The following is a 109444-nucleotide window of genomic DNA, read 5'->3' on the forward strand; positions in this document are numbered from 1 at the left end:
GGGCTGCGAAGACGGGGGCAACGGAGATGGTCAGCAGGCTGTCGTCGCTGCGCTTGGCAAGCGCCACGGCGCTGGAGAGATGACGAATACCATCGCTCAGGCGGGCCAGGATTTCAGCTGCCGTTTCGACCGGGACCATGCCACGACTGGTGCGTTCGAAGAGCGTGCGGCCGAGCTGCTGTTCGGTCTTGATCACCTGCTGGCTCACGGCACCGATCGATACGCCCAATTCTTCTGCCGCCGTCTGCAGTGAGCCGAGGCGGGCGACGGCTTCGACGGCACGCAGGCCGTTCAGATGGACCTGGTTGAGGCTCTTCATGCAGGAAAACTATAGCCGGACACGGGAAAACTCAATTGAATATTGGAGGCCAGAGGTCGAACATAGTCTCAATCCAATACTGGTATCGCTCTCGCGGAGCGCATGAGGTTTGAGCCATGTTCAAGTTTTTCTGGAGACTGCGCGAACCCGAATCAGAAGCAGCGCGCGATTGGCGGCATGACCCCACGGGGCACCCGGCCGTGCGGGCGATGAACCTGAAAGAGCTTGCCGATCTGCCGATGGTGGCAGAGGTCCCGATGCGGGTGGCGAAGGCTGAGGTGGCGGCGTGTGACTGCCGACTGGGTGTTGGCCAGGTGCGATCAGCCGGATGTGCTGTTTCGCGATGAGCGGTCAGACCAGAGCACCGGGGGTTCGGCCTTTCTGCCCCCCCTATCATTTCCTCGCCAGGGAGAAGAAGCGATCGTCAGCTGGCGCTGGCGAAGCGGCCCGCGTCGGCGCCGTAATAGTTGACGTAGCGGCCGGAAATGCTGGCAATGGGCAGAATGATCAGGACATCGGTCGTGTTGAACGCCTGATCGACCACCGCTCCATTGCCGACCATGGCGCCGAGGCGGAGATATCCCTTGATCAGCGGCGGCATGGCGAACAGGGCGCGGCGGGCATTGACGGCCTCTGAGGGCATCAGATCCATCTCGCGGTAGAGATGGGGCAGTGCGTCCACGGCCCATTCCCCTCTGGCGACCGCGTTCTGATGCAGGAAGGACAGCGCGAGCGCATGCTCCTCCGGCTGCACGCCGGGGAAGGAGCCGCAGCCGAACATGGCATCTATGCGATGGTGGAGGGCGTAGGCCCAGCAGCCCTGCCAAAGCAGCTCGACCGTGCGCTTGGTGCGATATTGCGGCAGCACGCAGGAGCGGCCGAGCTCCATGAAGCGCTTTTCCGGATGGCGGGCGACAAGCGCATTCACGCCGAATTCGGAACCGGAATAGAAGCCGCCATGGGCGATCGCCACTTCATGGCGCAGCAGGCGGTAGGTGCCGACGATCTGGTCTTCGCTATCACCGTCGATCGAGCGGTCGAGCACCAGAAGATGATCGCAAAGGCTGTCCCAGCTATCGACCTCGCGGCCGCGACGGGCATCTTCGACGGAAACCTGAGCCTTCATTTCCTCGACGAAGACGCGGTAACGCACGGCTTGGGCGGCATCAACCTCGCGATCGGTGCGAGCAATGCGGGTCTCAAGGTTGCCAATGCGCCCGAGGATATCGCGGGATGATGGCTGCCCGAGCGACGCCGCAGCCGTGTTGCCCAGGTGAAGGTCTCGTTCGATCAGTTCCACGCTCATCGGATCTATCCAGCGTTGAAGTCACGCGCCTTTAAACACGAGACTACTACAGGAAAGTGACAAAACTTCGCACACGTGTGTGCTCCCTCAGACTTCGGGCGGCTTCGGTTTCCGGTGCTGAATGATCTCGTCAACCACGATGCAAATTGCCCCGATGGTGATGAAACTGTCGGCCAGGTTGAAGACGGCGAAGGACCAGGTCTGAGTATAGAAAAGGATATAATCGACCACGTAGCCATAGGTCAGCCGGTCGATGATATTGCCAAGCGCGCCGGCGATGATCATTGCGAAGCCGAGATGCGCGAAATGCTGTTGCGGGCCCGTCTTGCGCCACAGCCACAGAACGAAAGCAACGATAACGAGGCGCAGGCCGATGATGAACCAGCTGTCGAGATGCGACAGCATGGAGAAGGCGACGCCGAGGTTATGCGTCCGGTAAAGCGCCCAGAAGGGCAGAACCGGGATCAGCTCGTGCATTGGCAGAGTGACTTCCACCGCATATTTGATGGCCTGATCGAGGACCAGCGCGATAGCGATAAAGCTGAGGACCGGCAGCGGCCGGTTGAAGGCGGCAAACATATGTTACTTGTCTCCGTCAAGGGAGAGCAGGTGGCGGCGAACCTCGAAGAGCATGACGCCGGTCGCGACCGCCAGATTGAGGCTGTCGGCCATGCCGACCTGGGGAATGCGGGCGAGCTTGTCCGCGGCCTTGGCAAGGTCATCCGGCAGACCCGACTGTTCGTTGCCCATCATCAGGATGACCGGCTTGGAGCGGTAATCGATGGTGCGGTAATCAACGGCTCCGGCCAGATGCGTGGCGACGAGACGGGCGTCGACGGATTTCTTCCATTTGAGAAAATCCGCCGGCGTCGTCTTGACCAGCGGCAATGCGAACATCGAGCCCATGGTGGCGCGCACGGTTTCCATCGAGAAGGGATCGGTGCAATCGCCAACCAGGATGACGCCCGAAGCGCCGGCAGCGTCTGCCGTGCGAATGATCGTGCCGAGATTGCCGGGATCGCGAACCCGGTCAAGCGCGATCCAGGTCTCCGAGCCCTTGGGCTGGATGTCCTTGAGCGGCGTCCAGCGCTGTTCGAAGACAGCGGCGACCATTTGCGGGTTGTCGCGCCTCGTGATCGAGGACATGACCTTTTCGCTGACTTCCAGCACAAGGCCGCCGGCGGCGACCGTGCGCGCGGCAACCTTCTCGACCAGAGGCTTTCCCTTGCCGGCCTTGGCATAGACGAAGGTGCGGATGGCCCAGCCGCGATCGAGCGCATCGATGACAAGCTTCAGGCCTTCGGCGAGGAAGGTGCGGCTTTCGTCGCGGCTCTTCTTCTGTGAGAGGGCCTTGATGTCCTTGATGACCGGATTGGCGAGGCTGGTGACTTCCTTCACCTGACCGACGCGGCGGGAGCCGTCCTGGCGATAATCGTCGGTCATTTCGGCACCCAGCGGCTAAAGAGAGAGGTGGAGAGCGCGCGGCCCGGCGTCTTTCCGTCGAGGCCGGCCTCGCGGATGACCAGTTCGCCCGACTCGACCAGACCACCCTTGCCGCGCATGGTTTCGCGCATCAGTTCGTGGATCGAATAAAAGCTCGCGCGGATCGAATAGGCCGTCAGAACAAGACCGACGGCCTTGGGCGCCAGCAGTTCGCGGCAGATATCGAGCATCAGCGGCAGATGGTCGAAAAGCTGCCAGACTTCACCGTTCGGGCCACGGCCGAATTTTGGCGGGTCGGTGAGGATGATGTCGTAGCGATGGCCGCGGCGTTCCTCGCGCAGGATGAACTTCATCGCGTCTTCGCAGATCCAGCGGATCGGCGCCTTGTCGAGGCGGCTCAGGGACTGGTTTTCGCGGGCCCAGCCGATCGCCTTCTTGGAGGCATCGACATGAGTGACTTCGGCGCCGGCGGCGGCGGCAACGAGCGAAGCGACCCCGGTATAGCCGAACAGGTTCAAGACCTTCAGCGGCCTATCCGATGTCTCGATCTTCTGCTTCATCCAGCTCCAGTGGGCGATCTGCTCTGGGAAGACGCCGACATGACGAAATGCGGTGAAGCGGCCGTGAAAATCGACGCCGAGCAGGGAAAGCGGCCAGGTTTCGCCGAGCGCCTCACGCTGGAAGCGCCAGCGGCCCATGCCATCTTCGTCTGTATCGCCGGTGAAGACGGCGTCGGCCTTGTCCCAGACATGGGTGGGCAGGGCCTTGGGCCACAGCGCCTGGGCTTCCGGGCGCACGATCCGATAGGGGCCGTATTGCTCGAGCTTGAGGCCATCGCCGCTGTCGATCAGGTGGAAATCGCCAGCGCCTGTCGATTCGAGGATCAAGGGCACGCGCTCGGCCGGACGGTCACCGGTGCGGACAGCCAGCGCGCGGGCGGGCTCCGCCGCCGTATCAGGGGATTGCGCCGGGGGCTTCGGCCTTGCAGCCTCGGCATCGCGGCGCGGAGGACGGGCCTGTCGCTCATCCCTGCCCTTCGATGCATAAGGCTTTGCCGCTGCCGGCCGCGTCTCACCACTGCCCTTTGCCTTCGCTCCCGGGAATGGCTTGGCGCCGGGGCGACGTTCCTTGTTCTTCACGTCTGTTATCCGTGGCTCTTTAGGTCTCGGCCAGCCCTTAGCATTGCCGGCCCGGCGCGGAAAGGAAATTTGCCGCGAATTCGCCGGCCCTGGCCTTACTTGGCGCTGAGCTGCGGAAGGGTCGCGCCGGCGATTTCTTCGGCGCGGGTCTTCTGCCGGTCAGCTTCGGCCTGCCACTGCTGTGCCATGCGTGACTGGCTGCGGGCCTTCTTGCGATGCTTGCCCTGGGTGAACCAGGTGACGATGGCGCCCAGAAGCACGCCCAGCATGACGGCGAGAATGAGAAGCACAAAGAGCGGCGCGGAGGCCGACAAAGCCTGATCAGCCGGATCGAAGGGATTGAATGCCAGCCTGACCGGCGCGCGGTTCGCGACCGCCAGAACGATGAGGAGTATGCCGAACGGAACGAACACCACGAGGCCTACGATTTTCCGGATCATCTCGAAACTCCCTGTTCTGTCCAGGGTGCATCAAGGCACCCCATTTGGCTCAAGTTAAGGACAGACGCGGAATTTTCAACGCGAAAAGCGGTTATTCGTCGCCTTCGTCACCCATGCCGGGATTGAGCCGCTCGCGCAACTCCTTGCCGGTCTTGAAAAAGGGCACCCACTTCTCTTCGACGAAAACGGTTTCTCCCGTGCGCGGATTGCGACCGGAGCGCGAGGGCCGATTCTTGACGGAGAAAGCTCCAAAGCCACGCAGCTCGACGCGATTGCCACCTGCAAGCGCATCGGTGATCTCATCGAGGACGGCATTTACGATGTTTTCGACATCGCGATGATAGAGATGCGGATTACGGGCCGCGACGATCTGCACCAATTCCGACTTTATCACGCGGACCCCCTGCATTTTCTGTTGTGACGTGAACGTCGCCAAAGTTGCCAAAGCGAAAAAGCTCAGTCAAGGAACAACTTAACCATAAAGTCGCGGCTTTGCGAGAGCTATGACGCGCATCACATGTCAAATCGTGATAGGGTCCGCCTTCGTTTCCCCGCATCGCCATTCCATCAGTCCGACTGGCATGTTTCTTGTAACGGCGTTGCGGCAATCCATATTGGCAACAACCGGAAGACATGCGAAACGACCAATACGATGGATCGGCTGCGGTCGCCATCCTTGAAGAACGGGTTCCTGTTAATGCTGCAATCGATTCATGACGGCCTGCCGACCACCGGCCATGGGGCAGGTGCGGATGCCTACCGGAAGGCGATGAGCCACTCCCGGCGGGTCAAAAGGCTGCGCGTTATCCTGCCGGTCGTCGCGCTCGCGGTCACGCTCGTATTCATGGCGGTTTCGGTCGTCAGAAGCCTGATGCCGGACGAATTGCAGATCGAATCCGCCAAGATCGAAGATGGCAAGGTCGTGATGGAAAAGCCGGCGATCGCCGGGCGTAATTCCGAAGGTGTCCGGTATTCACTGCGGGCCGAACGCGCCCTGCAGGATATAAAGAATCCCAACATGATCACGCTGGAGACGATCGCGGCCGCAGTGCCTGTCAATGACACTGTGCTTGCCCGCGTCGTGGCGACGAGCGGCATCTTCGACCGGGCTGCCAACCTGCTAAATCTCGACAAGCCGTTCACGCTCAACCTGAGCAGCGGCATCGATGCCCAGTTCGGCTCCGCCAATCTCGACATTGCCGGGGGCACGATGAAGACGAATGACCCGGTCGCGATCCAGACCAAAGGCGCGTCGATTGTTGCGAACTCGCTCGAGATGAAGGATAAGGGGCGAACCATGATTTTCACGGGCGCCGTCAAGTTGAATATCGAGCCGTCCGCCATCCGCAGCAATCGGTCAATGGAAGCCGCCCAGCCATGATTTACCGCTCCTTCGCCAAGATTTCCCTCGCTGGCTTCCTCCTCGTTTCGGCAAGCGGCCTGACTGCGGTCGCCTCGGCCCAGACGACGAATAGCCAGATGAATGGCCTGAAGTTGTCCAACGACCAGCCGATCCAGATCGAAAGCGATGCGCTCGAGATCCGCGAACAGGAGAAGAAGGCTTTCTTCACCGGCAATGTTAAGGTGGTCCAGGGCACAACGACCCTTCAGGCCGGCGCCATGACGGTTCTCTATCGCGGCGAAGGCACAACGGTCACACAGGGCAATGCCGACATCGAAAAGATCGATGTGACGGGTAAGGTCTTCCTGCAGTCGGAAACGCAGCAGGCGACGGCCGACAAGGGCTATTTCGACATGACGAAGCAGGTCTTCGTGCTCGAAGGCGAGCGCGTGGTGCTGTCAGAAGGGCAAAACGTCTTCGTCGGCTGCAAGCTCACCGTCCAGATGAATTCTGGCCAGGCCAAGCTCGATAGCTGCGGCCGGCGCGTCCAGATCCAGCTCGACCCCAAGTCTCAGCAGAGCAACTGACGGGTCGGCGTGAACGTGCAAATTCCCTTCCTTAGAAAGACAAAGCAGGCCAGCAAGGCGACTGCCCCGGCCGGCCTGCCGGGCGACAAGGCGCGCTATGAAGGCACGCTCATCGCCCATGGGCTGACCAAAAGCTACAATTCGCGCCGCGTCGTGAACGGCGCATCGCTCGTGGTGCGTCGCGGTGAGGCCGTGGGCCTGCTTGGTCCGAATGGCGCCGGCAAGACGACGTGTTTCTACATGATCACGGGCCTTGTGCCGGTCGATGCCGGAACGATTTCGATCAACGGCAATGACGTGACGTCTATGCCGATGTATCGGCGCGCGCGTCTCGGCGTCGGCTACCTGCCCCAGGAAGCCTCGATCTTCCGCGGCTTGACCGTCGAAGACAATATTCGTGCGGTTCTCGAAGTGCATGTCTCGGACAAGCGCAAGCGCGAAGCGAAGCTCGACGAGCTGCTGTCGGAGTTTCACATCGAAAAGCTGCGCAAGTCGCCTGCCGTGGCGCTTTCGGGTGGTGAACGCCGCCGTCTCGAGATCGCCCGCGCGCTTGCCACAGACCCGACCTTCATGCTGCTCGACGAACCCTTCGCCGGCGTCGACCCGATCTCGGTCTCCGACATCCAGAACCTCGTGCGGCACCTGACGGCCCGCGGCATCGGCGTATTGATCACGGACCACAATGTGCGGGAAACGCTCGGCCTGATCGACCGTGCCTATATCATCCATGCGGGCGAAGTGCTCACCCACGGACGGGCCAACGACATCGTCAACAATGCCGATGTGCGCCGCCTCTATCTCGGCGACAAGTTCAGCCTTTGAGGCCAGGACGAAGAAAACGAAGCCCAGCGCGCTCCTGCGGCTTGACCAAAGTAAAATAAAAAGCAATTTTTGGGCCAAGTCGATTATCCCGCCATCAATGGCGGGGCTGCGGGGGAATGTAGGGGAGTCGAACGTCCGCCATGGCCTTATCCGCCAACCTATTCCTGCGACAGAGCCAGTCGCTGGTGATGACCCCACAGCTGATGCAATCAATTCAGCTGCTGCAGATGACTCACCTCGAACTGATGCAGTTCATCTCTCAGGAAGTGGAGCGCAATCCGCTGCTCGAAATGGCGGCAGATGATGGAGATTTGGGCGGCGAGATACCGGACAATGCCGACCGACACGGGAGCGCCAGCCAGCAGGAGACACCTGCTGACGACATGGCAGCGACACCGTCGCTCGACAGCGACTGGTACGAGCATGGCGCCACCGAACGGCTGAGCGACCGACTGGATACGAATTACGACACGGCGTTTGCCGATGAGGGCTCGGCGCAACGCCCTGACGCCCCCGAACTGCTCGGACAGTGGAAGTCGATGCCGGGCCAATCCGGCGAGGGAAGCGAAGGCTTCGACCTCGATGACTTCGTCGCGGGCCAGATCAGTCTGCGCGACCACCTGAACCAGCAGGTGCCCTTCGCACTCACCTCGCCCCCGGATCAGCTGCTCGCGGCCGTACTGATCGACCATCTCGACGAAGCCGGCTATCTGCGCGCGGATCTCGCCGAGATTTCCGCACGACTTGGCATTTCGCTGGCTGATATCGAAGCTGCGTTGAAGACCCTTCAGACGCTCGAGCCGGCAGGTGTGTTTGCGCGCTCGCTGAGCGAGTGCCTGACGATCCAGCTTCAACAGCGGGACCGTTACGATCCGGCCATGGCCGGGCTCATCGACAATCTGGACCTGCTGGCCAAGCGCGACTTCGCAACGCTGAAGAAGATTTGTGCCGTCGACGAGGAAGACCTCATCGACATGCTGGCGGAAATCCGCAAGCTCAACCCCAAGCCCGGCAGCCCGTTCGAACATTCGATAAGCGAATCAGTGACACCGGACATCGTGGTCCGCCCCGACGGTCAGGGCGGCTGGCGGGTGGAACTGAACCCGGATGCGCTTCCCCGAGTGCTCGTGAACCATAGCTACATGGCAGCCGTCGGGCGGCGGGGCGCCTCCAAAGACACGCCGGACCAGGCCTTCATGTCGGAATGCATGCAGAATGCAAACTGGCTGACCCGAAGCCTCGACCAGCGCGCGCGCACCATCACCAAGGTCGCCGCCGAGATCGTGCGGCAGCAGTCGGCCTTTCTCGATCATGGCGTCGATCACCTGCGCCCGCTCAATCTGAAGACGGTGGCGGATGCGATCAAGATGCACGAGTCGACCGTCAGCCGCGTCACGACAAACAAATACATGATGACGCCGCGCGGGCTGTTCGAGCTGAAATATTTCTTCAGCGTCTCCATCGCCTCGGCCGAGGGCGGTGACAGTCACTCCGCGGAATCCGTGCGACACAGGATCCGCGCCCTGATCACCCAGGAAAGCCCCGAGGCCGTGCTCTCCGACGATGACATCGTCGATCAGTTGAAGTCTGGCGGCGTCGACCTCGCCCGTCGCACCGTAGCGAAATACCGAGAGTCAATGAACATCCCCTCCTCCGTGCAGAGACGCCGGGAAAAGCGGGCGATGGCGAAGATTTCGGCCGGCTGAACGCCGCCTTCCCGACGCAAAGATTAACGGGAGATTGACTCTTCTCCCGAGGGCGGCTAGAAGCGCGCCGCAATCGACAGCGCACACTGTCGCTCAGGGGAAAGTGCCCTGGACTACGCCCGACAAACGAAGGCACAGACTGACCGAACCGCTCGAAAAGCTTGGACGCGGACGTCGCTTGGCGTAAAATGGATATGCAACCAATCATAAGAAGGGAAACTCCATGAGTGTGCGTGTATCCGGCAAGCAGATGGAAATCGGTGAAACTTTCCGCCAGCGGATCGAAGACCGAATCCAGGATGCGGTTACCAAATACTTCGACGGAGGGTATTCCGGGCAAGTGGTCGTCACGAAGTCGCAGTCGCGCTTCGCCGCCGATTGCCTGGTGCATCTTGATACCGGCGCTAACCTGCATGCCGCAGGCGAGGCCAATGATCCTCAAGTGGCCTTCGACACCGCGTGCGAACGCGTCGAGAAGCGCCTGCGACGCTACAAGCGCAAGCTGAAGGATCACCACGCCGGGGAAGCACAGAACCCGTCGATCGAGGTGGCCTACACGGTCATGGATTCCGTAGACGACGAGCATGATGAAGTGCCGGACGATTTTTCGCCGACAATCGTCGCGGAAAGCACGAAGCAACTCCGCACCATGTCGGTGGCGACCGCCGTGATGGCACTCGACATGACCGACGAACCCGTTCTTCTGTTCAGAAGCCCGGGAAAAGAACAATTGAATATCGTTTATCGTCGGAATGACGGTAATATCGGGTGGATCGATTCCGCCAACATCAAAGGCTGAAGATCGGAAGGGCGGCTGTCTTTTGCAGTCGCCCGCTCCTCGATCCGAGGCATGAAGGACATTGATATGGCATTGGCAGATTTGCTGCAGCAGGATGCTGTCGTACCTACACTCCGGGTGAACTCCAAGAAGCAGCTGCTTCAGGAACTTGCGGCCAAAGCTTCCAAGCTCACCGACATTCCGGAACGGGAAATATTCGACGTCATCCTGCAGCGCGAGCGGCTCGGCTCTACCGGCGTCGGCAACGGGATTGCCATCCCCCATGGAAAACTGAACAAGATCAGCAAGATCACCGGGATCTTCGCGCGTCTTGAGACGCCCGTGGATTTCGAGGCTCTGGACGACCAGCCGGTTGATCTGGTCTTCCTTCTCCTGGCCCCCGAAGGTGCTGGTGCGGATCACTTGAAAGCGCTATCTCGGATCGCCCGTGTCCTGCGCGATCAGGATCTCGTGGCCAAGCTGCGGGCGACGGAATCGGCGTCGGCTATCTACACCTTCCTCAACGAGGAACAGGCGTCGAACGCCGCCTGATACCCTCAGCTCCCAAAGATGAGCCAAAAAAAAGCGCCCCAGGAGGCGCTTTTTGATTCAAGGGCGGTCTCTGCCTGTCACGCCTTCGAGGTGTCATCGGTTGAGGCTTCCGTCTTTGGGCCGCCCTTGGCGACGCCGACCATGGCCGGCCGCAGGACGCGCTCGCCGATGGCGTAACCTGCCTGAACGACCTGAACGACCGTGTTGTTTGCAACATTCGGGTTGGGAACCTCGAACATGGCCTGGTGGAAATTCGGGTCGAACTTCTGGCCTTCCGCCTCGATCTTGCGAACGCCATGACGCTCCAGGGTCGAGAGCATGCCCCGCTCCGTCATTTCAACGCCCTCGATCAGGGCCGTCCAAGCTGCATCCGCTGCAGCACGGGCCTCGTCGGGCAAGGTCTCGATGGCGCGGCGCAGGTTGTCGGACACCGAAAGCATGTCCCGTGCGAAACCCGTGACCGCATAGGACTTGGCATCCTTGATCTCGCGATCGGTGCGGCGGCGAAGATTGTCCATCTCAGCTGCGAGCCTCAGGAAGCGATCGCGCAGGTCGGCGTTCTCCGCCTTCAACGCCTCGACAGGATCAGGCTGCTGCTCAGCGGAGGCCTCACCTTCGTCTGCAACCTGCCCTTCGGGGGTCGCGGTTCCTTCTGCCTCGAGGGCTGCCGCGTCAGGTCCGTTCTTGTTGGTTTCTTCGGTCATGACGTTCTCCGGATAATGTCTCGTTTTCGAAGCTCAAGGTTTCGAATGCGTGCCCGATATCAGGGTTTGGCGCGAAAAAATCAAGGGTTTGCAGGGAAATTGCTCACCGCTGGCCGCGCGATAGCCTGGCCATGAGCTGCGCGGTGTAATCGACCATGGGAACGATGCGCGAATAATTGAGGCGCGTGGGTCCAATAACGCCGACAGCACCGACGATGCGATCTTCGCCGTCACGATAGGGTGCGACGATCAAAGACGAGCCGGACAGCGAGAAAAGCTTGTTTTCCGAGCCGATGAAGATCCGCACACCCGGCCCGGTCTCCGCCAGATCGAGGATTTCGATCAGGCTTTCCTTGCGTTCCAGGTCGTCGAAGAGAAGCCGCAGCCGGTCGATGTCGTCTGAACCGACCAGCCCTTCGAGGAGATTGGCCCGGCCGCGCACGATGAGCCGCGCCGGCTGTTTGTCTGCAACCTCGCCCGACCAGACCGCGAGCCCGCGCTCGACGAGATCGCGCGACAGCGTATCAAGCTCGCTCGCGACCTGCGTCTTGAGCTTCTCGATCTGGCTGCGCAATTCCCGCATCGTCTGGCCTGCAAGATTGGCATTGAGGAAATTGGCCGCTTCCGTCAGCTGCGACGCGGTCACGCCGGCCGGAAGGTCGATGATGCGGTTTTCGATCTGGTTGTGCTCGCCGACAAGGACTGCGAGCGCCTTGGTCGGCTCCAGCCGGATGAATTCGACATGCTTCAGGATCGGGTCGTTCTTGGACGAAATGACAAGGCCTGCACCGCGCGAAAGCCCGGACAGCATGCGGCTCGCCTCGGTGAGCATGGCTTCCATCGGCTGGTCGGCGCTGGTCGGCCGGATCTGCCGTTCGATCTCGTCGCGCTCGCCATCCGAGAGATCGCCGACCTGCATGAAGGCATCGACGAAAAAACGCAGGCCGGCTTGCGTCGGCAGGCGCCCGGCGCTGACATGCGGCGCATAGATGAGGCCGAGATCCTCGAGATCGCTCATGACATTGCGCACAGAGGCCGGCGAAAGCGACATCGGGAGGAGACGCGAAAGACTGCGGGAGCCGAGCGGATCGCCCGAGTCGAGATAGGTCTCGACGATGCGGCGAAACACTTCCCTTGAACGATCGTCCAGGGAAGCGGAAACGTCTGCGACGGTCGTCTTCAGTGATGCCATTGGCGGAGCGGACTGGATCTCAGATGTTTCATGACGGAAATATAGTCACAGCGCACGGGATGACCAAGGAATAAATCGCGTCCGGCGCGCCACTGCGTGCCGCGACATGGTTTTTCTTTGCAAATACGCAGCTCCCTCCTTAGAAGGCAACAGACAACCCAGGAGATTGCAATGCGGCCATCCGGCAGAAAAACCGATCAAATGCGCAAGGTTTCGTTCGAGCGCAACTTTTCCAAGCATGCGGAAGGCTCCTGCCTGGTCAAATTCGGCGATACTCATGTGCTGTGCACGGCAAGCCTCGAAGACAAGACCCCGCCGTGGCTGCGCAATTCCGGCAAGGGCTGGGTGACGGCCGAATACGGCATGCTGCCGCGCGCCACCGGCGACCGCATGCGCCGCGAGGCCTCCGCCGGCAAGCAGAGCGGCCGCACGCAGGAAATCCAGCGGCTGATCGGTCGCTCGCTGCGCGCTGTCGTCGATCTGGAAGCGCTCGGCGAGCGGCAGATTTCGATCGACTGCGACGTCATTCAGGCCGATGGCGGAACGCGAACTGCGGCGATTACCGGCGCGTGGATCGCGCTGCATGATTGCCTGAAGTGGATGGAAACCCGCAGCATGATCAAGGTCGAGAAGGTCCTGAAGGATCATATCGCGGCCGTCTCCTGCGGCATCTTCGCGACCCAGCCGGTGATCGACCTCGATTATCTGGAAGACTCGGCAGCCGAGACGGATGCCAATTTCGTCATGACCGGAACCGGCGGCATCGTCGAGATCCAGGGCACGGCCGAAGGCAAGCCATTCAGCCAGGACGAGTTTCTGATCCTGCTCGGCCTTGCCCGCAACGGGATCGACGAACTGGTCGCCCTGCAGAAGCAGGCGATCGGCTGAGACCTCGGGACTGAGGCGAAGAGGCCGGGCGGATGGCAGGGGAGATCGAAGGCGTTCTGGAAGCGGCGCTCTATGCGTCCGACCTCGACGCCGCCGAGCATTTCTATGGCGCCGTACTGGGCCTGGAACGCATCGCACGGCATGACGATCGGCACATCTTCTTCCGCTGCGGGCAGACGGTGGTGCTGATCTTCAATGCGGCCGAGACGGCAAAGCCAGCGCCAGCAGGTTCGCTGCCGGTTCCGGCACATGGCGCGAGCGGCGCGGGTCACCTGTGTTTCCGCGTATCCGGCGATGCACTCGACGCCATGGTGGCACGGTTGATTTCCGCCGGGATCACCATCGAATCCGATTTCCGCTGGCCCGGTGGCGCCCGCTCGATCTATTTCCGCGATCCCGCCGGCAACAGCCTGGAATGCGCCGAACCGAAACTCTGGAATCTCTGAGGACCGCATGCGCAAACTTGATACCCGCACCATCGTCGTCGCCAGCCACAATGCCGGCAAGATCGCCGAGATCGCCGACCTGATCGGCCCCTTCGGCTTTTCCGCCAAGTCGGCCAAGGACCTCAACTTCGTCGAACCGGATGAAACCGGCACGACCTTCGAGGAAAATGCCGCGATCAAGGCGCTGGCCTCAGCCAAGGCGTCTGGCCTGCCAGCCCTCTCCGACGACAGCGGCCTGGTTATCGACGCACTCGACGGCGCGCCCGGCGTCTACACAGCCAACTGGGCCGAACGCGAGGATGGCAGTCGCGACTTTGCCATGGCGATGGAAAAGGTCGAGACGGCGCTTGCAGAACGCGGCGCTTCTGATCCGGCGAAACGGAGCTGCCGCTTTGTCAGCGTGCTCTGCCTCGCCTGGCCCGATGGCCATACCGAATTTTTCCGGGGCGAGGTCGAGGGCACCGTTGCTTGGCCGCCGCGTGGGTCCGCCGGCTTCGGCTATGACCCGATCTTCCAGCCGGAAGGCCATGAGCGCACCTTCGGCGAGATGACCGCGGACGAGAAGCACGGCTGGAAACCGGGCGATGCAGCAGCGCTGTCGCACCGCGCCCGTGCCTTCAAGCTCTTCGTCGAAACCTGCCTGGAGGCCTGACCCCTTGACCGACCGGTCCTTCACGCTTCTACCTGACACGGGAGAACCCGGCTTCGGCGTCTATGTGCATTGGCCTTTCTGCGCGGCCAAATGCCCTTACTGCGACTTCAACAGCCATGTACGCCACCGGCCCGTGGATCAGGCTCGCTTTGTCTCGGCATTCCTCGCCGAGATGAAGGCGATCAGGGCGCTCTCCGGGCCGAAGACGGTCACCAGCGTTTTCATGGGCGGTGGCACGCCCTCGTTGATGGATCCCGCGACGGTCGGCGCCATCCTTGATGGGATTGCCGCCAACTGGCACATGCCCGATGGCATCGAAATCACGATGGAGGCCAATCCCTCCAGCGTCGAGGCGACCCGCTTTCACGGCTACCGGGCTGCCGGGGTCAACCGCGTCTCGCTCGGTGTGCAGGCGCTGAACGATCCGGACCTGCGTTTTCTCGGCCGGCTGCATGACGTCGCTGATGCGCTGAAAGCCATCCGGCTGGCGCGCGAGATCTTTCCGCGCATGTCCTTCGATCTGATCTATGCCAGGCCCAACCAGACCGTGGAGGCATGGGAGCGTGAACTGAAGGAAGCGATGTCCTATGCCGTCGACCATCTGTCGCTCTACCAGCTGACCATCGAGGAGGGCACAGCCTTTTACGGTCTGCACAAGGCCGGCAAGCTGATCGTGCCCGACGATGAACATGCGGCAACGCTTTACGAGGCGACGCAGGAAATTACCGCGCGAGAAGGGCTTCCGGCCTATGAGGTGTCGAACCATGCCCGCCCGGGTGCCGAGAGCCGGCACAACCTCACCTACTGGCGCTACGGTGATTACGCCGGCGTCGGACCCGGAGCGCATGGGCGTTTGACGCAGGGGCGGACGAAGATTGCGACGGTGGCCGAGCGGCATCCGGAAACCTGGCTTTCTGCCGTCGAGCAGAATGGCCACGGGATGATCGAACGCGAAGAGCTCGATCACGAGGCGCAGGCCGACGAATTGCTTCTGATGGGGCTTCGCCTGCGCGAAGGCGTCGATCTCGCCCGGTGGCAGCAGCTTTCCGGTCGCGATCCCGATCCCGACAAGGAGCAGTTTCTGCTCGAACAGGGCTTCATCGAGCGGCTGGGCAATTCGAGGCTTCGGGTAACACCAACCGGGATGCTGATCCTCAACGCCGTCGTCGCAGACCTCGCCTGCTGAGGAAGATGCGCCTGGCGGAACGCGGGAATACAGCCTCGTCGTTGACTGCGGGCTATGCTGAAATGAAACTTCTGGAAAGTTGAGATCGCCCGTCTCATCTGGATCGTAACCCCGAGATCATCGCGATCGCCCGCGTCTGACCGCGTCCGGACACGGAAAGGCCACCAAGAGCCCGTTTCGGGATCTCGGTGGCCTCAAAGTCTGCGGTTGTTCACTTATTCGTTGATCAGGCGACGCAGGAGTTCAATCTCCTGCGACAGCTTCTGGTCGGCCGAGATCAGCTCTTCGATCTTGCGAACCGCATGCAAAACCGTCGTGTGGTCACGACCGCCGAAGCGGCGACCGATCTCCGGGAAGGAGCGCGGGGTCAGCGTCTTCGACAGATACATGGCGATCTGGCGCGGCTTGACGATGACGCGGGTGCGGCGGTTGGACACCAGTTCCTGGCGCGAAACATTGTAGTGACGAGCGACGACGCGCTGGATGTCCTCGATGCGCACGCGCTTCTGATCGCCCGCGCCGACAAGATGGGCGAGCAGTTCATCGACGCGTTCGATCGACAGGTTCGGCTCGAAGGAACGGCGGAACAGAAGCTGGTTGAAGGCACCTTCCAGGTCGCGGCCGCTGCTGGTGATGTTGCGCGCAACATGTTCCAGGATCTCGGCGGGGATGTCGATCGAAGCGTCATCCTTGCGGACGACTTCCAGGCGCGACTTCATCATGTCGAGACGCATATCGTAGTCAGGCGCTTCCATTTCGATGGCAACGCCACCCTGGAGACGCGAACGAACACGCGGGTCAAGCGATTCCAGTTCCCAGGGCGCACGGTCGGCGGCGACGACGACCTGCTTTGCGCTGTCAAGCAGCATGTTGAGCAGATGGCAGAACTCGTGCTGGATCATCTTTCCCTGCAGGAACTGCATGTCGTCGATGATCAGGAGGTCGATGTTGCGCAGCGAGTCCTTCAGCGTGAGGGCATCATTGTCACGGATGGCGGTGGCAAAGCGCCACATGAAATATTCGGCGGTCAGATAGACCACGCGCGGCGCGCGTGGGCTGTGCACTGCGGCATTGGCGATCGCCTGCAACAGATGCGTCTTGCCGAGGCCGACGGAGGAATGAATGAAGAGCGGGTTGAAGCGTACGGCGCCAGCGCCGGCTTCGGCGATGGTTTTGGCGGCCGCGAGTGCTACCCGGTTCGACGCGCCTTCGACAAAACCATCGAAGGTGTAACGGCTGTCGAGCGGCGAGCCGAAGAGCGGGCTTGCCGTGCTTGTCGCGCGGCCCGTGACCGACGACGGGCCGGGCGGCGAGGCGATCTGGCCGATGCCCTGCGGGCCTGTCTTGCGCGCTGTGGTCTGCTGGGGTGCGGGCTCGGAACCCACCTGACGCTCGTCCATGATCGGGCCGCGGGTGTTGCGGCTGGCGGTGCGGACCATGATCTCGATCTTCAGGATCGACGGATCCTCCGCCTGGAAGATCGACGTGATCAGATCCAGGTAACGGTTATTGATCCAGGACTTCAGGAAGGTCGTGGGAACCGTCAGCCGAACCACGCTCTTGGAAGCCGAATGCAGCTTAAGGCGGGCGAACCAGCTCTGGTAGACATCAACCCCGACCTGCGCCTTCAGTCTTTTGCTGAAGCGGTCGAAGAGGTCGCTATGTGTCATTCCGGCATTCTCTCCTGCTCCGTCGGAGCACGCGACGCCAAGCGCCGACTGTGCATTGTCCCCGTTTACCAACGCACTGGCCGTCATCGAGTTCATGTGCATATTGCCGCCTTCCAAAATCATTCCTGGTGTAGGGCGCTTCAATGCTCGCCCGACAGCCGCTTCATCTCGCGCCAACCCCGAAGGGTCGACAGTCCCCAGACGCATCACAAGGGTGCTTCAGCCGAAAGCACCCGCATGACTTGCCCCTCGCCCCCTCAAGACGATGGTCGTCCCTTGTCCCCCGAACCGCATCCTCGACATGCGGCTCGTAATTCTCCGGCCCGATCTGCAATGCTGCAGACAAGACACAAATCCTCATCGCGCGGAGACGACTACGTCTCCGATGCAACGCCGAACACTTTATGATAAAACGGAATGGAAACACTCCGCTCCGGCAAGGGTAGACTGGTCCAGACCACATTGCTGCCGTCCGAGCCGTCGTTTCGGAGGTTTCCCTGCCCCCTTGCTGGAGGCCATTAAGGCAGGATCAAATGGCAAGATCAACCGGGATTTTTACGCAAACTCCGGCGGCGGCCATTGACTCTTGGTACTTCATTTTTGCGTCACATTCGGTCGAAAAAGAAATGCTTTTGAATCAAGGAGATTCATGGCCGGCGGCAAAATGGACCTCCGGCAGAGCAGAAAAATAAAAAATCTCTTGACTCACAAGGCGCCCAACCTCCCCCGACGGAAAGTGGAGGCGAAGCTGACGACCTCTCTCAAGCCAATGTAATGATTAGATATTTTATGTCATGCGACTGACAAGTAAGCTTGTTTCACCGCATTACAATGCGCCAGCTCAACACCGCCGAAACGGAAACGACGAAAAGCCCGGCGAAACGCCAGGCTCTTCAGAAAATGTCGAAACAGTGTCTAAAATTAGACAGCCAAGGCCTTCACACGAGCGGCGAGACGCGAAATCTTGCGCGATGCCGTGTTGGCGTGAACTACGCCCTTGGTGGCGGCGCGCTGGATCTCCGGCTGGGCAGCCTGAAGTGCATCCTTGGCAACCGAAGCGTCACCAGAAGCGATGGCTTCTTCGACCTTGCGGATGAAACCACGGACCCGCGAACGACGAGCCTTATTGACTGCAGTGCGGCGAGCGATCTTGCGGGTCGCCTTTTTCGCCGAAGAAGTGTTGGCCATGGATGCCTCTCTCGAAATTCAAACCAAAGCCCACCATCGCCGCGTCGGGTCGTTGCGACCTGCCATACCAGCACTTGGGGAGCTGCTTCATGAGAAAGCGCAATGGCTTTCCCAACCGTGGGCGGGCATATAGCGGGAAAGCGCGAATGCGTCAACGCGGATTCGACAGGAATCGCGCCCTCCCTTGCGCTTATCTGTTCCGGAAGGCCGGCTTGCGCTTCTCAACGAAGGCGGCCATGCCCTCCTTCTGGTCTTCGGTGGCAAAGAGAGAATGGAACAGGCGGCGCTCGAAGCGCAACCCCTCGGTCAGAGTCTGCTCGAAAGCGCGGTTGACCGCCTCCTTGGTCATCATCACGGATGGCAACGAGTAGGATGCGATCTTTGCCGCCGCTTCCAGCGCCTCGTCGAGCAAGCGCTCCGGTTCGACCACGCGGGCAACGAGGCCGGCGCTTTCTGCCTCGATCGCATCCATCATCCGGCCGGTCAGGCAAAGATCCATGGCCTTGGCCTTGCCAACTGCGCGGGTAAGGCGCTGCGAGCCCCCCATGCCGGGCATGACGCCGAGCGTGATCTCGGGCTGGCCAAACTTCGCGCTCTTCGAGGCGATGATAAAGTCGCACATCATGGCGAGCTCGCAGCCACCACCGAGCGCGAAGCCGGACACGGCCGCAATGAAAGGCTTGCTGAAGCCGGCGATCGCATCCCAGCCGCTGATAAAATTGCCGGTATAGACGTCAACGAAATCGAGCGACTGCATTTCCTTGATGTCGGCACCCGCCGCAAAGGCCTTTTCCGAACCGGTGAGCACGACGGCACCGATCGCGGCATCGGCCTGCAGCTCGGCCAGAAGCTGCCCGAGCTCGCGCATGACGGTGGAATTCAGGGCGTTCAGCGCCTGGGGCCGGTTGAGGGTGATCAGCGCCACCCGATCGCGGCGTTCGATCAACAGGGTTTCATATGACATGACTTCCTCCCTTGCGCGGCCTTTGGCCTCATTTCTGGCAGGCCCGACAATAGAATGTAGAGCGGCCCGATTGAACTATTCTTTCGACGGTACCCTGGCAACCATTCGAGAGGCAGGGCTTGCCTTCCCGGTCGTAGGTCCGGAAGGAATGCTGGAAGTAGCCCAGCGTGCCGTCTGCCTGGATATGGTCACGCAATGACGAGCCGCCCGCCTGGATCGCATCCGCAATGACCTCGCGGATCGCGTCGGTCAGCACCGCGAGCTCAGCCTTGGGCCTGCCCTTTGCCGTCACCAGTGTGGATACCTTGCGGGTGGGGGAGAGATGCGAGCGCCAGAGCGCCTCGCAGACATAGATATTGCCGAGACCAGCAATCACTTTCTGGTCCAGCAGAGCGCTTTTCAGCGGCTGGCTGCGACCGGCGAAACGCGTGGCCAGATAGTCGGCGGAGAGCCGGTTGCCGACCGGCTCGGGACCGAGATCGCGGAAGGCCGGATAAGTGTCGAGTTCGGAGCGCGCCATCAGCTCCATGAAGCCGAAACGGCGCGGGTCATTATAGACGACACGGACGGCGCCTTCCGGGCGGTCGAGATGGAAGACGACGTGGTCGTGCTTTTCGTCCTTGCTGCGCTCGTGGTGGAAGACGCCGGGCAGATTAGCCCCCTCCTCTGCCTCGATGCGGAAAGAGCCGGACATGCCGAGATGGGCAATGATCGTCAGGTCGTCTTCGAAATCGATCAGCAGGTACTTTGCCCGACGCGACAAGGCGAGGATCCGGCGTCCTTCTACCCTTGCGGCAAAATCGCGCGGCAGGGGAAAGCGCAGATCCGGGCGCCGAAGCTCCAGGCGCTGCAATCTGGCGCCCTCCACGGCGGGTGCCAGACCGCGTCTGACTGTCTCAACCTCTGGCAATTCCGGCATTTCAGCCCATCTTTCTGTTTGAAGCGCCTGTTTTACGGTCTATAGACCAGCCTTGAAGCCGGTGTCCTGCGCAGATAGCGCGTGAGAGCCCTTTTCGCTATGGTCCGCCCGACCTGTCCGTTACGTGGAGTGAACCGATGACTGCAAGCCGCATTTCCGCCGAGGGTGGCATGGAAACCTCCTATGGCTTCCGCCAGGTCGACGAGCAGGAAAAGCAGGGCCTGGTCAACGAGGTCTTCCACAAGGTGGCCAAGCGCTACGACATCATGAACGACGTGATGTCGGCCGGTCTGCACCGCGTCTGGAAGGATGCAATGGTGGCGGCCCTCAATCCGCGCAAGGATCCGAATTACAAGATCCTCGACGTTGCCGGCGGCACGGGCGACATCGCGTTTCGCATTGTCGAAGCCTCGAACCGCTTGGCCCATGCAACCGTGCTCGACATCAATGGCTCGATGCTCGGCGTCGGCGCCGAGCGGGCAGAAAAGAAGGGGCTCTCCCCCAACCTCACCTTCGTCGAGGCCAATGCCGAAAGCCTTCCTTTCGAGGACAAGAGCTTTGACGCCTATACGATTGCGTTCGGCATCCGCAACGTGCCGCATATCGACGTGGCGCTGTCGGAAGCGTTCCGGGTATTGAAGCGCGGTGGACGACTGCTGGTGCTGGAATTCTCCGAAGTGGAGATGCCGCTGCTCGACAAGGTCTACGACGCCTGGTCGTTCAATGCGATCCCGCGCTTTGGCAAGATGATTACCGGCGATGCCGAGCCCTATCAGTATCTCGTGGAATCGATCCGCAAGTTTCCCAACCAGCCGGATTTCGCCCGGATGATCGAACGGGCCGGTTTCGCCAACGTGCGCTACACCAACTATACCGGCGGGATCGCAGCCCTGCATTCCGGCTGGAAGATCTGAGGCGCATGAGCACGATCGGTGCATATTTCCGACTGGCGCGGGTCGGCTGGGTGCTGGTGCGGGAAGGCGTCGTGGCGGCGCTGCCATCAGAAGGTTTGCCTCCCTTCGTCGGCTTCGCCAAGGCGGCCGTGGCTCCGCTTGCCCGCAGCCGAGCCAAATCCGTCGACCGGGCCGATCGACTGGCCAATGCGGTCGCACGGCTGGGCCCTTCCTATGTGAAGATCGGCCAGTTTCTCGCAACCCGACCGGATGTCGTCGGCGCGGATTTCGCCGAGGATCTGTCTTGCCTTCAGGACCGCATGGCATTCTTCCCGACCGAAGCAGCCAGAGCCACGATCCGTGAGTCTCTTGGCCGGACGATTGAAGATCTCTACGCGCGCTTCGACGAGCCGATTGCCGCCGCATCGATTGCGCAGGTGCATCCGGCCGAGGTGGACACACCGGAGGGACGGCGCAAGGTGGCCGTGAAGGTGATCCGTCCCGGCGTGCGCAAGCGCTTCGCCGCCGATCTCGAGGCCATGTATCTGGTGGCGCATCTGCAGGAGCGCTTCCTGCCGCATACCCGACGGCTGAGACCGGTCGAGGTGACCAGGACGCTCGAGCAGACCACCAAGGTCGAAATGGATCTGCGGCTCGAGGCCGCCGCTCTTTCAGAAATTGCCGAGAATACCAAGGAGGATCCCGGGTTCCGCGTCCCCACCGTGGACTGGGAGCGGACAGGACGCGACGTCGTCACCATGGAATGGATCGACGGCATCAAGATGTCTGATGTCGAAGGACTTCTGGCCGCCGGGCACGACCTTGATGCGCTGGCCGACACGCTGATCCAGTCCTTCCTGCGCCATACGCTTCGTGACGGATTCTTCCATGCCGACATGCATCCCGGCAATCTCTTCGTGGATCCCGCCGGCATGATTGTCGCGGTCGACATGGGCATTGCCGGGCGTCTGGGCAAGAAGGAGCGCCGCTTCCTCGCCGAGATCCTCTATGGTTTCATTACCCGCGACTACATGCGCGTGGCGGAGGTCCATTTCGAGGCGGGCTACGTTCCATCGCACCACAATGTCGCGAGCTTCGCCCAGGCGATCCGGGCGATCGGCGAGCCAATCCACGGACAGCCGGCAGAGACCATCTCGATGGGCAAGCTGCTGACGCTGCTGTTCGAGGTCACCGAAATCTTCGACATGGAAACGCGTCCGGAACTCGTGATGCTGCAGAAGACCATGGTTGTGGTCGAGGGCGTTTCGCGCATCCTCAATCCTCGTTTCAACATGTGGAAGGCCGCAGAGCCCGTCGTTTCGCACTGGATCCGCGACAATCTCGGGCCTAAGCGGATCGCGACCGACCTGAAGGATGGCGCGAAGGCGGCCCTGAGGCTGGCCGAGGCGCTGCCGGAGATCGCGGCCAAGACCGAAAAGCTGCATGGCGAAATCGTGCGCATGAGCGAGGAAGGGCTTCGCTTCGACGCCGACACGGCCGAGCGCATCGGACTTGCGGAGGCCCGGCACACACGGTTCGGCCGGGTGGCGCTCTGGGTCATTGCTGCGGCTGCCGTCGTGATTGCGGTCCAGGTCTCCTGATCTCACGCCCAAACGCCGCGCGTTTGGACCAAATTTTCTTGATGTCTTGATGGAACAATGCCGCACAAGCGGCGTTGCAACGGCATTATGCTTTCTTTGTTCCCTCAGGAGCACCATGTCTGCCACCCAAACCGGCTTCGTTCGGTCCACGCTGCTCTTTCTCCTGATCGGCACCGGAATTCTCATCGGGATCATCGTCGCGACCCTCGGTCTCGTCGAGCGCACGCGCTCGACTTTCGACTACATCCTGCAGGAGCGCAGCATCCGTCGCATGTCGGCCGACCTGATGCAGAAGCTGACGGATGCCGAGACCGGCCAGCGTGGCTTCGTCATCACACGCGACGAGCTGTTCCTGCAGCCCTACGAAGGCGCCACCGCCGAGATCCGGGACGACCTGGCACAGCTTGGCGAAGCCGTGAAGGATCGGCCGATCAAAGCCGCGCAGATGGCTGAGCTGCGCGACAGGGTCCGCAGCAAGCTGGACGAGATGGGGCAGACAATCAATCTCGTGCGGAGCGGCGAGCCGGATCAGGCCATCGAGCTCGTCCAGAGCGATGTCGGCCGCGAGTTGATGGACGACATCCGCGAGATACTCGATCGGTTCAAGGAACTGTCCGACGCCAATGTCGAAAGCGGAACCCAAGACCAACTTGCCGCCACACAACAGCTTCAATGGATCACCATCGGTGGCGGCATCGCCATTATCGCCGTCATGGGCGGCGCGCTCCTCGTCGTCGCGCAACATGTCCGGGCACTTGCGTCCTCCCGCCGCGAGGTGGAAGTCCTGAACGAAGGCCTCGAGGCGCGCGTTGCGGAACGCACCGAGGACCTGATGCAGGCCAACCAGGAAATTCAGCGTTTCGCCTATATCGTGACCCACGACCTGCGTGCGCCGCTGGTCAACATCATGGGCTTCACGGCGGAACTGGATGCTTCGCTGAAGGCGTTGCAGGCCTATGTGCTGAACGACGGCAAAGCCATATCGGAGGAGCAGATCCACGAGGCGCGGCTGGCGGCGGCCGAGGACCTGCCGGAAGCAATCGGCTTCATTCGTTCGTCAACGAAGAAGATGGACGGCCTGATCAACGCCATCCTCAAGATTTCCCGCGACGGCCGGCGCCAGCTGAAGCCCGAGATCGTGGAACTGCAACCGATGCTCGAGACCATCACCGCGAGCGTCTATCATCAGATCAGTGAGAGCGACGGAAACATCGACCTCGACATCAAGGCGCCCCGCCTCAACACCGACCGGCTTTCGGTCGAACAGATTCTCGGTAACCTTTTCGACAATGCGATAAAGTACAAGCATCCGGATCGGCCTTTGGCCCTCGCTGTCCGAACCGCGCCCGAAGGGCGGCTCATGGTTCGGATCGAAGTGGAGGACAATGGCCGTGGCATTGCAGAACAGGATCACGAACGCATCTTCGAACTCTTCCGGCGGTCCGGCCATCAGGACCAGTCCGGCGAAGGCATCGGTCTCGCCCATGTCCGCTCGCTTGCGCGCAACCTGGGTGGGGAGATCACAGTTCGGTCCCGCCTAGGGAAGGGATCGACCTTCGTACTGCGACTGCCATCTGATCTGTCACGCTTGGTACGGAGTTGAATATGAAAGCCGTGGGTAAAGAAGTCACCATCATCATGGTTGAAGACGACGAGGGTCACGCCCGTCTCATCGAGAAGAACGTGCGGCGCGCCGGCGTGCACAACGAGATCATCCCGTTTACCAACGGGACCGCGGCGCTCGACTACGTTCTTGGAAAGGATCGCAGCGGCAAGGCTTCGGAAGATCGTTACCTTCTGATCCTGCTCGACCTCAATCTACCGGACATGTCGGGCACCGATATTCTCGACCAGATCAAATCCAATCCGCATACGCGGCGGCTGCCGGTCGTCATCCTCACCACGACGGATGACGAGCGGGAGATCCAGCGGTGCTATGACCTCGGGGCCAATGTCTATATTACCAAACCCGTCGATTACGACAATTTCGCCAACGCGATCCGCCAGCTCGGTCTCTTCTTCTCCGTCATGCAGATCCCATGACCGCGGATCAGCGTCGATGAGATTCCGCGTCCTCTACATCGACGATGATGCGGCCATCGCGCGGCTGGTGCAGAAGCATCTGGGTCGGCTGGGGCACGAAGTGTCCCATGCCGAAAACCCAACAACGGCGCTCGAGCGGATGCACAGCGAAGGCTTCGACGTCGTCGTGCTCGACCATTATCTGCGACACGGCACAGGCCACGAAGTTCTCGCGCAGATGCGCGAGAGCAAGGTCGATTTGCCCGTCGTCTATGTCACGGGCTCCAACGAGGCCCAGGTTGCAATCGAGGCGATCAAGGCTGGCGCGGCCGACTACGTGATCAAGACGGTCAGTGACGACTTCCTTTCCCTGCTGACGAGCGCCATCGAGCAGTCCGTCGCCAATGCCCAGTTGCGGGCGGCCAAGGCGAAGGCTGACGAAGAGATCCGGCTTGGCAAGGAAAGGGCGGAGGCGCTGCTTGCCGAAGTCAATCACCGTGTTGCCAATTCGCTGGCGCTCGTGGCGAGCCTTCTCCGATTGCAGATCTCGAGTGCCCGCAGCGAGGAGGTCAAGGCGGAACTCGCCGAAACCCAGGCGCGGATCTCGGCGATCGCCGGCATGCATCGCAGCCTCTATACCTCCGACGACGTCAGCAAGGTCGAACTCGACCGTTATCTCAATCGCCTGACAGTCGAGCTCTACAATTCGTTGCACAGCGCCGAAAGGCCGATCCGTCTGCTCCTCGATGCCGATCCGATCACGCTGACCGCCGACAAGGCCGTATCCGTCGGCATGGTGGTCACGGAACTCGTCACCAATGCCTTCAAATATGCCTATCCCCAGGGGCAGAGTGGGGACATCCGGGTGACGCTCAAGACGATCTCGGTCGAGGAGGCGATACTGCGCGTGGAGGACGACGGCGTAGGCATCGATCCTGATTGCGCGCCGAAGGGAACAGGGCTCGGCAGTCGCATCGTCAAGTCGATGGCCGCAACGCTCGGGACGGGTCTGCGTTACCTTGAAACCGAGCGCGGAACAGTCGCGGAGGTGCCGCTCCGCCTCGGCACGAATGGTTGATCCGCTCCGTTTACCAGTCTTGTTCTTCAAGCATTTTCCACCCGCAGAATTTGCGCTAGGGTCCGGCCGACAGAAAGGGGTCCCTTTGCATGACCTTGGCCGGAAAGCGTATTTTGCTGATTATCGCGGGCGGTATCGCCGCCTATAAGAGCCTCGACCTCATTCGCAGGCTTCGCGAGCGCGGTGCTGACGTGCGCCCGATCATGACGCGAGGGGCGCAGGAATTTGTCACACCGCTCGCCGTGGGCGCCCTCTCGGCCTCCCATGTCTATACCGAACTCTTCTCCCGCGAAGACGAACAGGATGTGGGCCACATCCGACTGGCGCGGGAATGCGATCTCGTGCTCGTCGCGCCCGCCACCGCTGACCTGATGGCGAAGATGGCGAACGGGCTTGCCGACGATCTGGCCTCGACCGTATTGCTCGCCACTGATCGCCCTGTGCTGATCGCGCCTGCGATGAACCCGAAAATGTGGTCCCATGCGGCCACACGGCGGAATTTTTCCGTGCTCCAGCGCGACGGGATCCAGGCGATCGGGCCAATGGAAGGCGAGATGGCTGAGAGTGGCGAACGCGGGCGCGGACGCATGGCCGAACCGCTGGAGGTCGTCGCCCGCGTTGAGGATCTGCTTTCGGGACCCAGGCCCCTCGCCGGGCTGAAGGCAGTCGTCACCTCCGGGCCGACACATGAGCCGATCGATCCCGTGCGCTACATCGCAAACCGCTCTTCCGGCAAGCAGGGACATGCGATCGCGGCGGCACTGGCCCGGCTTGGTGCAGATGTGACCCTCGTCTCAGGGCCTGTGATCATACCCGACCCCGAGGGCGTTCGGACATTGCATGTCGAGCGCGCCGAAGAGATGCGCGATGCCGTGATTTCCACGCTGCCGGTCGACATCGCGGTCATGGTCGCTGCCGTGGCCGACTGGCGGGTCGCGGCCTCGGCGGAGCAGAAGATCAAGAAGCAGCCCGGCGAGGCGCCGCCACCGCTGCAGCTCGCCGAAAACCCCGATATTCTGAAAACAATCGGACGCCACCCCGAGCGCCCGCGCCTCGTCGTCGGCTTTGCTGCCGAGACGGAGAATGTCGAGGACAATGGTCGGGCCAAACTCGAGCGCAAGGGTGCCGACCTGATCGTCGCCAATGATGTCTCCCCCGAGACCGGCGTGATGGGTGGCGACCGTAACCGGGTTCGCCTGATTTCGCATGACGGAGTCGAGGCATGGCCCGATCTCACCAAGAGCGAAGTGGCCGAGCGACTGGCGATGTGGATCGCCACCCAGATCGGGGGAACCGGCGCATGAGTCTTTTCGACCGGGACGGATTCGAGGCGCTCGTGCGGAGCCTGCCAGGAACCAGTCTTGTCGACCAGTGGGACGCCCGAGTGGCCAAGGTGGGCGACAAGGTCTTCACACTGCTGACCGATGCCGAACGGCGGATCTGCTTCAAGGTAAGCGAGGAAAGTTTCGAGATCCTGACGGCACTCGGTGGCGTGGCGCAGGCCCCCTACTTCGCCAAGCGCAAATGGGTGACGGTCGATCCGGAGACGGAACTCGCTGCAGCAGAGATAGCAGAGTACATCCGCCGCTCGCATCGCTTGGTGGCCGGTGGCCTGACCAGGAAGCTGCGGGCAGAACTGGGGATCCCAGCTTGACGGGAGAAGTTAGCCGGCCATAGCGGGCTGGCGTACCTGATCGAGCCTGATGCGTTCGACCTGCGGCTTGAACTCAGCGGCATCCAGCCCGTTCCCATTGAGGATCACGGCACTGCCGGCCGTGATTTCCACCCAGGTGTCCGTCTCGTCGTTCAGGGGTTCCGAGACGAGGCAGTAGCTTCCCTTCGGCCCCATGGGGGCGGCATAGAGCGTGGGGGCGTGCTCGTCGGTGGAGTAGCGAACCGCATAGAGCGTCTCGCCGTCGGAAAAAGCCGCCGTCAGGCGAATCCTGGCCTCGCCGGTCAAATGCAGGCTGATCTGTTCGACGAAGCCGACGGCCTCGCTCATGGCGGCGATCGGGCGCTCCCGCAGACCAAACTGCAGGGCGAGCAGGAAGAGGAGTTCGCTGTCGGTGGTACCGACGCGGGCGTGGAAATGTTCGTCGTCCAGCATGCCTTCCATGGGGCGGCGGATGCGATCGAAATTGTCGATCTGGCCATTGTGCATGAAGGACCAGTTTCCATGCACGAAGGGATGGCAATTGTCGCGACGCGTCGCGCCATGGGTCGCGGCACGCACATGGGCAAGAAAGAGCGGCGAACGGATCTGGCGGGCAAGGCTCTTCAGATTGCAGTCGGACCAGGCGGGGAGAACATCGCGGAACCGGCCGGGCTCGGGGCGATCACCATACCAGGCGATGCCGAAACCATCGGCATTGGTCGCAGTTTTCGCGCGTGTTGCGCAATGGGATTGCTCGATCAGGGAATGAGCGGGCGAGGTGACGAGCTCCTCCAGGAAGATCGGAACTCCGCGATAGGCTGCCCAGCGACACATATGTCCTTACAACTCCCAATCCGCCGAACCACCGACGACTTTCATCCAGTCTTGGCTCGAATGGCTAACGATTTGCAAACGTCACTGCTTTCATGACAGATATTTATCCGGGCCGGCAATGGCTTTCCGCAGTGCAACACGAGCAAAAGTGAACACTGCGTTGCTTTTGGCGCTCCTCCGCAGCCTCCTTCGATCGTCTATATTGGCTGCAACCGAAGCCTTTCGTTCCGAGGAGATCCCCGATGTCCATACGTCCCGTCAAACATGAGAGCCGCGCCACGCCGACCATGGAAGGCGCCGGCGTCAAGCTGCACCGCGTCTTCGGATTCGGCGATCCTGACATGACCGATCCGTTCCTGATGATGGACGACTTCCGCAACGACACGCCGAGCGATTATGTCCGCGGCTTTCCGTGGCATCCGCATCGCGGCATCGAGACGATCACCTATGTGCTTGCCGGGACCGTCGAACATGGCGATAGCCTGGGCAATCAAGGTATGCTGGGCGCCGGTGACCTGCAGTGGATGACGGCCGGTAGCGGGATCCTGCACCAGGAAATGCCAAAGGGCGATTTCGCCGGCCGCATGCACGGTTTCCAGCTCTGGGCCAACCTGCCCTCGTCGCTGAAGATGACGAAGCCGCGCTATCAGGACATCAAGTCAGCCGACATTCCGGTCGTCGTGGACGATGACGGGACTTCGGTCCGTGTCATCTCCGGCGAATTCTGGGGCAAGAACGGCCCGGTCGACGGGATTGCCGCCGAACCGGTCTATCTCGACATTTCGGTGCCGCCGGGCAAGCGCAAGTCCTTCCCGGTCGATACCTATCGCTCGGCATTTGCCTATATCTTCGCCGGCTCCGGGTCGTTCCGCGATGCGTCGACGCCCTTCGGCGTCAAGGTCGAGAAGGAGTATCTAGGCGAAGAGCTGAATATCCGCGACCTCTCCGGAAACCGTACGCTCGTCGTCTTCGACACCGGCGACGAGATTATCGTGCAGGCGGGCGAGCAGGGTATCCGTTTCCTTCTCGTGACAGGCAAGCCGATCAAGGAGCCCGTCGCCTGGCACGGGCCGATCGTGATGAACACCCACGAAGAGCTGATGCAGGCGATGAAGGAGCTGCAGAACGGAACCTTTATCAAGGCCGAGCATTAAACCCCGCAGTCAAGTTCACCTTGCCCGGCGGCACTCCACCGCCGGGCCTTCTTTTTTTGTAGATCCCGTCTCCCAGCCATCAACTCTGCCCCGAGACCTCCCACAGGGCGTGGAAATGGTGGACCGGGCCATGCCCCGAACCGACGGACAGTTGACCCGAAGTCCGGACCGCGTCTCCGAGCCAGGCCTTGGCGAGCCTCACAGCCTCCGGTGTTTCGAGGCCCTTCGCCAGTTCGGCGGCCAGGGCGCTCGACAGGGAACAGCCCGTGCCATGGGTGTTGCGCGTAGGGATGCGATTGGCCTCAAACCACGTCACGGTTCCCCCGGCCACCAACACGTCGGGGCTTTCCTGGCCCGGCAGATGACCACCCTTGACGAGGGCGGCCTCCGGGCCAAGGCCCGTCAGCCTGATGGCCTGGGACTCCACGATCCGCCGGTCGCAGGCTTCGGGGTCGCCGAGCAGAGCCGCGGCCTCCGGCAGGTTGGGCGTGAGCAGTGTGGCCAGCGGCAGGAGCTCGTTCGTCAGCGCGTCGATCGCCTCCGGGTCGAGCAGAGCGGCCCCTCCCTTGGCGATCATGACGGGATCGAGCACGATGGGGATGCCGCGATGAGGCCTCAGCATATCGGCGACCGCGCGCGCGATGCCGGAGTTGGCAATCATGCCGATCTTCACCGCATCGACGCGAATATCGGCAAAGACCATGCGGATCTGCTCTGCCACGAAGCCGGGATCGAGCGGCATGACGGCCGAGACCCCTCTCGTATTCTGGGCGGTCAGCGCGGTGATGACGGCCATGCCGTAGCAACCGCGCGCGGAGAAGGCCTTGAGGTCCGCCTGGATGCCGGCACCCCCGGAGGGGTCGGAGCCGGCAATGGTGAGCACGTTGCGGATGGGGGACGATGGCATCTCGGCTTCTCCTTTGCGGGTGGAGAAGCGACGGGCAGACGCAGAGAGCCCGCGGCACCCGAGCGACTCCCTCCGCCAGCATGATCTGGTTCAGGTTCAAAGGGTGCTTCTCAGCCCGGCTTTCGCCGGACGCCCCTGTCTCTCGAGGTCGAGACTAGGCGAGAGTGGTGTCTCTGTCACTCATCTCTCGCCGATTTAAGTGTTTGCAGGCTTGGCCCGGAGCAGCTAGGGGAGCCTCATCGCGCATTGGACCAGAGGAGCCACGCCTTGCATCATTCCCCCGACAGGCTTTTCGACCGCTCCTATGACGCTTTTCTCTTCGACATGGACGGGACGCTGCTCAACTCCATCGCCGCTGCCGAACGGGTCTGGAGCCGCTGGGCGCTGAGGCATGGTCTCGATCTCGAGACCTTCCTGCCCTTCATGCACGGCAAGCGTGGAATCGACACGATCAGCGCGCTGAACCTGCCCGGCATCGACGTGGTGCAGGAAGCTCTCGAGATCGAGCGCGGCGAAATCGAGGATCTCGACGGCGTTGTTCCCATTTCGGGTGCCGTCGCCTTTCTGAAAAGCCTGCCTGCGGAGCGCTGGGCAATCGTGACTTCGGCGCCTTCCGCTCTTGCGCGTGCCCGCATTGGTGCTGCCGGCCTGCCACAACCGCTGCAAATCGTGACGGCTGAGGATGTGAAGATCGGCAAACCCGATCCGGCCGGCTACCGCCTCGGCGCGCAGAAGCTTGGCGTCGATCCGTCCCGCTGCCTGGTCTTCGAGGATGTACTGGCTGGCGTCAGGGCCGGAGAAGCGGCAGGGGCCGATGTCGCCGTCGTCACGGCCACCCACGCCCAGCCGCTCGAGACATCACATCCGACCATTGAAAGCTATGAGCGCCTGCGGGTCGACTTCCAGCCACCGTCAGGGCTGCGGATCGCTTCGGCAATTTGACGGGTCGAGAGGCAGGTGGCGAGCCAGCGCCGCCACCCCCCGAGACAGATCACGCCGCCTTGACGGCGTGATACTCCTTGATGGCAACCATCTTGATCGCCGGGTAGCGTTCGGACTCGTAACGAAGCGAGAACTGGTCTTGCGCCATGAAGACCGGGTCGCCATCGAGATCGCGGCAGATGTCGCCACGGCGCTGGGTCATGAACTTTTCAAGATCATCCTTCTGTTCGGCCGAAATCCAGCGGCAGACGGAGAAGCGCGACATTTCGAAGGAGACCGGCAGGCCGTATTCGCCCTGAAGGCGCTCCTTCAGCACGTCGAGCTGCAGCGCGCCGACGACGCCGACGATGGCAGGCGAGCCGTCTTCCGGCGAGAAGAGCTGCACGACACCTTCTTCCGCCATCTGCTGCAGGGCTTCCTTCAGCTTCTTTGCCTTCATCGCATCTTCCAGACGGACACGGCGCAGGATTTCCGGCGAGAAGTTCGGCACGCCCTGGAACACGAGGTTTTCGCCTTCGGTCAGGGTATCACCGATGCGCAGCGTGCCGTGGTTCGGGATGCCGACGACATCACCGGCGTAAGCCGTATCGGCGAGCTGGCGCTGCGAGGCGAAGAAGAACTGCGGTGCCGTCAGGCCCATCTGCTTGCCGGTGCGGGCAAGGCGCGCCTTCATGCCGCGCTCCAGCTTGCCGGAGCAGATGCGGGCAAAGGCGATGCGGTCCCGGTGATTGGGATCCATATTGGCCTGGATCTTGAAGACGAAGGCCGTCATCTTGTCTTCGGCCGCGTGCACCGTTCTGACATCGGCGACCTGGTCGCGCGGCGGGGGCGCAAAGGCGCCCAGCGCGTTGATCAGGTCGCGCACGCCGAAATTCCGCAAGGCGGAGCCGAAGAAAACCGGCGTCATGTGACCTTCGAGGAAGGCCTTGTGATCGAAGGGCCGGCAGGCTTCCTGGGCCAGTTCCAGCTCGTCGACGAAGGTGGCGCGCTCGTTTTCCGGCAGGTTTTCGGCGACGTTCTTCGGGTTGTTGACCGCGAGCGCCTCGACCTGCTTGTCGGAGCCGCGGAAGGTGTTGTCGACCAGATTGTAGGAGCCACAGAAGCTTTTCGAACGACCGACGGGCCAGGTGATCGGGGCCGTGTCGAGCGCCAGCTTCTCTTCCACCTCGTCGAGGATCTCGAAGATGTCGCGGCTTTCGCGGTCCATCTTGTTGACGAAGGTGATGATCGGGATGTCGCGCATGCGGCAGACCTCGAACAGCTTCAAGGTTCGCGGCTCGATACCCTTGGCGGCATCGATGACCATGACGGCCGCATCGACGGCGGTCAGCGTGCGATAGGTGTCGTCGGCGAAGTCTTCGTGACCCGGTGTGTCGAGGATGTTGAAGACATTGCCGTCATATTCGAAAGTCATGACGGACGTGACGACCGAGATGCCGCGCTCGCGCTCGATCTTCATCCAGTCCGACCGGGTCTGGATGCGATCCTTCTTGGCCTTCACTTCACCGGCGAGCTGGATGGCGCCGCCGAACAGCAGCAGCTTTTCGGTGAGTGTCGTCTTACCCGCATCCGGGTGCGCGATAATAGCAAAGGTGCGGCGGCGGGAGACCGCCTCGGCGAGCGTTTCGGCCATGATCGTGAAGTTCCTTCTGGTCGGGCGGTTATCTAGCGTTTCACCGGCCAATATGCAATTGAGCGCGACAAACAAAGGAATCCTGCCCATGTCCGCCATCCGCTCCGACGTCCCAGGTCCCCTGCTCACGCTCAAGCGCCTGCCGCATGGCGAGGGGCTGGAGCTTCCCGCCTACGAGACGGCGGGGGCTGCCGGCATGGATCTGCGCGCGGCCGTCGATGACGGGGAACCACTCACGCTCGCGCCCGGCGCGAGGGCGCTGGTTCCAACAGGCTGGATCATGGAAATCCCGCACGGTTTCGAGGCGCAGATCCGGCCGCGCTCGGGGCTCGCCTTCAAGAACGGCGTCACCTGCCTCAACACGCCAGGCACCATCGACAGCGACTATCGCGGCGAGGTGAAGGTGCTCTTGATCAATCTCGGTGAGGCCGATTTCGTCATCACCCGCGGCATGCGGGTCGCGCAGATGGTGATCGCACCGGTGACGCAGGTCAGGCTGACTGAGGTAACCGAGACTTCGGAGACTGTGCGAGGTGCTGGTGGGTTTGGTTCGACGGGGGTGTGAGGGCGGCGTTTACCGCTGCGCTTCCGCCACCATGCGGATGGCGAGCGCGGCGAGCACGGTGCCCATCAACCAGCGCTGCACGACCATCCAGAGCGGCCGGCCCGCGAGGAAAAGCGCAATGGTGCCAGCGGTCAAAGCGATCAAACCATTGACCGAGACGCTGATGACGATCTGTGTGAAGCCGAGGCTCAGCGACTGAAGAAGCACGCTGCCCCGCGCTGGATCGACAAATTGCGGCAGCAGCGACACATAGAGGATCGCGACTTTCGGATTGAGCAGGCTTGTGACGAAGCCCATCAGAAAGAGCTTGCGCGGGCGGTCGACCGGCAGATCGCGGACCTGAAAGGGTGAGCGTCCGCCGGGGCGCAGGGCCTGCCAGGCCAGCCAGGCGAGATAAAGTGCGCCGCAGAGCTTCAGCACTTCGTAGGCCAGCGGCACGGCCAGCAGCAGCACGGTGATGCCGAGCGCGGTCAAAACCATATAGACCACAAAGCCGAGGGCGACGCCTCCGAGCGAGACAAGGCCCGCCATGGGACCCTGGCAAATCGACCGTGACACCAGATAGATCATGTTGGGTCCGGGTGTCAGGACCATGCCGAGGCAGATCAGGCTGAAGGCGAAGAATGCAGGCAGGCTTGGCACAACGACGTCTCCACGCAAGTGTGCACCCTCCTTGATGCAACCGACCCCGGATCGCAATCGCGATCGTGTCACCGTTGCAAGTCTTTGCCGCCAGGATTAGGAATGGGGCGAGGAGGAGCCCCCATGACCCTGACGACCATCATTGCCTATTGCGGCGCCCTCTTCATTGCGGCTGCCATTCCGGGCCCGGGCATGACGGCAATCGTGGCGCGTGCGCTGGGCTCCGGCTTCCGGCCGACCTTCTTCATGGGGCTCGGGCTGATTCTCGGCGATCTCGTCTATCTGACGGCCGTCATCCTTGGGCTTTCGGTGCTGGCCAAGACCTTTGCCACGCCCTTCCTGATCCTGAAATTCCTCGGGGCGGCCTATCTCGTCTATGTCGCCTGGAAGCTCTGGACGGCCGGGCTCCTGCCGCAGGACATCAAGGCGCAAAAGGCCATGCGCCCGGCGCTTTCGTTCCTCTCCGGCCTGCTGGTCACACTCGGCAATCCGAAGACCATGCTGTTTTACGTGGCTCTCGTGCCGACACTCATTCCGCTGGAGGCAATCGGGTCTGCGGACTACGTTCTGCTCGTCGGGCTGACCTTCATCGTCCTGATGGCGGTGCTGCTGCCCTATATCCTTCTGGCCGCCCAGGCGCGGGGCCTGCTCAAGCGGCCGGAGGCACTCAAGCTGCTCAACCGCGGCGCGGCGGGGGTCCTTGCGGGTACGGCAGCCTATATTGCGGCGCGTGCGGCCTGAAGCCGGTCCAGGCGTTCCAAGCCTTGCGGAGGCGGAGCAGATTATTCCAACCAGGCGTCCCTCGGCGACATGCCTGTGCTGGCGCGGCCTTCGAGGGAAGCATAAGCTGGGTTCAACAAGATCATCAGGGAGAAACACATGACTGAGCAGAAAAAACCCGGTCGCGGACGCGTCTATGGCTCGATCACCGAAACGATCGGCGACACCCCCATCGTCAGGCTCGACAAGCTGGCCAGGGAAAAGGGCGTGAAGGCGCATCTGCTGGCCAAGCTCGAGTTTTTCAATCCAATCGCCTCGGTCAAGGACCGTATCGGTGTGGCAATGATCGAAAGCCTGGAAGCACAGGGCAAGATCGTGGCCGGCAAGACGGTTCTCATCGAGCCGACTTCGGGCAATACCGGTATTGCTCTTGCCTTCGCGGCAGCCGCCAAGGGCTATCGCCTGATCTTGACCATGCCCGAGACCATGTCGATCGAGCGACGCAAGATGCTGGCGCTTCTCGGGGCGGAACTCGTGCTGACCGAAGGTGCCAAGGGCATGAAGGGCGCGATCGCCAAGGCCCAGGAACTGGCTGATGCGACGCCTGACGCCGTGATCCCGCAGCAGTTCGAAAACCCGGCCAATCCGGAGATCCACCGCAAGACCACGGCCGAGGAAATCTGGAACGATACCGAAGGCACGATCGACTTCCTGGTGTCGGGCATCGGCACGGGCGGCACGATCACCGGCACGGGCCAGGTGCTGAAGAGCCGCAAGCCAGGGGTCAAGATCATCGCGGTGGAGCCTGCCGACAGCCCGGTTCTGTCCGGCGGCAATCCCGGCCCACACAAGATCCAGGGCATCGGCGCAGGGTTTGCGCCTGCTATCCTCGACAGGGAAGTCTATGACGAAGTCATTACCGTCACCAATGACGAAGCCTTTGAAAATGCCCGCCTCGTCGCCCGGCTCGAAGGCGTACCGGTCGGCATTTCCTCCGGCGCTGCGTTGACTGCCGCGATCCAGCTCGGCCAGCGGGAGGAGAATGCCGGCAAGACAATCGTCGTGATCATCCCGTCCTTCGCCGAACGTTATCTTTCGACCGCCCTCTTCGCCGGTCTCGGCGAGTGAACCATCCGCGGAAGCGCCGGCTCGGGACCGGCGCTTCCGCAAGCATTGCGGCGGGTCACATCCCCGGCTAGTTTGCCTCCGACAATCCGACTGCATCCCCAGGGGGCCCATGCGCGCACTTCTTCATCGCCTCCCTGCCTTCGCCTCGGTGCAGGAGCGACATTCCCCCAGCGGCCTCGTCGCCACCTATGTGGCGAGCCTCATCGTCTTCGTTATCGCCCTTGCCATCAGGGCATGGTTCGATCCCGTCCTGCCCGCCGGATTTCCCTTCCTGACATTCTTCCCGGCCGTCATCATTTGCGGCTTCGTCTTCGGGCTGAGGCAAGGCCTGATGGTGGCGGCACTATCCGGCATTTCGGCCTGGTATTTCTTCATCAGCCCCGGACGGTTCGATTTTTCCATGGGGACGCTTCTCGCCATGGGGCTTTACCTGTTTGTGGTGGCGACCGACCTGACACTAATCTATCTCGTCACGAGGGCCTATCGCCAGGAGATGACCACGCGCGAGGAGATCCAGCGGCTTGCCGAACAGCAGGAGGTGATGGCGCAGGAGCTCGACCATCGGCTCAAGAACATCTTCGCCACCATCAACGCGATCATCAGCCTCTCGCTCAAGAACGCCTCCAGCGCCGACGAGCTCGCCGCGCGGCTGCGCGACCGGCTGACCGCGCTTGGCCGGTCCAACCTTTTGTTGCGAGGCTTGCGCGAAGGCGAAGACGCCTCGCTGCAAAGCGTCGTCTTCCAGGCGCTCGAACCCTTCGCCATTGTCGGCACGCCGCGCTTTTCCGCCAGCGGACCGCGCGTCCCGATCGGCGGCCAGACCGTTGTCGTGCTCAGTCTCATCCTGCACGAACTCGGAACGAATGCCGCGAAATATGGGGCACTCAGCGTGCAGGGCGGCCACGTCGCCCTCGACTGGTCGGTCGAGACACATGCAGAACCGGCCGAGCAACTGGTGATCACCTGGCGCGAGAGCGGCGGACCGGTCCCCTCCCCACCCCTGGCCGGCGGCGGCGGCTTCGGCTCGACGCTGATGAAACGCGTCATTGCCGGCGTGCGCGGACAGACCGAAATCACCTATCCGGAAACGGGTGCGGTGATCCGCATGATGCTGCCGGTCGACATGTTGCGCCCGACAGAAGGGCCGCCCGCCGAGCATTGAGGCTCTATCGCCGTCCTGCCCGGCCTCCACATCAGGCTGCCGTTGCAAGCCTCTCGGACGCGATGCGGTAGGAGATCGCTTCGGCCAAGTGAATGCGCCCCAGGATTTCAGCGCCGTCGAGGTCGGCAAGCGTCCGGGCGACCTTCAGCACTCTGTGGTATCCACGCGCCGAGAAGCGGAACTTGTCGGCCGCATCACGCAAGAGCTGGAGGCCCGAGGCATCCGGTTCGGCCAGCGTTTCGATCAAGGCCGTCGAGCAGCGGGCATTGGTGCTGACTGCGAGACCAAGCCTTTCGAAACGATCCCGCTGCCGGGCGCGGGCCGCAGCGACGCGCCTGGCCACCTCTACGCTGCTTTCGGCCGTTCGCGGCCGGATCAAATCGCTGGCAGAGACCGCGGGAACGTCGATGCGGATATCGATGCGGTCCATCAATGGCCCGGAAATGCGGCCCTGATATTCGGCCTGACAGCGGATCCCGCGGGCGCAGACATGACCCGGCTCCCCCGCCATGCCGCAGCGGCAGGGATTCATCGCGGCGACCAGCTGGAAATCGGAGGGATAGGAGACGCGGTGGTTGGCGCGGGCGATGATGCATGCGCCATTCTCGAGCGGCTGGCGCAAGGCATCGAGCACCGGCGGCGCAAATTCCGGCAATTCGTCGAGGAACAGGATGCCGTGATGGGCGAGCGAGGCTTCACCGGGCTTTGCCCGCAGGCCGCCTCCGACAAGGGCTGCCATGGTGGCCGAGTGATGCGGCGTGCGGAACGGCCGCCGATCGGAGAGCTTGCCGCCGGAGAGCTGGCCGGCAATGGAATGGATCATCGACACTTCGAGCAGTTCGGACGGCGACAGCGGCGGGAGGATGGAGGGCAGACGCGCCGCCAGCATCGACTTTCCCGAACCGGGCGGGCCGACGAAAAGCAGATTGTGACCGCCGGCAGCGGCCACTTCCAGCGCGCGCTTGGCGCTTTCCTGCCCCTTGATGTCGGCGAGATCAGGCAGATTGGCGGCGGGTGCCCGCACCGAAGGCTCCGGTCGGGTGAGCACCTGCGTCCCCCGGAAATGATTGGCGAGCGCGATCAGGCTGCGCGGGGCGAGGATATCGACCTCGCTGCCGGCCCAGGCCGCTTCCGCGCCGCTATCGGCCGGGCAGATCAGCCCCTTGTCCATGGCATTGGCACTGATCGCTGCCGGCAATGCGCCGGCGATCGGGGCGATGGTGCCATCCAGGTTCAGCTCGCCGATAACCAGGAAGCCGGATAGCGCGTCCCCGGGGATCGCGCCGAGTGCGGCCATGAGGCCGAGCGCGATGGGCAAGTCGAAATGCGAGCCTTCCTTGGGAAGGTCCGCCGGCGCCAGATTGACCGTCACCCGCTTGGCCGGCAGTGCCAGACCGGAAGCGTGCAGCGCCGCCTGAACGCGCTCGCGGCTCTCGGCCACCGCCTTGTCGGGCAGACCGACGATCTGCATGCCCGTCTTGCCGGGCGCGACCATGACCTGAACCTCGACAGGCACGCCCTCAATACCCTGGAATGCAACCGTACTGATACGCGCTACCATTGCCCGCCCTCGCCGATCGACCTGAAACCGCCGGTGCAACTTCATATTGCGTGTGGCGACAGGAACAATCTCGCATAGGAGGCGATGATGCGCAAGAACATTTGCGGAACAGTCGCATCTTCAGATGGCGTTAGGTTGCAACCGTCGGGGCAATCCGGACAGGCCTGGAACTTCCAGCGGGGTTTCAGTCGGTCAGGTGCGCTTGCGCTCGATTGCATCCCAGAGAAGGGCCGCTATGTCGGCGCCGCCGAACTTCTTCACTTCGCGGATGCCGGTCGGCGATGTGACGTTGATCTCGGTCATGTAGTCGCCGATGACGTCGATGCCAACGAGCAGGAAGCCGCGTTCACGCAGGGCCGGTCCGATGCGGGCGCAGATTTCCCGCTCGCGCGCCGTCAGTTCGGTCGGCTCCGGTCTTCCGCCGGCATGCATGTTGGACCGGGCGTCGTGTTCGGCGGGTACCCGGTTGATTGCGCCCACCGGCTCGCCATCAACGAGGATGATACGCTTGTCGCCCTTGCGGACGGCCGGCAGATAGCCCTGAGCGATGAACGGCTCGCGGAACATCTGGCCGAACATTTCCATCAGCGAGGAGAAATTGCGGTCGTCGCGCGTCGAGTGGAAGACGCCGGCGCCGCCATTGCCGTAAAGCGGCTTCAGGATGATGTCGCCCTGCTCCTCGCGGAAGCGGGCGATCTCGGCCGGATCCTTCGTGATCAATGTCGGCGGCATCAGGTCAGCGAACTCGGTGACGAAGATCTTTTCCGGCGAATTGCGCACCCAGGCCGGATCGTTGACGACGAGCGTTTGGGGGTGGATGCGCTCGAGCAGGTGGGTGGCGGTGATATAGGCCATGTCGAAAGGCGGATCCTGGCGCAGCAGCACCACGTCCATGGACGAGAGATCCACCCGCTCGGCGGCGCCGAGGGTGAAGTGGTCGCCCTTGACGTCGCGCAGTTCCATCGGCTCGACGGTCGCATAAACCTTGCCGTCGCGCATCGACAGGCGCTCCGGCGTGTAGTGGAAAAGCTTGTAGCCGCGCGCCTGCGCTTCCAGGCTCATGGCGAAGGTGGAGTCGCCCGCGATGTTGATCGTGGATACATGGTCCATCTGGACCGTGACATTGGTAATCTTCGCCATGGGGTCTGTCTCCGTTCGGAAAGTCTCGGAGATTTAGGCCGTGCGGCGGGGGATAGCAACGCCGCGCGGCCTCAATTTTGCTGAACGAGGTTTCAGGTCAGAGTGCGGAATACTTACCACGCCTCAGCGCGTTGCGGATCCGGTAGAGTGTGGCGAGCGGTCCGGGGAAGGGTTTTCGCAGGAAGGCAACCTTGCGGACGTAATTGTCGACCCGCCACGTCGACCAGGTACCCTGGCGGAAGTAAGCGATGTCGCCTGCCCTCAGCATGCGCTGGCTTCCGTCCTCGCCGGTGACATGCACTTCGCCTTCCTGGATGACCACTGTTTCGTCCCAGCCGAAGAACCAGCGGAACTCGCCAGCGGTGCAATCCCAGACGGCCGTCAGGCTCGCCTCGTCGGTGCTTTGCGAATGCTCCCCGATACGCGCGAGCGGCGTGCCGCGAATGATCCAGTCCGCGTTGATGGGCGCTGCCTTGAGCGCCAGGTGATCACCATTGGCGGCGACTACAGGCGCCTGCTCATCCATACGGCGGTGCGGCGCCATCAGTGCAGCACTCGCCATTCCCGCCAAAAGAAGCTTCAAAGCCATGTTTTCCCCCTCTCAAATCGCAGGGGACGCTACCAGCAAGCTCCTAAGTTCACGTGAGCCCGACTGTTAAAATGCGCGCGATCGGCTCAGGCAAAAGCCTGGCTGCGCTCGGCGGACGCAGTCGTCGAGACCGCGTCGCGCGAACCGAGTTCCAGGCGCTGGCCGGTATCGGCTGCGAAGAAATGCAGCCGGTCCGGTGCGATCCGCAAGGGCAGCCTGGCCGCGAGCGGGACGCTCGAGCCGACGACCGCGGTGAGAGGTTGTTCGCCGATCAGACCATGCACGAGCCGCTGGGCGCCGAGTTCCTCGACATAATCGATGGCAAGATCGAACATCACGTCGCCCTCGCCTGCGAGGACCAGATCCTCTGCCCTCAGACCCACACGGACATCGCCCTGCGGCCAGACACCGTTCAAGGCGATCTGCTCGTCCCCGATGGTGAGTTCAGAGCCTTCGATCCGTCCATGGACGAGGTTCATAGCCGGTGAGCCGATAAAGCTCGCGACAAAGGTCGAGGCCGGACGGTTGTAGACCTCAAGCGGCGTGCCGATCTGCTCGATCCGGCCACTGTTCAGCACCACCAGGCGGTCTGCGAGTGTCATGGCCTCCAGCTGGTCATGGGTGACGTAGATCGCGGTCGTCTTCAGCCGCTTCTGCAGCTTGCGGATTTCGCCGCGCATGGTGACGCGCAGCTTGGCGTCGAGATTGGAAAGCGGCTCATCGAAGAGGAAGACGGCGGGTTTGCGCACAATCGCACGGCCCATGGCAACGCGCTGGCGCTGGCCGCCGGAGAGCGCACGCGGCTTGCGGTCGAGATATTTCTCGATCTCCAGCATTTTGGCGGCTTCCGCCACGCGAGCCGCAATTTCCGCCTTTGGCGTGCCCCGGTTCTTCAGGCCGTAGGCAAGGTTGTCGTAGACCGTCATGTGCGGATAGAGCGCATAGTTCTGGAAAACCATGGCGATGTCGCGGTCTGCCGGCTCGACTTCGTTGACCACACGATCGCCGATCGAGATCGTCCCCTCTGAAATATCCTCAAGCCCCGCGACCATGCGCAGCAGCGTGGACTTGCCGCAGCCGGAGGGGCCGACGAGCACAATGAATTCGCCGTCCTCGATCTGGATGCCGACCGTGTCGACGGCCATAGCGCCGCCCTTGTCATAGATCTTGGAGACCCGGTTGATGTCGATGGACGCCATGGTTGGCACTCCCTTTACTTGTCTGTTTCGGTGAGGCCCTTGATGAACCAGCTCTGGAACACCACCACCACGATGACGGGGGGCAGGAGTGCGAGCACGGCCATGGCAAAGGCTTCGTTGTAATCGGGGATCTGCGAGCCGACCCAGACCTGCAGGATCTGCTTGATGCCGCGCATCAGGGTGTAGAAGCCCTCGTCGGTGGTCATCAGCATGGGCCAGAGATACTGGTTCCAGCCATAGACGAACATGATGATGAAGACGGCGGCGATCATGGTGCGCGAGAGCGGCAAGAGGATATCGATGAAGAACTTGAAGGGGCCGGCACCATCGATGCGCGCGGCCTCCAGAAGCTCGTCCGGCACGGACTTGAAGAACTGCCGGAAGAAGAAGGTGCCTGTGGCGGAGGCCAGAAGCGGCAGGATGAGGCCCTGATAGCTGTTCAGGAGCGAAAGCTCGCTCATGACCTTGTAGGTCGGCATGATGCGCACTTCGAGCGGCAGGAGCAGCGTGGTGAAGATCAGCCAGAAGGCGAGTGTGGCAAAGCGAAAACGGAAGTAGACGATGGCGTAGGCTGCCAGCATCGACAGCACGATCTTGCCGATGGCAAAGCCCAAGCCCAGGATCAGCGAGTTCATCGCCATGGTGAGACCCGTCACCTGGCCGGTGAAGCCGCCGGACTTGAACAGGACCTTGTCATAGGTCGTGGCGAAATTGTCCCCAACCGAGAGCATCAGGCCGTGCGTGTGGATCTCGGCGGCGGAGTGGGTCGAGGTGGTGAAGGCCACCACCAACGGTCCGAGCATGAAGATGACGCCTGCGATCAGGATCAGATGGTCGAAGAATTTGGTGCGGTACATGGCGCTCTCCTCAACCGTAATGGACGCGGCGTTCGATGAAGCGGAACTGGATCATGGTCAGGACCAGGACGACCAGCATCAGGATGACCGACTGGGCCGAGGACGAGCCGAGGTCGTTGCCGCGGAAGCCGTCGAGATAGACCTTGTAGACCAGGGTGATCGGGTTGTTAGCCGGCTTGTCCTTCACGATGACGTCGATGACGCCGAAGGTGTCGAAGAGCGAATAGGTCATGTTGATAACCAGCAGGAAGAAGGCGGTCGGCGTGAGCAGCGGCAGGATGACGGTCCAGAAGCGGCGCGTGCCGGACTTGCAGTCGATCGCCGCGGCCTCGCGGATGGAGGCCGGGATGCCCTGCAGGCCGGAGAGAAAAAAGATGAAATTGTAGGGGATCTGGTTCCAGACGGCGACCGCCACCATGGCAAAGGCAGTATCGAAATAATTCAGGCCGACCTTCATGTCCCAACCGAAGAGGGCGGCGAATTTGACGAAGGGACCGATATGCTGGTCGAAGAGCATCATGCCGATCAGCCCCGCGACCGGCGGGGCAATGGCATACACCACGATCAGCAGCGTCTTGTAGGCGGACTGGCCGCGAACGACAGCATCCGCCTTCAGCGCGAGCAGCATGCCGATCGACAAAGCCAGGAAGGTGACGATCAGGCTGTAGGCGATCGTGAAGCGGGCGATCCGCTGGTATTCCGGTGAGGTGAGCGCATCCGTGTAGTTGTCGGCGCCGACGAAGCTCGAACCGAAGCCAAAGGGGTCCTCGATATAGAAAGAGGACTGGATGGCCTGCATCGAGGGCCAATAGAAGAAAATGGAAATGATCGCGAACTGCGGCAGCAGGAACAGATACGGCAGGTATCGCGAGTTGAACTGGACGCGCTTCATGGAGCCCTCTCAAGGCAAGTCCCGGGGGCTTGTCGCCCCCGGGCCCCAATCAAGTTTCAGAAATGATCAGCCAGCCGTCTTAGCAAAGCGGGCGAGAAGCTCGTCGGCTTCCTTCTTGATCGTTTCCATGGCGTCCTTTGCCGTCGTCTCGCCGGCGAAGAGGCGGTTGTATTCGCGCTCCATCACTGCACGGATCTGCGGGTAGAAGCCGAGGCGATAGCCCTTGTTCCACTCGGCCGTCGGCAACTGCAGCTGCTGGATGCCGACTTCGGCAGCCGGCTTTTCGTTGTAGTAGCCTTCCGACTTCGACAGTTCGTAGGCGGCGTTGGTGATGGCGACGTAGCCGGTGGCCTGGTGGTAGAACTTCTGGACGTCGGTCGAGGTCAGGAAGTTGAAGAAGGAGGCCGAGCACTTGTTCTCTTCAGCCGACTTGCCAGCCATCGCGAAGAGGGCAGCACCACCGATGAAGGAGTGCACGCCAGCGCCTTCGATCGAGTCCCAGTAAGGCAGGAAGGTTGCCGAGAAGGGCATGGTCGCCGTCGTCTGCAGGCCGCCGAAGGAGCCGGACGAACCGATCCAGAGAGCGGCCTTGCCTTCTTCGAAGACCTTCTGGTTGTCGTTCCAGGCAGCACCGTAGTAGCCGAACAGGCCCTGGTCGTACCAGGCCTTCAGCTTGTCATACATCATGACGTGGTTTTCGTCGGTGACGTTGATCGTCGTATCAACGATGCTGTCATAGCCGTTGTTGTTGGAGGCGAACTGGATGTTGTTGCGCGAGAAGAAGTTCTCGGTGAACTGCCATGTCAGCTGCGACTGGACGAGCGGGATGAAGCCGGCTTCCTTGAGCTTTGGAGCGATGGCTTCGAACTCTTCCCAGGTCTTGGGGGCTTCGACGCCGGCCTTCGTCAAGGCTTCGTCATTGATGTACATGATCGGCGCCGACGAGTTGAACGGCATGCCGACGAACTTGCCGTCGCTATCGGCGTAGAAGTAGCGAACACCCTCGATGAAGGCTTCGCGGTTGAATTCGAAACCGTTGTCCTTGAGGAGGTCTTCAGCCGGAATGGTCGCGCCCTTGGCATTGATGATGGTGGCAGCGCCGGCGTCGAAGACCTGCAGGATGTTCGGCTGTTCGCCCGAACGGAAGGCGGCGATGCCGGCCGACAGGGCTTCTTCGTAAGTCCCCTTGGACACGGGCGTCAGGGCGCACTCGCTCTGAGCTTCGTTGAACTTCTGGGCGATCTCGTTGATGACTTCGCCGTTGCGGCCGCCCATGCCGTGCCACCAGGTGATGTTGGTCGCGGCAAGCGTCGTCGATGCGGTCATGGTCAGGGCCAGAGCGGCCAGGGAAATCTTCTTGATCATGGGATAGATCCTCTCCACCGGTTGTTGCGGTGAGGGCTCCATTAGGCGCGCTCCATGACAGCGACTTGAAAGTTTTATGTCAGGGCTGTCACAAAACGAAGGTTTCGCTATTCCCAGTCCGAAAGTGAAACGAAGCTAAAAAGCGCCCTGAAAATGGGTCGGCCAGCGCCATGGCCGCACGACGACAATATCATGGCGAAGTGACAGGCGTGTTGCATCGGGTTGCCTGCGAAGCCAATGATCTCCGGCATTGGCGATGCGCCTTTCGGCCGCGTAACCGACGGCGTCGACACCGGCGCGCAGATCTCTTCGGGCTTTCACTTCAACGAATATGACGAGATCGCCGCGGCGGGCGATGATGTCCACTTCCCCGGCTTTCGTCTTGTAGCGGAATGCCAGGATACGGTAGCCCTTGAGGAGCAGAGCGAGTGCTGCCCGGTATTCCGACCAGCGGCCCAGCCTCTCGGCACGGATGCGATTTCGATCCGCGCCGGCTCGCTTCATGCTGCCCCCTTGAGTTCCAGAAGGCGCTGGTAGAGGTCCTTGCGCGGCAGGCCGGTCAGCTTTGCGGCCTCGGTTGCCGCCTTGGCGGTCGGCATGGTGGTGGCCAGTTCGGCCAGCAGGCTGTCGACATCGGCGGCGTCAGGTGCGGCATCGGGGGCCGGCGGCCCAATGACGAGGACGATCTCGCCCTTGACCGTCTTGTCGGCATAGGCGGCGGCGAGATCGCCGAGAGGGCCTCGCCGGAACTCCTCGAAGGTTTTTGTCAGCTCCCGGCAGACGGAGGCCGGCCGATCATTGCCGAGTTCGTCGGCGGCAGCGACCAGGGTATCGCCGATGCGATGCGGGGATTCGAAGAAGATCAGTGTTGCGGGCACCTTGGCAAGCTCCCGCAGGCGATCGCGCTTGGCCTTGTCCTTGGTCGGCAAGAACCCGGCAAACAGGAAGGAATCGTTCGGCAGGCCCGAGCCGACAAGGGCGGCGAGCGGTGCCGAGGCGCCGGGGATCGGCACCACCCGGTGCCCCGCCTGAATGGCGAGCTGGCCGAGGCGGTAACCGGGGTCGGAGACGAGTGGCGTGCCGGCATCCGAGACCAGCGCCACGGATTTGCCCGCTTCCAAGGCTGCGAGAAGCCGTGCGCCGGCCTCGTCGGCATTGTATTCGTGATAGGCATAGGGACGGTTTTCGATGCCGTAGCGGTCGAGCAGTACGCGGGTGACGCGCGTATCCTCGCAGGCGAGCACATCGGCGCCGGCCAAGGTTTCCAGCGCTCGTATGGTGATGTCGCCGAGATTGCCGATCGGCGTTGCCACGAGATAAAGCGCGGGCTCCAGTGGCCGGGCGGCAATCAACGTATCGTTCAGGCGGTAGCGCTTCGAACCGTGTGCGGAGGGCGCTTTTTTCTCTTCAGTTGTCATGCGGCCTTTATCCTCCACCCCCATGCTCGCGGCAAGGCCGTCGCCAACATAAACCATTCCGACAAGCTCCGCCCGGGACGGGCGTGGAAAACCTTGGAGCCTCTTGCTTTTCCCGCTCTTTTACTGCCATTTTGCCCGTCCACATTGTCCGGCCCGGGGACTGCCCGGCCCCTTTTTCCGATCCGGAACTCCGGAAGACGACACGTCGAAAGCGGTAGCATCCCATGCGTATAACTCTTGAACGGTCCAATCTCCTCAAGTCTCTGAACCACGTGCACCGCGTGGTCGAGCGTCGCAACACGATCCCGATCCTTTCGAACGTGTTGCTGAAAGCCGAAGGTGCTGCGCTCGACATGAAGGCGACGGACCTCGACCTCGAGATCACCGAGAGCACGGCCGCCATGGTCGAGCAGGCAGGCGCCACAACTGTGCCCGCGCATCTGCTCTATGAAATCGTGCGCAAGCTGCCGGACGGTTCGGAAGTCCTGCTCGCCGTCAACCCGGACGGCGGCACGATGACGGTCGCCTCCGGCCGCTCGAAGTTCTCGCTGCAATGCCTGCCGCAATCGGACTTCCCGGATCTCACGGCCGGCAGCTTCTCCCACTCCTTCAAAATGAAGGCATCGGACTTCAAGATGCTGATCGATCGCACGCAGTTTGCGATCTCCACCGAAGAGACCCGCTATTACCTGAATGGCATCTTCCTGCACACGATCGAAGCCTCCGGCGCGCTGAAGCTGCGGGCCGTCGCGACCGACGGTCACCGCCTTGCCCGTGCCGATGTCGATGCGCCCCCCGGTTCGGAAGGCATGCCGGGCATCATCATCCCGCGCAAGACCGTCGGCGAATTGCAGAAGCTGATCGACAATCCGGACCTGATCATCGGCATCGAAATCTCCGATTCCAAGATCCGCCTTTCCATCGGCTCAGTCGTGCTTACCTCCAAGCTGATCGACGGAACCTTCCCGGATTACCAGCGGGTCATTCCGCAGGCGAACGACAAGGAAATGCGGGTCGATTGCCAGACCTTCGCGCGCGCCGTCGACCGTGTCTCGACCATTTCGTCGGAGCGTGGTCGCGCCGTGAAACTCGCTCTCGCCGATGGCCAGTTGATGCTGACTGTCAACAATCCGGATTCCGGCAGCGCCACGGAAGAGGTCGCCGTCGGCTATGAAAGCGACGCGATGGAGATCGGCTTCAACGCCAAATATCTCCTCGACATCACCGCCCAGCTCTCGGGCGAGGACGCGATCTTCCTGCTGGCCGATGCCGGCTCTCCGACGCTCATTCGCGACACCGCCGGAGCCGACGCGCTCTACGTCCTGATGCCGATGCGCGTCTAGGCACCTGAAACTTTCTGGCGGGCATGTGGCCCGCCTGCGCCATTCCCTCTTGCGTTTGCGACAGACTGGCCCAAAATTGTCGCAATCAGCTCGCAGCAATCGCGCAGCAACAAGAAGAGGGACGACCATGGCCATTCGACTGAAGGAACGGTTCGAAAAGAAATTCGACGAGGAAATCCGTTTCTTCAGGGGCATGATGCAGGGTCCCAAGACCGTCGGCGCGATCATGCCGACCTCCTCGATCACCGCCAAACGCATGGCGAGTGTCATCGACGTCAAGTCGGGCCTGCCCGTTCTGGAACTTGGGCCAGGCACCGGTGTCATCACCAAGCAGATCCTGGCGCGCGGCGTCGCGCCCGAGAAGATCGTTTCAGTCGAGTATTCGCAAGATTTCTACCGCCGCCTTGTCGAGGATTATGCCGGCGTCAACTTCGTCCATGGCGACGCCTTCGACCTGAAGATATCCCTTGGCGACTTCGCAGACCAGACCTTCGACTGCGTGATTTCGGCCGTGCCGATGCTCAGTTTTCCCATGGAAGCGCGCATCCAGCTGCTTGAAGACCTGCTGTCCCGGATTCCCGAAGGCCGGCCGGTGGTGCAGATCACCTATGGCCCCGTGTCGCCCGTCATCGCCAAGCCGGATCGCTATCACATCCAGCATTTCGATTTCGTGGTGCGCAACATCCCGCCGGCGCAGCTGTGGATCTACCGCAAGGCCTGAGCGCGCCACCAATGTTCGGGCTCTACATTACCCACCCGCAGGTGCAGATCGATCCCGCAGTCCCCGTGCCCGACTGGGGTCTGTCGGCCATCGGGCGGGCTCGCGCTGCGGCTTGCGCGGAACGACCCTGGGTGCGGCAGCTTTCGCGGATCGTCAGCAGCAGAGAGCGCAAGGCGGTCGAAACTGCCGAGATCCTTGCCAATGCCGCGGGCGTCGACGTTGAAGCCCATGAGGCCCTGCACGAGAATGACCGGTCGGCGACCGGCTTCCTTGCGCCTGGCGATTTCGAGCGCGCGGCGGACTGGTTCTTCGCTCACCCGCAGGACAGCTATCGCGGCTGGGAGCGTGCCGTGGATGCGCAGGCGCGCATTGTCAGCGCGGTGGATGGCATCCTTGCGACACACGACGCCACCAAACCGATCGCCTTTGTCGGACACGGCGCCGTCGGCACCCTGCTGAAATGTCATTTTTCAGGCATCCCCATATCGCGGGTACAGGATCAAGCTGGGGGCGGCGGCAATCTTTTCTGCTTCTCCCTTGCAGACCGGCGCATCTCATGCGACTGGACGCCCATGGAGATCTGGCAGGAGTTTTATACGTGAGCGCACGTCATCGTCTCATCGTCGGACTGGATGTTCCGACGGTCCAGGAAGCGGAGCGGGTCGTCTCCACGCTCGGCGACAGCATCTCATTCTACAAGATCGGCTACCAGCTCGCTTTTGCCGGCGGGCTCGAATTCGCCCGCGATCTCGCGATGGAGGGCAAGCAGGTCTTCCTCGATATGAAACTGCTCGACATCGACAATACAGTCGCGTCTGCGGTCGAGAACATTGCGCGCATGGGCATGACCATGCTGACCCTGCATGCCTATCCGAAGGCCATGGCAGCCGCCGTCAAGGCCGCAGAGGGCTCCGGCCTCTGCCTGCTCGGCGTCACCGTGCTCACCTCCATGGACAAGCAGGATCTGAGCGATGCAGGCTACGAATATGATCCCCATACGCTGGTGCTGAAGCGTGCCGAACAGGCAAGCATGGCCGGCATGGGCGGTGTCGTCTGCTCGGCCGAAGAAGCCTCTGCCGTACGCGGCATCGTTGGCCCGAAGATGGCGATCGTGACACCCGGCATCCGGCCGGCCGGCGCCGACAAGGGCGATCAGAAGCGCGTCATGACGCCCGCGGACGCGATTGCGGCTGGCTCCAGCCATCTGGTCGTGGCACGTCCGATCGTCAAGGCGGACGAGCCGAAGGCCGCTGCGCTCGCCATTCTCGCCGAGATGGACGAGGCGCTGGCCAAACAGGCGTAATCGAAGACAAACCGGGAGGAAGACATGGCCAAGGGCTATTGGATCGCACGTGTGGATATCAGGGACCCCGAGCGCTACAAGGACTATGTTGCAGCAGCGAAGGTCGCCTTCGACAAGTATGGCGCGACCTTTCTCGCCCGCGGCGGCGCCTTCACCCAGCTCGAAGGCAAGGCCCGGACCCGCAACGTGGTGATTGAGTTCTCCTCGCATCAGGTTGCCGTCGATTGCTACAACTCGCCGGAATACCAGATTGCCGCCAAGATCCGCCAGGAAGCGGCCGATGCCGAGATGGTGGTCGTCGAGGGCGTCTGATCCTCCGTCGCCTGAGGTGGAATGTCCCGCGGATGCGGCCTTGACGGGCCTTTCCCCGGCCAGACGATTCGGCTAAGAGAGGCGCAGATCGCGCATATCGTATGCGCCCAGCCAGTTCAGGGGAGCCGTCCATGACCTTGTCCAACCTTCCGCCGCTCGTCACCGTCTTCGGGGGCTCGGGCTTTGTCGGGCGGCATGTGGTCAGGGCGCTTGCCCGCCGCGGCTACCGCATCCGCGTCGCCGTCCGCCGCCCCGATCTCGCAGGCTTCCTGCAGCCGCTCGGAAATGTCGGCCAGATCTCCTTCGTCCAGGCGAACCTGCGCTACCGCTCGTCGGTCGATGCCGCCGTGCAGGGGGCAGACCATGTCGTGAATTGCGTCGGCATCCTGTTCGAGAGCGGCCGCAACGGCTTTGATGCCGTGCAGGATTTCGGCGCGCGTGCTGTGGCGGAAGCCGCGCGGTCCGTCGACGCGACGCTGACGCATATTTCGGCCATTGGCGCCGATGCCACCTCGGACTCGGTCTACGCCGCCACCAAGGGCCGTGCGGAGGCCGCCGTGCAGTCGATCCTGCCTGACGCCACCATCCTGCGCCCTTCGATTGTCTTCGGGCCCGAAGACGGCTTCTTCAACAAGTTTGCCGCCATGGCCCGCATGGCACCCGTGCTGCCGCTGATCGGCGGCGGCAAGACGAAATTCCAGCCCGTCTATGTGGAAGATGTCGCGGAAGTCGTTGCACGTTCCGTCGACGGCTCGATCGCCCGCGGGAAGATCTACGAACTCGGCGGCCGTGACGTCGCAACCTTCAAGCAGTGTCTCGAGATGATGCTGGAAATCGTCGGTCGCAAGCGCCCGCTCGTTTCCCTGCCCTTCGGTATCGCCTCGCTGATGGGCAGCATCGCCTCTGCCGTGCCGTTGATCACGCCACCGCTCACCAGCGACCAGGTCAAGCTCTTGAAAAGGGACAATGTCGTTTCGGCGGCTGCCAAGGCGGAAGGCCGGACGCTGGAAGGTCTCGGCATCCAGCCGGTGACCATGGCCGCGATCCTGCCGACCTATCTGGTGCAGTATCGCGTGCATGGCCAGTATACGGGATCCGGCAAGGCAGCCTGATGGCTGCCTGCATGATCTTGCGCCCCACCGCCACTGCGTTGCACAAAAGACGCAGCTATCCGGAGACCTGCGTTAACCGCGGATAAAGCAAGATCGCCTATTGATGGCGGTCGTGGCAATGCGTAAAGACTGGCCCCCAACGGCCGGTCGGAAGCACTTTCCGGCGCTTCATTTCAGTCAGTATTCAAGAGGCACTTCCATGGGCAAGCCTATCGCACTGTTCTTCGCATGTGCGGCACTGGTTATCATCGCAGGCTCCTTCGTCGCACCGACCACGCTGGCGGCCCGCAAGGATAATTGCTCGCCCGCCTATGGCATCGATCCCTGCGCGACGTCGGCCATTTCCGCGAAGAACTGATTTTCCGATAACAAAAGGCCGCCCTGTGGACGGCCTTTTTTCTTGTCTGCGCCTTCTCGAGTTCAGCCGAAGGTGAGAAGTCCGATGATGCCAGCCAGGCCGACGGCGATCCGCCACCAGGCGAAGGGCGCATAGCCCCGTTTCGAGACAAAATTCAAAAGCCCCCGCACAACAAAAAGCGCCGAGACAAAGGCGGCCACGAAGCCGATCGCGATGATCAGGCCATCGTCCGCCGAGATCGCATTCCGGTTCTTGTAAAGATCGAGCGTGAAGGCCCCGAGCATGGTCGGCATGGCGAGGAAGAAGGAAAACTCAGCCGCCGAGCGTTTGTCGGCTCCCAGCAGCAAAGCCCCGACGATCGTGGCGCCTGAGCGCGAGGTCCCGGGGATCATCGCCACACACTGACAAAGACCGATCTTGAAGGCGAGCGACAGCGGATATTCCGTGACGTCGTGATATCGAGGCTTCAGCGGCATACGGTCAATCCAGAGAAGGACGAGCCCGCCGAGAATGAGGACAACGCAGATCAGCATGGGCGTTTCGAAAAGCACGGTCTTGATGAAGTCGTGCGCGAGCGCGCCGATCACCGCAGCTGGCAGAAAGGCGACCAGAACGGCCCCGACAAAGCGGCGGCTCTCCACACTGGTCGGCAGCGAGAGCGCAATGCCGAGCAGCTTGGCGAAGTAGACACTGAGGATGGCCAGGATGGCGCCGAGCTGGATCAGAACGGCAAAGGTGTTGCCCGGCGATTCGAAGCCGAGGAAATGGCCGGCCAGCAGCACATGCGCGGTGGACGATACCGGCACGAACTCGGTCAGCCCTTCGATCAGGCCGAGCACGAGCGCGCTGATAATCGATTGATCTTCCATGGGGTCTCCTTCTAGGGGAAGGCAAAGTGATTTGCTTGTATTGCGGGAGCTGAAACCCTATAGCTTGGAAGCCGCCTTGATGACCAGCCGCTTCGAAAGCCTGCGCTGCGGCTACTGAAAAATCCGAGAATTCGAGTTCCGATGCCGACCCTGTATCATCACACGATGTCCACCGCGTCCCGTTTCATTCGCCTGGTTCTGGCCGAATACGGCTTCCAGACGGATCTGGTGGAGGAGCAGACCTGGGAGAAGCGCAAGGAGTTCCTCGCCTTCAATCCCGCTGGCACGCTGCCCGTTTATGTCGACGACAATATGCGGGCGCTCTGTGGTCCCTTCATCATTTCTGAATTCATCGACGAAACCCACGGCGTGCTGAAGCGCGACCGCCGGCTCTTTGCGGAAGATCCCTTCCAGCGCGCAGAGATCCGTCGGCTGACGGAGTGGTTTCTCCAGAAGATGGAGCAGGATGTGACCAAGCCGCTGGTGCGCGAGCGCGTGCACAAGCTGATCATTCCGAACGGGCTGGGCGGCGGCGCCCCCGATTCCAAGGTGCTGCGTACGGCGCGCTCCAATATCCGCCATCACATGAAATACCTGACCTGGCTGTCGGGCTCGCGCCAGTGGCTGGCTGGCGAACGTCTGAGCTATGCCGACCTGTCGGCTGCGGCCGCTGTCTCCGTGCTCGACTATCTGGGCGAGATCGACTGGAATGAATTCCCGGTCGCAAAGGACTGGTATCAGCGCATCAAGTCGCGGCCGTCCTTCCGACCGCTGCTCACCGAGCGCGTGCGCGGCATCACGCCCGTGTCGCATTACGCCGATCTCGATTTCTGACGGTTGCTGCCATGGATGAGCCGCAGATCGATCCCAAGATCCGGAAGCGGCGGGCAGACCTCACGCGGTTCCTGCGCAAGGAAGCAGAAGCCCAGGGTTTCGATCTTTGTCGGATCACGTTGCCGGACGTCATTCCGGAGGCCCCAGCTAGGCTCCAGAGCTTTCTCGAGGCCGGACGGCACGGCACCATGGCCTGGATGGAAGAGACCAGGGATCGTCGCGCCGACCCACGCGTGCTCTGGTCGGAAGTCCGGTCCATCGTCATGTTCGGCATGAATTACGGACCGGACGAGGATCCGCGCCTGCTGCAGGCTGAACCCGAGAAGGCGGCGATCTCCGTCTACGCCCGCAACCGCGACTATCATGACGTCATCAAGGGGCGCCTCAAGGAAGTGGCGACACGCTTTGCCGCTCGCGCCGGGGCAGATGTGAAGGTCTTCGTCGACACGGCGCCCGTGATGGAAAAGCCGCTTGCGGCGGCGGCAGGCTTGGGCTGGCAGGGCAAACACACCAATCTCGTCAGCCGCGACTTCGGCTCCTGGCTGTTTCTCGGCAGCCTCTTCACTACCGCCGAACTCGACATCGACGAAGCCGAGCGTGACCATTGCGGCTCCTGCCGCGCCTGTCTGGACGCCTGTCCGACGAACGCGTTCCCCGCCCCCTATCAGATCGATGCGCGGCGCTGCATTTCCTATCTCACGATCGAGCACAAGGGGCCGATCGACAGGGCGCTGCGTCCTGCCTTCGGCAATCGCATCTATGGCTGCGATGACTGTCTGGCCGCCTGCCCCTGGAACAAGTTTGCGGCTTCGGCCCGCGAGATGAAGCTCGTCGCGCGCGAGGACCTGAAGACCCCCGACATTGCCTTCTTCCTGACGCTGGACGATCCGACCTTCCGCACCTATTTCAGCGGCTCGCCGGTCAAACGGATCGGGCGAGACCGGTTTGTGCGAAACGTCCTGATTGCCGCTGGCAATTCCGGCTCTTACGATCTGGCGCCTGCCTGCGCGACACTGTTGACGGATCCTTCCGCCGATCTGCGCGGCATGGCGGCATGGGCGCTGTCGCGGCTTCTGCCGGAGCAAGACTTCATGAGGCTCCGGGCAGAGCATCTGGGGCAGGAAACGGACGCACAGGTCCGACAGGAATGGATGACGGAGAGCTGACGCATGCGTGTGATGATTTTCGGCGCGGGATATTCGGGCAAGGCAATCGGCAGGCTGCTCCATGATCAGGGCGCCTCGGTTGCCGGAACCACGCGCAGCGCCGACAAGGGCACTGCGCTTGCAGAGACCGGCATCCGACCCTTCATCTTCGATGGCCTCAGCCTCTCCGAAGAACTGCGCGCCGAACTTTCAGAGACGACACATCTTATCCAGTCGATCGCGCCTGGGAGTGCGGGTGACCCACTCATCCGGCTCTGCGGATCTGCTGATATCAAGGCCCTGATACCCCGGCTCGAATGGGTCGGCTATCTATCCACCGTCGGCGTCTACGGCGATCATCATGGCGCCTGGGTGAACGAGGAAACGGAATTGAAGCCGGTTTCTGTGCGTTCGGTGGAGCGGGTGGAGGCGGAGCAGGCCTGGCACACAGTCGCAGCGCGGGACGATCTGCCGCTTGCGATCCTGCGCCTCTCCGGCATCTACGGCCCCGGCCGCAACACCTTCATGAACCTCACCAAGGGCACGGCGCGTCGACTGGTGAAGAAGGACCAGGTATTCAACCGCATCCGGGTCGAGGACATCGCGTCCGCCACGGCCCTCCTCGCGGGTGCGAAAACAGCAGGTATCTTCAACGTGACCGACGACCTGCCGTCCCCACCGCAGGATGTCGTGACCGAGGCGGCGCGGCTGATGAGCGTGGAGGCGCCGCCGGAACAGCCTTTCGAAACGGCAGAGCTGACCCCGATGGCACGCTCCTTCTACGGCGAGAACAAGCGGGTTTCGAACGCCAAGATCAAGTCGCTCGGATTCAACTTCCAGTACCCGAATTACCATGTGTCACTGGTGGATCTACTTGGCTCCGGAACATGGAACCGAAAGCCATAGGGCAGCGTTTTCCTGGTTGAACTTTGCTCATGTCGCGCCACAAGTCCTGCAAAACATTGCCCACCGCCCCGTTCGCACCACAATTCGGGCAGGAAATATGGCGTCTGAGCAAAATTTTTCTTCAATGATTCCGTGAGCGGCAGAAGCATGGCCGACGCGAGTTTTTCATTCTCGCAAAGCGCATGGAATCAAACGATTTTTCTCAGAACTTAACATTTCATTAGGGTAAAGACTTGCAGAATTCACATTACGATTGTTACAGGCTGTAACTTTTCGTGAACAATAGATGGCACGTTTTTGCCATTTTTGACCCTGCCTAGCCGCTGCACGCAAAAATTCTCTCGTGCCAACGACTAGGGATGTATAACTTGACGATTAGCCGACGCTCTATTTTGACCGCTGCAACTGTTGCTGCACTCTGTGCTTTCGCACCTCACAGTGCAAATGCGAAGTCTTCCTGTGGCGGCGCTTCCTGGTATGCGCTGCATTCGAAGACCGCCTCGGGTGAACGCATGAACCCGGCCAAGCTGACCGCGGCCCACAAGAGCCTGCCTTTCGGTACCAAGGTCAAGGTCACCAATTCGCGAAGCGGCAAGAGCGTCGTCGTTCGCATCAACGATCGTGGCCCCTTCATCCGCGGCCGCGTTCTCGATCTCTCCAAGGCTGCCGCCCAGAACATCGGCATGATCCGCGCGGGCCATGCCAAGGTCTGCTACGAGATCATCGGCTGAGCTAGACCGCCTTCGGGAGCGGCGATTGGTCCGTCGGGTTTTAGGCGCTTGCTCTTGCCCTTGATCGCCGTTACCACGCTCTCTTCTTTCAGAGGAGAATGACCATGCGTCTGGGCGGCCGTCTTGCCGGTGCGATTGAAGTCTTGAGCGATATCGAGACCCGTCGCCGTCCCGTTGCCGATGCCCTCAAGGATTGGGGCCTTTCGCATCGTTTCGCCGGTTCCGGCGATCGTGCTGCCATCGGCAACATCGTCTATGACGCCCTTCGCATGAAGCTTTCCCATGCCTGGCTGATGGATGACGACAGCGCCCACGCGCTCGGCTGGGCGGTGCTGTTGCGCCAATGGGGCATGAAGCTCGAGGCTCTGCAAGCCGATCTCGAAGGCGACAATTTCGCGCCTGCGCCCCTTTCCGAAAGCCAGACTGCGGCCTTTACCACCCGAGACCTCTCCGAAGCCCCGCTTCATGTCCAGGGTGACATTCCCGACTGGGTCCAGCCATCCTTCGAGCAGGCCTTCGGTGACGACTGGCTCGCCGAAGCGCAGGCGCTTGCCACACGACCGACGCTCGATCTGCGCGTCAACACGCTGAAGGCCAACCGTGACAAGGTGCTGAAGGCACTCGACCGATCCGGCGCCCAGGCTTCGCCGATCGCCCGCTTCGGCATGCGCGTACCGGCCGGCGAAGGACCGTCCCGCCTGCCGAACGTCACGGCCGAACTCAGCTTCCAGAAGGGCTGGTTCGAAGTTCAGGACGAAGGTTCGCAGATTGTCGCCGATCTCGTGACGCCGCGCGAAGGCGATCAGGTGCTCGACTACTGCGCCGGCGGCGGCGGCAAGACGCTCGCCATGGCGGCCGCCATGAACAACAAGGGCCAGGTGCACGCCTATGACGCCGACCGCAAGCGGCTGGCACCGATCATCGAACGACTGAAGCGCGCCGGCACGCACAATGTTCAGGTGCATGACAGCACCAAGGGTCTCGCGAGCCTCAAGGAGCGCTGCGACCAGGTGCTGGTCGATGCGCCCTGCACCGGTACCGGCACCTGGCGGCGCCGTCCCGACACCAAGTGGCGCCTGACCGACCGGAACCTGCAGGAGCGTCTGGCGCAGCAGCAGGAAGCCCTGACCGAGGCCTCGACCTTCGTCAGGATCGGCGGATCGCTGCTTTACGTCACCTGTTCCGTGTTGCCGGAGGAAAACGATCGACAGGTTCAGGCCTTCTGCGAGGCCAATCCGAGCTTCGAGACCGTTCCCGTGCTGGAGGACTGGACACGTTTGTTCGGCGACTCGGCCCCAAAGCCTCGCTCGGCAGATGGCAAGACGGTGACGCTCAGCCCGGCCAGCATGGATACGGACGGCTTCTTCTTCTGCCGGATGCGGCGCCGCGCGGAATGACCTGATCATCGTCAATTGCAGTCATTGTAAATTATACTCGACTGTTTGACACCAGTTTCTTTTTGCGCGAAGACAGGCCGTCCGTTCAATACGAGGCGCCCATCGGCGCCGAAGGGAGACACCATGATCCGGAAATCCGTCATCGGCGCGTCGATCGCGCTGCTTGTAACATCGGCTGCCATCTTCGCTGGTCCGGCCGTCGCCGCACCTGCGCCCAAGGACGTACTGACCCACTACAGTGCAATGGCCGAAGCCAAGTTCCAGGATGCGCTTTCGACTGCCAAGGCACTCGATGCCGCCATCGACGCGCTGATCGCCAAGCCCAGCGACGAAACGCTGAAGGCAGCACGCGCAGCGTGGATCGCCGCCCGCGTGCCCTATCAGCAGACCGAGGTCTATCGCTTCGGCAACCCCATCGTTGACGATTGGGAAGGCAAGGTGAATGCCTGGCCGCTCGATGAAGGCCTGATCGATTACGTCGATGCAGGCTACGGCACCGAGAGCGATGGCAACGCGCTCTATGTGGCCAATGTCATCGCCAATCCGAAGATCAAGATCAACGGCGAAGATGTCGATGCTTCCAGCATCACGCCGGATTTCCTGGGCGAGACCCTTCACGAGGCGGGTGAAGTCGAAGCCAATGTCGCTACCGGCTATCACGCCATCGAGTTCCTCCTCTGGGGCCAGGACCTGAACGGCACGGGCCCGGGCGCCGGCAGCCGCTCCCATACCGATTATGACACGGCCAATTGCACCAATGGCAATTGCGACCGCCGCGCCGCCTATCTGAAGGCCGCCTCCACGCTGCTGGTGCAGGACCTCGAAGAAATGGTCGCCGCCTGGGCGCCCGAAGGCGAAGCGACGAAGGCCGTTCTTGCCGATGCGCAGAAGGGCATTTCCACGATCCTTACCGGCATGGGCTCGCTTTCCTACGGCGAACTCGCCGGCGAGCGCATGAAACTCGGCGTGCTGCTGCATGATCCGGAAGAGGAGCATGACTGCTTCTCCGACAATACGCATGCCTCGCACCTGAACGACGCGATCGGCATCGCATCCGCCTATACCGGCGAATATACGCGCGTCGATGGCACCAAGCTGACCGGTCCGTCGCTGTCCGAACTCGTCGCTGCCAAGGATCAGGCGCTCGACGCGGAAATGAAGGCCAAGCTCGACAAGACGCTGGCTGCCATGAATGCCATGGCCGAGCGCGCCGAAAACAAGGAAGCCTACGATCAGATGATCGGCGAAGGCAATGCGGAGGGCAACGCCACCGTCCAGGCCGCCATCGACGGTCTGATTGACCAGACCCAGACCATCCAGCGCGTCATTGCGTCGCTGGAGCTTGGCACGATCGAGCTTGAAGGTTCCGACAGCCTTGATAGTCCTGAGGCCGTCTTCCAGTAAGCAGCAAAGGCGGGCCGCCCCTCACCGGTGCGGCCCGATCTTCACAATGACAGTTCGCAAGGTCCTTCTCGCCGGTCTCGGCCTTCTCGTCACGGCAGCTTTCCCGATGTCTGCGGCACTCGCCGGGGAACTCGGCGAACGCGCGGATCTGACGCCCAAGGACCGGGCCCGTGTGGTCGCCGTCACGCGCCCCACAGAAGACTTCGGCAAGGCCGAGCGCTTCGAACTGATGCAAGGGGGGGCGGGAACGTCTCCACGCGGCGTCAACGCCGATTCCTTCTCCGACTTTTCCGCCAACATCACCTTTGCGGAGGAAGAAGACTTCAAGCTCGGGAATGCGCTGTTCCGCAAACTCTGGGTCTCCTCCCCCTCTTCCACTCAAGCCTCCGATGGCCTGGGTCCCCTGTTCAATGCGCGGGCCTGCCAGAGCTGTCATCTGAAGGACGGACGAGGCCATCCGCCGGAAGGCGACCGCGATCATACCTCGATGTTCTTCCGGCTTGCGCGGCCCGCTGCCACGGCCGAGGAACAGGCAAGGCTCGACCGGCTCGACATGGCCTCGCTTCCCGACCCCGTCTATGGCGGCCAGTTGCAGGATCAGGCAATCCCCGGCATGGCGGCCGAGGGGCGCATGGTCGTGACTTATGTCGAGGAGGCGGTAACGCTTGCCGGCGGCGAGACCGTGATGCTTCGCCGGCCCAGCTATGCCGCCAGCGACCTCAATTACGGACCGCTCGACCCGAACACCACACTTTCACCACGCATCGCCAATCCGATGATCGGGCTCGGCCTGATCGAGGCCATCCCCGAAGAGGATATTCGGGCGCACGCCGACCCGGACGACGTTGACGGCGACGGCATTTCCGGACGCGCGGCCCGCGCCCGCGATCACCGCACCGGCGAAATCAAGCTCGGTCGCTTCGGCTGGAAGGCGCAGAATGCTTCGGTGCGCGACCAGAGTTCGAGCGCCTTTGCCGGAGACCTCGGCATTTCGACGCCTGACGATCCGCGCCATTTCGGCGACTGCACAGACAGGCAGACGGCCTGTTTCGAGGCGGCGACCGGTGTTCAGCCGCGGCTGGGCAATACGGAAGCGCCGGATCCGGTCCTGGACCTCGTGACCTTCTACGCCAGGAACCTGGCCCTGCCGAAGCGACGCGACGTGAACGATGCCACAGTCCTGCGCGGCAAGCAGGTTTTCTACCAAAGCGGTTGCATTGCCTGTCATCGACCGAAATTCGTGACGAGCCGGAAGGCCGAGAACAAGGCGCAGGCCTTTCAGCTGATCTGGCCCTATTCCGACTTCCTGCTGCACGACATGGGCGCGGGCCTCGCCGACAACCAGCCCGTCGGAGATGCGACCGGCCAGGAGTGGCGCACGCCGCCTCTCTGGGGTATCGGTCTCACGCAGGTGGTCAGTGGCCACAGCTTTTTCCTGCATGACGGGCGGGCGCGCAACCTGACCGAGGCCATTCTCTGGCATGGGGGAGAAGCCGAAGCTGCCCGCAATGCTTTTGCCACCGCCGAACCCAAGGACCGCAAGGCCCTGATCACGTTTCTGGAGTCTCTCTGATGCGGGTATTCACGCGCCTCGCCCTTCTCTCCGCCATTCTTCTGGCCCTGCCCCTGCCTGTGCTCGCGCAGGATACGGCTCCGACCGTCGGCGCGCTCGACGCCGCCAAGGTGCCTGTTGTCATGGCACGTGCGGTCGACGAGTTCATCCGGCCGGGCTACCGGCGGTTCACCGATCGGGCTGGCGCGATGCAGACGGCCATGACGACACTCTGCGGCTCTCCCTCGGCTGAAAGCCTGAAAGAGGCCCACACCACTTTCGGCCATGTCGTCGAAGCCTGGTCCCGCGTCGAGATCGTGCGCGTCGGGCCTGTTATCGAGGGTAATCGCTTCGAACGCATCCTGTTTTTCCCCGATCGCAAGGGAACGGGCCTCAAGCAGGTTCAGGCGGCCCTTGCCAAACCGGATCCAAGCGTCACCTCTGTCGAGACGCTGAAGGGCAAGAGTGTCGCCATGCAGGGGCTTGGCGCCCTGGAATTCGTGCTGTTCGGCACGGGCTCTGGCAGCCTCGCAACAGCTGAAGGTGCTTACCGCTGCCAGTACGGCACGGCGATATCCGCCAATCTCAAACGTCTCGGTGTCGAGCTTACCGACGCCTGGGATGCGCCCGATGGTGTCCAGGCCGCGTGGAAGACCCCGGGACCTGCCAATCCGCTCTACCGCGACGAAGCGGAAGCCGCCAAGGAACTGCTCGGTGTGCTCGTCCATGCCGCCGAGACGATCCGCGACCAGCGCATCGAGCAATTCTACAAGGGTGACCCAAAGAAGGCCGTGCCGCGTCAGGCGATCTACTGGCGCTCAGGCAATACCTTCCGCTCGATCACGGCCAATATCGAGGGTTTGCGCGACCTGCTTGACACGTCGGGCATGGTGGACCTGCTGGCTGAGGACAATCGCTCGGTCGTCTCGTCGACGGATTTCGTTGCCCGCTCCCTGTCGCGGGTTTCGGCCGACATCAAGCCGGATGTGGCCCAGGTCTTCGAGGACCCGGCGCAGATCGCCAAGCTGGATTTCCTGCTGCTCAACAGCCGCGACCTGATCCTCAGGCTCAACAATGATCTCGGCGGCGGCATCGGGCTTGCGGCCGGCTTTTCTTTCTCCGACGGCGACTGAGATGACTTCAACGCCACTCATCGATCGCCGGGCCTTCCTGCGCTCCGCAGGCCTTGCCTTCGTGGCAGGCCTTGGCCCAAGTTCGGCCTTTGCGCTGGAGCGAGCCGACGCGGTCTATGCCAGCGGCATCAAACGCTCCGACGGAAAATTTGCCATCGGGCTCGTCAGCGAGGCCGGCAGCCTGATCGCCGAGATCGCGCTGCCGGGCCGAATCCACGGTCTCTGCCACAGTGTCGCAAACGGCCTGTCTGTCGCCTTTGCCCGAAGGCCCGGCACATTTGCCGTGGTCTTCGACGCCAAGAACCATATAGAGCCGCGCATCATTGCCGCGCCAGAGGGGCGGCATTATTTCGGCCACGGCGCCTTTTCACCCGACGGCAAGCTCTTCTACGCGAGCGAAAACAACTTCGATGCCAATGCCGGGATGATCGGGATCTACGACTGTCTTTCCGGGTTCGAGCGCGTGGGCGAAGTCCCGGCTCACGGTATCGGCACTCATGACATCACCGTCACAGAAGGCGGGATTCTCGTGATTGCCAATGGCGGGATCGAGACACACCCCGATTTCGGCCGGACCAAACTCAATCTCGACCACATGGAACCCTCGCTGGTCCTGGCCGATGCCCGCACGGGTACGCTGCTCGAGAAGCATGTGCTGCCGCCGGAACTCAGGCAGCTTTCCACCCGGCATCTCGATGTCGCCGCCGATGGGCGGATATGGTTCGCCTGCCAATATGAGGGGCCGCGCACCGATCGTCCGCCTTTGATCGGGCATTTCGCCAAGGGCGTAGCCGTCTCCTATGTACATCTGCCTGACGAGACGACCGATCGGCTGGGCAATTACGTCGGCGCGATCGCCGTCAACCGCACCGAGGGCCGCGTCGGCATCGCCTCGCCGAAAAACGGTCTCTGGGCCGTGCTGGATGGCCGGGACGGGCGGCTTCTCTCCGAGACGGTGTTGCCGGATGCAGCGGGCATTGCCCCCTCCCGCACAGGTTTTGCCGTCTCGTCCTATCGCGGCGATTTTCTCGACCAGCACAGCAAGGTTGCCTGGGATCAGCACATCATCCGTCTCTGAAGGCTGGCAGAACCCAAGGAGGCGCCCTAGATGCGGTTTATGTCCAAGATCCTGAGCTATATCCTCTTCATCGGCTTCGTCGTCGGCGCTGGCCTCCTCGCTGGCCTCACCAATGCGCCGGGCGACTGGTACCAATCCCTGAACAAGCCGGGCTTCAACCCGCCATCGTGGCTCTTCGGCCCGGTCTGGACGACGCTCTACGTGCTGATCGGCATCGCCGGCGCGCGTATCTGGCAGCGCGCCCCGAAATCGGCAGCCATGCAGCTCTGGTTTGCCCAGATGGCCCTCAACCTGATGTGGTCGCCAGCGTTTTTCGGCCTGGAGAACCCGGAATTGGCGCTCGCGGTCATCGCCGGCATGCTTCTGACGATCATCGCCTTCATGACGAAGGCCAGGTCGATCGACCGGATCTCGGCGCTGCTCTTCATCCCCTATCTCGCCTGGGTCGCGTTTGCGAGCGTGCTCAATCTGTCGATTGCCTGGCTCAACTGATTAATCGCTGAACCGGCTTGCCTGCCTCACATGCGCATGCCACTTTCGCCGCCGAAAAGGGACATGAGGCATGGTGGACTACGATCAGGACGCAGTCGAAACGCGCATTCGGCAGAGCTTTGCACGTCAGGGGGCGATGGAGACTCTGGGCGCCTCTCTGTCGCGCGTCAGCCCCGGTGTGGTCGAGATTGAACTCGCCTATGACCCCAAACTCACCCAGCAACATGGCTTTCTGCATGCAGGTGTAATCTCTGCGGCCCTCGATACCGCCTGCAGCTATGCGGCCTATACGGTGACCACGCCCGAGATCTCGCTGCTCACCATCGAGTTCAAGGTGAACCTAATGTCGCCGGGGCGCGGCGAGCGCTTTCTGTTTCGCGGCGAAATCACCAAGCCCGGATCCAATATCATCGTCGCCGACGGTCGCGGTTATGCGCTGACCGAGGGGCCGGCCAAGCTGATTGCCTCAATGACCAGCACGATGATGGTGATCCGCGGGCGAGAGGGGATTTCCGGATGACCTATGAGATGAAGCCGATCGCCGGAAAGACAGTGCTGTTCGTCATGGCGGCGGACGCCGAATACGGCGTTTTCCTGCGCACCCGCATCTCGCCGCTGATGACCGGCGTCGGACCGGTGGAGGCCGCCGTGGTGCTGACCAGGGAACTTACCCGCCTCTCCAGCCACGATGATCTGCCGGATCTCGTCGTGTCGCTGGGCTCGGCCGGATCCGCCTCACTCGAACAGGCAGAGATCTACCAGGTTTCCGCCATATCCTATCGCGACATGGATGCCTCGGCCTTCGGCTTCGAGAAGGGCAAGACACCCTTCCTCGATCTCCCGGTTGCCGTCGAGCTGCCGCTCAGGATCCCCGGCATTCCGGCCGCCACGCTGTCCACCGGGGCGAATGTCGTCTCGGGTGCCGCCTACCAGTCGATCGAGGCCCAGATGGTCGACATGGAAACCTTCGCGATCCTGCGCGCCTGCCAGAGTTTCCACATTCCGCTGATCGGGCTGCGCGGCATTTCCGACGGCCGCCACGACGTCAATCACATTGACGACTGGACGCAGTATCTGCATCTCATCGACAAGAAGCTGGCACTCGCCGTCGACGGCTTGCAGACGGCGCTGGAAGACGGCGTCTTCTGGTTCTGAGCAGGCGCACAAAAATTCGCGGTCCTCTGGGCAATCTGCCATTGAAAGATGGCCGCGATTTCTTTAAAGGCTCGCCATGACCCAGACAGCACATCCCGACAGTGTTCTCATCGTCGATTTCGGCAGCCAGGTAACGCAGCTGATCGCCCGCCGCGTTCGTGAATCCGGCGTCTATTGCGAAATCGTCCCCTTCCAGTCCGCCGAAGACGGCTTCCACCGGCTGAAGCCCAAGGCGATCATCCTGTCGGGAAGCCCCGCTTCCACGCTGGACGAAGGAAGCCCCCGCGCACCGCAGGTGCTGTTCGACAGCGGTCTTCCGATCTTCGGCATCTGCTATGGCCAGCAGACCATGTGCGCCCAGCTCGGCGGCAAGGTCGAAGGCGGCCATCACCGCGAATTCGGCCGCGCCTTCCTCGAGGTCGAACAGGATTGCGACCTCTTCGATGGCCTCTGGTCCGTCGGCTCCCGTCATCAAGTCTGGATGAGCCATGGCGACCGCGTCACCGCGATCCCGCCGGGCTTCAAGGTGCTCGCCACCTCGTCCAACGCGCCCTTCGCCTTCATCGCGGACGAATCGCGCAAGTATTACGCCGTGCAGTTCCATCCTGAGGTCGTGCATACGCCCGACGGCGCGAAGCTCATCCAGAACTTCGTGCAGAACATCGCCGGCCTAAAGGGCGACTGGACCATGCATGCCTATCGCCAGAAGGCGGTCGAGCAGATCCGCGCCCAGGTCGGCGACAAGCGCGTCATCTGCGCGCTCTCGGGCGGCGTCGACTCGTCGGTTGCAGCGCTGCTGATCCACGAGGCCGTCGGCGACCAGCTGACCTGCATCCTCGTTGACCACGGCCTGATGCGCAAGAACGAGGCGGCGGATGTCGTTGCCATGTTCAAGGAACACTACAACCTGCACCTCATCCATGTGGATGCGGTCGACAAGTTCGTCGGCGAGCTGGAAGGTGTCAGCGACCCGGAAACCAAGCGCAAGATCATCGGCCGCCTGTTCATCGAGACCTTCGACGAAGAAGCGAAAAAGCTCGGCGGCGCGGACTTCCTCGGCCAGGGCACGCTCTATCCCGACGTGATCGAAAGCGTCTCGTTTACCGGCGGCCCCTCGGTGACGATCAAGAGCCACCACAATGTCGGCGGGTTGCCCGAGCGCATGAAGATGCAGCTTGTCGAGCCCTTGCGCGAACTCTTCAAGGACGAAGTCCGCGTGCTCGGCAAGGAGCTTGGCCTGCCGGATTCGTTCATCGGCCGCCACCCCTTCCCGGGTCCGGGCCTTGCCATCCGCTGCCCGGGCGGCGTGACGCGCGAAAAGCTCGACATCCTGCGCGAAGCCGACGCCATCTACCTCGACGAAATCCGCAAGGCTGGCCTCTACGACGCGATCTGGCAGGCCTTTGCCGTGCTCCTGCCGGTCCAGACCGTCGGCGTGATGGGCGATGGCCGCACCTACGAATTTGTCTGCGCGCTCCGCGCCGTCACCTCGGTCGACGGCATGACCGCCGATTTCTACCACTACGACATGGAATTCCTCGGACGTGCGGCCACCCGCATCATCAACGAGGTCCGCGGCATCAACCGTGTGGTCTACGATGTGACGTCGAAGCCGCCGGGCACCATCGAGTGGGAGTGAGGCGAACGCCTTAGTCGTGATGAACGAATGAAACGGAGGGCCATTGCCCTCCGTTTTTTTGTACCTTGCGCTCAGAAGCCGAAGGACTGTTGCGCGGGTGACGCCTCGACCGAGGGCAGACCTTCCAGCTCCAGCATGCGTTGCTTGGACACTGTGCCGCCCGGTGCGGAGAAGCCCCCGAGCTTTCCGCCAGCGGCGAGCACACGATGGCAGGGGATGATCAGCGGGATCGGGTTTTTCGCCATGGCCTGACCGATGGTCCAGGCGCCGGCCGGCCCGAGATCGAGCTCACCGGCAAGCGCGCCATAGGTCGTGGCGATGCCCCAGCCAAGACGACGGGTGGCGTCGTAGATCCGCCGATAGAGATCCGTCTGGCCCGAGAGGTCGAGAACCAGATCGGAGAAATCGGCTTCATCTCCGACGAAATACGTCCTGACGCGCTCGATCACCTGCCCGATCCAGACCGATGGCTCTGCTTCAATCGCTGAGGGAAGACGCCGCCGCATGGCGCCTCGGGTCTCCTCTGCGGCCTCCCCCGGCAGGCGGAAGCCGGCAATGCCATTCTCGGCCCATGCCATGGCGCAAAAGCCCCTGGCCGTTTCGAAGACTGCATAGTGATGCGTGGTCGACATGATTTGCATTCCGCTGATGACGTGAGGCTGCCGAATGTCCCTGCAGGCGCAATGCCTCAAAATGGCGATCTTCCAGGCAGCGATCAACCCGTTTTCTACGGTCGCCAAATTGCGCTCCGGCTTGCCAGGCGCGCTTGCCTGTTGCTATCCGTCGAGCACGGAACGGGAGACATGCGGCATGACCACCATCTACGGCATCAAGAACTGCGACACGATGAAGAAGGCGCGCACCTGGCTCGAGAGCCAAGGCGTGGCGCATGACTTCCACGACTACAAGGCCAAGGGCATCGACGCGTCGACGCTCGACGGCTGGATCGGCAAGGTCGGCTGGGAAGTGCTGCTCAACAAGGCCGGTACGACCTTCAAGAAGCTCGACGACGACAAGAAGGAAGGTCTCGATGCGCAGAAGGCCAAGACGCTGATGCTGGAGCAGCCGTCGATGATCAAGCGACCTGTGCTCGACGTGGATGGCGCGCTCGTCGTCGGCTTCAAGCCCGAAACCTATCAGCAGACCTTCAAGGGCTGAGCCCATGGCGAAGACCACTCGCGCCACGCAATTTCTCGACAAGGCCGGCGTGACCTACACCACCGCGACCTATGACTACGACCCGAATGCCGAGCGCATCGGTCTGCAGGCGGCAGAGGCGATCGGCGAACATCCATCGCGCGTATTGAAGACGTTGATGGCCGAACTCGACGGCAAGCCGGTCTGCGTCGTGGTGCCCTCCGACAAGGAGGTGTCGATGAAGAAGCTGGCGAGCGCCTTTGGCGGCAAGTCGGCAGCCATGATGAAGCCGGCCAATGCCGAGAAGCTTACCGGCTTTGTCGTCGGCGGCATCAGCCCTTTCGGGCAGAAGAAGCAGGTGCCGACGGCCATCGAGATATCCGCCATGGATGAGGCGCTGGTCTATATGAATGGCGGCCAGCGCGGGCTGCAGGTGCGGCTGTCGCCGAGGGATGCTCTTGCCGCACTGGGCGCAATTGCAGCACCGCTGGTGGCCTGACCTTTGCCGGCGGTCTGGACTTCACCATATTTGCGCTTAAGTCTGACTGACATCTTCACCACAGGAATGCCTCCATGACCCTCCCCGATATCTCCGCCTCCATCGACCCGCAAAAACTCGACAAGCTCGCCGAGGTGGCGATCAAGGTCGGACTGCAGTTGCAAGAGGGCCAGGACCTGGTGCTGACGGCCCCGCTTGTCGCCGTGCCGCTGGTGCGGCTGATCACGGCGCATGCCTATCAGGCGGGCGCCGCGACGGTCACGGCCTTCTATTCGGACGAGGAGACAACGCTCGCGCGTTATCGCCATGGACATGACGAAAGCTTCGACCGCGCGCCGAACTGGCTCTATGACGGTATGGCCAAAGCTTATGAGAACGGTGCGGCGCGCCTTGCAATCGCCGGCGACAATCCGCTGCTGCTGTCGCAGGAAGACCCTGCCAAGGTCGGCCGCGCCAACAAGGCGACCTCGATCGCCTACAAGCCGGCGCTGGAGCATATCTCCAATTTCGACATCAACTGGAACATCTGCTCCTATCCGAACCCGTCCTGGGCGAAGCTCGTCTTCCCGGATCTGCCCATCGAAGAGGCCGTGCGCAAGCTCGCGGACGCGATCTTCGCTGCGTCCCGCGTCGATCGCGACGATCCAATCGCCGCCTGGGCGGCGCATAATGCCGAACTGAGGACGCGGTCGACCTGGCTGAACGGCGAGCGCTTTGCAGCTCTTCACTTTACCGGTCCCGGCACCGACCTGACGGTTGGCCTTGCGGACGGCCATGAATGGCATGGCGGCGCCTCGACGGCGAAAAACGGCGTGACCTGCAACCCGAACATTCCGACGGAGGAAGTCTTCACCACGCCGCATGCGCTGAAGGTGGAGGGCCATGTCTCCTCGACCAAGCCACTCAGCCACCAGGGCACGCTGATCGACGACATCCAGGTGCGGTTCGAAGGCGGACGGATCGTTGAGGCCAAGGCCTCGAAGGGCGAGGCCGTGCTCAACAAGGTGCTCGACACCGACGAAGGCGCGCGGCGGCTGGGCGAAGTGGCGCTGGTGCCGCATTCCTCGCCGATCTCGGCCTCGGGCGTGCTCTTCTACAACACGCTGTTCGACGAGAACGCCTCCTGCCACATCGCGCTTGGACAATGCTATTCGAAGTGCTTCCTCGAAGGCGCCTCGCTCAGCCAGGATCAGATCAAGGCGCAAGGCGGCAATTCCTCGCTGATCCATATCGACTGGATGATTGGCTCGGACAAGGTGGACATCGACGGCATACGCGCCGACGGCTCCAAGGTGCCGGTCATGCGCCGTGGCGAATGGGCCTGACGCCTTCCTTGCATCCCCGACAAACAGAAAACCCCGTCCTGCTGCCAGGGCGGGGTTTTGTTTTCAGCGCTCCGGATCGTTCAGCGATAGTAGACGATCTTGCCGCCGTTGAACGCTGTCTGCACCCAGAGCACATTGTGCGGGGCGATGCCGCGAACTTCGAGGGCGGCCGACAGGCTAGGATCTTCGGCCACCACAGCTTGGGCAAGTGCCAAACTGTTGCCGGTCGGGTAGATGGCCTGCTGCGGGTAGGTATGGCGTTCGAAGCTGCCACGATCGACACGGATCGCGGTGACATTGCCGTTACATTGCTTGCCGAAGAGGATATCGCGGGGTGTCCAGCCGCCGGCTTCGACATAGGTCGCGGCCTGGGCTGAAACGCCGCCGACAGTGGCCGCAGCAAGGGCTGCGGCAAGAACAAGTTTCTTCATCATGGTCATGCTCCGTTTGACCGGATGCTTGGGAGCACATCCGGCTTCTGGCGCAGATGTGGCGACGATGAAGATAGTTGTCCAGTATCATCACATGAGGTTGATCGATTGTGCGCAATCTATTTTCATGTGGTAACGGCCACCGGCTGTTGCGGTGGCCTGTCTTCACGGATGAGGCGCATGGCTCTCATCCGACGGCCGGCGATCAGCTCTGGCGCGCCTTGCGGGCGGCGTAGCGACGGTCGCGTTCGGCCTTGCGGGCGGCTTCGTCTTCGACAACGCGGCTGATGCGCGAAGCTTCGGCCTGTTCGCGGGCGTCCTTCTCGGCGTTGGCCTCGGCAATCAAGGCTTCTTCGCGTTCGCGGGCTTCCTGTTCGGCGCGGATTTTTTCCTCGGCCTTCAGGCGGTCGCGTTCGGCATGGCGCCTTTCGCGTTCTTCAGCGCGGGCAGCGCGCTCGGCCATGCGGGCCTCGCGTTCGGGGTCGGCTGCGGCATGGGCCGCCTTATAGGCCTCAAGCAAAGCTGCCTTGGCGTCGGTTGCTGTCGTGCGGCGTTCGGCCAGGCCATGATCTCTACTGAATTTCATCGGTACTCCGATCTTTGAATTGTGGTCAGGTTCGCGCGCGCTTGGCGACCAGTGCGGCCGTTGCGCTTTCGCGTGCTTCGCGTTCGCGCGTCAGGCGCGCCTCGCGCAGGCGGATGGTCTTTTCATCGCGCGCCGAGGTAATCGCGTCCTGCTCTTCGATCGCGCGACCGCGAGCGAGAAACTGGGACTGTGTCTTCGCAAAGGCGATTTCTGCAGTCTGGCGCGACTTGGTGAGTTGCTCGGTCATGTCGTCTCCTTTCAGGAGGCTTGCCCGCTGGAGCAATAAAAAAAGGCCAGGCAAACCGCCTGACCTTCCGTGGGATCGTGCTTTCGACAGTGCCAGTACATCCGTGGTCAAAGGAAAGCGGATCCCGGATCTATTAGGCGGCCTGCAGGTTGCAAGCCGACATCTTGCCCGACTTGTTGTCGCGCTCCATGTCATAGGCCAGCTTCTGACCTTCGACGATTTCGCGCATGCCGGACCGTTCAACGGCCGAGATGTGAACGAAGGCGTCCGGGCCGCCATTGTCAGGCTGAATGAAGCCGAAGCCCTTGGTGGAATTGAACCATTTTACTGTGCCAGTGGTCATGATGAACCCTTTCATAGCGCATAGAGTGCCGCAGCGCGGATGCGCTGTGGAGGTAACGATTTTTGAAAGGAAGGTTCGACAGGGCGCGGGCTGTTCCGCGCGATAACCAAAGCTTAGCAAGCAACAATCGATACCGGATAGATAGAGGCTATCCTAGTGAAAGTCAACCATCGGTTTTTCGATCCGGGGGCTCCTCAATCAAAGGTGTAAATCTGGATATTGCAACCCACGGCGTCCTTGCCGCCCTAAATGCTGGCAAAGGCAACCCTGACCTTTGCTAGGAAACCCTCGCGTTTTGCCTCCGTCGCGCGATCCATGTCGTGGATCTCGAGCATGCGGAAATCGACGCTCCTGGCGCAGAAAGGCGCCACGCCGCGCTTCAGGATGCGCTTCACCGGATTGCCCATGTAGAGATGGACCACCCACCAGGGGGAGCCGGTCGACGTGACCACCCAGAACGTGCGGATATCGGTCATCAGCGGAACGATCCGACCACCTGCCTTGTCGTGCTCGAAGGCGACGCCCGGCACGAATACGCGGTCAATGAAACCCTTCATGATCGCCGGAAGATTGAACCACCATTGCGGAAAGACGAGGACGAGACCGTCTGCCGCTTTCAGCCGCTGCACGAGGACCGAGACCTCGATCGGCTGATAGTTCGGCTCCATGTAGGCGGCGCGTTCAGCCGCTGTCAGACGTGGGTCGAAATCCTCGGCATAGAGATCGAGCAGGTCGACCGTGTAGCCTTTCGCCTGCAGCGTTTCGACGACTAGCCGGGCGGCGGAGGCGGCGAAGCTTTCCGACAGCGGATGGGCCAGAACGACGAGGAAATGCCGGGCGGCCATCAGAAGAGGCTGCCCTGCCCCGCCGGCGGCTCGCTCTTGCGGACGGGTCTCGACACGGACGCGGCGCGCGCCGGCTGCGGAGCCGATGGTTCCGGCGGCGCCACCCCTTCGCCGGCCATCGCGGCCACCCGGCCATCAGCGAATTCGATCGCGATTGCCTGACCATGCGACAGTCCATCCGCACGCGAGACCGGGCGGTCGTTCTCGTCGCGGATCACGGCATATCCGCGGGCGAGCACATTCTTGTAGGAGAGAGACTGGAGGACGCGATCCTGCGAGACCAGTGCCTGGCGGGCGCGGCGCAGGTCGTTGACGACGGCACTATCGGCCCGACGGCCGAGGCTTTCCAGCCGGTCCCTCGAACGCTCCGTCATCGCCTTCAGGCGCCCCGGAACCGCCGTCAGCGTCGCGTCAAATCGCCCGAGACGCGCCTTGTTGCGCTCGATCAGACGCTCGATGACACGTTCGGCACGCACCGCGCTTTCAGATAGCTTCTGCCTACGCTCGATCAGCCGGCGAACGAGCATGTCGGGCGACAGCTTGGACGCCGCGCGCTCGAAACTGCGGCGCTTGTTCATCGTATTGAGTTCGAGACTTCGCCCGAGGCCGGCAGCGGCCTCATCGAAGCGGCGGCGCGGCAGCGCCAGCAACTGGTCAAGCGAGGGCAATGCCCGCACCAGACTGCGCAGGTTCTGACGGCGAGTTTCCATCTGCCGGTTCATCGAGCCCGAAAGCCGGGCGGAAAGCGTCGCCACCTGAGCCTCCAGATCGGCCTTCACAGGCACGGCCATTTCGGCAGCGCCTGTCGGCGTCGGCGCGCGCATATCGGCGGCATAGTCGATCAGCGTCCAATCGGTCTCGTGGCCGACAGCCGAGATCAGCGGGATTGCGCTGGCCGCCGCCGCCCGTACCACCGCCTCGTCGTTGAAGCTCCAGAGATCTTCGAGGCTGCCGCCGCCGCGCGCCACGATCAGCACGTCGGGCCGCGGGATCGGGCCACCAGGCTCGAAGGCGTTGAAGCCATGGATGGCATTCGCCACCTCGTCGCCGGAGCCCTCACCCTGAACCTTGACCGGCCAGACGAGAACATGGACGGGGAAGCGATCCGAAATCCGGTGCAGGATGTCGCGGATGACGGCCCCGGTCGGTGACGTCACCACGCCGATCACCTTCGGCAGGAAGGGCAAGAGCTGCTTGCGTGCGGGATCAAACAGACCTTCCGCCGTGAAGCGCCGCTTGCGCTCCTCGATCAGGGCCATCAGGGCACCGGCACCGGCCGGCTCCAACTGTTCGATGATGATCTGGTATTTCGAAGAACCGGGGAAGGTCGTCACCTTGCCGGTGGCAATCACTTCCATGCCCTCTTCCGGCCGATATTTCAGCTTTGAGAAGGAGCCCTTCCAGACCACCGCATCGATGCGGGCCTTGTCGTCTTTCAACGAGAAATAGGCATGACCCGAGGAATGCGGCCCACGATAGCCGGAGATTTCACCGCGCACGCGAACATGATCGAATGAGGTTTCGATGGTGCGCTTGATCGAGCCCGAAAGTTCCGAAACGGAGAACTCGGTGAGGTTCGTCGGCGAATCGCTGTCGAAGAAATTGCTCATGCTCCTTTCCTAGCGGAAAACTTCGGGCAGATCAGCCCGCTCGCGCGGGAGATCCCGTGCTTTCCGTCAAGGAAGCTCGACACGGTAGATCTGCAGGCCCGAGGCCCCCCCGATCGGGACGGGTCGCAGATAGCCGGGCACTTTTCCAGCCAGCAGCTGCGCATAAAGTCCGTCCGTCTTCATTGCAGCCATGACCTGGGTCTGGGCAAATGTCGGGCAGAAGACGAGATAGTCGACGCCCGAACCGCGCAGGAAGGCGGCGGCCTCCTCGGGCTCGGCGAGACCGATGTGGATTTCGGTGAGCATGCCACCCTGGTTGCGGTGATAGGGCCCGGACAAGGTTCTATGATGCGTGAAGCGAAGAATTTCAGGGCCGAAGTCGGATGCCGCCGCCACGGTGCCTTTGGGCAGGCCGGCAAGCGCAGCGAAACCTGCCGGGGCTTCGCAGGTCGGGCCGCCTTCGCTCGACGTCGCGGCAGAGCCGCCCGCCATGAATTTCATCTGGTTGGTGACGCCCGCCGTGCCCTCGACGGCCAGCACCCCGAACAGGGCCCAGGCGCTGGGCACCGAGAGAAACGCAGTCAGCGCGAAAAGCAGACCGATGCCCGGTTGATCAGGCGCGTTTCGGGCCTTGCGCCGGAGCTCGGCGATGAGCAGGGCGAGTGGCGGGATGGCCAGCAGATTGGCAAAGATCGCTCCTCGCACCTGGACGAGCGCAATGGCAAAACAGACCCCGACGAGCGCCAGAATGATCGCGTGGGCGCGAGGACGATCGGCATTGACGATTCGGAAGAGGCAGGCGCAGATGGCGAAAAAGCCGACAGCATAGAAAGCGCCAAAGGCCGAGGGGCCCTTTTCGGCCTGGGCCAGTACGGACTGTGCCTCGACCACGCCGGAGAGCCAGAGCGACTGAAGGAGCGGGTCGAGCTCGTCCAGCGGATTTTGCAGGCATTGCGGAGCGATGGTCACCGCACCGATGCCCACGAGCACGCCGGTCACGGCGATCGCCAGGACCCGCAACCGGACGTCCTGCATGCCGGGCAGCTGGGTCGCGATGAAGAGTGCTGCGGAGCCGATGCCGACCACGGCATAAAAGCCGAGCGAGAGACTGTCGCAGGTGACGACGTCATACTGTGCCGGGGGAACGGTCGCGAAGAAAAGTGCGGAAAGGCTGATCAGCAAGGTCAGCGAAAAGGCGCGCGCCGCTCGTGCGTAGGCCGGACCTTCCACCGCCCAGAGAATGCCGACTGTAGCGCAGGCCACGGCTATCAGAGGGGTCGTTTCGGCGCCGATTGCTATTGCCATGGCGGCCGCCAGGCCGGCCAGGGCGTGACCGGACGCACCGCGGGACGGGTCGAGCAGGCCGGCGGCGATCGTTGCGACCAGAACCAGCTGGACATTGTGATGGTCAATAGAGCCGGGCAGGAACCGGTTGCTGGTGACCACGAAGACGGAGGTCAGCATCAGCGCGATGTGCATGGCGACGTCATCGCCCATGCGACGCGCGGCAACAGCCATGGCCGCCAGCAGCGGCAGGGTCAAGAGAAGGGGCCAGACAAGCAGCGCCAGGGCTTCCGCCTGTTCCAGAGGCAGGATAGGCGAGAAGAGGCTGATCAGGAGCGCGATCGGCAGATCGATCAGGCGCGACCAGTGCATCAGCGTGCCGCCATCAAGCCCAAGCCTGTATTGCGTCAGGTCGAACCAGGATTGGCCGGCGAGCAGATCCCGCACCTGGACGAGTCGCATGACGTCATCATTATCGGCGCCAACATAATCGCTTGCCGCCGGCAGGTTGAGCAGCATCAGCATGGCCGTGGTGACGAGGCCGTAGACAAGAACCCAGATGACGAGCGGACGCGGGCGGGAGATCTTTGACGCCTCCGGCAGGGTAATGTCGGCCATGCTTCGTCAAACCTCCAGGCCCGTCGGGCGCGCGAACCGAACCGACAGGCCAAAATTCAAAGACTGATCCTGGCCGAAACCTAGCCTTAACCTTCTCAAGAAATAGTAAAGCCAAGGTGGCCGCAGGCTGCCTGTCCTCCAGACGATCCAGCAGGTCCGCCATGAGCCGTCAGGCCAGTTCCCATCTCGATATCGCCGTACTGCTGCCCTGCTACAACGAGGCCGCGACTATCGGCGAGGTCGTCAGCGATTTTCGCGCGGCCCTGCCCGAGGCAAAGATCTATGTCTATGACAACAATTCGACCGACGGCACGGCGCTGAAGGCCATGCTTGCCGGTGCGACCGTCGTGCGTGAACGCCGCCAGGGCAAGGGCCATGTCGTGCGGCGCATGTTCTGCGATATCGATGCCGACATCTACATCATGGCCGATGGCGACGGGACCTATGGCCCTGCCGATGCAGAGGAACTGATCCGCACGCTCATTACCGAGCGCGCCGATATGGTGGTCGGCACCCGACGCGGCGTACATGACGATGCCGGACGCCAGGGTCATGCCTTCGGCAACCGGCTGTTCAACCAGCTCTACCGTCTGCTGTTCGGTAACGACTTCACCGACATTCTCTCAGGCTACCGCGCGTTCTCGCGCCGCTATGTGAAGAGCTTTCCGGCGATTTCTGGCGGCTTTGAAATCGAAACCGAAATGTCCGTCCACGCTTCGCGGCTGCGTCTGCCGGTCATCGAACTCGAACTCGACTACGGGCGTCGTCCGGCCGGCTCAGAGTCAAAACTCTCGACATTTCGAGACGGCTTCAAAATTCTTCGCATGTTCGCACTTCTCATGAAGGAGACGCGGCCCTTCGCATTCTTTGCACTGATCGCTGTCGCTTTTCTGGCTCTCGGCATTCTTTTTGCCGCGCCTGTTGTCGTGGAGTATTTCCAGACCGGCCTCGTACCCCGGATGCCCACATGGGTCCTGTCGCTATGCCTCGTTGGCCTGAGCTTTGTGTCCTTTGCCGGCGGGGTCATCCTGGATTCGGTTGCACAGGGGCGCAACGAACTTCTTCGACTACACTACCTTTCCCTGCCCTCCATCCATTCGCGGCACCGGTCTGAAGCGGCCGAAGGGGTTGCACAGGAAAGAGATGCCGCATGAGGCGCGAGACCACCAACCGGATCCGCTTCGTCATTGAAGACATCTTCCCGCCGATCCTGCGTGATTCCAGGCTGTTCCTCTGGCTGGCCCAGCTTGTATGGGGCAAGCACATTTCAGATCTGGCCGAGTTTCGCGCTCGGGCGCCCTTTCTGACGGAAGAGGCCTATGCCGATCTTTATCGCAAGCACCCACGGGTCCATGCCGGCACGGACAATTCGGAAGCCTGCATCGAGCGGATCGTAGAAGGGGTCGAGGGCGACAGCGTGTGCGACATCGGCTGTGGCACGGGCGCGCTTCTCACGCGCATCCGTGCGCGCAACCCGCATCTATCCCGGGTCACCGGAGTCGACTTCGTCATTGATGACGCTGCCGCCTTGCCGGGCGTCGAATATGTGGCGGCGAAGATCGAGGCTCTTCCGTTTGCGGACGCAGAGTTCGATACGGTCATCTGCACGCATGTCATTGAACATGTACTGGAATACCAGCGCGCAATCGCCGAGCTCCGGCGCATCGCCCGCAAGCGCGTGATCATCGTGGTGCCGCGGGAACGCGAGGCCCGCTACAGCTTCAACCCACACTTCAATTTTTTCCCCTACACGCACTCTTTCCTTCGCGCCATGCACCCTGTCCCGCCGCAATACACCTGCGTCGATATCGGTCGTGACATCTTCTACATGGAAAATCGCGAGGACTGAGCATGATGCAGCTTTCTACTCTGACGCTCGCGACCTGGACCGGCTTGCTGGCCACGCCCCTGCTGATCGCGTTGGGACAGGTCCTTTTCAAGCTGACGAGCCAGAGCATAGGGACATTTTCTGCAGGCAGCCTGATGATGCTTGCCATCAATCCGGTGTTCCTCGCCGCCCTTGCCCTCTATGGCTTCGGAACCGTCGTCTGGATTTATGTCCTGCGCTCGGTTCCGCTGACGATTGCCTATTCCTTCATGGGGCTGACGTTCTGCTTTGTGCCCCTGCTTGCGCAGATCTTCTTCGGTGAGCCGCTGCACATGCGCTATCTGATCGGGACCCTGCTGATCCTGGCCGGGCTCGTGACAATTCATGTCTGAGCCCGGCAATCGGCGCGACTGGGCCCTTGCGCTCGGCGCCACGCTGACGGCCGACCTCCTGATCTTCCCGACAGTTTACGGGATGCTGGGAGCGCCGATACTGTCACGCTGCGTGTCGCTTCTGATCGCTTATGCGTTCTCACAAACGCTGCGCCTCGGCATGGGCCGCGGCATAGCGCCCCGCGCCATCTTTCAGGTCCCCGGCCTGTGGCCGCTGCTCGCGGTCACCGTGCTGATCAATTTCGGCCTGTTCGCAATCCTCAATACGCGGGCACCCGAGATCCGGCCGATCCTGCATCTGCTTCTGGCCTGGACGGGGTCAATGCTCTTCCTCGCCTTTGGCCTTTCAAGGATAAAGCGGCTCCGATGACCGGCGGCCGCACTTCGGCAGCCGCCCGACAATCTCCGGCTTACACCGCTTCCCAGCCATCCTTCTCGGCAGCCCGATAGATCGCGTCGATCAGCTTCTGGTTCGCCTTTGAACTTTCCAGCGTGACGACCTCACCCTTGGTGCCGGCGGCGGCCCGGGCAAAGGCTTCGGCCTCCAGCTTGTACTGGCGGCTGTCGGGGAAACGGAAGATCTGCGAGACATTGTGGCCGCGATTGGTGAGCTCGACCTCTTCGGCGCCCCAGCGATCGGCATTGAACGGCGACTTCACCTCGATAAAACCATCCGTGCCGTGGAAGACCATCAGCTGGCGATTGGCCATCTGGGTCGAGATATAGAAGTTCAGCTCAAAATCGGCGAAGTCGGCCTTGACGCTTGCATAGATGTCGGTGCCGAATTCCGGGTCACGCTCGATGGTCGACTGCACGCGGACAGGCTCCTTGTCCGTGACAAAGCGTGTGGTGATCGTCGGGTAGACGCCGATATCCGGCAGCGCGCCGCCCCCGAGCTCGGGAATGTTGCGCATGTTGCCGGGGTCGCGGTTGAAGTAGGTGAACGAGCCCTGGACCATCTTCAGCGTGCCGATGGCGCCCTCGGCGAGCAGCTCGCGCACCTTCAGCCAGACCGGTGCGTAAGTCACCATATACGCTTCTGATATCAGCACCTTGTTGCGCTCGCGCGCCGCGATGATCTCGTCGATTTCGGAGGCCTTCAGCGCGATCGGCTTTTCGCAGAGCACGTGCTTGCCAGCATCGGCCGCCTTGATTGCCCATTCGACATGCTGTGACGTCGGCAGCGGAATGTAGACGGCGTCGATGACGTCGGAGGCGAGCATGTCCTCGTAAGACCCAAAAGCATGGGGAACCGAGAAGCGGTCGGCCATCTCGCGGGCCCGGGCCAGATCGCGGCTCGCAACTGCCGTGACGACAGCATTTTCGGCATCCTGGATCGCCGGCACCACAAGCTCGCGACCGATCTTGGCCGTCGACAGAATTCCGAAACGAAGCATCTCAATTCCTCCCTGAAAATAACGGGGCGGACATTAGGCGAAGCACCGGCAGGGCGCAACGGGTTGTCAGACAATAGGCAGACGGACATGGAGGCATGCCTGGCTGAAAATGTCCGCTTTTCGTCCGGCTCACGCATGGCGTCTTCCAGACCAAGATTTATGCTAGACCACATCACAACGACAGGAGACGAATATGTCCGCTCAAGACACTGCCCTCATCGTGATCGACGTTCAGGAGAGTTTTCGCCAGGCACCCTACTGGGACGCTACGGGACTGCCCGCCTATCTTTCCCGGCAGCAGGCGTTGATCGACGGGGCCAAGGCCGTCGGGATGCCGATCGTGCAGATCTTCCACGTCGACAGCGATGACAGTTTCACACTCGAAAGCGGCCTGGTTCGCACGCTGGACGAGATCACGATCGCGCCCGATGTCACCTTCCACAAGGGTGTGCATTCCGCCCTGGTCGATACGGACCTGGAAGCCTGGCTGCGCGAGAGAGGCATTCGGCGCGTCATCGTCTCGGGCATCCGCACCGAGCAGTGCTGCGAGACCACAACGCGCCATGCATCGGATCTCGGTTTCGAGGTTGATTTCATCACCGAGGCGACACTGACCTTCCCGATGACGCATGCCTCAGGCAAAGTCTTCTCCGCCGAGGATATCCGCATCCGGACGGAGCTGGTGCTTTCCGGACGCTTTGCCCGGATCGCGACGGTCGAACAAGCCCTCGCACCCCTCTCCGCCGCCGCCTGAGATTGGCCACCATGGACGTGATCCCGGTCTTCATCCTCGTTCCGCCTGACAGCCTGCTGATCGACATTGCCGGTCCGCTGGAGGTGCTTCGTTATGGGAACCAGGAGCAGGACCGGGTCCGCTTCGACTATCGCTACATCTCGGCTGCACGACAGCAGACAACCTCGATCGGGTTGGTCCTCGACGGGCTGGAGCCACTGCCAGAACGGCTGCCCGACAAGGCGATCCTCGTCCTTCCCGGAAGCCTTACCGTCGGCATCGCAGAGATTGCGCGAGACACCGAACTGAAGACGCTCACGCGCTGGCTCACCCGGTCGGTCCGGCCCGACACGCGGCTTGTGACCATCTGCTCCGGTGCGCTGCTGGCGGCTGCCGCCGGGCTGTTGGAGGGGCATCAATGCACCACACATGCCGAATGCCTGGAGGACCTGCGGCAGCTCGCACCGACGGCCAGCGTGCTGGAGAACCGCCTCTACGTCGAGGATGGCAATCGCTATTCGAGCGCCGGCATTTCCACCGGCATCGACCTCATGCTGCATCTCGTCAGCCGGCTTGCCTCGCCACAGGCAGCACTCGCTGCCGCCCGCAAGATGGTCATCTATCTCAGGCGCAGTGGCCAGGACCCGCAGATGTCCCCCTGGCTTTCGGGGCGCAACCACATCCATCCCGCCATCCACCGTGCACAGGATGCGATCATGGCCGATCCGGCACATGACTGGTCGCTGCCGGGCTTGGCCGACATCGCGCACTTGAGCGAACGGCATCTGTCACGCCTGTTTCGCGAGCATGTCGGCCAGTCGGTCGTGGATTACGTCAACCTGATGCGGGTGACGCTTGCCCAGGAACTGCTCAAGCAAAGCAGGCTCGACATGGAAAGCCTCGCGCATCGTGCAGGTTTTGCCTCCTCCCGCCACATGCGGCGGGTCTTTTCCCAGCATCACGGCCTGTCTCCACGCGCGTTTCGCAAGACAGCGGATTGACTGGCGGCAGAACCTGGAAAGCTCCGATGGAACACCCATATGTGGGGCGAGGCGCGGCGGCCCAACAGCTGAGCTTCCGACTTCTTCAAAGTTTTTCTATGCTACCTTCCACTTACGCTTGATTGCGTTGTTCTTACTCTTTCTCCCAGATCCTTTCCGAGGCTTCCCATGCAGAAACGTGCTCTTGGCCGCACCGGCCTTTCCATCGCTCCCATCGTTTTCGGTGGCAATGTCTTCGGCTGGACAGCTGACGAGAAGACCTCCTTCGAACTTCTCGATCGCTTCTTCGACGCCGGGTTCAACACCATCGACACCGCCGATGTCTATTCTGCCTGGGTCGATGGCCATGAGGGCGGGGAGAGCGAGAAGGTCATCGGCAAATGGCTGAAGCAGGGAAAGGGTCGTCGCGAAGACGCCGTCATCGTGACCAAGGTCGGCTTCGACAACAACGGCCGCAAGACCGGTCTGTCTGCCAAATGGATTGCAGAAGCGGTCGAAGGATCCCTGAAGCGCTTGGGCACTGACTATATTGATCTCTACCTTGCCCACAAGCCGGACGCCGACACGCCGATCGGGGAGACGCTCGAGGCTTTTGCCCGCCTCAAGGACCAGGGCAAGGTCCGGGCAATCGGTTGCTCCAACTACGAGGCCGATGAACTGCGGGCCAGCCTGGAGGCTGCCGAACGCTCGGGCCTTCCGCGCTTCGACGTACTTCAGCCGGAATATAATCTCTACACGCGGGAGCGCTTTGAAGGCCCGCTGCGGGATCTCTGCATGACCGAGGAGATCGGCGTCATCAGCTACTATGCGCTCGCGGCCGGCTTCCTCACCGGCAAGTATCGCAGCAAGGCCGATACGGAAGGCTCCGCGCGCTCCTATCGCGTCGGCGATTATCTCGACACGCGCGGCCTTGCGATCCTCGGCGCACTCGACCAGGTGGCCGCAGAAACCGGCACGAGCCCGGCCACCATCGCCATTGCCTGGGTCGCAGCGAAGTCCGGCATCACCGCACCGATCGCGTCAGCCACCAGCCTGCGCCAGCTGGAGAGCCTGATTGCCGCCGGCAATCTGGACCTGACGCAAGCGCAGATCACGCGACTGGACGAGGCCGGCGCGTGACAAAGCCGGCCCTCTTCATACGGGACGCCACGGCGGCTGACGAAGCCGCCTGGCGGGGCCTTTGGGCCCAGTATCTCGCCTTCTACAAGGTCGAGCTTGCCGACGATGTCACGGACCATACCTGGGCCCGCATTCTCGATCCATCGTCGCGCGTCGCCATGCGTGTTGCGGAGGTGAACGGCGTACTCGCTGGTTTTGCGATCCACCATTTCCACGATTCAACCTGGGTGAAGACGGCGGACTGCTATCTGGAGGATCTGTTCCTCGATGCGACCTACCGTGGCCGGGGTATCGGGCGGGCGCTGATCGACGACCTGATCGCGATCGCGACGGCCAAGGGCTGGTCGCGGCTCTACTGGCACACCGATCGGGACAATGTCACGGCCCGCAAGCTCTATGACACATACGCGCCGGAAGACGGCCATGTGCGCTACCGGCTGAAGCTTTGCTGATACCTGTCAGGCGCGCCAGCGGAAGAAATCGATGAAGGCTCGAAGTGCCGGCCGCATCTGGCGACGGCTGGAATAATAGAGCGAAAAACCGTCGAAGGGCGGGCACCAGTCGTCGAGCACGCGGATGAGCAGACCTTCGCGGATATCCGCCTCGACGCCTGTGTCGAAGAGCTAGGCAAGGCCGGCCCCGTCCCGCGCGGCCTGTCGCATCAGGCCCTGGTCGGACAGGATCAGCGGACCCCGGACATTGATCGACAGAGAGCGACCAGCCTTCTCGAATTCCCACCGATAGATCGTGCCGCTCTGGAAACGCCGACGGATGCAGGCGTGTTCGGTCACGTCGCGCGGTTCGCACGGCATCGGATGCCGGGCAAAATAGTCCGGCGACCCGACAACGGACCCCCGCCACTGGCCACTCATCCGCACCGCGATCATGTCCGAGTCGAGATGTTCGCCGAGCCGCAAGCCAGCGTCATAACCCTTCTCCACGATATCCTCGAAGCGGTCGTCGGTGACGATGTCCAATTCTATGTCGGGATAGGCGGCAGCGAAGGCGCCGAGGCGCGGCGCGACTATGCTTTGCGCCGCCAGCATCGGCATGGTGATGCGCAGGGCGCCGGCCGGACGGCCGGTGCTGTCCGACAGAGCCTCGATCGCCGAGGCGATGTCGGCGAGTGCTGGCTGCAAGGTCTCCAGAAGCCGACGCCCTTCGGCCGTCGGGGCGGCACTGCGGGTGGTGCGCGCCATCAGGCGGAGGTTCAGGCTCTCCTCCAAGGCGGAGATTGCATGACTGACCGCCGAGGGCGCGATGCCGAGTTCGGCCGCCGCCTTGCGGAAGCTGCCGTGATGGGCGACGGTGGCGAGGACGGCGAGTTGAGACAGCTGGGTTCTGTTCATTGATCGAAATGATAGAACAAGCTGATGCGATCTGCATGGATTTTCTGAAGAGCGCCGTTGCCCTAGATATCCCTTGTCAGCCCACTGCGGCTGAGTTCGCCATGAAACTCCGGAGGCCTCCATGAAGACCCGCACACTCGGCACGCTCACCACATCCGCCATCGGCCTCGGCTGCATGGGCATGAGCCATGCCTATGGCACCAATATCGACGAGGCGACGGCGCAGAGGCTGTTCGACCACGCAGTCTCGCGCGGCGTCACCTTGTTCGATACCGCTGAAGTCTATGGCCCCTTCACCAATGAAGAGCTGGTCGGCAAGGGCCTGAAACGCCATCGCGACAAGGTGGTGATCGCCACCAAGTTCGGCTTCACCGTCGGCGACGAGGCCAAGGCTGCACGTCCCTCCGGCCTCGACAGCCGGCCAGAGCATGTCCGGGCGGTGGCAGAAGCCTCCCTGAAGCGGCTCGGCATCGAGGTCATCGACCTCTTCTACCAGCACCGCGTCGACCCTGACGTCGCAATCGAGGAAACGATCGGCGCCATGGCCGACCTCGTCAGGCAAGGCAAGGTCAAGGCCCTCGGCCTTTCCGAGGCGAGTGCCGCAACGCTGCGCCGCGCCCATGCCGTTCATCCGATCTCGGCCATCCAAAGCGAATATTCGCTCTGGACCCGCGACCCGGAAACCAACGGCGTGCTCGACACCTGCCGCGAGCTCGGCATCGGCTTCGTTCCCTTCTCACCGCTCGGCCGTGGCATGCTGACGGGTGCTTTGAAGGATCTCTCCAAGCTCGGCGAAAATGACTTCCGCCGCGGCCTGCCGCGCTTCGACCAGGAGAATTTCGACGCCAATCTGGCGCTCGTCACCGCGCTGGAGACCATGGCGGCAGAGAAGCGTGTCACGCCAGGTCAATTGGCGCTGGCCTGGGTCCTTGCCCAGGGCGATTTCATCGTGCCGATCCCAGGCACGACGAAGATCGCCAATCTCGACAGCAATATCGATGCGACCGAGATCGTCCTTTCCATGGAAGACCTCGCCACGCTCTCGGCGGTCGTCTCCCCCGAAAAGGTGGCCGGCGCGCGCTACAACGAGGCCATGTCGAAAATGTCGGGGCGCTGACCGGCTGGAGCATTTCCGGTCGAAAACCGGGAATGCTCCATATGCCTTTTTTCGTCCCAGTCCGGATGCCCGCCGCTCACGCATTTTTTCCGGGCGTGCTCTCGCGAGCAAAGCGCCGGCTGGCCGCCACGCAGAGAACGACGAGCAGGGCCGTTACCAGCATCGGCGGGCTGACCTTCTCATGCAGCAACCCCGCGGCCAGCACGAAGCCGAGAAACGGCTGCAGCAGTTGGAGCTGCCCGACCGAGGCGATGCCGCCGAGTGCCAGGCCGCGATACCAGAAGATGAAACCGATCATCATGCTGAACATCGAGACGTAAGCCAGCGCCAGCCAACCGGTTGTTGAAACCGCTGCGAGATCCTCCGGCACGGTCCAGAGCGCGAGAGGCAGCATGACAGGCAGCGACAGCACCAGCGCCCAGCTGATCACCTGCCAGCCACCCAGTCGGCGCGACAGGCGCGCGCCCTCGGCATAACCCAGGCCACAGGCGAGGATCGCGGCAATCATCAGCCCGGCACCGGCAATCGCCATGTCCGCCGTCGTCGATAGCGCAAAGCCGGCGACAAGGGCCGCGCCGGTCACCGAAAACATCCAGAAGATCGCAGATGGACGTTCGCCGGCGCGCAGCACGCCGAACAGCGCCGTGCACAGCGGCAACAAGCCGATGAAGACGGTCGACTGGGCCGAACTGATGCTCTGGAGCGCGAGTGCCGTCAGAAGAGGAAAACCGACGACAACGCCGAGTGCGACGACCGCCAGCGGCAGGAGGTCGCAACGCGCCGGCCGCTTCTCTCGCAAGCCGATCAGCAGGACGGCTCCCAGAAGGGCTGCGATCACCGCCCGCGCCGAGGTCAGAAAGAGCGGTGCAAAATCGGCCAGTCCCAGACGCGTTGCCGGCAGCGAACCACTGAAGATCAGTACGCCGATGAAACCGCTGGCCCAGGCTTTCCAGGAAGTCGTCATTCTCGTCTCCGTTTTCTATTCCTGCCCTATCGCGCACAAGGGCTGGCGCAGCCAGAGACGGAGCGATACAATTTTACCAAACTGTACTGATGACAAAGGCCACACAGATGAACGAGCGTGTTCAAGCACCGAAGCTTTCCGCGTCGCGGACCGCACTTGTCATGGCCGACATTCGCGGGCGGATCGGTTCGGGCCAACTGGCGCCCAATGACCGGCTGCCCTCGATCCGCCGGCTGGCTGTCGAGCTTTCGGTATCCCCCTCCACCGTCGTGGAGGCCTATGACCGGCTCTCTGCCGAAGGCCTGATCCGTCCCCGGCCCGGCTCCGGCTTCTTCGTCACAGAAGCCGGGCGCACGCCTGCCCCGCTTGTCCGGCTCGAACCGCCCCGCGCGCCGGAAGTCGATCCGTTCTGGGTGGCGCGCCAGGCGCTCGATGCCGATCCCGGCACGTGCAAGCCCGGCTGCGGCTGGCTGCCAACGGACTGGATGCCGACGGGCCTCCTGCATGCCGGAATGCGGAACATATTGCGCAAGGAGACAAGTCTTACCACCGACTACGGTTCTTCCCGGGGCAGTGCCGGCCTCCGCCGCTTCGTCGAGACGCGGCTGCGCCAGCAGTCGATCACGCTTTCCGAAGATCAGGTGCTGCTTGCGGGATCTGCCACCCAGGCGCTCGATCTCGTCTGCCGGCTGCTGCTTCGCCCGGGCGACCGTGTCATCGTCGACGATCCCTGCTATTTCAACTTCCAGACCCTGCTCAGAGCCCATCAGGCGATCGCGGTCCCCGTGCCTTATACCGACAACGGCCCCGACATTGCCGCCTTCGAGGCCGCTGTCACGCGCGAGGCGCCGCGGCTCTATCTCACCAATTCCGGGCTACACAATCCGACAGGGGCAACACTCTCGCCGCAGGCCGCCTTCCAGTTGCTCGGCATCGTCGGCCGTTCGGACATGCTGATCGTGGAGGACGACATCTTCTCCGATTTCGAACCGGAGCCGGCGATCACGCTCGCCACACTCGACGGGCTTTCCCGGGTGATCCGCATCGGCAGCTTTTCCAAGACCATTTCGGCCTCACTGCGCACAGGCTTCATCGCCACCGATGCCGAGCGTATCCGCCTGCTCACCGACCTGCAGGTCGCGATCCAGTTCGGCGGCCCAAGCCCGGTGGCGACCGACGCGATCCACAGCGTGCTGTCAAGCGGCGGTTATCGCAAACATCTCGATCAGATCCACCGGCGCCTCGACACGGCGCGGCGCGCGGTTGCCACCCGGCTCGGGGATCTGGGCATCGAACCCGTGCTCACGCCCCGTGGCGGGCCCTATCTCTGGTGTCGCATGCCCGAGGGCATCAGCTCGACGGCGCTTGCCCAGTCCGCCCTGCCCCAGGGTGTGGTCCTGGCGCCCGGCAATGTCTTCAGCCCATCGTTGTCGGCGGACGGCTTCATGCGCTTCAATGTCGCGCATATGGGCGATGCACGGCCGTTCCGGGTGCTTGACCGGGTTCTGAAGGGAATGAGGTAGCTCAGCCGCTCACGGCACGGCGATACGCCAAGGGCGTCGTCCCGGTGACGGTCTTGAACATCCGCGTCAGGTGGCTCTGGCTGCTAAAGCCGCAGGCCGAGGCGATCTGGGCAATCGGTTCGGGGCCGGCGAGCATGCGCCGCGCGCGGTGGATGCGCCGGTTCAGGATGAAATCATGCGGCGTGACCCCGCAGCTTGCGCGAAACATCCGTTGCAGGTGGAATTCGCTGAGATCCGCGAGTGTCGCCAGATCTCGGAGCGTGATTGTCTGGTCCAGGTTCGCCTCGATATGGTCCACCAGCCGTCGCCGCAAGACCGGCGCAAGACCGCCGCGCAGCACCGGACGCCGCGCGCCGCCATAACGCGGATCGGCAAAGAGCTGCCCGACGGCCGAGACGATGGCCTGTTCGGCCAGAAGCCTATTGCCGCCCTGCGTCGCAGCAGCGAGCTGCACCAGCGCCTCCGCCAGGCGCGGCGCTTCGTCAAAGGTCGCCTCTGGCAAGAGCATCAGCCGCGCATCGCGGTCGAAGGTCTCGGAAAAGAGGCGACGCAGCTCGTCGTCGGCGACATAGAGATGCACGAACTCGAATTGCTCGGTGATCTCCCATTCGGACGACGCCCCCTGCGGCATGATGCAGAGCGCGCCCGGCCAGCCGGCAATGCTGCCGGCATCGAGCCGCCGCGTGCCGTCGCCGCCGCGCAGATAGCAGCTGAAGGTGTGCCCGTCCGTCCGCTCATAGCGCATGCGGTCATGGCTGTTGCGCCAGATTGCGCTTGCCCTGCCCTGACCGAGGTCGAGCGTCTCCCCACGCTCGGCACGGGACGAGGCGGAGAGGGAACCGAAGACGGTGGCGGTGTGCAGCATGGATAACTTTCACGAGATCGCCCGCATTCTAGCGCGCTTTGTGCGCTGCGCCATCGGCAATCGGGCAGGCATGCCCAGCATGGCGAAGAACACCGCAAGATCGTGCAAGAAGAAGGGGCATGCATGGCGTTACCTGCCTCCCGAAAGCGGGGCCACAGTCCATGACCAATCTTCTTCTCTTCTCCTCAACCGTCCTGATCTGGGGCACGACCTGGATCGCGATTGCGCTGCAGATCGGGCCGGTGCCGGTGCTGGTCTCGGTCTTCTACCGCTTCGCGCTTGCCGCTCTGGTGCTCGTCGGCGTCCTGGCCCTCACAGGTCGCCTCAAGGTGCCGACGCTCAGGCAACAGCCCTTCATCCTCGTTCAGGCCTTGTCGCTCTTCTGTTTCAACTTCCTCTGCTTCTATCACGCGGCAAGCTATGTGCCGTCTGGCCTCATCTCCGTCGTCTTCTCGCTTGCCACGGTCTACAATGCCGTCAATGCCCGCCTATTTTTCGGCGACAGGATCAAGCCACGCACGCTGGTCGCGGCGGGCCTCGGTGCCACCGGGCTTGCGCTGCTCTTCGGCCCTGAGATCTTCATCGCCGTCAATCCCGACAGCTGGAAGGGCATCGGGCTATCGGCGCTCGGTACGCTGTTCTTTTCCTTCGGCAACATGGCCTCGCGGCGCAACAGCGCCGCCGGCATTGCGCCTGTCACCGCCAATGCCTGGGGCATGAGCTACGGCTCGATTGCGCTTCTTGTCCTTATCGGCATGACAGGCACGCCCATCGTGCCGCCACCGGACCAGACCTATCTCGCCGCCCTCGTCTATCTCTCCGTCATCGGCTCGGTGGTGGGCTTCACCACCTATCTGATGCTGGTATCGCGTATCGGCTCCCAAAAAGCGGCCTATGCCACCGTGCTTTTTCCCGTCGTCGCGCTGACGCTGTCGAGCCTTTACGAGGACTATCACTTCACGCCGCTCGCGATCCTGGGCCTCGCACTCACGCTGGCCGGCAATGCCGTCATGTTTGCCCGGTTGCCGCGCCGACTGACCATGACCGCTGTCGCGCCGGCGGATCTCAAGGCGTGATCGCTGATCTTCCCGTCGCGACTGATGACGCGGTCGATTTCCCGCGTCAGGGAAGAGTTTCTGCGCTATGAGAAGCGTCAACCTCTGATCCCAACGCGGAAAGTGCCCATGGCCCCACGTCCTGCCCCAGGGTTTTGCCCTTGACCGGCCCCCATGACCTCGCCGTCCTTGCGCGGCTCGGCTTCGGCGCCTTCTTCACCGAGCAGGTGACGGCTGACGAGGCCGAACTCCTCGTCCGCCGTATTTCCTCCGTGCATCGCGACCGCGTGGAGGGGATCGATGCCACGGGGCCTGTTGCGATCGAGCTTCCGCCGAACAGCAATACGGCCGATTTCGCCGTGGGCGACTGGGTTCTGACCTCTCCCTATACCGGCCTCCTCGTGCGTCGACTGGAGCGCCACACCGTCCTGCAACGGCGGACCGAGGGCGCTTTCGGTCAACAGCTCGCCGCCGCCAATGTCGATACGCTGTTCATCGTCACGTCCTGCAATGCCGATTTCAACGCCGCGCGGCTGGAACGCTATCTGGTCATGGCCAATGAAGCGGGCACGCGCCCGGTGATCGTGCTGACCAAAGCCGATACCGTCGATGACCCATCCCCGTATGCCGATGAAGCAAGAGCGCTGCAGCGCGATCTGTCCGTCGTCATCGTCAATGCGCGCTCGTCCGATGCCATCGACCCCTTGATGCCCTGGTGCGGCCCCGGCCAGACCGTGGCGCTGGTCGGATCCTCTGGCGTCGGAAAGTCGACGCTGGTCAATACACTTGCCGGCCATGGCGCCGAGACGGCGCAGAAAACCGGGGCGATCCGCGAGCATGACGCCAAGGGCCGGCACACGACGACCGCGCGTTCCCTGCATGCCATTGCAAGCGGCGGCTGGGTGATCGATACGCCCGGCATTCGTACGCTTTATGTCAGCGACATCACCGACGGCATCGACACGCTGTTTGCCGAAATCACCGACCTTGCCCCGCATTGCAAGTTTCGCGATTGCAGCCATTCGCATGAAAAGGGCTGCGCCGTGCAGGCCGCGATCAGGGAGGGTACGCTCGATGCGGCCCGGCTCGATCGCTGGCGCCAGCTGCAGGCGGAAAACCGCGATCGCACGCCGGTCTATTCCGGGCCGAAGGGCAACAAGACACTGCGCAAGAAGAAGTATTGAGCTTTCCGCCGCCAAACCCTACATAGGGTCACAGGCGACGCCCTTCGCACGCGTCGCATCCGCTCGACACAGACGAGCTTTCTTCCTCGTTTACCCGCGACATTCCAGGCTCCGGCATCCTGCCGGGGCACGTTTCGAATTGGAGACCAGCATGGCAGACGACAAAAACGCCGCAGTGAAGGGCTATGAGCCCATCCCCTTTGCCAAGAAGCATCGCATCTCGGTCGAGGACGCCAAGACCATCCTGGCCAAGCATGGCGACGACCGCAAGTCAGCCGACAAGGAAGGCCGTCGCGTCAGCCTGTAAGGCGTGACTGCAACAGCCCGACCCCGGTGATCAATGACTGCCGGCCCAAAACAAAAGCCCTTTCCCCGGAAGACGAGGAAAGGGCTTTTTCATTGTTTAGGACAGGCAGGGCCGCCTGCCAGAAACAGGTCAGGCGCGCAGCGTACCGCCCGTCGATTTCTCGACATTGCCGACGATCTTCTTCGTCAGCGCATCGAAATCCTCGTCGGTCAGGGTCTTGTCGGAGGGCTGGATCAGCACTTCGATCGCCACCGACTTGCGTCCCTCACCCACCGAAGCGCCCTCGAAGATATCGAAGACGTTGACGCCCGTGATCAGCTTGCGGTCCGCGCTCGTCGCTGCCTTGATGATCGCGCCTGCCTCGACGGCCTTCTCGACGACGAATGCAAAGTCACGCTTGACCATCTGGAAGGGCGAAAGCTCCAGTGCCGGCTTGGTGCGGGTGGCCTTCTTTTTCGGCTCAGGCAGAGCATCGACATAGATCTCGAAGCCGCAGAGCGTGCCGGAGACATCGAGCGCTTCCAGCGTCTTCGGATGAAATTCACCGAAGGTGCCAAGCGTGACCTTGGGACCAGCCTTGATCGTGCCGGACCGGCCCGGGTGATACCATTCGGGGCCACCCTGCTCGATCTGCACATTGCTCATCGGGATTCCGCAGGCTTCGAGCACAGCGAGCGCATCGGCCTTGGCGTCGAAGACGTCGACGGGCTTGCCGCCGCCCTTGGCCCCATTCGACCACATGCGGCCGGCACCGGCGATCGATGCGGTTCCGCGCCGAACGCCGCCGGCAACACGCCGTTGACCTTCCGGCGTATCGGCTTCGTAGGTGCCCGACACTTCGAAGATCGCGACATCACCGAAGCCGCGGTCGGCATTGCGCTGGGCGGCCGTCAACAGGCCCGGCAACAGGGAGGGACGCATGTCCGACATATCGGCCGCAATCGGGTTGACCAGCTTCAACGCCTCGCTTCCGCCGCCGAAGAGCCTGGCGTGCTCGGCTGGAATGAAGGACCATGTGACTGCTTCCATCATGCCACGCGAGGCGAGCGCCCGCCGCGCCGAGCGCGTGCGGATCTGCAGGGTCGTCAGGATCTTGCCGTTGACCGAGCCGGTCGGCGGCAGCGGCTCTGGCTTGATCTTGTCGACGCCGAACATGCGCATGACTTCTTCGACGAGGTCGGCCTTGCCATCGACATCGGGACGCCAGGACGGAACGGAGACCTTGGCGACCTTGTCATCGCCCGAGAGGACTTCGAACCCGAGCGCGGTCAGGATCTGGCGCGACTCGTCGTTGGAAACGGTGAGGCCGGTCAGGCGCTTCACTTCCGAATAAGGGAAGTCGACGACCTTCTTCTGGTGGCCCTTGTAGCCTTCGACCTTCGCTTCGGCCGCGACGCCGCCGCACATGTCGAGCACCAGTTCGGTGGTGCGCTCAAGGCCCGGGACCATATATTCGGGATCGACGCCACGCTCGAAGCGATAGCGCGCATCCGTGATGATACCATGGGCGCGACCGGTCTTGGCAATGTTGATCGGATCCCAGAGTGCCGATTCGATCAGAACATTGACGGTGTTTTCATCGCAGCCCGAATGCTCGCCGCCCATGATGCCGCCGATCGATTCCGGGCCGTTGTCATCGGATATGACGACGTTGTTCGGGTTCAGCTTGTAGGTGTGGGTGTCGAGCGCGAGGATTTCCTCGCCGTCCTTTGCACGACGAACCACCAGTGTGCCGTGGACCTTGTCGGCGTCGAAGACATGCATCGGACGGCCCTGATCGAAGGTCATGTAGTTGGTGACATCGACGAGAGCCGAGATCGGACGCAGCCCGATCGCGAGCAGACGCTGCTGCATCCATTTCGGGCTCGGGCCGTTCTTCACGCCGCGCACGAGGCGATAGGCAAAGCCTGGGCAGAGATGATCTTCGAGCTCGAGTTTCACCTGATGCGGGGTCTCGCCCTCGACCTTGAAAGCAGGCGCCTTCCTTGTCTTGAGCGTGCCGAGACCGGAGGCTGCGAGATCGCGGGCAATGCCAAAGACGGAGGTGCAGTCCGGACGGTTCGGCGTCAGATTGATCTCGATGATCGGATCGTCGAGGCCAGCGTAAGACGCGAAAGACGTGCCGACCGGCGCATCCTCGGGCAGGTCAATGATGCCGTTGTGATCCTCGGAGATGTTGAGCTCCTTTTCGGAACACATCATGCCGTGGCTCTCGACGCCGCGGATCTTGCCGACCGAGAGGGTGACATCGATACCCGGCACATAGGTGCCCGGCCGTGCCAAGGCCCCGATCATGCCGGCGCGGGCATTCGGCGCACCGCAGACGATCTGCACCGGCTTGCCGTCACCGGCATCGACCGAGAGAACCTTCAGGCGATCGGCCTCGGGATGCTTTTCCGCCGTCACGATCTTGGCAATGACGAAAGGCTTGTAGGCCGCCTTGTCGTCGACGTCCTCGACCTCGAGACCGATTGCGGTCAGGCGCTCGCAGATTTCCTCGAGCGAGGCCTCGGTTTCCAGGTGATCCTTCAGCCAGGAGAGTGTGAATTTCATTGTCTCGTTCCCATCTGCATCTTGCCAGAAGCATCCAGCGACCGCGCGCCTGACGCCTGCCTTCCGAGGAGCATGCTGACCACAGTCACATCGAGATCGATGTCGGGCCAGTGAATGCTCGTCGGCATGAATTCCACGTTGTTCCGCTCCACCGGCATCGCGTCCTTGAGGGGCGGATACCATGAGATCGGGACGCTGACGATACGACCGTCCGTCAGTTCCACATGCAAGAGGTCGTCATCGCAGAGGAGGTCGACCGGGCGCATGTTGTCGAGATGTTCAATCACGTCGCATTGCCTTCATTCACTCGGAGCGGCGGGATTGGTCCGCCGACCCGTCTGGCCATCCTCATCCCATGAGGCAGCCACGCATCGTTCAGCTTAGCTGCTCAGTCCGCCAAACAGCGTCGGCACGTCGAGCGGGCGGAAGCCGTAATGGCTCATCCAGCGGACATCGGCGTTGAAGAAGTCGCGCAGGTCCGGCATGCCGTATTTCAGCATGGCAATGCGATCGAGCCCCATGCCCCAGGCGAAGCCCTGGTATTCGTCGGGGTCGAGGCCGCCTGATCGCAGCACGTTCGGGTGAACCATGCCGCAGCCGAGGATTTCCATCCAGTCCTTGCCTTCGCCGAACTTGACGATCGGACCCGAGGAGCGGTCGCACTGGATATCGACTTCGAAGCTCGGCTCGGTAAAGGGGAAGAAGGACGGGCGGAAGCGCATAGTGACGCTATCGACCTCGAAGAAGGCCTTGCAGAATTCTTCCAGGATCCAGCGCATGTGGCCGACATTCGCCGTCTTGTCGATGACGAGGCCTTCGACCTGATGGAACATCGGCGAATGGGTGGCGTCACTGTCCTGGCGATAGGTCTTGCCCGGGATGACGATGCGGATCGGTGGCTTCTGGCTCTCCATGGTGCGCACCTGCACCGGCGAGGTATGCGTGCGCAGCACCTTGCGATCACCGTTCTCATCCGGGGACAAGAAGAAGGTGTCGTGCATTTCGCGGGCCGGATGGCCATCGGGAAAGTTCAGGGCAGTGAAGTTGTAGTGGTCGGTCTCGATATCGGGACCTTCGGCAATCGAGAACCCCATGTCGGCGAAGATCGCGGTGATCTCGTCGACGATCTGGCTGATCGGATGGATACGGCCGCGTTCGGCGGGCGAGGAACGCACCGGCAGCGATACATCCAGCGTCTCTGCCTTCAGGCGGGCATTGATCGCCGCATCCTTCAGCGCCGCTTTGCGGGTTCCGATTTCCTCGGTGATCTCGGTCTTGAGAGCATTGATCGCGGCCCCGCGCGTCTGGCGCTCTTCCGGCGTCATCGTGCCGAGCGTCTTCAGGAGTTCGGAGACCGAGCCTTTCTTGCCGAGGGCCGCCACGCGCACCGCCTCGATCGCGGGCTCATCGCCGGCTGCGGCGATGTCCGCCAGAAGCTGTGCCTTCAAAACGTCTAGTTCAACCATCTTGTCCTGCCTTGGCGGTGTTCGGGCTCTCCACCCTGTCGAGTGGGGCCTTCATCAGAAATTCCGTTGCCATGATGAAGCGTCGCAGATCACTACCCATGTGAACGCGGCCGATCAACCGTATCAGCGGCAAAATTCGGCTGGCCAGTGCCGTCAGCGATCGCAATTCGCGTTGTGCCGCATCCGTGGCGTGGCGCGACCATGCCCCGAGTGCCGCCGGGCAGGTTTCATCCGGTCGTATCGCACGCGACGCCACGATGAGGAAATACAGGAATACGTCGCGCGCCTGGGCCATTTCGAGCGGCATGACCGAGGCTGGATCCTCCTCGAAATCCATGAAGCCGACCTCGCCGTCGCTCAGGAAGAAATCACGCACATGCGGGCGCCCGTGGCTGAGGCCAGCGGCATGAACGCGACCAAGCCCATCGGCCGCCTGGACCAGAAGCGCGTCATGGCCCACCGGATCCGACGTGCGCAGAGTGTTCAGCCGCTCGGCCAAGGTCGGGCCGACATCGGCCATGACCATTGCCGTCTTCGACTGGAAAACGATCGGCGGCACCGGAAAGCCTGCCGCCGCGAAAATGTGCATCCGGGCGATCTCGCGCGCCTGCATGGCGTCGGGCGCCAGTTGCGGCGAGGGCCTCAGATGCGGAACCCGCAGAAGCGCTGCGACCAAACCCTGGAAGGAGACGAAACGCGGCAGCACCTTGACGCCCTGGCGCTTGATCCAGAGCCGGCGATGCGGCAGGTCGAGACATTGCACCCGGTCGTCGCTCTGGACCAGCGCTCTCAACACTTCCGCAATTTCATCGTCTGCGAGTTCGATTTCGCCATTCGGCGTATCGGACCCATCCCCCAGATAGGCCATGTCCAATCCTTCCCCGCCACTGCGGCAAACAAAAAACCCGCGCCGGAGGTCCAGCGCGGGTTTCCCAATCAAAATCCACAGAGGCTTGGGAGCGCTGGTTTACTTGACCGCGCTTTCAAACTCGTTGGTCGTGCCGGCATCCTTGAGGTAGGCGAGCGACTTCTTCGAAGCGTCTACGAGCTTCGCGAAGGCTGCCGGCTCATGGATGGCGAGGTCGGAGAGGACCTTGCGGTCGACTTCGATGCCAGCCTTGTTCAAGCCGTCGATGAAGCGGCCGTAGGTCAGGCCGAATTCGCGGACGGCAGCGTTGATTCGCTGGATCCACAGAGCGCGGAAGTTGCGCTTGTTGTTCTTGCGGTCGCGGTAAGCAAACTGCTTGGAACGATCGACGGCAGCCTTGGCGGCCCGGATCGTGTTCTTGCGGCGGCCGTAGAAGCCCTTGGCCTGCTTGAATACCTTGTTGTGCTTGGCGCGGGAAGTTACGCCACGTTTTACGCGTGCCATGTCATGATCTCCTTAATTGTCCAACAGCGAGCGGGTCTCAGAGACCGTTTGGCAGGTAGTTCTTGATGACCTTCTTGCCGTCAGGTTCAGCCAGAACCATCGTGCCGCGGGCATCGCGAATGAACTTGTTGGACCGCTTGATCATGCCGTGACGCTTGCCAGCAGCAGCCGCGAGGACCTTGCCGGAAGCCGTGATCTTGAACCGCTTTTTCGCGGAGGATTTCGTCTTCATCTTGGGCATTTTGCTACTCCATTGTTCTTGTATCGAAACAGGCAGACGAATGCCCGTTTTCAAGCATAAAGAACGGCCACGGCATGCCCTGCCGGACCGTTCGGACGGGCGCTTATAACCGCAGACCCAGGAAAGCGCAACGGGTGGCAGCCGGAATCTTCGAGGAGAGGGCGAGAACGTCGGCGCCGACGGCAAGGCCAGGCCCCTTGGCCTTGTCTTCGGCCAGATGCGCGCCGGCGAACTGTCTGGCACGCAGACCCTCATCGGCGGCGATCCACCGGACGTATCAAACGAAAAAAGCCGCCCCGAAAGGCGGCCTTTTGAACGTCACGGTGACGACTGCTCACTTCGGAGCGAGCACCATCATCATCTGTCGGCCTTCGAGTTTCGGCTCAGCCTCAACCTTTGCGATGGTCAGCGTGTCTTCCTTGACCTGAAGCAGGAGCTTCATGCCGAGTTCCTGGTGGGCCATTTCGCGGCCACGGAACTTCAGGGTCACCTTGACCTTGTCGCCCTCTTCGAAGAAGCGGTTCATCGCCTTCATCTTCACCTCATAATCATGGGTGTCGATGTTCGGACGCATCTTGATTTCCTTGACCTCGACGATCTTCTGCTTACGACGCGCTTCGGCCGCCTTCTTCTGGTTGGCGAACTTCAGCTTGCCCAGATCGAGGATCTTGCAGACCGGCGGCTCGGCATTTGGCGAAATCTCGACCAGATCGAGCCCGGCCTCCTCCGCCATTCGCAGCGCCTCATCAGTCGAAATGATGCCAAGGTTCACGCCCTCGTCATTGATCAACTGGACTTTCGGAATGCGGATTTCACGGTTGGAGCGCGGCCCGTCTTTCACGGGGGCATCGGTCTTGAACGGTCTGCGAATGGTCGTATTCTCCTCAAACAATTACAGAATGTCGCAGCGTTAACCCGCGCGCATCCGCGTCAAATGGCTATGTGATATCTGCGACGGCAGTGTCAATAGCATGCTTCTGAAAGAAAATCACCTGTTGTCCGCGACTCTGCGAATGTGTTTTACCACCTTCGACAAAAGGAGAGCGGCTACCATGGGCACAACAGCGAATATCCTGCAGGAGAAGACGATCACTGTCGGAACCGGCGAGGCGGCACGCGACATCGCCGTCATCACACGCCTCGGCGTCGCCAAGGACAAGCCGGCGGTCATCTGGCTCGGCGGCTACCGATCCGACATGGCCGGCACCAAGGCGATCGAGATGGACGCGCTGGCTGCCGAACAGGGCCTCACCGCGATCCGCTTCGACTATTCGGGGCACGGCGTGTCCGGGGGCGATTTCCGGAAGGGCACCATTTCGCGCTGGACCGAGGAGGCGCTGGCGGTCATCGCAGACGCCGGCACATCCAGGGTCGTGCTCGTCGGCTCCTCCATGGGCGGCTGGATCGCACTTCGCGTCATCCAGGAAGCGAAGCGGCTCGGCCTGCCGGTCACGGTCGCTGGCCTGGTGCTCATCGCACCGGCGCCCGATTTCACGTCGGACCTGATCGAACCCAGCCTGACGGAGGCGGAGCGGCAGTCGCTCTCGGAGCGAGGCTACTTCGAGGAAGCGTCGGACTACAGCCCCGAACCCAACATCTTTACGCGTGATCTCATGGAAGACGGCGCGAAGAACCGCGTGCTCAAGGGCCTCATCGAGACCGGCTGCCCGGTGCATATCCTGCAGGGCATGAAGGATCCGGATGTGCCATATCAGCACGCCCTGAAACTCATGGAATTCATGCCGCTGGACGACGTCGTGCTGACGCTGGTTCGGGACGGAGACCACCGTCTCTCCCGCCCGGAAGACATTGCCCGGATGAAATCCGCAATCATCTCCATGATCTGAATAGCGTCGAAATACGATATCTCCCGCCGATCGGGAACATAACGTGTCTTTGAACGTTCGAACTGTCGCATTTTAACCATAGTGGATGAATTGCGCCGGTGGAGACCATCGGCGCCGTTGACTTACGTCGCCCTGCAATCTTAACCTTTTGTTAAGGATACAGGGGACGTGTTCATGACGAACGGCTCGCACGCCATCAAGGCGCTCATCATCGCAGTTGCGATTCTCGCACCTGCCCATGCGGGCTTTTCGGCACCGCAGTCGCTGCGATCGATGATCACCGGCAGCGTGACTTCCCAACCGATCGGCCACTACGAATTCTGCAAGGCCCTTCCGCAGGAATGCGCCGTTCGCAACCGTCCCTCGACCCCTCCCAAGGTGACCGATCACGGCTGGAGCCTGGTTCGCGACATCAATGCCAGTGTCAATCACGCCATCATCCCGATGACCGACGAGGAAATCTACGGGCGCGAAGAGGTCTGGGCTTATCCCGTCGATCTCGGCGACTGCGAAGACTTCGTGCTGCTCAAGCGCAAGAAGCTGATGGCAGCCGGGTTTTCGGCCGCAGATCTGCTGATCACCGTCGTCCGCAAGCCCGATGGCGAAGGCCATGCCGTCCTCACGGTCCGCACCCAGTCGGGTGACTTCGTGCTCGACAATCTCAACGACGACGTGAAGCTCTGGACCGAGACGCGCTACGCCTTCCTCAAGCGTCAGTCGAACACTGACAGCGGCCGCTGGGTGACCATCGAGAACGGCACGGCCGACGTGCTGGTCGGCGCATTGCAGTAATCGGGTCGGCAATCGGGGCCCTCTTCACCGTCGCGTCAGCGCGAGTGTCGCCAGGACCGCCAGACAGGCCATGCCAGCCAGTGCGCCAAGCGCTGCCGATGGCCCCACCGTTTCGTTCAGCCATATCACCGAGACCGGCGCGATTGCCGACGCGACGATGCGCGTCGATGCGAGCGTGCCCATGGTCCGGCCATATCCGGCCGCCCCGAAGTAATGCAGCGGCAGCACGCCCCGCACGATCGACGTCAGACCCTGGCCCGCACCGTAAAACACCGCGAAGGCAATGGCGAAAGCCGCGAAGGGCTGAATGAGCGCACCCGCCAGCACGAAGAGGCCGAGTGCCAAGGCAAGAGCCGCGATGATCGCCGTCATGGTAGGCGAGAAGAGGTTTCGCCTGGAATACTCGATCAGTCGCGCCGTTACCTGGCTCGGTCCGATGAGGCTGCCGGCAAGTGTCGCCAACGTGGTCGCATAACCGAGGTCGCGCATCAGGACGAGAAGCGTTGCGCCGACCGCTGATACAACGAAGCCGCCCGCCGCGAAGGCCGTCGCCATCAGCACCATCCGGCGTTTCCGCTCTCCGTCCGGGTTCACCTCTGCGCTCGGTTCCCCGAGGCGGGAGACCGGCTCTGCGGCGCCCCTCGCTCGCGGCAAGGCGCAATGGATCGGCAGTGCGATCAGGAGGTTCATGGCGGCGAGGACGAGATAGACATCGCGCCAGTCCATCCAGGTCAGCAGCCATTGCAGCAGCGGCCAGTAGACTGTCGAGGCAAAGCCCGCGATCAGGGTCACAAGGGTAATGTGGGCTCGGGCCTCCCGGCCATGGGTCTGGGCAAGGGCCGCGAACCCCGCATCATATTGCACGGCGAGTGCGATGAATTCTGCCACCAGGGTGATCACCGCAAACTGCCAGGCATTCTGCATCACCGCAAACAGGGCGAGCGCCACAGAGGCCGTGACCGAGCCGAGACAGAGAACCAGCCGTGCACCGAAGCGATCGACTAGGCGCCCGAGGATCGGCGCAGCGATCGCTCCCGCGAGCAGGCCGAAGGAAAAGACACCAAAGACGAAACTCTGGCCCCAGCCGAATTCGCGGGCGATTTCGGGAGCGAGTACGGAGAAGGAATAGTAGAGCGTACCGTAACCGATGGTCATGGTGACGCCCAGACCAATGGTCGCGGGAGAGGCTCTCATGGATGCGCAATAACGACGGATGATTGCAGACGTGTGACTGTCATCCTGGCGCAATCGTCCGAGATCGCCAATCCAAATGTCGCGCGCTTGTCGGCTTCAGCGCTATCTGCCACCATCCGGCCGAATGGGGGATCCGGTGCAGAGCGGACAGATCAGACAGCTTCTCAAGGAGGCGAGACGGCATACCCGACGCGTTGAAGAGGCAGAAGACCTGCTTCAGGACGCGCTCGTCGCAGCACTTTCTGCCGGTCGGGCGGATCTTTCACTGCCGGAAAACATGCGCTGGATCCGTGGCGTTCTGCGTCATCGCAGCGCGTTCCTGGCGCGGTCGGCCATGCGTCGGCGGCAGCGGGAAAGCGCCTTCATGTTCGAGCAGTCGGTTGCGAGCGATCCGACCCTGCCACAGGAGCTCACTCGTCATGCGCAGTTTCTGCCGCCTGCGCTTCGAACGACATTTCTGCTTGCCGTCAATGGCCAGACCCACGTCGAGATCCGGCATCTGCTCTCGGTGAACGAGGTTACGCTCCGGCAGCGCATCTGCGAGATCCGCAAGCGGCTGCGCGTCGCCGGGCTTTCGGGTTCAGCCTCCGAGCGCCTCTCCGGACAGCTGGCCTTCGGCTCGATCCGGCGGTCGCTGCGGCCGCTGGTGCTGCGGCCCGGCGCCCGGCTCGCAACCCATGATCCGGACGGTCATCTCATTTGTTTTGACCTCAATCTCACGAAGTTGCGGTCTGCGGCAACATGAGGGCGTTCGCGTTCCAACACTGGAGTTCTCCATGCTGAAAACCAAGAAGCTCAACAACATCTGCTATTTCGTCACCGACATCGAACGGACTGCCCGCTTTTATGGCGAGGCGCTCGGACTGCCCCTGCAGCGCATGCAAAACGAGCCGGGTGAACCCGACTGGCTGATCGCCTCGACGGCCAACGGTATCGACCTCCTGTTCTTCCAGGCCGAAAGCAAACCGGGCAACTCCCCGGTCATTGTCTTCGATCTCGAAGAAGGAGGCATCGACGACATAGTCGAAGGGCTTGCCGAACAGGGTGTCACAATCGTGACACCCGTCAGCCATTCGCCGGGCGGCTGGTCGGCGGAATTTGCCGACCCCGACGGGCATACGCTCTCGATGTATCAGACGGCGGAAATGCCTCGGCAGCTGAAGACCATGGCCTGAGACCGACCGCTCGTGGCAGTGCCCTCGTTATCCCTGCCCGATCAGAACGCCGGCGGCCAGCACCAGCGAGCCGCCGAGCACCACCTGCATGGCCGCGCGCCAGAAGGGCGTTTCCATGTAGCGGTTCTGGATGAAGGCGATCGCCCAGAGTTCGAAGAAGACGACGATGATCGCGGTGATCGTCGCGGTCCAGAAATGCGGGATGAGATAGGGCAGCGCATGGCCGAGACCGCCAAGCGCCGTCATGATCCCCGAGGCAAGGCCCCGCTTCAGCGGCGAGCCGCGACCGGAGAGCTTGCCGTCGTCATGGGCAGCTTCTGTAAAGCCCATGGAAATGCCGGCGCCGACGGAGGCCGAGAGACCGATCAGGAAGGTGGACCAGGTATCGCCGGTGGCGAAGGCCGCCGCGAAGATCGGCGCGAGTGTCGAGACTGAACCATCCATCAGGCCGGCAAGGCCCGGCTGGACATAGGTGAGGATGAACTGGCGCTTCTTCGTCTCGTCTTCCGTCTCGCGCACATCTTCCGGCAGATGCCGGTCGCCGAGCATGGTCGCGATCTCCTCATGGCCCTGTTCGGCCATGGCGAGATCGCCAAGAAGCTTGCGGATGCCGGCGTCGGAGGTGTGCTGGGCGGCCTCGTGATAAAAACGGTAGGCCCCCTCCTCCATTCGCATCGTTTCGTCACGGATCTGATCGAGCGTCTGGTTCTGGCGCAGCCAGTCGGGCTTACGGTCATAAAAGCCCTGCACGTGCTCGCGCCTGATCAAGGGAATGCGCTCGCCGAAACGATCGCGATGCATCTCGATCAGCATGTTGCGATGGGTGTGCTCGACCTCCGCCATGTCTTCGAAGACCTTGGCGGATTGCGGATACTGGGCGCGCAACTGATCGGCATAAGCGAGGTAGATCCGCGCATCATCCTCCTCTGAGGAAATGGCGAGTGCCAGGATTTCCTGTTCGGAAAGTTGATCGAAGGGCCGCTTGCCGCCCTTGAGGGAGAGACTGAACATGAGATTCAAACACCTGTTTTAGAATTGTTCTAAACTTAGGGCAGATTTCTGCTTGAATCAAGATGCCGGATGGACCATCTCCTTCGGCGAGCGCATCAACCTTGCGACAGTCACCGAGAACGAGAGACAGCATGACCACGGATCTCACGGGCCGTGCCGCCCATCGCGCCGAGATTACCGCCCGTGCCGAAGCGGACATGGCGGCCATGGGCGTGGATGCAGCCTTCATCGAGCGCCTGGTGGAGACCTTTTACGGCAACATCCGCCGCCATGCAGATCTCGGGCCGGTCTTCGAGGGTCGCCTTGCCGGGCGCTGGCCCGAACACATGGTGAAGATGAAGGCCTTCTGGAGCTCCGTCGCCTTCAAGACCGGCGCCTATGGCGGCAAGCCCGTCATGGCGCATCACGGGGTGGATGGCATAACCGAAGGGCTCTTCCTTCAGTGGCTGCAGCTCTTCTCCGACACGCTCACCCAGATCGACGCGTCCGCGCAAGCCCATGGCTGGTTCATGGCGAGTGCGGAGCGGATTGCCAAGAGCCTCGTCCTGTCTCTCTTCTACAATCCGGCACAGGACGATCCGCGCTTGCAGGGCGCAAGCTGACGGTTCCTTGCGTGGAACAATGATCCGACGAAACAAAGCGCAAATTTGGTCGGGTTGCCGGACAACTTAGTGAGCTTTTGCCCTTGCACTCCCTCGCCCGCGAGACTAGACCCGCCGCGGGAGCTGGAGGAGTGCATATCATCAGAGGCAAGAGATCATGAACCGCCGTCAATTTTTCAAACAGGCCGGTATTGCCGGCGTCGGAGCAGCCGCACTTGCAGCGCCCGCCATTGCGCAGGAAAACCCCAAGGTCACCTGGCGCCTCGCCTCGTCTTTCCCGAAAAGCCTCGACATCATCTTCGGGGCCGCGACCGATATTGCCGAAAGCGTCTCGAAGGCGACCGACGGCCAGTTCGAGATCCAGGTCTTCGCGGCCGGTGAAATCGTCCCGCCGCTGCAGGTGGCCGATGCCGTCACCGCCGACACCGTCGAAATGGGCCACACCTGCTGCTACTACTATATCGGCAAGGACCCGGCTTTTGCGCTCGGCACCGCCATTCCCTTCGGTCTCAACGCCCGCATGACCAATTCCTGGTTCACCGCCGGCGGCGGCAACGAGTTGCTCAACGAGTTCCTCGCCACCCACAAGCTCTATGCGCTTCCGGCCGGCAATACCGGCGCCCAGATGGGCGGCTGGTACCGCAAGGAAATCAAGACGATCGATGACCTCAAGGGTCTGAAGATGCGCATCGCCGGGCTCGCCGGCGAGATCATGGCCAAGGTCGGCGTCACCCCGCAGCAGATCGCCGGCTCTGACGTCTATCCGGCACTGGAAAAGGGCACGATCGACGCCACAGAATTCGTCGGTCCCTATGACGACCTGAAGCTCGGCTTCTACAAGGTCGCACCCTATTACTACTACCCGGCCTGGTGGGAAGGCGGCCCGACCGTGCACGCCTTCTTCAACCTCGACAAGTTCAACGGCCTGCCGGAAAACTACAAGCGCATCCTCACCGATGCCTGTGCGGCGGCCAATGCACACATGCTCGCCCGCTATGACGCCTCGAACGCAGCAGCCCTGCGCGAACTCGTCGCCGGCGGCGCCCAGCTGCGCGCCTTCTCTTCGGATATCCTCGACACCTGCCACAAAGCTGCCAAGGAGACCTATGCGGATCTCTCGGCCAAGAACGAGTGGTTCAAGAAGCTCTTCGACAGCCAGCAGGCGTTCAAGCAGGACGCCTATCTCTGGGCCCAGATCGCCGAATACAGCTTCGACACCTACCAGATGATCCAGCAGCGCCAGGGCACGCTCTGAGGCCTTCATCCAAACGTGATGCAACGAACGCCCCGCCCCCGGTCGGGGCGTTTTCGTTTGCTACACTATCTGTACTGGACGGCCATGGGCTGCGGGGCGCATGATGGCCGCCTGGAGGCCGGGATGGTGAGCGAGGGCTACAATCAGTTCTGCCCGGTGGCGAAGGCCTGCGAGGTGCTGGAGCCGCGCTGGACGCTGCTCCTCCTGTCCGAAATGTGGTCCGGCTCCACCCGCTTCAACGAGATCCGTCGCGGCGTGCCCGGCATGTCGCCGACCCTGATGTCGAAGCGGCTCAGAGAGATGGAGGACCGCGGCCTCGTCCTGCGCGCCCAGCATCCCACCTCGGGCGAGATCAATTATCGAACCACCGCAATCGCCGACGAGCTGGAGCCGATCGTCCGGGCGCTCGGCCAATGGGCGCACCGCAATATCGATGCGGATGTCACACTTGAGAAACTCGATGCGCGCCTCCTGATGTGGAACATGCGCCGGAAGATCAATCCCGCCTCTCTGCCGGCCTCGCGTCGCAGCGTCATCTGCTTCATCTACCCGGAACTGCCACGCGACGAGCAGAGCTACTGGCTCTTATGCAAGCCGGGCAAACCTGTAGACCTCTGCTCCACCGATCCCGGGCATGACGTCGATCTCTTCGTGACAGCCGATCTGAAGGCGCTCACGTCTGCCTGGATCGGGCTTTCCAGCCTTCGCGCCGAAATCGCCAGCAACAGGATTACCCTGGTCGGCGATCCCGCGATGGCCGCCACCATCGGCGCGTGGATGGTGCGCAGCTCCTTTGCCACGGCACCGCTCTGACGGTCCATTTTCTGTACCGGCCGCACTACAGTTCCTACACTGGCCCCGCACGGATCCTGCCGCGACACTTCTCACTCCACCAGAAGGAGAGAGACCATGAAAAATGCTGCAATGACCGCCGCCAGCCCCGCACCCGTCGCCTCGCTTCCCCTGCCCGATCTGGTCGCGCTGAAGGCCCGCCAGCAGGGTGCCTGGGCATCTGGTGACTACGCCGTTGTCGGCACGACCTTGCAGATCGTCGGCGAGACGCTATGCGAAGCACTCGACCTGCGGGCCGGCGAGCGCGTGCTCGACGTCGCCGCCGGCAACGGCAATGCCACGCTTGCCGCCGCCCGTCGCTGGGCGGTGGTCACCTCAACCGACTATGTTCCGGCACTTCTGGAGCGCGGCCGGGCGCGGGCAGAAGCGGACGGCCTGACGGTCGCTTTCCAGACGGCCGATGCCGAGGCCCTGCCGTTCGAGACCGACGCCTTCGACGTGGTCCTGTCCACCTTCGGCGTGATGTTCACGCCGAACCAGGATCAAGCCGCCGAGGAATTGCTCAGGGTCTGTCGTCCGGCTGGCCGCATCGGCATGGCCAACTGGACGCCGGACGGCTTCATTGGCCAGCTGTTCCGTACGATGGGTCAGCATCTGCCGCCACCGCCCGGCGTGCTTTCGCCGGCCTCGTGGGGGACAGAGGCCCGACTGAATGCGCTGTTCTCATCCGCCGGCACCGTCGCCACACAACGGAAGGTCTTCACCTTCCGCTATCGTTCGCCTGATCATTGGCTGGAGGTTTTCCGGACCTGGTACGGGCCGGTGCGCAAGGCGTTTACGGCGCTGCCAGACGAGGGCCAGGCGGCTCTCAGCCAGGATCTCCTGGAGCTGATCGGCCGCTTCAACCGGGCAACCGACGGCACAATGGTGGTGCCGAGCGACTATCTGGAAGTCATCGTCACCAGGCCCTGAAGCAGCTGGAGGCCCCTGCTGCATGGCGGGGCCTCCATGCGAACGACAAGGAGGAGCGTTCAGTCCTCCAGACCCATCAGCACATTGGCGACGTTGAGCCCGATTTCGGGCACGCCGTAGCCGCCTTCCATGACCGTCAGCACCGGCACGCCGCTTGCGGCAATCAACGCGCCCATGCGGATGTAATCGGGGCTCGTCAGCTTGAAGAAGCTGATCGGGTCCTTTTCGAATGTGTCGACGCCCAGCGAGAGGACGATTGCTTCCGCCCCATAGGCCTTGATCTTCTTCAGGCTGTCTTCGAGGGCTGCCGACCAGATCTCGAAGGGCGTGCCCGAGGGCATGGGATAGTTGGCGTTCAGGCCTTCGCCCTCGCCTTCACCGGTCTCGTCGGCGTAACCGAGGAAGAAGGGGAAGGCGTCTTCCGGCTCGCCATGCAGCGAGGCGAAGAAGATGTCGCCACGGCGATAGGTGATGTCCTGTGTGCCATTGCCATGGTGGAAATCGACGTCGAGGATCGCGACCTTTTTGGCGCCATGATCCAGAAGGCGCTGGGCGGCGACGGCGGCGTTGTTGATGAAGCAGTAGCCGCCGAAGAGGTCGATACCGGCATGGTGACCCGGCGGGCGGCACAGCGAGAAGGCGAAGCGGCTGCCCTCGTTCAGCCAGTCGGCGCCGGACAAGGCAACATCCATCGAGGCGATCGCTGCCTCATAGGTGCCCTTGGAAATCGAAGTTTCGGCCGAATTGGTGTAGTAGCCCACGGCGCCGTCGATGTTCTTCGGCACGCGGCCCGTCTGGCTGCGCCGGCAGGGGAAGGAGGTCGCGATTGCCTCGCCCTCGAAACCATGCGCCTGCCAGCGATCCCAGCAGGTGCGCAGAAATTCGAGATAGCCTGCATCGTGCAGCTTGAGCGCCGTTTCCAGCCCGTGCTCGGCCGGTGCGCGCACATCGGTGAAGCCCGCGTCCTTCACGCCCGCCAGCACCCATTCAGCGCGGAAGGGTCCCTCGAACGGCTTGACCAGCAAACCGCCATGCAGCTCGGTCTTGGCGTCGCGCAGCTTGTGCTTTTCGGAATAGAATACCCGCATGCCTATTGATTTCCCTCTGGTCGTTTTGAAGGAAAATCTGCCTTGTCGGAGCCTCGGCCACAAGTGCAAAGGGGGCAATTTTCCTGGTCATTCGACCAAAAAAATTGCCCCCGCCCCTCGGCCCCCGCCGAATTGATTCTACTCGGTCAGGTTGATCTGTTCCGTCTCGCCACTGCTGCAGGTGTAGCAGCAGTCTTCGCATGTCTCGGCATTTTCAGGCCCCACACCCCAATAGGTCTGCTTGTCGCCCGAGATCCAGGCGCCGTAGCAGATCGACTCGCCTTCTTCACAGGAAAGCGGGATCTGCTTGGTCTCGCCGTCATCCAGATAGTAAACCTGGTTGTCGCCCGGCCAGATGTGGTTCCGGTCCTGGCTGTAAAGCTCGAGCTCGACGGCATTCGGGTGGTCGTTGCGCATCACGAAGGTGACGTCGGCGGCAAGAGCCGGCGAGGCCACGGCCATCGCCAATCCCAGGGCGATCCATTTCAAACTGTTCGTTGCAACCATCTTGTTCCACGTTCCCCTGATTATCTGAATTCCGGCAGACGATAAGCAGAAGACCATGCCTATGGAAAGGGCTTGGCGCTGACGTTTTTTGGGTGAGTTTCAACACCTTGCGCTGCGCCCATCAGGAGAGGGCCTTCCAGAAAATCACCGTGTCGCAAAAGCGTCCGTCGGGGAAAAGCGCATAGTTCGGAATGATGCCGGAGCGCTGCCAGCCGAGTTTCTCGTAAAGTGTTTCGGCCAGTTCGCCCGCAGCCGTATCGAGGACCAGCAAGGACAGACCCGCCCGGGCCGCGCCGGCCTCCGCTGCGGCCATCAGCATCCTGGACAGACCGAGCCCGCGAGCATCACGATGCACAAGCAACTTCATCAGATCCGCGCGGTGGGGCTGGTTGGGTTTCGAGGCAAACCCGATCTGGACCGTGCCGACGAGGCGGTCCCCGATAAAGGCGCCATAGAGGAGCACCTCGCCGCGCCCGACGCGGTCTGCGACCCCTTCCCAGAAGGCTTTCCCATCCGTGGGCGTGAAGGGTGGCATGAAGCCAAGGGAAGCCCCGTCGTCCACACAGTCGGACAGGGCCTCGCAAAGGTCGTTCAGGACGGCGAGCGCGTCGGTTTCGGAGAGCAGGCGAATTTCGGGCTTGGCGGCAGACATGGTTCAAGTCCTGTGGTCGGGAGTGATCAGGGTCCGAGGGAAATGACGACGGCATAGCGGGCAGCACGGTCGGTCGGATTGCGGTAGCCGTGCACATCACCGACATTCATGAAGAGACAGTCTCCTGCCTCCAGCCGATGCACCAAGTCTCCGACAATGAGTTCGATCACGCCCTCGAAGACCCAGACATGTTGGGTCTGGCTGCGCCCGGTCGGGCGTCCCGGAAACCGAAGCTCGGCACCGGCCGGAAACTCGACCTCGACGATATCGGTCCCGCTGCCCGTGCCTTGCGGTGAGACGGCGCGGCGCAGATAGCCGCTTTCAGGATCGCGCCAGATCGGCTGTTCGACCCGGCGCGAGAGTGGCGAAGGCTCTGCTTCCGTGCTGGCGAAGAAGACCGAGAGGGACACACCGAGCGCCGAGCAGAGCCGCGCCAGCAGCGCGGCCGTCGGACTTGCCTCCGTGCGTTCGATGCGCGAAATCATCGCCCGGCTGACGCCGGACGCTTCGGCCAGCTGGTCGAGGGTCAAGCCGCGCCCGACCCGCAGACGCTTCAGCCGCTCGGCGACATGTGTCTCGAAGCAATCTTCAGATTCCATTATCCGAGAATTTCATGGGCGCATAATGGAGTCAAGCTTTCGTATGCCCCCTCTTTCTTCATGCCTCACCCTCGGCGTAAAAGAAACGACCGCCCCGCCGTCAAGACCGCAGGACAATCCGATGCAGCAGCACACTCCCGAGATCGGCCCGGCCATCAAACGCGAGCGCAAGGCACGCAAGCTGACGCTCGAACAGCTCGGCACGCTGTCGGGCGTTTCCAAGTCGATGCTCAGCCAGATCGAGCGGGGCGAGGCCAATCCGACTTTCGCCGTGCTCTGGAGCCTTACCCAGGCGATGGAAGTCGAACTGTCCGATCTCATCGGCAACGGCACGTCGGTCGCCGGGCGCGAAGAGATCGAGGTGACCTCGATCATGCACACGCCAGTGATCCGCAGCGCTGACGGGTCCTGCCGGCTGAAGATCCTGAGCTCGCCCCGGCTCGCCGGCCAGACGGAATGGTACGAGCTCGAAATGGATCCCGGCGGCGCGCTGATCAGCCAGCCACATTCGATCGGCGCCTTCGAGCATTTCACCGCCTTCACCGATGGTTTCGAGATTTCGAGCGGCGGCAGCAAGACCGTCATCCGGGCCGGCGAGACCGCCCGTTACCGCGCCGATGTTCCGCATGCGATCCACAATGTCGGAACGGATATCGGCAAAGGCCTGCTGGTCGTGCTACACAGGTAGACGAAAAGGCAATTCCAAAATATCGATTGCCGGAGGGCAAAATTCCGATATGCTGGAATTATCAGCATTGAGGGATTTCCCATGCAGACCGGCTTTCTCGACCATATTACCGAAACCCTTAAGAGCATTGAAGCCGACGGGCTTCTGAAGCGCGAACGCGAGATCGTCAGTCCGCAATCGGGCCGCATACAGGTGCGTGATGCCAAGGGCACGCGCGAGATGATCAATCTCTGCGCCAACAATTATCTCGGCCTCGCCAATCATCCCGATATCGAACAGGCCGCCAAGGCTGCGATCGACAGCCATGGCTTCGGCATGGCCTCGGTCCGCTTCATCTGCGGCGCACAGGACATTCACCGCGCGCTCGAACAGGCGATTGCGCGCTATCTCGACAAGGACGATGCGATCCTGTTTGCCGCCTGTTTCGATGCCAATGGCGGGATCTTCGAAACGCTGCTGGGCCCGGAAGACGCCATCATTTCCGACAGCCTGAACCATGCCTCGATCATCGACGGCGTGCGCCTCTCCAAGGCTAAGCGCTACCGCTATGCCAATTCGGATATGGACGGGCTGGAAGACGAGCTGAAGAAGGCAATCGCCGACGGTACGCGCTTCCGTCTGATCGTCACCGACGGCGTTTTCTCGATGGACGGCTATGTCGCAAAGCTGCCGGAGATCTGTGCGCTCGCCGAAAAATACGGCGCCATGGTGATGATCGACGAATGCCATGCCACCGGCCATCTCGGGACCAAGGGCAAGGGCACGCCGACGCTGACGGGTGTCGGCACGCGTGTCGACATCATCACCGGCACCTTCGGCAAGACGCTTGGTGGAGCCATGGGCGGCTTCATCGCCGGCCCGAAAGCCGCCATCGACCTGCTGCGCCAGCGCGCGCGGCCCTATCTCTTCTCCAACAGCCTTGCACCCGCTGTCGCTGCCGGCTCACTGAAGGCGATCGAGATCGCCGAAAGCGCCGACGAACTGCGCACAAAGCTCACCGGCCATACCAGGCGCTTCCGCCAGGGCCTCACCGAGGCTGGCTTTGAGCTTTTACCCGGCGAGACACCGATCATCCCCGTGATGACCCATGACGCGGTGCTTGCCCAAAAGCTTGCCGCCGAACTCGATGCGCGCGGCGTCTATGTCGCCGGCTTCTTCTTTCCCGTCGTGCCCAAGGGGCAGGCCCGCATCCGTAC

At 62.3% G+C, this 109444-nt stretch carries 121 protein-coding genes, 1 pseudogene and 1 riboswitch (2 of these 123 running past the window's edge); of the genes and pseudogenes, 70 read left to right on the top strand and 52 right to left on the bottom strand.

All coding sequences use genetic code 11. The features are described 5' to 3' along the window. Positions 1-319 carry the 5' portion of a LysR substrate-binding domain-containing protein gene (locus LJE98_RS03485; protein WP_229573453.1) on the bottom strand. 599 nt of this gene lie to the left of the window's left edge, so the window shows 319 of its 918 coding nt (coding positions 1-319); its start codon is at positions 317-319; its stop codon lies off the left edge, out of view. A 116-nt stretch (positions 320-435) separates the two neighbouring features. Here LJE98_RS03485 and LJE98_RS03490 point away from each other — a divergent pair, with 116 nt between their 5' ends. After that, positions 436-666, top strand: a complete 231-nt coding sequence (locus LJE98_RS03490; RefSeq protein ID WP_229573454.1) for a hypothetical protein — start codon at positions 436-438, stop codon at positions 664-666. Between the two features lie 77 nt (positions 667-743). Here the strand turns inward: LJE98_RS03490 and LJE98_RS03495 are convergent, their stop codons facing one another. The 6 genes from LJE98_RS03495 to LJE98_RS03520 all read right to left on the bottom strand — a co-directional run bounded on the left by LJE98_RS03495 (position 744) and on the right by LJE98_RS03520 (position 5041). Further along, positions 744-1625: a GNAT family N-acetyltransferase gene (locus LJE98_RS03495; RefSeq protein ID WP_229573455.1), complete on the bottom strand. Its 882-nt coding sequence runs from the start codon at positions 1623-1625 to the stop codon at positions 744-746. Between the two features lie 87 nt (positions 1626-1712). After that, positions 1713-2204 carry a signal peptidase II gene (lspA, locus tag LJE98_RS03500; protein ID WP_229573456.1) on the bottom strand — a complete coding sequence of 164 codons (492 nt, stop codon included), beginning with the start codon at positions 2202-2204 and terminating at the stop codon, positions 1713-1715. Positions 2205-2207: 3 nt separating this feature from the next. After that, positions 2208-3068 carry a TrmH family RNA methyltransferase gene (locus LJE98_RS03505; RefSeq protein ID WP_229573457.1) on the bottom strand — a complete coding sequence of 287 codons (861 nt, stop codon included), beginning with the start codon at positions 3066-3068 and terminating at the stop codon, positions 2208-2210. Next, positions 3065-4207 (bottom strand): class I SAM-dependent methyltransferase, encoded by a 1143-nt coding sequence (locus LJE98_RS03510; protein WP_229573458.1) that lies wholly within the window; start codon positions 4205-4207, stop codon positions 3065-3067. Before LJE98_RS03510 ends, LJE98_RS03505 begins: the two co-directional genes overlap by 4 nt. Before the next feature lie 95 nt (positions 4208-4302). Beyond that, the gene (locus LJE98_RS03515; RefSeq protein WP_229573459.1) at positions 4303-4647 is read right to left on the bottom strand and encodes a LapA family protein; all 345 of its coding nucleotides are present in this window, start codon (positions 4645-4647) and stop codon (positions 4303-4305) included. Between the two features lie 91 nt (positions 4648-4738). Then, entirely contained in the window at positions 4739-5041 is a 303-nt protein-coding gene (locus tag LJE98_RS03520; protein WP_229573460.1) for an integration host factor subunit beta, read from the bottom strand. A gap of 303 nt (positions 5042-5344) precedes the next feature. On the opposite strand from LJE98_RS03520, the gene LJE98_RS03525 reads away from it, so the two are divergent. The 6 genes from LJE98_RS03525 to ptsN all read left to right on the top strand — a co-directional run bounded on the left by LJE98_RS03525 (position 5345) and on the right by ptsN (position 10434). Then, the gene (locus LJE98_RS03525) at positions 5345-6028 is read left to right on the top strand and encodes an LPS export ABC transporter periplasmic protein LptC (protein WP_229573461.1); all 684 of its coding nucleotides are present in this window, start codon (positions 5345-5347) and stop codon (positions 6026-6028) included. Next, a complete protein-coding gene (locus LJE98_RS03530; protein ID WP_229573462.1) occupies positions 6025-6576 on the top strand; it encodes an LptA/OstA family protein in 552 nt (183 codons plus the stop codon). The genes LJE98_RS03525 and LJE98_RS03530 overlap by 4 nt, the downstream gene beginning before the upstream one ends. Positions 6577-6591: 15 nt before the next feature. After that, a complete protein-coding gene (lptB, locus tag LJE98_RS03535; RefSeq protein ID WP_229573900.1) occupies positions 6592-7398 on the top strand; it encodes an LPS export ABC transporter ATP-binding protein in 807 nt (268 codons plus the stop codon). A gap of 140 nt (positions 7399-7538) precedes the next feature. Next, positions 7539-9104, top strand: coding sequence for an RNA polymerase factor sigma-54 (gene rpoN / locus LJE98_RS03540; RefSeq protein WP_229573463.1), 1566 nt, complete (start codon positions 7539-7541; stop codon positions 9102-9104). Between the two features lie 223 nt (positions 9105-9327). Further along, positions 9328-9903, top strand: a complete 576-nt coding sequence (gene hpf / locus LJE98_RS03545) for a ribosome hibernation-promoting factor, HPF/YfiA family (RefSeq protein ID WP_229573464.1) — start codon at positions 9328-9330, stop codon at positions 9901-9903. Between the two features lie 66 nt (positions 9904-9969). Continuing rightward, complete coding sequence (gene ptsN / locus LJE98_RS03550; RefSeq protein ID WP_229573465.1) at positions 9970-10434, top strand: PTS IIA-like nitrogen regulatory protein PtsN; 465 nt, start codon at positions 9970-9972, stop codon at positions 10432-10434. Between the two features lie 77 nt (positions 10435-10511). Here the strand turns inward: ptsN and grpE are convergent, their stop codons facing one another. Next, complete coding sequence (gene grpE / locus LJE98_RS03555; protein WP_229573466.1) at positions 10512-11138, bottom strand: nucleotide exchange factor GrpE; 627 nt, start codon at positions 11136-11138, stop codon at positions 10512-10514. A gap of 103 nt (positions 11139-11241) precedes the next feature. Further along, on the bottom strand, positions 11242-12330 hold the full coding sequence (gene hrcA, locus LJE98_RS03560; protein WP_229573467.1) for a heat-inducible transcriptional repressor HrcA: 1089 nt from the start codon (positions 12328-12330) through the stop codon (positions 11242-11244). A gap of 171 nt (positions 12331-12501) precedes the next feature. On the opposite strand from hrcA, the gene rph reads away from it, so the two are divergent. The 4 genes from rph to hemW are packed head-to-tail and all read left to right on the top strand — an operon-like array spanning position 12502 to position 15502. Next, positions 12502-13218 (top strand): ribonuclease PH, encoded by a 717-nt coding sequence (gene rph / locus LJE98_RS03565; RefSeq protein ID WP_229573468.1) that lies wholly within the window; start codon positions 12502-12504, stop codon positions 13216-13218. A 32-nt stretch (positions 13219-13250) separates the two neighbouring features. Beyond that, positions 13251-13664 carry a VOC family protein gene (locus LJE98_RS03570; protein WP_229573469.1) on the top strand — a complete coding sequence of 138 codons (414 nt, stop codon included), beginning with the start codon at positions 13251-13253 and terminating at the stop codon, positions 13662-13664. Positions 13665-13671: 7 nt separating this feature from the next. Beyond that, positions 13672-14316, top strand: a complete 645-nt coding sequence (gene rdgB, locus LJE98_RS03575) for an RdgB/HAM1 family non-canonical purine NTP pyrophosphatase (protein ID WP_229573470.1) — start codon at positions 13672-13674, stop codon at positions 14314-14316. Between the two features lie 4 nt (positions 14317-14320). Beyond that, the gene (hemW, locus tag LJE98_RS03580; RefSeq protein WP_229573471.1) at positions 14321-15502 is read left to right on the top strand and encodes a radical SAM family heme chaperone HemW; all 1182 of its coding nucleotides are present in this window, start codon (positions 14321-14323) and stop codon (positions 15500-15502) included. A 215-nt stretch (positions 15503-15717) separates the two neighbouring features. On the opposite strand, the gene dnaA is transcribed toward hemW, so the two are convergent. The 4 genes from dnaA to mutM form a co-directional block, all read right to left on the bottom strand. Continuing rightward, the gene (dnaA, locus tag LJE98_RS03585; protein ID WP_229573472.1) at positions 15718-17274 is read right to left on the bottom strand and encodes a chromosomal replication initiator protein DnaA; all 1557 of its coding nucleotides are present in this window, start codon (positions 17272-17274) and stop codon (positions 15718-15720) included. 819 nt (positions 17275-18093) lie between these two features. After that, a complete protein-coding gene (gene rpsT / locus LJE98_RS03590; protein ID WP_229573473.1) occupies positions 18094-18360 on the bottom strand; it encodes a 30S ribosomal protein S20 in 267 nt (88 codons plus the stop codon). A gap of 190 nt (positions 18361-18550) precedes the next feature. Continuing rightward, positions 18551-19324, bottom strand: a complete 774-nt coding sequence (locus tag LJE98_RS03595) for an enoyl-CoA hydratase (protein ID WP_229573474.1) — start codon at positions 19322-19324, stop codon at positions 18551-18553. A gap of 28 nt (positions 19325-19352) precedes the next feature. Continuing rightward, positions 19353-20243, bottom strand: coding sequence for a bifunctional DNA-formamidopyrimidine glycosylase/DNA-(apurinic or apyrimidinic site) lyase (gene mutM, locus LJE98_RS03600; RefSeq protein WP_229573475.1), 891 nt, complete (start codon positions 20241-20243; stop codon positions 19353-19355). 137 nt (positions 20244-20380) lie between these two features. Between mutM and ubiE the strand changes: the two genes are divergently transcribed. The 7 genes from ubiE (at position 20381) to LJE98_RS03635 (ending at position 27491) form a co-directional block, all read left to right on the top strand. Further along, complete coding sequence (ubiE, locus tag LJE98_RS03605) at positions 20381-21157, top strand: bifunctional demethylmenaquinone methyltransferase/2-methoxy-6-polyprenyl-1,4-benzoquinol methylase UbiE (RefSeq protein WP_229573476.1); 777 nt, start codon at positions 20381-20383, stop codon at positions 21155-21157. Between the two features lie 5 nt (positions 21158-21162). Then, positions 21163-22737 carry a 2-polyprenylphenol 6-hydroxylase gene (ubiB, locus tag LJE98_RS03610; protein ID WP_229573477.1) on the top strand — a complete coding sequence of 525 codons (1575 nt, stop codon included), beginning with the start codon at positions 21163-21165 and terminating at the stop codon, positions 22735-22737. A gap of 115 nt (positions 22738-22852) precedes the next feature. After that, positions 22853-24340 (top strand): sensor histidine kinase, encoded by a 1488-nt coding sequence (locus tag LJE98_RS03615; RefSeq protein WP_229573478.1) that lies wholly within the window; start codon positions 22853-22855, stop codon positions 24338-24340. A 2-nt stretch (positions 24341-24342) separates the two neighbouring features. After that, positions 24343-24780, top strand: coding sequence for a response regulator (locus tag LJE98_RS03620; RefSeq protein ID WP_229573479.1), 438 nt, complete (start codon positions 24343-24345; stop codon positions 24778-24780). 16 nt (positions 24781-24796) lie between these two features. After that, complete coding sequence (locus tag LJE98_RS03625; protein ID WP_229573480.1) at positions 24797-25837, top strand: response regulator; 1041 nt, start codon at positions 24797-24799, stop codon at positions 25835-25837. 89 nt (positions 25838-25926) lie between these two features. Further along, on the top strand, positions 25927-27141 hold the full coding sequence (gene coaBC / locus LJE98_RS03630) for a bifunctional phosphopantothenoylcysteine decarboxylase/phosphopantothenate--cysteine ligase CoaBC (RefSeq protein ID WP_229573481.1): 1215 nt from the start codon (positions 25927-25929) through the stop codon (positions 27139-27141). Beyond that, positions 27138-27491 (top strand): MmcQ/YjbR family DNA-binding protein, encoded by a 354-nt coding sequence (locus tag LJE98_RS03635; protein ID WP_229573482.1) that lies wholly within the window; start codon positions 27138-27140, stop codon positions 27489-27491. Before coaBC ends, LJE98_RS03635 begins: the two co-directional genes overlap by 4 nt. Before the next feature lie 9 nt (positions 27492-27500). On the opposite strand, the gene LJE98_RS03640 is transcribed toward LJE98_RS03635, so the two are convergent. Next, positions 27501-28325 carry a class II glutamine amidotransferase gene (locus tag LJE98_RS03640; protein ID WP_229573483.1) on the bottom strand — a complete coding sequence of 275 codons (825 nt, stop codon included), beginning with the start codon at positions 28323-28325 and terminating at the stop codon, positions 27501-27503. A gap of 242 nt (positions 28326-28567) precedes the next feature. Between LJE98_RS03640 and LJE98_RS03645 the strand changes: the two genes are divergently transcribed. After that, on the top strand, positions 28568-29479 hold the full coding sequence (locus LJE98_RS03645; RefSeq protein ID WP_229573484.1) for a pirin family protein: 912 nt from the start codon (positions 28568-28570) through the stop codon (positions 29477-29479). Positions 29480-29558: 79 nt separating this feature from the next. On the opposite strand, the gene thiD is transcribed toward LJE98_RS03645, so the two are convergent. Then, positions 29559-30386, bottom strand: a complete 828-nt coding sequence (gene thiD / locus LJE98_RS03650) for a bifunctional hydroxymethylpyrimidine kinase/phosphomethylpyrimidine kinase (RefSeq protein WP_229573485.1) — start codon at positions 30384-30386, stop codon at positions 29559-29561. A gap of 50 nt (positions 30387-30436) precedes the next feature. Then, positions 30437-30533: riboswitch (TPP riboswitch) on the bottom strand. Between the two features lie 120 nt (positions 30534-30653). On the opposite strand from thiD, the gene LJE98_RS03655 reads away from it, so the two are divergent. After that, a complete protein-coding gene (locus LJE98_RS03655) occupies positions 30654-31328 on the top strand; it encodes an HAD-IA family hydrolase (protein ID WP_324255809.1) in 675 nt (224 codons plus the stop codon). Between the two features lie 49 nt (positions 31329-31377). Here LJE98_RS03655 and LJE98_RS03660 read toward each other — a convergent pair whose 3' ends face one another. Next, positions 31378-32961: a peptide chain release factor 3 gene (locus LJE98_RS03660; RefSeq protein ID WP_229573486.1), complete on the bottom strand. Its 1584-nt coding sequence runs from the start codon at positions 32959-32961 to the stop codon at positions 31378-31380. Positions 32962-33049: 88 nt separating this feature from the next. Between LJE98_RS03660 and dut the strand changes: the two genes are divergently transcribed. Then, the gene (gene dut / locus LJE98_RS03665; RefSeq protein WP_229573487.1) at positions 33050-33526 is read left to right on the top strand and encodes a dUTP diphosphatase; all 477 of its coding nucleotides are present in this window, start codon (positions 33050-33052) and stop codon (positions 33524-33526) included. 9 nt (positions 33527-33535) lie between these two features. Here dut and LJE98_RS03670 read toward each other — a convergent pair whose 3' ends face one another. Then, a complete protein-coding gene (locus LJE98_RS03670; RefSeq protein WP_229573904.1) occupies positions 33536-34120 on the bottom strand; it encodes a LysE family translocator in 585 nt (194 codons plus the stop codon). A 171-nt stretch (positions 34121-34291) separates the two neighbouring features. Here LJE98_RS03670 and LJE98_RS03675 point away from each other — a divergent pair, with 171 nt between their 5' ends. From LJE98_RS03675 to LJE98_RS03685, 3 genes are all read left to right on the top strand, one after another. Continuing rightward, complete coding sequence (locus tag LJE98_RS03675) at positions 34292-34909, top strand: LysE family translocator (protein WP_229573488.1); 618 nt, start codon at positions 34292-34294, stop codon at positions 34907-34909. Between the two features lie 138 nt (positions 34910-35047). After that, positions 35048-36016, top strand: coding sequence for a cysteine synthase A (cysK, locus tag LJE98_RS03680; RefSeq protein ID WP_229573489.1), 969 nt, complete (start codon positions 35048-35050; stop codon positions 36014-36016). 109 nt (positions 36017-36125) lie between these two features. Continuing rightward, positions 36126-37178 (top strand): HWE histidine kinase domain-containing protein, encoded by a 1053-nt coding sequence (locus LJE98_RS03685; RefSeq protein WP_229573490.1) that lies wholly within the window; start codon positions 36126-36128, stop codon positions 37176-37178. Positions 37179-37209: 31 nt separating this feature from the next. On the opposite strand, the gene LJE98_RS03690 is transcribed toward LJE98_RS03685, so the two are convergent. The 9 genes from LJE98_RS03690 to rsmI form a co-directional block, all read right to left on the bottom strand. Further along, positions 37210-38739 (bottom strand): YifB family Mg chelatase-like AAA ATPase, encoded by a 1530-nt coding sequence (locus tag LJE98_RS03690; protein ID WP_229573491.1) that lies wholly within the window; start codon positions 38737-38739, stop codon positions 37210-37212. Positions 38740-38931: 192 nt separating this feature from the next. Beyond that, the gene (gene gshB / locus LJE98_RS03695) at positions 38932-39879 is read right to left on the bottom strand and encodes a glutathione synthase (protein ID WP_229573492.1); all 948 of its coding nucleotides are present in this window, start codon (positions 39877-39879) and stop codon (positions 38932-38934) included. A gap of 97 nt (positions 39880-39976) precedes the next feature. Then, positions 39977-40468 (bottom strand): cupin domain-containing protein, encoded by a 492-nt coding sequence (locus LJE98_RS03700; RefSeq protein ID WP_229573493.1) that lies wholly within the window; start codon positions 40466-40468, stop codon positions 39977-39979. Between the two features lie 86 nt (positions 40469-40554). Then, positions 40555-41667, bottom strand: a complete 1113-nt coding sequence (locus LJE98_RS03705; RefSeq protein WP_229573494.1) for a sn-glycerol-3-phosphate import ATP-binding protein UgpC — start codon at positions 41665-41667, stop codon at positions 40555-40557. A gap of 14 nt (positions 41668-41681) precedes the next feature. Beyond that, entirely contained in the window at positions 41682-42524 is an 843-nt protein-coding gene (gene ugpE, locus LJE98_RS03710) for a sn-glycerol-3-phosphate ABC transporter permease UgpE (RefSeq protein ID WP_229573495.1), read from the bottom strand. 10 nt (positions 42525-42534) lie between these two features. Further along, on the bottom strand, positions 42535-43416 hold the full coding sequence (locus LJE98_RS03715; RefSeq protein ID WP_229573496.1) for an ABC transporter permease subunit: 882 nt from the start codon (positions 43414-43416) through the stop codon (positions 42535-42537). 66 nt (positions 43417-43482) lie between these two features. After that, entirely contained in the window at positions 43483-44781 is a 1299-nt protein-coding gene (locus LJE98_RS03720; RefSeq protein ID WP_229573497.1) for an extracellular solute-binding protein, read from the bottom strand. Positions 44782-44916: 135 nt separating this feature from the next. Next, complete coding sequence (locus LJE98_RS03725) at positions 44917-45285, bottom strand: YraN family protein (RefSeq protein ID WP_229573498.1); 369 nt, start codon at positions 45283-45285, stop codon at positions 44917-44919. Beyond that, the gene (gene rsmI / locus LJE98_RS03730) at positions 45282-46199 is read right to left on the bottom strand and encodes a 16S rRNA (cytidine(1402)-2'-O)-methyltransferase (RefSeq protein WP_229573499.1); all 918 of its coding nucleotides are present in this window, start codon (positions 46197-46199) and stop codon (positions 45282-45284) included. The genes LJE98_RS03725 and rsmI overlap by 4 nt, the downstream gene beginning before the upstream one ends. Before the next feature lie 224 nt (positions 46200-46423). Between rsmI and dnaN the strand changes: the two genes are divergently transcribed. The 7 genes from dnaN to LJE98_RS03765 all read left to right on the top strand — a co-directional run bounded on the left by dnaN (position 46424) and on the right by LJE98_RS03765 (position 51348). Beyond that, a complete protein-coding gene (gene dnaN / locus LJE98_RS03735; protein ID WP_229573500.1) occupies positions 46424-47542 on the top strand; it encodes a DNA polymerase III subunit beta in 1119 nt (372 codons plus the stop codon). A 127-nt stretch (positions 47543-47669) separates the two neighbouring features. Beyond that, entirely contained in the window at positions 47670-48263 is a 594-nt protein-coding gene (gene pmtA, locus LJE98_RS03740; RefSeq protein ID WP_229573501.1) for a phospholipid N-methyltransferase PmtA, read from the top strand. A gap of 11 nt (positions 48264-48274) precedes the next feature. After that, a complete protein-coding gene (locus LJE98_RS03745) occupies positions 48275-48865 on the top strand; it encodes a histidine phosphatase family protein (protein ID WP_229573502.1) in 591 nt (196 codons plus the stop codon). Further along, on the top strand, positions 48862-49566 hold the full coding sequence (gene pyrF, locus LJE98_RS03750) for an orotidine-5'-phosphate decarboxylase (protein ID WP_229573503.1): 705 nt from the start codon (positions 48862-48864) through the stop codon (positions 49564-49566). Before LJE98_RS03745 ends, pyrF begins: the two co-directional genes overlap by 4 nt. A gap of 24 nt (positions 49567-49590) precedes the next feature. Continuing rightward, the gene (locus tag LJE98_RS03755) at positions 49591-49878 is read left to right on the top strand and encodes a DUF1330 domain-containing protein (protein WP_229573504.1); all 288 of its coding nucleotides are present in this window, start codon (positions 49591-49593) and stop codon (positions 49876-49878) included. A gap of 131 nt (positions 49879-50009) precedes the next feature. After that, positions 50010-50990, top strand: coding sequence for a complex I NDUFA9 subunit family protein (locus tag LJE98_RS03760; protein ID WP_229573505.1), 981 nt, complete (start codon positions 50010-50012; stop codon positions 50988-50990). Between the two features lie 199 nt (positions 50991-51189). Next, positions 51190-51348 carry a hypothetical protein gene (locus LJE98_RS03765; protein WP_229573506.1) on the top strand — a complete coding sequence of 53 codons (159 nt, stop codon included), beginning with the start codon at positions 51190-51192 and terminating at the stop codon, positions 51346-51348. A 62-nt stretch (positions 51349-51410) separates the two neighbouring features. Here the strand turns inward: LJE98_RS03765 and LJE98_RS03770 are convergent, their stop codons facing one another. After that, positions 51411-52217 (bottom strand): undecaprenyl-diphosphate phosphatase, encoded by an 807-nt coding sequence (locus LJE98_RS03770; protein ID WP_229573507.1) that lies wholly within the window; start codon positions 52215-52217, stop codon positions 51411-51413. A gap of 141 nt (positions 52218-52358) precedes the next feature. Between LJE98_RS03770 and LJE98_RS03775 the strand changes: the two genes are divergently transcribed. The 13 genes from LJE98_RS03775 (at position 52359) to guaA (ending at position 65683) form a co-directional block, all read left to right on the top strand. Then, entirely contained in the window at positions 52359-53051 is a 693-nt protein-coding gene (locus LJE98_RS03775) for a glutathione S-transferase family protein (protein ID WP_229573508.1), read from the top strand. Between the two features lie 11 nt (positions 53052-53062). Then, on the top strand, positions 53063-54217 hold the full coding sequence (gene queG / locus LJE98_RS03780) for a tRNA epoxyqueuosine(34) reductase QueG (RefSeq protein WP_229573509.1): 1155 nt from the start codon (positions 53063-53065) through the stop codon (positions 54215-54217). A gap of 3 nt (positions 54218-54220) precedes the next feature. After that, the gene (locus tag LJE98_RS03785; RefSeq protein WP_229573510.1) at positions 54221-55102 is read left to right on the top strand and encodes an SDR family oxidoreductase; all 882 of its coding nucleotides are present in this window, start codon (positions 54221-54223) and stop codon (positions 55100-55102) included. A 368-nt stretch (positions 55103-55470) separates the two neighbouring features. Further along, positions 55471-55833 (top strand): septal ring lytic transglycosylase RlpA family protein, encoded by a 363-nt coding sequence (locus LJE98_RS03790; RefSeq protein ID WP_229573511.1) that lies wholly within the window; start codon positions 55471-55473, stop codon positions 55831-55833. A 104-nt stretch (positions 55834-55937) separates the two neighbouring features. Beyond that, positions 55938-57230: an RsmB/NOP family class I SAM-dependent RNA methyltransferase gene (locus LJE98_RS03795; protein ID WP_229573512.1), complete on the top strand. Its 1293-nt coding sequence runs from the start codon at positions 55938-55940 to the stop codon at positions 57228-57230. Between the two features lie 123 nt (positions 57231-57353). Next, a complete protein-coding gene (locus LJE98_RS03800) occupies positions 57354-58634 on the top strand; it encodes an imelysin family protein (RefSeq protein ID WP_229573513.1) in 1281 nt (426 codons plus the stop codon). A 46-nt stretch (positions 58635-58680) separates the two neighbouring features. Further along, positions 58681-60207, top strand: a complete 1527-nt coding sequence (locus tag LJE98_RS03805; RefSeq protein WP_420710090.1) for a di-heme oxidoredictase family protein — start codon at positions 58681-58683, stop codon at positions 60205-60207. Further along, positions 60207-61319, top strand: a complete 1113-nt coding sequence (locus LJE98_RS03810) for an imelysin family protein (RefSeq protein WP_229573514.1) — start codon at positions 60207-60209, stop codon at positions 61317-61319. The genes LJE98_RS03805 and LJE98_RS03810 overlap by 1 nt, the downstream gene beginning before the upstream one ends. Position 61320: 1 nt before the next feature. Continuing rightward, complete coding sequence (locus tag LJE98_RS03815; RefSeq protein ID WP_229573515.1) at positions 61321-62397, top strand: DUF1513 domain-containing protein; 1077 nt, start codon at positions 61321-61323, stop codon at positions 62395-62397. Between the two features lie 39 nt (positions 62398-62436). Further along, complete coding sequence (locus LJE98_RS03820; protein ID WP_420710101.1) at positions 62437-62889, top strand: TspO/MBR family protein; 453 nt, start codon at positions 62437-62439, stop codon at positions 62887-62889. Between the two features lie 70 nt (positions 62890-62959). Beyond that, positions 62960-63409 carry a PaaI family thioesterase gene (locus LJE98_RS03825; protein ID WP_229573517.1) on the top strand — a complete coding sequence of 150 codons (450 nt, stop codon included), beginning with the start codon at positions 62960-62962 and terminating at the stop codon, positions 63407-63409. Next, on the top strand, positions 63406-64044 hold the full coding sequence (locus LJE98_RS03830; RefSeq protein WP_229573518.1) for a 5'-methylthioadenosine/S-adenosylhomocysteine nucleosidase: 639 nt from the start codon (positions 63406-63408) through the stop codon (positions 64042-64044). The genes LJE98_RS03825 and LJE98_RS03830 overlap by 4 nt, the downstream gene beginning before the upstream one ends. A 76-nt stretch (positions 64045-64120) precedes the next feature. After that, positions 64121-65683, top strand: coding sequence for a glutamine-hydrolyzing GMP synthase (guaA, locus tag LJE98_RS03835; RefSeq protein ID WP_229573519.1), 1563 nt, complete (start codon positions 64121-64123; stop codon positions 65681-65683). A 71-nt stretch (positions 65684-65754) separates the two neighbouring features. Here guaA and LJE98_RS03840 read toward each other — a convergent pair whose 3' ends face one another. Further along, the gene (locus LJE98_RS03840; protein ID WP_229573907.1) at positions 65755-66318 is read right to left on the bottom strand and encodes a methylated-DNA--[protein]-cysteine S-methyltransferase; all 564 of its coding nucleotides are present in this window, start codon (positions 66316-66318) and stop codon (positions 65755-65757) included. 175 nt (positions 66319-66493) lie between these two features. Between LJE98_RS03840 and LJE98_RS03845 the strand changes: the two genes are divergently transcribed. The 3 genes from LJE98_RS03845 to LJE98_RS03855 all read left to right on the top strand — a co-directional run bounded on the left by LJE98_RS03845 (position 66494) and on the right by LJE98_RS03855 (position 68644). Further along, entirely contained in the window at positions 66494-66841 is a 348-nt protein-coding gene (locus tag LJE98_RS03845; protein WP_229573520.1) for an ArsC family reductase, read from the top strand. 4 nt (positions 66842-66845) lie between these two features. Then, the gene (gene ybaK / locus LJE98_RS03850; RefSeq protein ID WP_229573521.1) at positions 66846-67319 is read left to right on the top strand and encodes a Cys-tRNA(Pro) deacylase; all 474 of its coding nucleotides are present in this window, start codon (positions 66846-66848) and stop codon (positions 67317-67319) included. Between the two features lie 74 nt (positions 67320-67393). Beyond that, complete coding sequence (locus LJE98_RS03855) at positions 67394-68644, top strand: aminopeptidase (protein WP_229573522.1); 1251 nt, start codon at positions 67394-67396, stop codon at positions 68642-68644. Positions 68645-68724: 80 nt separating this feature from the next. On the opposite strand, the gene LJE98_RS03860 is transcribed toward LJE98_RS03855, so the two are convergent. The 7 genes from LJE98_RS03860 to LJE98_RS03890 form a co-directional block, all read right to left on the bottom strand. Next, positions 68725-69078: a hypothetical protein gene (locus LJE98_RS03860; protein WP_229573523.1), complete on the bottom strand. Its 354-nt coding sequence runs from the start codon at positions 69076-69078 to the stop codon at positions 68725-68727. 202 nt (positions 69079-69280) lie between these two features. Beyond that, the gene (locus tag LJE98_RS03865; RefSeq protein WP_229573524.1) at positions 69281-69661 is read right to left on the bottom strand and encodes a DUF6481 family protein; all 381 of its coding nucleotides are present in this window, start codon (positions 69659-69661) and stop codon (positions 69281-69283) included. Between the two features lie 25 nt (positions 69662-69686). After that, positions 69687-69908, bottom strand: coding sequence for a hypothetical protein (locus LJE98_RS03870; protein ID WP_136556934.1), 222 nt, complete (start codon positions 69906-69908; stop codon positions 69687-69689). Between the two features lie 133 nt (positions 69909-70041). Then, positions 70042-70251: a cold-shock protein gene (locus tag LJE98_RS03875; protein ID WP_006725042.1), complete on the bottom strand. Its 210-nt coding sequence runs from the start codon at positions 70249-70251 to the stop codon at positions 70042-70044. Between the two features lie 245 nt (positions 70252-70496). Then, on the bottom strand, positions 70497-71096 hold the full coding sequence (locus LJE98_RS03880; RefSeq protein ID WP_229573525.1) for an NAD(P)H-dependent oxidoreductase: 600 nt from the start codon (positions 71094-71096) through the stop codon (positions 70497-70499). Next, a complete protein-coding gene (gene xseA, locus LJE98_RS03885; RefSeq protein WP_229573526.1) occupies positions 71096-72706 on the bottom strand; it encodes an exodeoxyribonuclease VII large subunit in 1611 nt (536 codons plus the stop codon). The genes LJE98_RS03880 and xseA overlap by 1 nt, the downstream gene beginning before the upstream one ends. Before the next feature lie 66 nt (positions 72707-72772). Then, positions 72773-74608 (bottom strand): hypothetical protein, encoded by a 1836-nt coding sequence (locus LJE98_RS03890; protein WP_229573527.1) that lies wholly within the window; start codon positions 74606-74608, stop codon positions 72773-72775. A gap of 161 nt (positions 74609-74769) precedes the next feature. Between LJE98_RS03890 and LJE98_RS03895 the strand changes: the two genes are divergently transcribed. From LJE98_RS03895 to LJE98_RS03910, 4 genes are read left to right on the top strand one after another with little or no spacing between them, the layout of a single operon-like run. Then, positions 74770-75762 carry a glycosyltransferase gene (locus tag LJE98_RS03895; RefSeq protein WP_229573528.1) on the top strand — a complete coding sequence of 331 codons (993 nt, stop codon included), beginning with the start codon at positions 74770-74772 and terminating at the stop codon, positions 75760-75762. Next, positions 75759-76457, top strand: coding sequence for a class I SAM-dependent methyltransferase (locus tag LJE98_RS03900; RefSeq protein ID WP_229573529.1), 699 nt, complete (start codon positions 75759-75761; stop codon positions 76455-76457). The genes LJE98_RS03895 and LJE98_RS03900 overlap by 4 nt, the downstream gene beginning before the upstream one ends. A gap of 2 nt (positions 76458-76459) precedes the next feature. Next, complete coding sequence (locus LJE98_RS03905) at positions 76460-76828, top strand: transporter (RefSeq protein WP_229573530.1); 369 nt, start codon at positions 76460-76462, stop codon at positions 76826-76828. After that, positions 76821-77198: a hypothetical protein gene (locus tag LJE98_RS03910; RefSeq protein WP_229573531.1), complete on the top strand. Its 378-nt coding sequence runs from the start codon at positions 76821-76823 to the stop codon at positions 77196-77198. Before LJE98_RS03905 ends, LJE98_RS03910 begins: the two co-directional genes overlap by 8 nt. 40 nt (positions 77199-77238) lie before the next feature. Here the strand turns inward: LJE98_RS03910 and LJE98_RS03915 are convergent, their stop codons facing one another. Next, a complete protein-coding gene (locus tag LJE98_RS03915; protein WP_229573532.1) occupies positions 77239-78225 on the bottom strand; it encodes a Gfo/Idh/MocA family protein in 987 nt (328 codons plus the stop codon). Positions 78226-78418: 193 nt separating this feature from the next. On the opposite strand from LJE98_RS03915, the gene LJE98_RS03920 reads away from it, so the two are divergent. From LJE98_RS03920 to LJE98_RS03935, 4 genes are all read left to right on the top strand, one after another. After that, positions 78419-78979 (top strand): isochorismatase family protein, encoded by a 561-nt coding sequence (locus LJE98_RS03920; RefSeq protein ID WP_229573533.1) that lies wholly within the window; start codon positions 78419-78421, stop codon positions 78977-78979. Between the two features lie 11 nt (positions 78980-78990). Further along, positions 78991-79959 carry a GlxA family transcriptional regulator gene (locus tag LJE98_RS03925; protein WP_229573534.1) on the top strand — a complete coding sequence of 323 codons (969 nt, stop codon included), beginning with the start codon at positions 78991-78993 and terminating at the stop codon, positions 79957-79959. A 168-nt stretch (positions 79960-80127) separates the two neighbouring features. Then, positions 80128-81078, top strand: a complete 951-nt coding sequence (locus LJE98_RS03930; protein WP_229573535.1) for an aldo/keto reductase — start codon at positions 80128-80130, stop codon at positions 81076-81078. After that, a complete protein-coding gene (locus LJE98_RS03935) occupies positions 81075-81530 on the top strand; it encodes a GNAT family N-acetyltransferase (RefSeq protein ID WP_229573536.1) in 456 nt (151 codons plus the stop codon). Before LJE98_RS03930 ends, LJE98_RS03935 begins: the two co-directional genes overlap by 4 nt. 6 nt (positions 81531-81536) lie before the next feature. Here LJE98_RS03935 and LJE98_RS03940 read toward each other — a convergent pair. Continuing rightward, positions 81537-82427: pseudogene (locus tag LJE98_RS03940) on the bottom strand (LysR substrate-binding domain-containing protein). Positions 82428-82548: 121 nt separating this feature from the next. Between LJE98_RS03940 and LJE98_RS03945 the strand changes: the two are divergent. Next, positions 82549-83544, top strand: coding sequence for an aldo/keto reductase (locus LJE98_RS03945; protein ID WP_229573537.1), 996 nt, complete (start codon positions 82549-82551; stop codon positions 83542-83544). 76 nt (positions 83545-83620) lie between these two features. Here the strand turns inward: LJE98_RS03945 and LJE98_RS03950 are convergent, their stop codons facing one another. Further along, entirely contained in the window at positions 83621-84508 is an 888-nt protein-coding gene (locus LJE98_RS03950; protein ID WP_229573538.1) for a DMT family transporter, read from the bottom strand. 107 nt (positions 84509-84615) lie between these two features. Here LJE98_RS03950 and LJE98_RS03955 point away from each other — a divergent pair, with 107 nt between their 5' ends. Next, on the top strand, positions 84616-86031 hold the full coding sequence (locus LJE98_RS03955) for a PLP-dependent aminotransferase family protein (RefSeq protein WP_229573539.1): 1416 nt from the start codon (positions 84616-84618) through the stop codon (positions 86029-86031). A 1-nt stretch (position 86032) separates the two neighbouring features. Here the strand turns inward: LJE98_RS03955 and LJE98_RS03960 are convergent, their stop codons facing one another. Beyond that, positions 86033-86776, bottom strand: a complete 744-nt coding sequence (locus LJE98_RS03960; RefSeq protein WP_229573908.1) for a helix-turn-helix domain-containing protein — start codon at positions 86774-86776, stop codon at positions 86033-86035. Positions 86777-87057: 281 nt separating this feature from the next. On the opposite strand from LJE98_RS03960, the gene LJE98_RS03965 reads away from it, so the two are divergent. The 3 genes from LJE98_RS03965 to LJE98_RS03975 all read left to right on the top strand — a co-directional run bounded on the left by LJE98_RS03965 (position 87058) and on the right by LJE98_RS03975 (position 89442). Then, a complete protein-coding gene (locus LJE98_RS03965; RefSeq protein ID WP_229573540.1) occupies positions 87058-87972 on the top strand; it encodes a DMT family transporter in 915 nt (304 codons plus the stop codon). A gap of 140 nt (positions 87973-88112) precedes the next feature. Beyond that, complete coding sequence (rsgA, locus tag LJE98_RS03970; RefSeq protein WP_229573541.1) at positions 88113-89135, top strand: ribosome small subunit-dependent GTPase A; 1023 nt, start codon at positions 88113-88115, stop codon at positions 89133-89135. A gap of 151 nt (positions 89136-89286) precedes the next feature. Next, a complete protein-coding gene (locus LJE98_RS03975; RefSeq protein WP_229573542.1) occupies positions 89287-89442 on the top strand; it encodes a hypothetical protein in 156 nt (51 codons plus the stop codon). Between the two features lie 129 nt (positions 89443-89571). Here the strand turns inward: LJE98_RS03975 and pheT are convergent, their stop codons facing one another. The 7 genes from pheT to infC form a co-directional block, all read right to left on the bottom strand. Beyond that, a complete protein-coding gene (gene pheT / locus LJE98_RS03980) occupies positions 89572-91995 on the bottom strand; it encodes a phenylalanine--tRNA ligase subunit beta (RefSeq protein ID WP_229573543.1) in 2424 nt (807 codons plus the stop codon). After that, positions 91992-92282, bottom strand: coding sequence for a DUF2442 domain-containing protein (locus LJE98_RS03985; protein ID WP_229573544.1), 291 nt, complete (start codon positions 92280-92282; stop codon positions 91992-91994). The genes pheT and LJE98_RS03985 overlap by 4 nt, the downstream gene beginning before the upstream one ends. 93 nt (positions 92283-92375) lie before the next feature. Next, positions 92376-93461 (bottom strand): phenylalanine--tRNA ligase subunit alpha, encoded by a 1086-nt coding sequence (gene pheS / locus LJE98_RS03990; protein WP_229573545.1) that lies wholly within the window; start codon positions 93459-93461, stop codon positions 92376-92378. After that, positions 93454-94329, bottom strand: a complete 876-nt coding sequence (locus LJE98_RS03995; RefSeq protein WP_229573546.1) for a serine/threonine protein phosphatase — start codon at positions 94327-94329, stop codon at positions 93454-93456. The genes pheS and LJE98_RS03995 overlap by 8 nt, the downstream gene beginning before the upstream one ends. Before the next feature lie 99 nt (positions 94330-94428). After that, on the bottom strand, positions 94429-94833 hold the full coding sequence (gene rplT, locus LJE98_RS04000; protein ID WP_229573547.1) for a 50S ribosomal protein L20: 405 nt from the start codon (positions 94831-94833) through the stop codon (positions 94429-94431). Between the two features lie 37 nt (positions 94834-94870). Then, the gene (rpmI, locus tag LJE98_RS04005; protein ID WP_102020677.1) at positions 94871-95074 is read right to left on the bottom strand and encodes a 50S ribosomal protein L35; all 204 of its coding nucleotides are present in this window, start codon (positions 95072-95074) and stop codon (positions 94871-94873) included. Positions 95075-95408: 334 nt separating this feature from the next. Beyond that, positions 95409-95945: a translation initiation factor IF-3 gene (infC, locus tag LJE98_RS04010; protein WP_229573910.1), complete on the bottom strand. Its 537-nt coding sequence runs from the start codon at positions 95943-95945 to the stop codon at positions 95409-95411. Positions 95946-96126: 181 nt separating this feature from the next. Between infC and LJE98_RS04015 the strand changes: the two genes are divergently transcribed. Both LJE98_RS04015 and LJE98_RS04020 read left to right on the top strand, forming a co-directional pair. Beyond that, positions 96127-96921 carry an alpha/beta hydrolase gene (locus LJE98_RS04015; RefSeq protein WP_229573548.1) on the top strand — a complete coding sequence of 265 codons (795 nt, stop codon included), beginning with the start codon at positions 96127-96129 and terminating at the stop codon, positions 96919-96921. 174 nt (positions 96922-97095) lie between these two features. Next, on the top strand, positions 97096-97713 hold the full coding sequence (locus LJE98_RS04020; protein WP_229573549.1) for a transglutaminase-like cysteine peptidase: 618 nt from the start codon (positions 97096-97098) through the stop codon (positions 97711-97713). A gap of 24 nt (positions 97714-97737) precedes the next feature. Here LJE98_RS04020 and LJE98_RS04025 read toward each other — a convergent pair whose 3' ends face one another. Beyond that, positions 97738-98907 carry an MFS transporter gene (locus tag LJE98_RS04025; protein WP_229573550.1) on the bottom strand — a complete coding sequence of 390 codons (1170 nt, stop codon included), beginning with the start codon at positions 98905-98907 and terminating at the stop codon, positions 97738-97740. Between the two features lie 136 nt (positions 98908-99043). Between LJE98_RS04025 and LJE98_RS04030 the strand changes: the two genes are divergently transcribed. Together LJE98_RS04030 and LJE98_RS04035 are read left to right on the top strand one after the other, a co-directional pair. Beyond that, positions 99044-99652 (top strand): RNA polymerase sigma factor, encoded by a 609-nt coding sequence (locus LJE98_RS04030; RefSeq protein ID WP_229573551.1) that lies wholly within the window; start codon positions 99044-99046, stop codon positions 99650-99652. Positions 99653-99683: 31 nt separating this feature from the next. Then, the gene (locus LJE98_RS04035; protein WP_229573552.1) at positions 99684-100082 is read left to right on the top strand and encodes a VOC family protein; all 399 of its coding nucleotides are present in this window, start codon (positions 99684-99686) and stop codon (positions 100080-100082) included. Between the two features lie 27 nt (positions 100083-100109). Here the strand turns inward: LJE98_RS04035 and mbfA are convergent, their stop codons facing one another. Further along, positions 100110-101093 (bottom strand): iron exporter MbfA, encoded by a 984-nt coding sequence (mbfA, locus tag LJE98_RS04040; RefSeq protein WP_229573553.1) that lies wholly within the window; start codon positions 101091-101093, stop codon positions 100110-100112. Positions 101094-101224: 131 nt separating this feature from the next. Between mbfA and LJE98_RS04045 the strand changes: the two genes are divergently transcribed. The 4 genes from LJE98_RS04045 (at position 101225) to LJE98_RS04060 (ending at position 104714) form a co-directional block, all read left to right on the top strand. Then, complete coding sequence (locus tag LJE98_RS04045) at positions 101225-101695, top strand: group III truncated hemoglobin (RefSeq protein ID WP_229573554.1); 471 nt, start codon at positions 101225-101227, stop codon at positions 101693-101695. Between the two features lie 157 nt (positions 101696-101852). Next, positions 101853-102950, top strand: a complete 1098-nt coding sequence (locus tag LJE98_RS04050) for a TRAP transporter substrate-binding protein (protein ID WP_229573555.1) — start codon at positions 101853-101855, stop codon at positions 102948-102950. Between the two features lie 57 nt (positions 102951-103007). Continuing rightward, the gene (locus LJE98_RS04055) at positions 103008-103763 is read left to right on the top strand and encodes a winged helix-turn-helix transcriptional regulator (protein WP_229573556.1); all 756 of its coding nucleotides are present in this window, start codon (positions 103008-103010) and stop codon (positions 103761-103763) included. 96 nt (positions 103764-103859) lie between these two features. Beyond that, entirely contained in the window at positions 103860-104714 is an 855-nt protein-coding gene (locus LJE98_RS04060; protein WP_229573557.1) for a class I SAM-dependent methyltransferase, read from the top strand. Between the two features lie 59 nt (positions 104715-104773). Here LJE98_RS04060 and LJE98_RS04065 read toward each other — a convergent pair whose 3' ends face one another. From LJE98_RS04065 to LJE98_RS04080, 4 genes are all read right to left on the bottom strand, one after another. Beyond that, positions 104774-105802 (bottom strand): histone deacetylase family protein, encoded by a 1029-nt coding sequence (locus LJE98_RS04065; RefSeq protein WP_229573558.1) that lies wholly within the window; start codon positions 105800-105802, stop codon positions 104774-104776. Positions 105803-105940: 138 nt separating this feature from the next. Next, complete coding sequence (locus LJE98_RS04070; RefSeq protein ID WP_229573559.1) at positions 105941-106264, bottom strand: hypothetical protein; 324 nt, start codon at positions 106262-106264, stop codon at positions 105941-105943. Positions 106265-106430: 166 nt separating this feature from the next. After that, positions 106431-106961, bottom strand: coding sequence for a GNAT family N-acetyltransferase (locus LJE98_RS04075; RefSeq protein WP_229573560.1), 531 nt, complete (start codon positions 106959-106961; stop codon positions 106431-106433). A gap of 26 nt (positions 106962-106987) precedes the next feature. After that, the gene (locus LJE98_RS04080) at positions 106988-107560 is read right to left on the bottom strand and encodes a helix-turn-helix domain-containing protein (protein ID WP_229573561.1); all 573 of its coding nucleotides are present in this window, start codon (positions 107558-107560) and stop codon (positions 106988-106990) included. 121 nt (positions 107561-107681) lie between these two features. Here LJE98_RS04080 and LJE98_RS04085 point away from each other — a divergent pair, with 121 nt between their 5' ends. Together LJE98_RS04085 and LJE98_RS04090 are read left to right on the top strand one after the other, a co-directional pair. Then, the gene (locus LJE98_RS04085; RefSeq protein ID WP_229573562.1) at positions 107682-108248 is read left to right on the top strand and encodes a helix-turn-helix domain-containing protein; all 567 of its coding nucleotides are present in this window, start codon (positions 107682-107684) and stop codon (positions 108246-108248) included. Between the two features lie 81 nt (positions 108249-108329). Continuing rightward, a protein-coding gene (locus tag LJE98_RS04090; protein WP_229573563.1) for a glycine C-acetyltransferase crosses the window boundary here: on the top strand, positions 108330-109444 show its 5' portion. The gene runs 88 nt beyond the window's last position; only the first 1115 of its 1203 coding nucleotides appear in the window; its start codon is at positions 108330-108332; its stop codon lies beyond the right edge, outside the window.

The sequence above is a fragment of the Rhizobium sp. 'Codium 1' genome, from assembly GCF_020889605.1.
GTDB lineage: Bacteria > Pseudomonadota > Alphaproteobacteria > Rhizobiales > Rhizobiaceae > Allorhizobium > Allorhizobium algae.

Bases quoted from the DNA above. Each gene is read 5' to 3' on its own strand.
- LJE98_RS03900 (WP_229573529.1), top strand. From the start codon at position 75,759: ATGAGGCGCGAGACCACCAACCGGATCCGCTTCGTCATTGAAGACATC.
- LJE98_RS04070 (WP_229573559.1), bottom strand. From the start codon at position 106,264: ATGGCCGTGGCCTCGCCGGCTCTTGCCGCCGACGTCACCTTCGTGATG.
- LJE98_RS03845 (WP_229573520.1), top strand. From the start codon at position 66,494: ATGACCACCATCTACGGCATCAAGAACTGCGACACGATGAAGAAGGCG.
- coaBC (WP_229573481.1), top strand. From the start codon at position 25,927: ATGACCTTGGCCGGAAAGCGTATTTTGCTGATTATCGCGGGCGGTATC.
- LJE98_RS04075 (WP_229573560.1), bottom strand. From the start codon at position 106,961: ATGTCTGCCGCCAAGCCCGAAATTCGCCTGCTCTCCGAAACCGACGCG.
- LJE98_RS03925 (WP_229573534.1), top strand. From the start codon at position 78,991: ATGGACGTGATCCCGGTCTTCATCCTCGTTCCGCCTGACAGCCTGCTG.
- LJE98_RS03690 (WP_229573491.1), bottom strand. From the start codon at position 38,739: ATGGTAGCGCGTATCAGTACGGTTGCATTCCAGGGTATTGAGGGCGTG.
- LJE98_RS03685 (WP_229573490.1), top strand. From the start codon at position 36,126: ATGCGCGCACTTCTTCATCGCCTCCCTGCCTTCGCCTCGGTGCAGGAG.
- LJE98_RS03800 (WP_229573513.1), top strand. From the start codon at position 57,354: ATGATCCGGAAATCCGTCATCGGCGCGTCGATCGCGCTGCTTGTAACA.
- LJE98_RS03490 (WP_229573454.1), top strand. From the start codon at position 436: ATGTTCAAGTTTTTCTGGAGACTGCGCGAACCCGAATCAGAAGCAGCG.
- mutM (WP_229573475.1), bottom strand. From the start codon at position 20,243: ATGCCGGAATTGCCAGAGGTTGAGACAGTCAGACGCGGTCTGGCACCC.
- LJE98_RS03930 (WP_229573535.1), top strand. From the start codon at position 80,128: ATGCAGAAACGTGCTCTTGGCCGCACCGGCCTTTCCATCGCTCCCATC.
- hrcA (WP_229573467.1), bottom strand. From the start codon at position 12,330: ATGGCATCACTGAAGACGACCGTCGCAGACGTTTCCGCTTCCCTGGAC.
- LJE98_RS03530 (WP_229573462.1), top strand. From the start codon at position 6,025: ATGATTTACCGCTCCTTCGCCAAGATTTCCCTCGCTGGCTTCCTCCTC.
- LJE98_RS03615 (WP_229573478.1), top strand. From the start codon at position 22,853: ATGTCTGCCACCCAAACCGGCTTCGTTCGGTCCACGCTGCTCTTTCTC.
- LJE98_RS04050 (WP_229573555.1), top strand. From the start codon at position 101,853: ATGAACCGCCGTCAATTTTTCAAACAGGCCGGTATTGCCGGCGTCGGA.
- LJE98_RS03965 (WP_229573540.1), top strand. From the start codon at position 87,058: ATGACCAATCTTCTTCTCTTCTCCTCAACCGTCCTGATCTGGGGCACG.
- lspA (WP_229573456.1), bottom strand. From the start codon at position 2,204: ATGTTTGCCGCCTTCAACCGGCCGCTGCCGGTCCTCAGCTTTATCGCT.
- LJE98_RS03570 (WP_229573469.1), top strand. From the start codon at position 13,251: ATGGCAGGGGAGATCGAAGGCGTTCTGGAAGCGGCGCTCTATGCGTCC.
- LJE98_RS03945 (WP_229573537.1), top strand. From the start codon at position 82,549: ATGAAGACCCGCACACTCGGCACGCTCACCACATCCGCCATCGGCCTC.
- LJE98_RS04045 (WP_229573554.1), top strand. From the start codon at position 101,225: ATGACCACGGATCTCACGGGCCGTGCCGCCCATCGCGCCGAGATTACC.
- hpf (WP_229573464.1), top strand. From the start codon at position 9,328: ATGAGTGTGCGTGTATCCGGCAAGCAGATGGAAATCGGTGAAACTTTC.
- LJE98_RS03870 (WP_136556934.1), bottom strand. From the start codon at position 69,908: ATGACCGAGCAACTCACCAAGTCGCGCCAGACTGCAGAAATCGCCTTT.
- LJE98_RS03760 (WP_229573505.1), top strand. From the start codon at position 50,010: ATGACCTTGTCCAACCTTCCGCCGCTCGTCACCGTCTTCGGGGGCTCG.
- rpsT (WP_229573473.1), bottom strand. From the start codon at position 18,360: ATGGCCAACACTTCTTCGGCGAAAAAGGCGACCCGCAAGATCGCTCGC.
- dnaA (WP_229573472.1), bottom strand. From the start codon at position 17,274: ATGCACATGAACTCGATGACGGCCAGTGCGTTGGTAAACGGGGACAAT.
- guaA (WP_229573519.1), top strand. From the start codon at position 64,121: ATGACCCAGACAGCACATCCCGACAGTGTTCTCATCGTCGATTTCGGC.
- LJE98_RS03775 (WP_229573508.1), top strand. From the start codon at position 52,359: ATGCCGACCCTGTATCATCACACGATGTCCACCGCGTCCCGTTTCATT.
- LJE98_RS03950 (WP_229573538.1), bottom strand. From the start codon at position 84,508: ATGACGACTTCCTGGAAAGCCTGGGCCAGCGGTTTCATCGGCGTACTG.
- rdgB (WP_229573470.1), top strand. From the start codon at position 13,672: ATGCGCAAACTTGATACCCGCACCATCGTCGTCGCCAGCCACAATGCC.
- rsmI (WP_229573499.1), bottom strand. From the start codon at position 46,199: ATGACAACTGAAGAGAAAAAAGCGCCCTCCGCACACGGTTCGAAGCGC.
- rplT (WP_229573547.1), bottom strand. From the start codon at position 94,833: ATGGCACGCGTAAAACGTGGCGTAACTTCCCGCGCCAAGCACAACAAG.
- LJE98_RS03645 (WP_229573484.1), top strand. From the start codon at position 28,568: ATGTCCATACGTCCCGTCAAACATGAGAGCCGCGCCACGCCGACCATG.
- dnaN (WP_229573500.1), top strand. From the start codon at position 46,424: ATGCGTATAACTCTTGAACGGTCCAATCTCCTCAAGTCTCTGAACCAC.
- LJE98_RS03640 (WP_229573483.1), bottom strand. From the start codon at position 28,325: ATGTGTCGCTGGGCAGCCTATCGCGGAGTTCCGATCTTCCTGGAGGAG.
- LJE98_RS04085 (WP_229573562.1), top strand. From the start codon at position 107,682: ATGCAGCAGCACACTCCCGAGATCGGCCCGGCCATCAAACGCGAGCGC.
- rpoN (WP_229573463.1), top strand. From the start codon at position 7,539: ATGGCCTTATCCGCCAACCTATTCCTGCGACAGAGCCAGTCGCTGGTG.
- LJE98_RS03810 (WP_229573514.1), top strand. From the start codon at position 60,207: ATGCGGGTATTCACGCGCCTCGCCCTTCTCTCCGCCATTCTTCTGGCC.
- LJE98_RS03505 (WP_229573457.1), bottom strand. From the start codon at position 3,068: ATGACCGACGATTATCGCCAGGACGGCTCCCGCCGCGTCGGTCAGGTG.
- LJE98_RS03495 (WP_229573455.1), bottom strand. From the start codon at position 1,625: ATGAGCGTGGAACTGATCGAACGAGACCTTCACCTGGGCAACACGGCT.
- LJE98_RS04080 (WP_229573561.1), bottom strand. From the start codon at position 107,560: ATGGAATCTGAAGATTGCTTCGAGACACATGTCGCCGAGCGGCTGAAG.
- LJE98_RS03770 (WP_229573507.1), bottom strand. From the start codon at position 52,217: ATGGAAGATCAATCGATTATCAGCGCGCTCGTGCTCGGCCTGATCGAA.
- LJE98_RS03765 (WP_229573506.1), top strand. From the start codon at position 51,190: ATGGGCAAGCCTATCGCACTGTTCTTCGCATGTGCGGCACTGGTTATC.
- LJE98_RS03910 (WP_229573531.1), top strand. From the start codon at position 76,821: ATGTCTGAGCCCGGCAATCGGCGCGACTGGGCCCTTGCGCTCGGCGCC.
- LJE98_RS03920 (WP_229573533.1), top strand. From the start codon at position 78,419: ATGTCCGCTCAAGACACTGCCCTCATCGTGATCGACGTTCAGGAGAGT.
- LJE98_RS04020 (WP_229573549.1), top strand. From the start codon at position 97,096: ATGACGAACGGCTCGCACGCCATCAAGGCGCTCATCATCGCAGTTGCG.
- LJE98_RS03620 (WP_229573479.1), top strand. From the start codon at position 24,343: ATGAAAGCCGTGGGTAAAGAAGTCACCATCATCATGGTTGAAGACGAC.
- ubiE (WP_229573476.1), top strand. From the start codon at position 20,381: ATGACTGCAAGCCGCATTTCCGCCGAGGGTGGCATGGAAACCTCCTAT.
- ybaK (WP_229573521.1), top strand. From the start codon at position 66,846: ATGGCGAAGACCACTCGCGCCACGCAATTTCTCGACAAGGCCGGCGTG.
- LJE98_RS03525 (WP_229573461.1), top strand. From the start codon at position 5,345: ATGCTGCAATCGATTCATGACGGCCTGCCGACCACCGGCCATGGGGCA.
- thiD (WP_229573485.1), bottom strand. From the start codon at position 30,386: ATGCCATCGTCCCCCATCCGCAACGTGCTCACCATTGCCGGCTCCGAC.
- LJE98_RS03745 (WP_229573502.1), top strand. From the start codon at position 48,275: ATGTTCGGGCTCTACATTACCCACCCGCAGGTGCAGATCGATCCCGCA.
- LJE98_RS03785 (WP_229573510.1), top strand. From the start codon at position 54,221: ATGCGTGTGATGATTTTCGGCGCGGGATATTCGGGCAAGGCAATCGGC.
- LJE98_RS03820 (WP_420710101.1), top strand. From the start codon at position 62,437: ATGTCCAAGATCCTGAGCTATATCCTCTTCATCGGCTTCGTCGTCGGC.
- pheS (WP_229573545.1), bottom strand. From the start codon at position 93,461: ATGGTTGAACTAGACGTTTTGAAGGCACAGCTTCTGGCGGACATCGCC.
- LJE98_RS03720 (WP_229573497.1), bottom strand. From the start codon at position 44,781: ATGATCAAGAAGATTTCCCTGGCCGCTCTGGCCCTGACCATGACCGCA.
- LJE98_RS03955 (WP_229573539.1), top strand. From the start codon at position 84,616: ATGAACGAGCGTGTTCAAGCACCGAAGCTTTCCGCGTCGCGGACCGCA.
- pmtA (WP_229573501.1), top strand. From the start codon at position 47,670: ATGGCCATTCGACTGAAGGAACGGTTCGAAAAGAAATTCGACGAGGAA.
- LJE98_RS03895 (WP_229573528.1), top strand. From the start codon at position 74,770: ATGAGCCGTCAGGCCAGTTCCCATCTCGATATCGCCGTACTGCTGCCC.
- LJE98_RS03860 (WP_229573523.1), bottom strand. From the start codon at position 69,078: ATGATGAAGAAACTTGTTCTTGCCGCAGCCCTTGCTGCGGCCACTGTC.
- grpE (WP_229573466.1), bottom strand. From the start codon at position 11,138: ATGACCGAAGAAACCAACAAGAACGGACCTGACGCGGCAGCCCTCGAG.
- LJE98_RS03830 (WP_229573518.1), top strand. From the start codon at position 63,406: ATGACCTATGAGATGAAGCCGATCGCCGGAAAGACAGTGCTGTTCGTC.
- LJE98_RS04035 (WP_229573552.1), top strand. From the start codon at position 99,684: ATGCTGAAAACCAAGAAGCTCAACAACATCTGCTATTTCGTCACCGAC.
- LJE98_RS04025 (WP_229573550.1), bottom strand. From the start codon at position 98,907: ATGAGAGCCTCTCCCGCGACCATTGGTCTGGGCGTCACCATGACCATC.
- LJE98_RS03595 (WP_229573474.1), bottom strand. From the start codon at position 19,324: ATGTCATATGAAACCCTGTTGATCGAACGCCGCGATCGGGTGGCGCTG.
- LJE98_RS03905 (WP_229573530.1), top strand. From the start codon at position 76,460: ATGATGCAGCTTTCTACTCTGACGCTCGCGACCTGGACCGGCTTGCTG.
- dut (WP_229573487.1), top strand. From the start codon at position 33,050: ATGTCCGCCATCCGCTCCGACGTCCCAGGTCCCCTGCTCACGCTCAAG.
- LJE98_RS04060 (WP_229573557.1), top strand. From the start codon at position 103,860: ATGAAAAATGCTGCAATGACCGCCGCCAGCCCCGCACCCGTCGCCTCG.
- LJE98_RS03625 (WP_229573480.1), top strand. From the start codon at position 24,797: ATGAGATTCCGCGTCCTCTACATCGACGATGATGCGGCCATCGCGCGG.
- LJE98_RS03975 (WP_229573542.1), top strand. From the start codon at position 89,287: ATGGCAGACGACAAAAACGCCGCAGTGAAGGGCTATGAGCCCATCCCC.
- gshB (WP_229573492.1), bottom strand. From the start codon at position 39,879: ATGGCGAAGATTACCAATGTCACGGTCCAGATGGACCATGTATCCACG.
- cysK (WP_229573489.1), top strand. From the start codon at position 35,048: ATGACTGAGCAGAAAAAACCCGGTCGCGGACGCGTCTATGGCTCGATC.
- xseA (WP_229573526.1), bottom strand. From the start codon at position 72,706: ATGAGCAATTTCTTCGACAGCGATTCGCCGACGAACCTCACCGAGTTC.
- LJE98_RS03995 (WP_229573546.1), bottom strand. From the start codon at position 94,329: ATGGCCTATCTGGGGGATGGGTCCGATACGCCGAATGGCGAAATCGAA.
- LJE98_RS03890 (WP_229573527.1), bottom strand. From the start codon at position 74,608: ATGGCCGACATTACCCTGCCGGAGGCGTCAAAGATCTCCCGCCCGCGT.
- LJE98_RS03960 (WP_229573908.1), bottom strand. From the start codon at position 86,776: ATGCGCTATGAGCGGACGGACGGGCACACCTTCAGCTGCTATCTGCGC.
- LJE98_RS03825 (WP_229573517.1), top strand. From the start codon at position 62,960: ATGGTGGACTACGATCAGGACGCAGTCGAAACGCGCATTCGGCAGAGC.
- LJE98_RS04065 (WP_229573558.1), bottom strand. From the start codon at position 105,802: ATGCGGGTATTCTATTCCGAAAAGCACAAGCTGCGCGACGCCAAGACC.
- LJE98_RS03755 (WP_229573504.1), top strand. From the start codon at position 49,591: ATGGCCAAGGGCTATTGGATCGCACGTGTGGATATCAGGGACCCCGAG.
- LJE98_RS03705 (WP_229573494.1), bottom strand. From the start codon at position 41,667: ATGGCGTCCATCGACATCAACCGGGTCTCCAAGATCTATGACAAGGGC.
- ptsN (WP_229573465.1), top strand. From the start codon at position 9,970: ATGGCATTGGCAGATTTGCTGCAGCAGGATGCTGTCGTACCTACACTC.
- rph (WP_229573468.1), top strand. From the start codon at position 12,502: ATGCGGCCATCCGGCAGAAAAACCGATCAAATGCGCAAGGTTTCGTTC.
- LJE98_RS03815 (WP_229573515.1), top strand. From the start codon at position 61,321: ATGACTTCAACGCCACTCATCGATCGCCGGGCCTTCCTGCGCTCCGCA.
- LJE98_RS04015 (WP_229573548.1), top strand. From the start codon at position 96,127: ATGGGCACAACAGCGAATATCCTGCAGGAGAAGACGATCACTGTCGGA.
- LJE98_RS03675 (WP_229573488.1), top strand. From the start codon at position 34,292: ATGACCCTGACGACCATCATTGCCTATTGCGGCGCCCTCTTCATTGCG.
- ugpE (WP_229573495.1), bottom strand. From the start codon at position 42,524: ATGTACCGCACCAAATTCTTCGACCATCTGATCCTGATCGCAGGCGTC.
- LJE98_RS03700 (WP_229573493.1), bottom strand. From the start codon at position 40,468: ATGGCTTTGAAGCTTCTTTTGGCGGGAATGGCGAGTGCTGCACTGATG.
- LJE98_RS03805 (WP_420710090.1), top strand. From the start codon at position 58,681: ATGACAGTTCGCAAGGTCCTTCTCGCCGGTCTCGGCCTTCTCGTCACG.
- pheT (WP_229573543.1), bottom strand. From the start codon at position 91,995: ATGAAATTCACACTCTCCTGGCTGAAGGATCACCTGGAAACCGAGGCC.
- LJE98_RS03660 (WP_229573486.1), bottom strand. From the start codon at position 32,961: ATGGCCGAAACGCTCGCCGAGGCGGTCTCCCGCCGCCGCACCTTTGCT.
- LJE98_RS03880 (WP_229573525.1), bottom strand. From the start codon at position 71,096: ATGGCCGCCCGGCATTTCCTCGTCGTTCTGGCCCATCCGCTGTCGGAA.
- LJE98_RS03795 (WP_229573512.1), top strand. From the start codon at position 55,938: ATGCGTCTGGGCGGCCGTCTTGCCGGTGCGATTGAAGTCTTGAGCGAT.
- LJE98_RS03725 (WP_229573498.1), bottom strand. From the start codon at position 45,285: ATGAAGCGAGCCGGCGCGGATCGAAATCGCATCCGTGCCGAGAGGCTG.
- LJE98_RS03875 (WP_006725042.1), bottom strand. From the start codon at position 70,251: ATGACCACTGGCACAGTAAAATGGTTCAATTCCACCAAGGGCTTCGGC.
- LJE98_RS03670 (WP_229573904.1), bottom strand. From the start codon at position 34,120: ATGGTCCTGACACCCGGACCCAACATGATCTATCTGGTGTCACGGTCG.
- LJE98_RS03855 (WP_229573522.1), top strand. From the start codon at position 67,394: ATGACCCTCCCCGATATCTCCGCCTCCATCGACCCGCAAAAACTCGAC.
- LJE98_RS03865 (WP_229573524.1), bottom strand. From the start codon at position 69,661: ATGAAATTCAGTAGAGATCATGGCCTGGCCGAACGCCGCACGACAGCA.
- LJE98_RS03515 (WP_229573459.1), bottom strand. From the start codon at position 4,647: ATGATCCGGAAAATCGTAGGCCTCGTGGTGTTCGTTCCGTTCGGCATA.
- queG (WP_229573509.1), top strand. From the start codon at position 53,063: ATGGATGAGCCGCAGATCGATCCCAAGATCCGGAAGCGGCGGGCAGAC.
- ubiB (WP_229573477.1), top strand. From the start codon at position 21,163: ATGAGCACGATCGGTGCATATTTCCGACTGGCGCGGGTCGGCTGGGTG.
- LJE98_RS03915 (WP_229573532.1), bottom strand. From the start codon at position 78,225: ATGCTTCGTTTCGGAATTCTGTCGACGGCCAAGATCGGTCGCGAGCTT.
- mbfA (WP_229573553.1), bottom strand. From the start codon at position 101,093: ATGTTCAGTCTCTCCCTCAAGGGCGGCAAGCGGCCCTTCGATCAACTT.
- LJE98_RS03715 (WP_229573496.1), bottom strand. From the start codon at position 43,416: ATGAAGCGCGTCCAGTTCAACTCGCGATACCTGCCGTATCTGTTCCTG.
- LJE98_RS03635 (WP_229573482.1), top strand. From the start codon at position 27,138: ATGAGTCTTTTCGACCGGGACGGATTCGAGGCGCTCGTGCGGAGCCTG.
- rpmI (WP_102020677.1), bottom strand. From the start codon at position 95,074: ATGCCCAAGATGAAGACGAAATCCTCCGCGAAAAAGCGGTTCAAGATC.